Here is a 112053-nt window from a genome sequence, read left to right as displayed (position 1 = left end):
CGTAAAGGTTCAGCCGGAGAAGCCCCGCACCACCGGTCCCGGCGGACGGCATTCGTCAGCGCGGACTGAACACCCCGTTGACCAGGAGGGCCACGGCGTCGCTGTCGTCCAGTTCGGCGGCGATATCGACGTCCGCCCCGTAGCCGCCGCCGGCCAGCTCGCGGCCGCTGGAACAGCCGTGGAGCATCTCGCGGAGGCGCGGCTCGGCGGCTTCAAAGGCGGCCATGGCCGCTACAGCCTCCGGCGAGTAGCCGTGCCGGCCGTCCTCCGGCTCGTACCCGCCCTTGCCCGCGGCCACCAGGCCGGCGATGAACGCGCCCGCGCCGATCTGGTCCTCCACGGCTGGCCGGAGTCCGCCGCCGGGCCAGCGCTCGCCGGCGGCAATCACTGCGATGACGGCATCCGCGGGGAGGTTGGCGGCCACCCACTCGGCGGTGGCGGCAGCGTTGCGGAGGCTCACGGCGGCCACCAGGGGGACTTCGCGGGCCAGTTCGTGGCAGAGCGCGGAGCCGTTGGGCGACGGCAGGACCACCCGGTCCAGGGATGCCGCGGCCCGGAAGCTTGCGGGGGAGAGGCTGAGTCCGCCCCCGTCGCGGGGACCTGCCAGGTGCGCGCCGTGGCGTGCGGCGAAGTCCTCAGCGCCGGTGTCCTTCCACGGAAAGGGGAAAACTTCCGCTCCGCGGTCCAGGGCGACGCTGACGCAGGTGCTGAAGGACAGGACGTCCACCACCACGGCAAGGTCCGCGCCGGACGCTACTGTCCTGGCGCCGTCGAGCCCCCACTCCATCCGGACGGCGGAGGGCAGCTGCCGGTGCGCCGCGCTTGCCGTCATGGTGTGGCGGGGGTTGGAGGTGGATGCGTTCACGCCAGTTCGCCTTTCAAGTTGCGGTGCGCGGCATCCAGCCACAGCTCCCGTGCCCTGCCGCTGTGGAACAGCGGGTCCAGTTCCAGCAGGCGGCGCACGACGGCGGTGCGCCCGGCGGCGAAGTCAGCGTCGCCAATGTGCGCGTAATCCTGGCGGACGGCCGCAACGTACCGCGCGTACTCCCCAGGTTCCCCGCCAAGGACGGAGAGGTCGGCGTCGCAGAGGAGGGCGCCGTCGTCGTCCCCTTGGTCCGGGCGGTGGTCCGAGGTCAGCCGGACCAGCCGTCCCACCTCGCACACCTCAGCCTCCGGAAGGCCTGCCGCCTGCAGGCGGTCTTCGGCGAGGCGGGCGGACTCCTCCTCGTCCTGGCCGGCCACCCCGCGGTAGACGGCGTCGTGGAACCAGGCCGCCAGCAGGACCGTGCGCGGCGGGTCGGCGGGATCGGTGAGCAGGTCGAGGGACTCGAGGACGGACAGCAGGTGGGTGCAGCCGTGGTACCGGCGGTGCGGCTCGCTCCACCGGTCCAGGAGGTCCAGGAAGAGGGCGTCGTGGCCGGGCATCACGGCGTTCCAGCGGTTCAGCAGCGGAACCTTCAACGACTTGTTCCGCCGGCGCGCGGGGATGCGGAGTCCGCTGGCGATCAGCGTGCGGACCAGGATCCGGGCTTCGACCGGAACGGCACCGGCAGCCACCAGGTCATCGAAGCGGCGCTCCGGGACGTCGTAATGGTCGCCGTCGAACGCCCGCTCGGGGATGCCCGCCGCGGCTGCGAACAAGTGCAGCTCCTCCAGTGACTCATCCGAAACGAGGTGGGAGAAGTGGGTTCCGTGCGCAGGCCACAGCGGCGGGTCGATGAAGATGGCCATGGGGGAAGTCTAATTGGGCCCGAACCCGCGGAGGGGGTGCGCTCCCGCCCGGTTACGTGGTGGCGGCGGCCGGTTTCCGCCCCGACCCGCCGTCAGCTCCGGCGTGTCCGGGCAGGCAACCGGGCAGGAGCGCACGCCGGGCCGGAACCAGGCAGACTCCGGGCGCCCGCCGGAGTGGCGTCCGCCGCCCAAGCCGCGCCGGAAATGCGGCAGCAGGAGGCGCTTTCATCCGTATCTGCGGATTAGACTGACGGCATGAACATTATCCGTGTGGCCGAGGCAGCCCGGTTCCTCGGCGTCAGTGACGATACCGTCCGGCGCTGGACGGAGAACGGGAGCCTCACCCCGGTGAAGGACGACGCCGGCCGGCTGGCAGTCGACGGGCTGGAGCTGGCCCTGCATGCGCAGAAGCTAGCCCAGCTTCCGGACGATCCCCACCGCACGGGGAGCTCGGCCCGCAACCGGTTCGTGGGCCTGGTCACCAACATCACCGCGGACAAGGTCATGGCGCAGGTGGAACTGCAGTGCGGGCCGTTCCGTGTGGTGTCGCTGATGAGCAGCGAAGCCGTCCGGGAGCTGGGGCTGGAACCCGGCTCCGTGGCCACCGCAGTGGTCAAAGCCACCACGGTGATCATCGAAACGCCCCGGGGCAAGGCGCTGTGACGGGGAGTCGGAAGCTGACGGCGCTGCTGCTGGCGGTTCTGATGACCGCCATGCTGGCCGCGTGCACCGGCAAGGGTGACGCGGACGCCGGCAGTGGCAGCAGCACACTGACCGTGTTCGCCGCAGCCTCCCTCAAAAGCAGCTTCACCGAACTCGCCGAACGCTTCGAAGCGGAAAACCCCGGCACCACCGTCACCCTCAGCTTCGCGGGATCAGCTGACCTTGCCACCCAGCTCAGCCAGGGAGCGCCCGCGGACGTGTTCGCGTCCGCGGACTCCGGCACCATGGCAAAGGTGCAGGAGGCCGGCCTGGCGGACGGCGGACCGCGAAACTTTGCCACCAACACCCTGGCCATCGCAGTCCCGCCAGGAAACCCGGCAGGCATCCGCTCCTTCGCGGACCTGGCCAAAGCCGGTATCAAACTCGTGGCCTGTGCCCCGCAAGTGCCCTGCGGGGCGGCTGCCGCCAGGGTGGCGGACAGTACCGGTACCGTGCTCAGCCCGGTCAGCGAAGAAAACTCCGTGACGGACGTCCTGGGCAAAGTCATCTCCGGTGAAGCGGACGCAGGGCTCGTGTACGTCACGGACGTCCGGTCAGCCGGCGCCCGGGTGAAGGGCATCCCCTTCCCGGAGGCGGCCGCCGCAGTGAACCCGTACCCTGCCGCCGTGCTGGCCGGCAGCCGCAATAAAACCGCAGCCGGCAGGTTCCTGGACCTTCTGGCCGGCCCCGAAGGCCAGGAGGTCCTGGCGGCGGCCGGCTTTGGACCGGGTCCGGCGTGATGCGCATCCACAGGGCTGGCGCCAGGTGACCGGCGGGCACGCGGGCCGCCAGGCGTACACCGGCGTTCCCCGCTGGCTGTATGGGCTCGCAGTCCTGGCCGCCCTGGTGGTGGTCCTTCCGCTCGTTGCGATGGTGGCGCGGGTCAACTGGGCCAACTTCATCCCGCTGGTCACGTCCGCGCCGGCCCTGGCGGCGCTGGGACTGAGCCTGCGCACGGCTGCGGCCAGCACCGCCCTCTGCATCGTGCTTGGGGTGCCTCTTGCGGTGGTCCTGGCCCGGGGCAGGTTTCCGCTGCTGGGGCTCCTGCGCTCGCTGGTGCTGCTGCCCCTGGTCCTGCCGCCGGTGGTGGGCGGCATCGCCCTCCTGTACACGTTCGGCCGGCAGGGGCTCCTGGGCGGGGCGATCGAGGTGCTGGGGCTGCAGATCGCGTTTTCCACCACCGCCGTGGTGCTGGCCCAGACGTTTGTGGCCCTGCCGTTCCTGGTGGTGAGCCTCGAAGGCGCCCTCCGGACCGGCGGCCAGAGGTACGAGGCCGTGGCCGCGACGCTGGGGGCAACGCCGGGAACCGTCTTCCGGCGCGTCACGCTCCCGCTGGCCTTGCCGGGGCTGGCATCCGGAGCGGTCCTTTCCTTCGCCCGGAGCCTCGGGGAGTTCGGCGCCACGCTCACGTTCGCCGGCAGCCTGCAGGGGGTAACCCGGACGCTGCCGCTCGAAATCTACCTGCAGCGCGAAACCGACCCGGACGCCGCCGTCGCGCTTTCCCTGGTGCTGGTGGCCGTGGCCGTCGCGGTGGTGGCCCTCGCCTACCGGCGCCCTGGCGGCAGGGGCCCGGATGGGAAAGCCGGGAAGCAGGCTTCGGGGGAACGGCCGACGACGGCTGCCGGGGCGGGCGGTGCCCTCGCGTGACGTTCTCGTTCCAGGCAGCCGTGGCGGAGCGCGGTTTCGACGTTGCCCTGTCGCTGGGCCCCACGGAAACTGTGGCCGTGATGGGTCCCAACGGCGCCGGCAAGTCCACCCTGCTCTCGGTCATCGCCGGGCTTGTGCGGCCGGACGGGGGGCGGGCCGAGCTGAACGGCCGGACCCTGTTCCACCTGGGGGAAGGGCAGAGGCGGTGGACCGCCCCCCACCACCGCGGGACGGCGCTGCTGGCCCAGGAGCCGCTGCTCTTTCCGCATCTCACCGCGGCTGACAACGTGGCATTCGGGCCGCGGAGCGCGGGGACTCCGAGGCGCCAGGCAATGGAGCAGGCTGTGCGCTGGCTGGACGATGTTGAAGCCGGGGACCTTGCGGGCCGCCGTCCTGCCGAACTGTCCGGCGGGCAGGCGCAGCGTGTGGCGGTGGCCCGGGCTCTCGCCGCGGATCCAGGACTCCTCCTCCTCGACGAACCGATGGCGGCCCTGGACATCCATTCCGCCCCGCTGCTCCGGCGCCTGCTCAAGCGCGTCCTCGCGGACCGGCCGGCCATCATCATCACGCATGACGTCCTGGACGCCCTGATGCTCGCCGACAGGGTGGTCATCCTGGAGAACGGCCGGATTGCGGAGGAAGGCCCCACCCGGGAGGTCCTGCACAAGCCGCGCAGCGCGTTCGCCGCCGGGCTGGCGGGACTGAATTTTGTAGTGGGAACCTCCGCCGGGGACGGCATCCTGGCCGCCCGCGGGCATATTGCCGGCCACAGCGAGGACCCCGTCCCCGCCGGCCGTCCCGCGGTGGCCGTGTTCCCGCCGTCGGCCGTTTCTGTATTCCTCACCGACGCGCACGGCAGCCCCCGGAACTCCTTCGCGGTGGCCATTACGGACCTGGAACCTCATGGGGACCAGATCCGCGTGCGGGGCGGCGGGCTGGCGGCTGACATCACCCCGGCCGCCCTGGCGGACCTCGGGCTGGTCCCGGGGATGACGGTGCACCTTGTGGTCAAGGCCGCAGCAGTGTCCGTCTACCCGCTGTAGGGCTATCAGCTGCGGGGATGTCCTGCAGCGGGACTGTCCGCTGCGGGGCGAAGCACCCGCCCGCTGAAATAGGGTCTGTCGCCCCTGTCACCGGCCGCGTAGAGCTGTTTCGCTGTAGGCAAACAGTTGTCAGGAACGGCACCAAACCAAAGTTGAGCGTAGTAGACTCAAGTTAATAAAAACTGCCCCCGGAAGGAGCTCTCTTTGGACGTCAAATTCACCACCAAGAGCCAGGAGGCTCTCTCGGCTGCGGCCATGAACGCCTCCACGGCCGGAAATCCCCAGGTTGAGCCGGCCCACCTGCTCAAGGCGCTCATGGACCAGCGCGAAGGCGTCGCCGTGGCGCTGCTCCGCGCCACGGGTGCGGACCCGGACTCCGTCAGTGTCCAGGCGAGCAGCGCCATCAAGGCGCTCCCTGCCACCTCCGGCGGATCCAGCCAGCAGGCGCAGCTCTCCCGCCCCGCGCTGCAGGCCATCCAGAACGCCAAGGAGGAAGCGGACCGGCTCGGCGATACCTTCGTCTCCACCGAGGTCCTCCTCCTGGGACTCTCGGCCGGCAACGACGCCGCGGCGCGCCTGCTGCGCGACGCCGGTGCCTCCCACGAAGCGCTGCTCGCCGCCCTGCCGGGTGTCCGCGGCGACGGGAAGGTCACCAGCCCGGATCCGGAGAACACCTTCCAGTCCTTGGAAAAGTTCGGCACGGACCTGACCGCCATGGCCCGCTCCGGCAAGCTTGATCCCGTGATCGGCCGGGACGCCGAAATCCGCAGGATCGTCCAGGTCCTGAGCCGCCGCACCAAGAACAACCCCGTGATCATCGGTGAGCCCGGCGTCGGCAAGACCGCCGTGGTGGAGGGCCTGGCCCAGCGCATCGTCGCCGGGGACGTGCCGGAAAGCCTGCGCGGCAAGACCCTCATCGCCCTGGACCTGGCGTCCATGGTGGCGGGCGCCAAGTACCGCGGCGAGTTCGAGGAGCGGCTCAAGGCCGTCCTGGAGGAAATCAAGAACTCCGAGGGCCAGATCGTCACGTTCATTGACGAGATCCACACCGTGGTGGGCGCCGGCGCCACCGGCGACTCATCCATGGATGCCGGCAACATGCTCAAGCCCATGCTGGCCCGCGGCGAACTGCGGCTGATCGGTGCCACCACCCTGGACGAGTACCGGGAGAACATCGAAAAGGACCCGGCGCTGGAGCGCAGGTTCCAGCAGGTGTACGTGGGCGAGCCGAGCGTGGAGGACACCATCGGCATCCTCCGCGGCCTGAAGGAGCGCTACGAGGCGCACCACAAGGTGACCATCGCGGATGCCGCGCTGGTGGCTGCCGCCACGCTCTCCAACCGCTACATTTCGGGCCGGCAGCTGCCGGACAAGGCGATCGACCTGGTGGACGAGGCCGCGTCAAGGCTCCGCATGGAGATCGACTCGGCGCCCGAGGAAATTGACCAGCTGCAGCGGCTGGTGGACCGGCTCACCATGGAGGAGCTGGCCCTCCAGGACGAAAAGGACGCCGCCTCCGTTGAGCGGCTGGCCGCACTCCGGGCGGACAAGGCGGACAAGGAAGAGGAGCTGAACGCCCTTAAAGCGCGCTGGGAAGCCGAAAAAGCCGGCCTCAACCGGGTGGGCGACCTCAAGGCAAAGCTGGATGAACTGCGCAGCGCCTACGAGAAGGCCGCCCGCGAAGGTGACCTGGAAACGGCCTCCCGCATCCTCTACGGCGAGATTCCCGCCCTTGAACGCGAGCTGAACGCTGCCGCGGAAGCCGAGGCCGCCGTCGTGGACAAATCCACGCAGATGGTTGCCGAGCAGGTGACCGCCGACGACATCGCCGAGGTCATCTCCGCCTGGACCGGCATCCCGGCCGGGCGCATGCTGCAGGGCGAGAGCCAGAAGCTGCTCCATATGGAGGAGGAACTGGGCAAGCGGCTGATCGGCCAGACGAAGGCCGTCACTGCGGTGTCCGACGCCGTCCGGCGCGCGCGGGCCGGCATCAGCGACCCCAACCGCCCCACCGGTTCGTTCCTCTTCCTGGGGCCCACGGGCGTCGGAAAGACGGAGCTGGCCAAGGCGCTGGCGGACTTCCTGTTCGACGACGAACGCGCCATGGTGCGCATCGACATGTCCGAGTACGGGGAGAAGCACTCCGTGGCCCGGCTGGTGGGTGCGCCTCCGGGGTACGTGGGCTACGAGGAAGGCGGCCAGCTCACCGAAGCCGTCCGCCGCCGCCCGTACTCAGTTGTGTTGCTGGACGAGGTGGAGAAAGCCCACCCCGAGGTCTTCGACATCCTCCTGCAGGTGCTCGACGACGGCCGGCTCACCGACGGGCAGGGCCGCACCGTGGACTTCCGCAACGTGATCCTGGTGCTGACCTCCAACCTGGGCAGCCAGTTCCTGGTGGACCAGACCCTGGATCCGGACGCCAAGCGGAACGCCGTGATGGCCGCCGTCAACGCATCCTTCAAGCCTGAGTTCCTGAACCGGCTGGATGAGGTGGTGCTGTTCGATGCCCTCACCGTTGAAGAGCTGGCGCACATCGTGGAACTGCACGTGGACGAGCTGGGCCGCCGGCTCCACGACCGCCGCCTGACGCTCGAGGTAACCGAAGGTGCGCGGGCCTGGCTGGCCCTGTCCGGGTTCGATCCCGCCTACGGTGCCCGGCCCCTGCGCCGGCTGGTGCAGCGCGAGATCGGCGACCGCCTGGCGAAAGCCATCCTGGCCGGCGATATCAGCGACGGCGACACGGTGTTGGTGGACACGGCCGCGGACGTGGGAGAACTCACCGCGGCCGGGACCGACCTCCCGGCGGCGGAGGGCCGCAGCAGCGGACTCTCGGTCCGCCGGAAGGACTAGGGGCGGCCGGAAAACAGCAGGCAGGGTGCTGCCCTGGCGGGGTGGCCGCTAGGGCAGCACGCTTGCGTTGATCACGTTTCCGCCGGGGGTTGTCACGTAACAATCCACCCTGCGATCACCGGATTCCCAGCTGGTGGTGCTCGGGAAGCTGCGCTCGTAGTTGAGGTCGTAGTCGTTGGCGGCCGGGCCAAGCCGGGCGGCCTGGCATGCTTCCAGCGCCTTGGCCTTCAGTGCCTCGGCACCGGGATAGGAGTCACCCTCCGGGTACCGAAACAACGCCACGAGCTGGGCCGAGTGCCCGGTATCGCACGCCACCACGGTGGACGCCAGTGCCTCGGGGTCGAAATCCTTGAAGCAGTCGCCCAGCGCGAAGTCGGCGGGCGCCACCCCCTCGCGGGGCAGTGGCAGCGCCGTGGCGGGAGGCGCCACCCTGGTTTCCAGCACCCCCTCAGCAGCACTTCCGGAAGCGCCCGGCTCCTGGTTTGAGTTCAGCCACAGGGCAAGCCACACCAGGGAACCGACGACCGCCAGCAGCACAACAACGAAGACTGCAATCCACAGCGTCCGCCCGTTGACCCTCCCGGAAGGCGCCGCCGTTGGGTCCTCCGGTTGCATACGGGGGTGCAGGACAGGTTCGGCTGCTGGTGCAGGTACGCGCGGCAGGCCCGCCGTGGGTGGCGAGGCCGGCTTGGGCGGGACGTCCTGGTGATTCACGTGGTGCATCCTCCTGGTGCTCTGCGCAGCGGCGGGCCGGCCCGCTGCCCGGATATCAACAGATGTTTTAGCGACTCTACCGAAGAAAAAAGCGGGAAACCCGCGGTTTGGAGCCCTGATGGTAACCTAGGCCACCCCAGGGCGCCGCGCGTGGCAAGCGGGGGCAGTCGAAAGCATGTAATCTAGGTGTACGACAAATTGACCAAACATTCCGGGGCCTCACCTACGCCAAGGTGACCACCTCCGGTCCAAGTACAAAAGGGGGTCACGCCATGGGGCGCGGCCGTCAAAAGGCAAAAGCTACCAAGCAGGCTCGGGATATCAAGTACTACTCCCCGAACACTGACTATTCGGCACTTCAGCGTGAGCTGACGGGTCCGGGCAGTCGTGCCACGAGCCATTATGCGAATGAGCCAGTCGAACCTGACTATTCGGCTTATGTGGATAAGTACGCGGATGATTTGGAAGAAGACGACGACGAGGTAGACACCCGTCGGATCGGCTAGTTGTCGCAAGGTGCTGCTGCCGTAAAGGCGCAGCCCTGGTGACGCCGCAGCACCAGTGGACCCAGTACATGGATCCTGGTCTTTGGACCAGTGCAGCGCTTCTTTTCGGCCCCCGGTCCAGCTGGACCGCAGGGGCTGACTTCAGTTATTAGGCCCGCTGCCCGCACCGGAAACGGCGCAGGCAGCGGGCTTTCTGTTGCCCCGGGGGCCTACCGCGCCCCTGGCGTCCCCACGTGCTCCGGCGCCTGCACCGGATCTGTCCCGGGCAGTGTGACGCCTCCTGCAGTGTTCCCGGTGGACACCCTGGCCCCGTGTCCGGCTCCAGCCAGCCCCACCGCCACCACCGACGCCAGGACCAGCGCGGACGCGGGTGCCAGCACCGCCCAGGGCGCACGTTCAACGTAGCCAATGCCCTCGGCCAGGATGAGTCCCCACTCCGGCGTGGGCTGCTGCGGGCCCAGTCCCAGGAAACCTAGGGCCGCCAGCGCAAGGGCAATCCCCGGCAGCCGGAGCATCGCGTGGCGCAGCAGCGGCCATGCCACCGCCGGGAGGACGTACCGGAACATGATCCGCGCCCTGCCCACTCCCAGCACCGGAAGGATTTGCACGTAGGCCTGGGCGCGCGCCTCCTGGGCCAGGGCCGCTGTGTGTGCGGCCAGGGGTGCCCAGCTGACGGCGGCCACCGCCACGGCAGCGCCGTGTGCCGAGGGGCCGATGAGCGCCGCCACCACCAGGCCGGCGAGGATGGGCGGCGCCGCGTTGGCCACCTCCACGGGCCCGGCCGCCGCCAGTGGAAAGAGCCCGACGGCGATTCCCACGGCCAGGCAGGCCAGCACCACCACCAGCGCCATACCCAGCGTCCCCACGGCGCCGTGCCCCACGCGGGCCAGCAGGTCGCGTCCACTGGCATCGGCACCGAACGGAAGCGGCCAGCCGGGGGCCGCAAGCCTGGCATGGTCCGAGGTGAAGGGATCGCGCAGCAGCCCGGCCACAACAATCAGGAGCAGGGCGACGCCGGCCGCCGCAGGCAGGGCCAGCTGGCGGCGGTTCCCCGGCCGCGGAGGTTCCGCGAGCGGAAGCGTACCGAAGCGGACCGCGGGCCCGATCAGCAGGTACCGCGCCGCCGTCGTCAGCGTTCCCACCAGCAGGGCGAGGCCCATGAGCGCCAGCATGCCCGCCTGGAGCGTGGGGATGTCCTGCGCGCTGGCGGCTCCGAGCAGCGCCCGGCCGAGCCCCGGGATGGCGTAGACCTTTTCCACAGCTACTGCACCGCCGGTCAGTCCAATCAGGACCAGCCCGATTTGCGGCAGCACTGCCGGCATTGCTCGGCGGAGCACCGCGGCGGTCAGCCGGACAGGCCCGGCCCCGGACATCCGCCAGGTGGCCACCCACTGTTCGGCGAACCCAGCACGGATGGCGTCTGAGGCCAGGAGCCCGATCAGCCCGCCTGCAGGAATGCCCAGCGACAGTGCCGGAAGCACCGCATACTCCGGCCCCTTCCATCCGAAGGGCGGGAACCACCGGAGCCAGATGGCACCGGCCACCAGCAGCATGGCGGCCAGCAGGAACTCCGGCAGGGAGGTGAGGGCTGCGGACAGGGCTCCCGACGCCGGCCTCCTCCTTTGCCGCAGCCCGTCCATGACCGCTGGTGTGCAGAGGAGCAGGGCGATGATGGCGGCCGCGGCAAGGGCAAAGGCCATCAGGGTCACGGAGACACTGAGGGCGGACGCGATGCCGGGCGCCACCGGCGTGTTGCTGATCCAGGACGTGCCCAGGTCTCCGGCGAACACGCCGCGGATCCAGGACAGGAAGAGGGGGAGTGGCCCCTGCTCCAGTCCGAGTTCCGCCCGGACCGCGGCCAGCGCCTCGGGAGTTGGCTCCCGGTCCGAGTACCGTGCCCGGAGGATCGTGTACTCGGCGCCGCGGCCCGAGAGCCACGGCATCATGCCGATCAGCACCACCAGGGCCACCAGGGCGAGGACCCGTGAGACGGTGACTTTCACAAAAGCCGTTCCGCCGGGCATCAGCCTGCAGTGCCTGTGCTGGCGGCAAGTCGGGTCCTGCTGGTCACCAGCGCGCGTTCGCGCGGGTCACGCTCCACTCCGCCCACGCGGGTGGATTCGCCCTGGATGGCGCGTTCGTGGAGGAGGGGGACGGCGGCGTCGCGGGAGAGGATGAGGCTTTCGGCCGCGGAAATGGCGGCCCTTCGCTCGGGTCCGGCAGGAATACCCGCGGCCTTGGCCAGGGCGGCGTCCACCGCGGGGTCGCAGAACTGGGAGATGTTGAAGGAGCCGGCACAGGAGAAGTCGCTGTAGAGGTAGGCCACCGGGTCACCTGAGTCCAGCACCGTGGCGCGGGAGAGGATGAAGGCATCGAACTTACCGGCCAGGGCGTCCGCCTCGATGTGCTGGTACTCCCGCACGTCCTGTTCCACCACGAAGCCTGCAGCCTCCAGCTGCTGCTCCAGCTGGACGGCCACCTCCGGCAGTTCGGCGCGGTCGGTGAAGGTTCCGAGCCGGATGGGCGTTCCCGCGACGGCGGCTGCCGCCGCCCGGGTGGCCAGGGCGGCCGCGTACTCCCCGCTGTTCCGCTGCTCCGCGGCCCAGGGAAGGGCGGGGCCCAGCAGCCCGGAGGCTTGGTCCGCCCGGCCTTCGTAGACCCTGTCCACGATGGTGCCGGCGTCGACGGCGGCCCGGGCGGCGGCGCGGACAGCGGGATCGGCGAACGGGCCCGAGACGGTGTTGAGGTACAGCGTGTTGGTCCGGGGCATGGGCACCTCGTGCACCAGCGCCGGATCGATCTGGGCCACCTGGCCCACGGGGATGGCCTCGACGATGTCCGCGTCGCCGGTCCGGAGTGCGGCAGCCCGGGCTGTTCCGTCCGGGACGAACTGGACATCCACGCCCTCCGCCTCCGCCTGCGGGCCCCAGTACCCGTCGAACCGGTCCAGCCTGGCCGAGGATGTGCCGTCGACTGAAACCAGGCGGTAGGGACCCGTTCCGGCATTGACCGGGCTGACAACGCCGCCTTCCCCGTACGCCGAGGCCGCGAGAATGGCCAGCTGGGGGCTGGACAGCCGCTGGGGCAGGAGGGGGTCGGGCGTCGCCGTGGTGATGGTGACGGAGTTGGCGTCCCCGGCCTGGGCAGTCAGCTCAACGCCATCCAGGATCCTGGGCTTGGGGCTGGCCTGCGCCGCGGCGGTCAGCGAAGCCGCCACTCCTTCCGCGGTCATCGCTGTTCCGTCATGGAACCCGACACCCTCCCGCAAGGTAAAGCTCCAGGAGGCCGGACCGGTCTGCTGCCACTCGGTGGCCAGCGAAGGCTGTGCCTCGCCGAGTTCGTCCAGCTCCACCAGCGTTTCGGCTGTTTTCCAGCGGGACAGCTTGAACGCGTCGTCGCTCAGCGGGGATAAACCGGACCGCGGCGGCTGGAGCATGGCCAGCTTGATCCGGCCTGAATCGGTGCCGGGTCCGGCTGCCTGGTCGGTTCCGGCCGCGAAACAGCCGGTCAGGCCAGTGGCCAGGAGCAGCACTGACAGGCCGGTGAGTGCCGGGCGGAGGCGGGGTCTGGACATGGGGGAGTACCTTTTCCTTCGGTTGGGTTGTTTGAATGCTGTGGTGCCGGGTGTGGGCGCCCGCGCCAGGTGCCGGCAGGTTACGTTTTGGTGGGCAGGAGCCGGGGAAGTCCGACGGCGGGAATCACCGTGAGTGCCGCCAGCAGCGCCCAGGGCCAGGCGGCGCCAGGTCCCGGCTGGGCGGCTCCTGCGTACAGCGGTCCCAGGACAATGTTGCCGAGCAGCACGGCGCAGCCGCCCATGCTCGCGAGGAGGCCGTAGTAGATTCCGGTCCGGCGGCCGTTGGCAAAGTCCAGGACCAGCGGCAAAGCCACCGGGCCAATGCACATGTGGCCGAGGCACAGTCCCACCACAAGCAGCAGCGGCGGCAGGATCTGCATGGTGCCGGTGGCCGGAACCTGTGCCAGGACGGCCATGGTGCCGAAGGCGAGGCCCTTGAGGATGAATCCTGCAGTGAGGGCCCGTCCTGCGCCTATCCTGGCTGTCAGCCGGGAAATCGGCCACTGCAGCGCAACGGTCAGCAGGGACGCGACGGCGAACAGGCCTGCCAGCACCTCCGGGCCTGCATCGGTCCTGGCCAGCTCGACGGGAAGGCCGAAATACAGCTGGTTGTAGGCGAGGAGGTTCACGCTGTACAGGGCGGCAAATGCCACGAATCGCCTGTCCCGCAGCATGGCGGCTGTCCGCAGCGCGGTGCCGCGCTTCTGCGTGGCCGGTGCCGGTCGTGGGTCTTCCGCAGGCAGGCTGTGCCACAGCACCCCGGCCATCACGGTGAAGACCACTGTCCCGGCCAGCGCTGCCCAGGTGAAGGAAACGCCCAGCAGCAGGGCGCCCAGCAGGGGACCTGCCACGGCTCCGATTTCCCCGCAGATGGCAAGCAGCGCAAAAAGCGCCGGTGCCTTCCCGCTGGTGCTCCGCCGTCGTTCTTCCGCCGTCCCCACCAGTGATTCCAACGCCGGAGAGAAGAGGGCGCCGCCCATGCCCGTGAGCACCGCGCCCAGGAGGAACAGCGGAAAGCTGCCGGCCATGGCCAGGGTGAGGTAGCCCGAAACCCGGACCAGGCAGCCCGCCAGCATTGCCCGCCGTGCTCCCCAACGGTCCGTGATCATGCCGCCCACCAGGAAGAGCCCCTGCTGGCTGAAGACGCGCGCGCCCAGGACGATGCCCACAGCCGTTACCGCCAGGCCAAAGTCGCGGGTCATGACCAGGGCCAGGAAAGGCACCACGGCGTAGAAGCCGATGTTGAAGACCAGCTGGCTGGACAGGAGCAGCCCGGAAGCGGGACGCAGCGCTGTGGCGGTCCGCCCCGTGGTCTCAAGCGTCGTCACGCGGCACCGGCCGGGAGGCCTGGGGGATAGTGCAGGGCTGCTGATGCCTGCACCAGCGCGGCCGCCTCGGGGCTGCCCGGGCTGTCCAGCACCCGGTATGTTGGTCCGTGCTCCACAATCCGGCCGTGCGCCATGACGGCGGTGGTGCCGCACACCCGGGCAGCGGTGCCCAGGTCGTGGGTGACCAGGAGCAGGCCCAGTCCTTCCTGGCGCACCAGGTTGCCAAGCAGTGACAGGACGGTGTCCCGCAGCGGAAGGTCCAGGCCGCTGACGGGCTCGTCGGCCAGCAGGTAGGCAGGCTGCACTGCCAGTGCCCTTGCTATGGCTACCCGCTGGTTCTGGCCGCCGGACAGTTCGCCCGGCCGGCGCTCCAGCAGCCCGGCAGGCACCTCCACGCGTTCCAGCGCCTCACCCACCAGCGCCCTGTGGTTGCCCGCCACGCGGAGTTGGCGCAGGGGCTCCCTCAGCAGCTGGGAAACGGTCATGCGCGGGTCCAGGCTTCCTGCCGGGTTTTGCGGGATGTACTGCACCGCCTGCCGGTACCAGCGGAGGGACCGCGCGGGCCCGGGCTTCACCTCGCGGGCGCCCAGGGCCACCGTTCCTGCGGAGGGTTTGGCCAGCGCCAGCAGGATGCGCACCAGGGTGGATTTGCCGGAACCCGAGCTTCCCATCAGGGCGGTGCTGCTGCCGGGTGCCAGGTGGAGGCTGACGCTTTTGAGGGTGCCGTCGTGGCGGGTGCCGTGCACCCCGCAACTGCCGACGCGGGGTGCCGGATAGGCAAAGGAGACGCCGTCTGCGGCGAGTGCTCCGGTCACGCCGCCGCTGTTGCTCACGCTGCCGGCGTCGTTGTTGCTGAACGTGCCGCCGCCGTTGCTGCCACCGCCGTCGCTCACGCTGCCGCCGCCGTCGCTCACGCTGCCGCCGCCGCTGTTGCTGAACGTGCCCCTGAACCGTCAGTTGAACGTGCCGCCGCCAGCGGCTCCATGGCTCCTGAGGCAGCCTGCACCAGGCGCACGGTGTAGGGGTGGCGGGGGTTGCGCAGCAGGTCCGCCATGGGAGCCTGCTCCACGATGCGCCCGGCCTCCATCACCAGGGCGCGTGTGCAGATGGAGGCGGCCGCTGCCAGGTCATGGGTGATGAACAGGAGGCTGCGGCCCTCAGTGCTCCACATTCGGAGGGTCTCCAGGACGGTGTTTTGCGTGACGGCGTCCAGGGCCGTGGTGGGCTCATCCGCTACCAGGACGGGGGCGCCGCAGGCCAGGGCAAGGGCGATGCAGACGCGCTGCAGTTGCCCGCCGGACAATTGGCCCGTGTAGCGCGGCAGGAAGAGAGAGGGGTCCCCGATGCCCGCCCGCTCCAGCAGCCGGGCGGCTTCGGCCTTTGCTGCTGCCCGGCTGTATCCGGCGGAGCGCAGGGGGATGGCCAGCTGCCTGCCGACCGGAACCAGGGGGTTGAGGGCCGTTGCCGGGTCCTGGCGGATCAGCACGGCCCGGCCCTTGCCGGGGCCTGCCCCGAAGGTGATGGTTCCCCCGGCTGTTATCCCTTCGGGAAGCGAACCGGCCAGGGCGGAGGCCGTCAGCGATTTGCCCGATCCTGAGGCGCCCAGCAGCGCAACGCGCTCCCCAGCTGCCACGGAGAAGGTCAGGGGGTGCACCAGCTGTCGGCCGCTGCTCGAGAGGGCGAGGTCTTTCACGGACAGGGCGGGTGCAGGCATGGCGACGTCGTTTCATGTGAGGACTGAGTAGTGATCGACTCACATGCTATCAATAATCATTCGCATTAAGATGCAACGAAATAATGAAGCCATCCACCTCGGGCATGAGTGCGCAAAAGAGCCCCGGCCGGTGGCCGGGGCTCTTCGCGTGGAGCGCTATACGAGGGTGCTGGGTGGGGTGTGCTGCCGCTTGTCCCTCAGTGGCTCCGCCTACTTGTTGTTTTCGATGCGGACCGGGCCGGTCGCGGTGTCGCAGACGGTTTCCTCGGAGCCGGTGGCATCAACTGCTTCGCCGAGAACCGCGATTGAACCGATGTCCGCACAAGCGCATCGAGTGCTCCGTAACGGCCGTTCTGAAGGGTCAAAACGGCTGTCACGGAGCACTCGACAAAGGATCTAGGCGTAAGCGTTGACCAGCCGGACGGCGCCGCCGTCCACGCCTTTGGCGCCCTGCACGTAGTCCGGTCCGGATTTGAGGATCGCGTCCGAGTCCTCGGTGACGGTGCCCATGACCCAGGACGGCAGGCCGCGGTCGTTGAGGCGGGCAACTGCTGCGTCTGCGGCTTCGGGGGACACGATGGCCACCATGCCCACGCCCAGGTTCAGCGTGCGCTCGAGGTCGGCCAGCGGGACGTTGCCCAGCTCGGACACCAGCTTGAAGATTGCGGGCAGTTCCCAGGTGGAGCGGTCCACGGTGGCCACGAGGCCGTGGGGGAGGACGCGGGCCAGGTTGGCGGCCAGGCCGCCGCCGGTGACGTGGCTGAATCCATGCACGGCTGCACCGCCGGTGACGGGGAAGGTGCGGGCAAGGTCCAGGCAGTCCGCTGCGTAGACCCGGGTGGGCTCGAGGAGTTCCTCGCCGAGCGTGCGGCCCAGCTCGGAGACCTGGCGGTCCAGTGCCCAGCCTGCGTGGTTGATGACGCGGCGGACCAGGGAGTAGCCGTTGGAGTGGAGGCCGGAGGAGGCCATGCCGATTACCACGTCGCCGGCACGGACGCGGTCCGGTCCCAGCAGGTGGTCGGCCTCGATAACGCCGGTGGCGGCTCCCGCCACGTCATATTCGTGCTCGCCCAGCAGGCCGGGGTGCTCAGCGGTTTCGCCGCCCACCAGGGCAGTGCCGGCCACGGAGCAGGCGGCGGCAATGCCGCGGACAATGTCGGCAATGCGCTCGGGCACCACCTTGCCGCAGGCGATGTAGTCCGTCATGAACAGCGGCTCGGCGCCCACCACAACGATGTCGTCCACCACCATGCCCACCAGGTCGAACCCGATGGTGTCGTGGATGTCCATGGCCTGGGCGATGGCCACCTTGGTGCCAACGCCGTCCGTGGACGTAGCCAGCAGCGGCTTCTTGTAGGTGAGCAGCCTGGAGACGTCGTAGAGGCCGGCGAAGCCGCCCACCCCGCCGATCACCGAGGAGTTGTGGGTGGCCTTGATGGCACCCTTCATGAGCTCGACGGCGCGGTCGCCGGCTTCAACATCGACGCCCGCGGAGGCGTAGGTGATGCCGGCAGTGTTCCCGGAGGTGTTGCCGGAGGCGGGGGCAGCGGAAGTCATACGGACTCTTTCTTGTCGGCGCCGGGGGTGGTGGCTACGTGATGGGTCTCTGGCACGAGGTCGGCTTCGGTGAGCAGGTTTTCAAACTCGGAGTCCGGCCCGGGATCGCAGCCGGTGGCTCCGGCCTTCTCTGCCGGATCCTCCTCGGAATCCACGGAAAGGGCCGCCGTGGCGCCCGGAAGGGCGGACGGCGAGGGCTTGAGTCCGCCGAGGTCCTTGCGTTCCAGCAGGTTCTTGCCCAGTTTGTCCGAGCCCGGAAGCTCGATGGGGTACTTGCCCGTGAAGCAGGCGGTGCAGAGGCGCTCACGCGGCTGGCGGGTTGCGCCGATCATGCCGTCTTCGGAGATGTAGGCCAGCGAGTCGGCGCCGATGGCCTGGGAAATTTCCTCGATGGTGGCGCCGTTGGCGATCAGCTCGGCGCGGGACGCGAAGTCGATGCCGTAGAAGCAGGGCCACTTCACGGGCGGGGAGGAGATCTTGACGTGGACGGCCGCGGCGCCGGCCTCGCGAAGCATCCGGACAATGGCGCGCTGGGTGTTGCCGCGGACGATCGAATCATCCACCACCACTACGCGCTTGCCGCGGATCACCGATTCGAGGGCGTTGAGCTTAAGCCGGATGCCGAGCTGGCGCAGGGTTTGCGAGGGCTGGATGAAGGTACGGCCGACGTAGGAGTTCTTGACGAAGCCGTGCGCGAACGGAATGCCGGATTCCTCGGCGTAGCCCACGGCTGCGGGTGTTCCCGATTCCGGGACGGGGATGACGATGTCCGCCACCTGGGTGTTTTCGCGGGCCAGCTGGCGGCCCATCTCCACGCGGGACTCATACACGGAGCGTCCGGCAATGGCGGCGTCCGGACGCGCGAGGTAGACGTACTCGAAAACGCAGCCGGCCGGCGTCGGCTCCGCGAAACGCTGGGAGCGCACGCCCTGCTCGTCGATGGCAATGAATTCGCCGGGCTCGATCTCGCGGATGAAGCTGGCGCCCACGGTGGCGAGGGCGGACTGCTCGGAGGCCACCACCCAGCCGCGCTCCAGGCGGCCCAGCACCAGCGGACGGATGCCGTAGGTGTCGCGCGCCGCGTAGAGGGTGCCTTCGTCCATGAACACGAAGCAGAAGCCGCCCTTGATCTTGGGCAGCAGCTCGGTGGCGGTTTCTTCAAGGCTCTTGCCCGGCTCGCCTTCCAGCAGGGCGGTGACCAGGGCAGTGTCAGAGGTGTTGCCCTGCTTCATTTCGCCGGTGAGCTGGCCGCCGTTCCGTTCCTGGATCATGGCGTTGAGCTCGGCGGTGTTGGTCAGGTTGCCGTTGTGCGCCAGGGCCACGGTTCCGGTGCTGGTGGCACCGAGGGTGGGCTGGGCGTTGGCCCAGTGGCTGGCTCCGGTGGTGGAGTAGCGGCAGTGTCCCACCGCCAGATGCCCGGTCAGGGTGTTCAGCGTGGTCTCGTCGAAGACCTGGGAGACGAGTCCCATGTCCTTGTAGACGTTGATCCGCTTGCCGTCGCTGGTGGCAATACCAGCCGACTCCTGACCGCGGTGCTGCAGTGCATACAGCCCGTAATAGGTAAGTTTTGCTACTTCTTCACCTGGTGCCCAAACGCCGAAGACGCCACAAGCGTCCTGCGGGCCTTTTTCGCCGGGGAGAAGATCATGGGAAAGTTTTCCATCGCCGCGTGCCACTGGTCGATTATCTCACGACATGGGGTATGACTTTTCCGGCTGCCCGTTTATGACCGGGCTAAGGCTGGGCGTCCGTGTCCGGTTCGGAGTCCGGCACGGCTTCCACCACGGCCCGCTGCTGCCGCTTGATGCTCCGGCGGTCCAGGATCAGCGCCAGGATGGCACCGAGGATCGCGCCGCCGCCGGCGAACCACACCATGAAGAAGCCGAAGACCGCGCCGGCGTCGAAGCTGGGGTTCGCGGGCACCGCGTAGGCGGCCACCGCTGCGGCCGCGACACCCACCAGTGCGCCCAGGATAAGGAACGGCACATACTTGGGTGCGCGGCGGACGGTGACTTCGCGGCGCTCGGCGGGGGGCTGTTCAGAAGGCATGCATCAAGCCTACATTTCCGCCGTTGCCCTCCCGGTACGGCTGCCTGGCCCCAGGATAGGGACCGTACGTGGCAGGGCAACGGGCGGGATCAGCTGCCGCGGTAGGTGGAGTACGCGAACGGGCTGAGGAGGAGGGGCACGTGGTAGTGCTCCGGGCCGGTCACCTCGAACACCAGGTCCACCTCGGGGAAGAACGTGGCCGTCTGCAGTCCGGCGTAGTAGTCCCCGGTGGCGAAGTTGAGCTTGTAGTGCCCGGCTTCCAGCTGCTCGGGGCCAAGGTCCTTGGCTCGGCCGTCGGCATCCGTGGTGGAGTCGGCAACATGCCGCCAGGTGCCGCCGTCGTTCCGGTACAGCACGACGGCGACCCCTGCCGCCGGGCGTCCGGCGCCTGTGTCGAGGATATGGGTGGTGACGTGGGAGACGCTCATTCGGTGATCAGTCCTTCCAGCCGCAGTACGGCGATTTCGCGCAGCTGCTGGGCCACGATGGTGTCCTCTTCGGCTGGTGTGTTGGCGAGCCGTTCATTCAGGACCCGCAGGATTTCAGGGGCCGTGCGGCCGGCGGCGCGGATCAGGAAGACCCGGCCGAACTTTTCCTCGTAGTCCCTGTTGCCCCGGGCCAGGGCCTCGGTGACCGCGCTGTCCGCAGGGTCCACCCCGGCCTGCTCCGAACGGGACATGGACGCTTCGGTGGTGGCCGCCGTCGGACGTTCCCCGATGCGCGGATGGTGCGCCATAGCGGACTCGACCTCGGCGGACGTGAAGGGGCTAGCAGCCTGGGACGCAAAGGCCAGGAGCGAGTCCTTGCTGGCAAACGGACGGGCTGCGGCGACGGTCTCCACCCAGCGGGCGACGTCGATGCAGGGTCGGAGGGTGTCGGCGGCCCGGGCGGGTTCCGCGGAGTTGAATTCGGCAAGCTTCATGCTGGCTGGTCCCTTGGTGAGAATCTGCTGGCATCCATGGTGACGGCTATGCGGAGGCCGGACTTCCCGGCACCCGGCGACGCAACTTTCCGTCATCCTAGGCTTCCGCATCATGGAACTGTTATTTCAGCATACGTAATATTCAAAGGCAGGCTTCCGGTGGTGTCAAGAAGACTACAACAGCGCACGGGGCCAGCCGGTATCATCACGGGAGAGCCGGGGAGCTCGAGTGGATGATGCTGGGGGCTCATAAGAAGATGGACGGGACGGCTATGCAAATGCTGACCGATCAGGACGCGGTACGCGAGGCCGGGCTGCGGAAGTACGGGCTGGTCCCTGCCGCTGCGGATGAGCTGCCGGTCCTTGCGGACCCCTCCACCCGGAGCGCGCTGGACAACCTGGTCAAGCTCGCCGCTTCCCTGTGCGGCGTGCCCTACAGCGTGGTCAACATCATCACCGCGGAGCGTCAGCTGCAGATCGCGGCCTTCGGCATCGACCCCGGGATCTGCTCCCGGGAGGACTCGATGTGCGCCACGGTCTTCCTGAGCCACAGCACAACGGTGGTGGCCGACGCCTCGCAGGATTCCCGCTTTGCCGCCAACCCGTTCGTCACCGGAGAGATCGCCGACGTCCGCTTCTACGCGTCCGTGCCGCTGGAGACCCCGTCCGGGCTGGTGCTCGGCTCCCTGTGCGTCTTCTCCAATGAGCCCGGACGCCCCAGCACCGGGCAGATAGGGATGCTGGAAATGCTGGCCCAGCAGGTGGTGGAGCTCCTGGAGCTGCAGCACCGCACCCTGCAGCTCAGCGACGCCCTGGCCGAGCTGCGGCGCAGCAACGCGCTGCTGTCCGAGTTCGCCGGGAGGGTCAGCCACGACCTCCGCGCCCCGCTCACCGCCATCCTGGGGTACGTGGAGCTGGCGGAGGACGATCCGGACATCCCGGCCGGCCACCCCTCCGTGGAGTACCTGGGCTACGTCGGCAGCAGCGGGCGCCGCATGCTGGGAATGCTGGAGGACGTGCTGGACTACTCCAGGGCGGACGGGGCGCTGAACCGGGAGCGGGTGTCCCTGCTGGCGGTGACGGCGGAGGCAATGCGCGATCTTGGCGTGGACCTGGGGGCCGGGAGTGGAATCTCCTGCGAGGACGCCGAACTGTTTGCGGACCGGTCCCAGCTGCGGACCCTAGTCCAGAATCTCCTGGCCAACTCCCTGAACTACCGGAGCGGCACCCGCCCGCTGCGGGTGTCCGTCAGCGCCGGCACCGGGCCGCTCGGCGTCACTGTCCAGGTGGCAGACAACGGAAAGGGCATGCTGCCGTCGGAGCGGCAGCGGGCCGTGGAGCCGCTGGTCAGGCTCAACCGGCCCGGGGACGGCCCCGGAACAGGGCTGGGCCTGTCCACCTGCCAGCGGATCGCCCAGGCGCACGGGGGAGAGCTCTCCATTACGGACACCCCGGGCGGCGGGGCCACTGTGTCCGTGCTGTTCCCCGCCGAGCCTTGAGCCGCGCCCACCCACTGGCGTGGCCAGACCAGGGTGGCCGGGCGTGGGGGTGGTCAGTCGTGCTGGGAAGTCCGGGTGAGGACCCAGGTGTTGGTTCCGTCCTGGCGTTCGAACGTGACGGTGGTAACCAGCGCCTCGATCAGTGCCAGCCCGCGGCCCGACTCGGCGTCCTCGTCCGGTGATCCGGGGATCATTGGTCCGAACGGCGGCTTGGCGTTATAGGCGCTGACGCGGGCCTGCAGCAGTGCGGGCTGGACCTCGATGTCCACGCCGAGTTCCACAGGATCCTGCCCCACGGGTTCCGCGTGCTGGACAATGTTCGACGCCGACTCGATGACCGCCGTCGTAAACGTCATCTGGTCCATGTCCCCCACAAAGGGGACGTCGAGCCAGAGGCTGTCCAGGTGGTTGTGGACGGCTTCGATGGACTCGTCCGCAGCCGGTCCCCGGAAGCTGCGGGATGCCAGGACGTTAGTCATTGCTGAACGCCTCGTCGGCTGAACCGTAGGACGTCAGCACCTTGTCCATGCTGGTCAGCTGCAGGACCATCTTCACCTGCGGCTGGACGGCCGCGATCCGCAGGTCGCCGCCGGCCTGGCGCGCAGCCTTGAGGCAGCCGATGAGCGCCCCGAGGCCTGAGGAGTCCATGAACGCCGTGTTTTCCAGGTTGACCACGATCCGGTTGGACCCGCCCGCGATTACGTCGGTGACGAACTCCCGCAGCTTCGGCGCGGAGACCATGTTGAGCCGCCCGTCCGCCTTCACCTCGGCGTACGAGTCCTTGACCTCATAACTAAACTCCATCGGGATTCCTCTCCGTAGTGGTTGCTTCTGTGGGTTCTGCGGCCGGTTCGTACCCCTTGTAGAGCACGGCGCGGACCAGGATGCTCATGACCACCAGGTCGAAAATGACCCAGGCCACGTTCACCAGGGTGCCCAGGGGTTCCGCCAGGCCGGTGGCCAGGCGGATGATTCCGACGACGGCGGCCACGGCGAGCAGGACTGACACCACGATCTGTGGCTGGATCAGGCTCCAGCTGGGTCCGCCGCTCTGGCGGGCCTTGGGGGTGACGGCAAACCCGAGGGGACGGCCGAACCAGACGTTCCGGGCCGCCGTCGAGCACGCCTTGATCCAGGTGGGGAACAGCGCCAGGCTGTACTGCTGCCCCCGCCAGGTGGGGATGCCGCGGCCGGCAACGGCGAACAGCAGCTGGTTGACCACCATGAAGGGGATGAACCGGATGAAGAAGTCCCAGCTGAGGCTGGTGACGGGCAGGATGCCCAGCAGCAGGTAGATGATGGGCGCGGCGAAATAGATGACTGCCGCGTAGCCGCTCAGGTAGGTCCACATGGTGGCGAAGTACATCAGCCGCTGGCCCAGCTTGAGGCCCTTCTGGACCAGCGGGTTCTCCCGCAGCAGCACCTGGATGGTGCCCTGCGCCCAGCGGAGGCGCTGCGTGAGCATGGTCTTCAGGTCCTCTGGCGCCAGGCCGTAGGCCAGGACCTCGTGGTGGTAGACGCTCTCCCAGCCCATGGCGTGCATGCGCATGGCGGTGGCCATGTCCTCGGTCACGGAGATGGTGGCCAGCGGCATGACCGGCTGGGCTTCGTCGTTGCGTTCCACGGACAAGGCGTCCAGGACGGCCTGCACCGATTCAAGGGCTCCCAGCGGCGACCAGTCGCGGGCGGACATCCGCTGCACGGCGTCGTCCGCCACCACCGGAACGCCGGACTCGCCAACGTGGGCCATTTCCATGGCGGCGATCTCTTCGAGGTCCGCCTGGAGGGCTTCGACGTCGGCCATCACCAGGGTCTGCACGGCAGCGTCCACGCGGCGGCGGACCCGGTAGGTGATTTCGCCCAGCGGCTGCCCGGCGTCGAGTTCCTGCTGGGCCTCGCGGGTGGCGGCTTCGACCTCATCGAGCACCTGGCCCACCAGCGGCGTTTCCATGTCCGCTGACTTCCGGGCCTGCCTGATGGCGGAGCGCGAGGCAGCCAGCGCCCGGCGGATGCTCTTCTCGGTCTCCTTGACATAGCCCACCAGGCCCAGCTGCATCAGGGCCTCGCGGCGCAGGATGGCGTTGGAGCCGCAGAAGAAGGCGGCGTTCCAGCCGTCCTTGCCCTGCTGGATGGGGCCGTAGAACAGGGGAGCCTGGCTGCCCAGCGGATCGTCGGCGGGAACGTTGCTGAAGTACTGCGGCGTCTGGACCAGCGCCACCCGGCGGTTGTTGAAGTAGCCGAGGGTCTTTTCCAGGATGTCCGGCTCCGGGATCTGGTCCGCGTCCAGGATCAGGAGGAACTCGCCGTGCGTCTGCATCAGCGCGTTGTTGAGGTTGCCGGCCTTGGCGTGCCGGGGAAGGTTGGAGGTCCAGTCCTCGCTCCGGGTGACGTAGCCCAGGCCGTGCTGTTCGGCGAGGGCCTTCAGCTCGGGGCGGGCGCCGTCGTCCAGGATCCAGGTGCTGTGCGGGTGCCGGATCTTCTGCGCCGCCAGCGCGGTGGTCATCACCATGTCCAGGTCTTCGTTGTACGTGGTGATGAAGACGTCCACGGTGGCATCCGGCGGGGGCGGCGGGGCGGCCTTGCGGATCTTCAGCTTCCAGACGGTCATGCCGAAGAGCATGACGTCGATGAGGCTGTAGGTCTCTGCGACCACCAGCGGCAGCGCGATCCACCAGGCGTCCCAGTTCAGTGAGGCGGCCCAGCGCCAGGCGATGTAGTTGACGCCCGTGATGACGGTCAGGACAACAACAAGCCGGGTCCAGAAGCGGGTCATGCCGCAGCCTCCTGCGGAAGCCTGCGGACCACAACCACCGTTACGTCATCCTCGGCCGTGGCGGCCGGCGCGAGGGCGAGGATGGCAGTGCTGGCATCCTGCGCCGACCCCTGGTGTTGCGTTGCGTGGAGTACGGCGTCGGTGAAGTCCTCCACGGATTCGAAAACGTCCAGCACGCCGTCGCTGACCACCACCAGGGAATCCCCCGGCAGCAGTTCCAGGGCCGACTGCGGCCACTCCGTTCCTGCCCAGGCGCCCACCGGGGGACCGCCGGAGGGAAGGCGGCGGACCGTCCTGCCGGATTGGACATGCAGCGCAAGTCCGTGGCCGGCGTCGACATAGCTGACCGTTCCGGAAGCGGCATTGAGGCGGGCATGGAAGAGGGTGACAAAGGAGTTGGAAGAGTCCAGGTCAGCGGCGATCGCCTTGCTGGCGGAGCCGAAGGCAGTGTCCAGGTCATGCTGCAGGCCCGTGGAGCGCATCACCGCGCGGACCGTTGCGGCGATGAGCGCGGCACCCATGCCTTTGCCCATGGCGTCGGCGAAGGTCAGGTGGAGCCCGTCCGGGGTCTGGTACCAGTCATAGAAGTCCCCGCCAACGTTCCGTGAAGGCCGGAACAAGCCGGCGACGTCGTAGCCTTCAACCTGGATATCCTCCTGGGGCAGGAGGCTTTTCTGCACCTCCGTGGCGCGCTGCAGTTCGCTGCGCGCGGCTGAATCCGCGGCTGCGGACGGCCGGCGGCGGAAGAGGGCATTGATCCTGGACTGGAGCTCGCGCGGGCTGAACGGCTTGCTGAGGTACTCGTCCGCGCCGTTGTCCAGGCCGGTCAGCTTGTCCAGCTCATCGGCCCGCGCGGTCAGCATCACAATGAAGGCGTCCGAGAATTCACGGAGCAGCTTGCAGACTTCCAGGCCGTCAAGGTCCGGCAGGTTCAGGTCCAGCGTGACCAGGTCCGGCTGCACGCGGCGCACTTCCTCCACCCCCGCCAGGCCCGCTCCCGCCTGGGTGACGTCGAATCCCTGCTTAACAAGGACACGGACCAGCAGCCCGCGGATGTCCGGGTCATCCTCGATGACAACGGCACGCCGGGATTCGGTGGGAGAGACCATAGGTCTACTTCTACCGTATTAACCCCTACGGGGCATGTCGCAGCGCTTCACACGGGGTGCAAAGCTGCTACCGGCGAGTATCGATCTTGTGGAAATCCTTGGACCTGCTTGCCCGGACATTGAGGTACGCCCGGGACACTCGAAGGCACGGAGCAGCTTTCACCGGACCAGGGCCAAGGACGGCCAGCCGGAAAGCTGGACGGCTCGGAAAAGGTGCAGGTCATGGGGCAGATCAAGATCATAGACGCGACGCGGGTCCAGGCCGCAGCCTTGGGGGCTTTGGACAAAGGCAGGGCGCTGCTGCGGGTCTACTTCCACAGGCGGAAAGTGCGCGCTGCGGCCACGGCGCTGGCGGCGGCTTTGGCGGAGTCGCGGGAGGTTTGGAGCTGGCCGGGAGACCGGCTTCCGGTAGGGGACGAGATGTCCCAGCAGGTGGAACGCCTGACCCGCCGGCTCAAGCTGGAGACGGAAGCACACGTGAGGCTGGAGGCGCTTTTCAAGACTGCGGGTGGAGGGCGTTCCGTCCTGGCGCTTTAGGTGCCACACTTATGAGCAATCGAGTGGCTGGGGGTTACCGGGTCAGGAGATTGTTATGGGTTGGTGGACAGGTTGGGCGTACCTCATTGCGGGACTCATGACAGTGGACGCGCTCCTTTTGGCGCTGTGGGCCATTGACGAAGACTGGCCCCGGAGCTGGTGGAAGAAACCCTGACACCATCAGTGCGGCTGAAGCTCCAGCCGCATCAGGACCCGCGGGAACCCGTTGAGTACGGAACCGGTGTTCGCGGCCTTGGTGAAGCCCGCATCCTCAAACAGTTTGCGCGTGCCCACATAGGCCATGGTGAGGTCCACTTTCCGGCCGCCGTTGTCCACCGGGTACCCCTCGACTGCCGGCGCCCCGTAGGTCCGGGCCATGTCCACCGCGCCGGCCAGCAGCTGGTGCGAGATTCCTTTGCCCCGGTACCCGGGCCGCACCCTGATGCACCAGATGGACCACACCTTTTCGTCGTCCACATGCGGGATCTTTCGGTTGCCGGCAAAACTGGTGTCCGCGCGGGGGTGGACCGCCGCCCACCCAACTACTTCGCCGCCGTCGTACGCCAGGACTCCCGGCGGGGGATCCTGTGCCACCAGCTGCTTCACCAGCTCCCCGCGCTCGGTCCCGCGCAGGGCCTGGTTCTGCTTCGACGGGATGCGGTAGCTCAGGCACCAGCAGACGTTGGCGTCAGGCCGCTTGGGTCCGACCATGGTTTTGACGTCCTCGAAGCTGGTTGCGGGACGGACCTCGATGCCCATGCGGCCATCCTGTCATCGGGTCGTGCCTCCTGCAACGGCGCCTGCATCTGCCGGCGAAAGCACCGCTACACTGTACCGACACGGCAACTGCGGATAGACATGGCGGGCACAATGAACGACAAGCTGCACCTCACTCCGGACGACCAGTTTCCGGAGGACCTGGAAAAGGTAACGGACCAGGAACTGCAGGTCCTGGACAGCCAGGTCCAGCGCCAGCTCGACCACGAGATGGTGGTGGATGGCGAATCGGACCGCGAAACCGAGTTCCGCCACTACGAGCTGGACGAGGAATTCAGCGACCGCGACAAGCGCTGACCAAAAACCCCAAACCCTGACCGTGTCCCTGCTCCCGGGTTGTCATTACACTGGGACGCATGACCGAGCAGGAGCCGGTCCCGCCGCGCGCCGCTGCGGCTTCCGACGGCGGGAAAAGACTTGGCGAGGACGTTGCAGTGGCGTCCGCCGCGCCCGATGGGGGCGACGTTCCGCACCTGACTGATCCGGACGCCGTCGACACTTCTGTGCGCACCCCGGCGCAGCGGTCCCGCACCTTCGCCGGGATCCTGGTGAACACCGCGGCCGCCAACCTCACCACCAGCTATCTCTGGTTCGCGCTGACCTTCTGGGTGTACCTGGAGACGCGCAACGTGATCGCCACCGGAGTGGTGGGCGGCGCGTACATGCTGCTGATCGCCGCTTCCAGCATCAGCTTCGGCACCTTCGTTGACCGCTACCGCAAACTGGGAGTGATGCGCTTCGCCGCGGCCTTCACCCTGGTGATGTTTGCACTGTCCGGGGCCATGTTCCTGCTGACGCCCACCGCCTGGCTGCTGGACCTGGCCCGGCCGTGGTTCTGGGTTTTCACGCTGGTCATCCTGATCGGCGCGGTGGTTGAAAACATGCGCAACATTGCCCTGTCCACCACGGTGACCATCCTGATCGAGCCGGACCGCCGCGCCAACGCCAACGGGCTGGTGGGCATGGTGCAGGGACTGATGTTCATAGTCACGTCCGTGCTTTCCGGGCTCTCGGTGGGGCTGCTCGGGATGGGCTGGACCATCGCCGTCGCGCTGGCGCTCACGGCACTGGCGTTCCTGCACCTGCTCACCCTGCGGATGCCCGAGGAAGTCCGGGCAGCGGCCACGGATGCCCATGGAAGCTTCGACCTGCGCGGCTCGCTCGCTGCCGTGCTGGCCATTTCCGGGCTGTTCGCCCTGATCCTGTTCTCCACATTCAACAACTTCATTGGCGGCGTCTACATGGCCCTGATGGACCCCTATGGCCTGGAGATGTTCCCTGTGGAGCTGTGGGGAATCTTTTCCGCCGTGGGGTTCACGGGAATCCTTGTGGGAGGCGCGCTGATCGGCAAGTTCGGACTGGGGTCCAACCCCTTGCGGACGCTGCTCCTTGCGGTGGCCCTCATGGGCTTCCTCGGTGCGGTTTTCACAATCCGGGAGTGGGCGTGGCTCTACATCGCCGGCATCTGGGCCTACCTGGTCCTGGTCCCCTTCGTGGAGGCAGCCGAGCAGACTGTCATCCAGCAGGTGGTGCCGTTGCAGCGGCAGGGCCGGGTGTTCGGGTTCGCCATGGCCTTCGAATCTGCGGCCTCGCCCGTGACGGCGTTCCTTATCGCCCCGATCGCCCAGTTCTGGATCATCCCCTACGCCCGGTCCGCCGACGGCGCTGCCCAGTTGGCCCCGCTGCTGGGCGAGGGCACCTCCCGCGGCATCGCCCTCGTCTTCCTCGTGGCCGGGGTCATCATGATCATCGCAGCGCTGCTGGCTTTCCTTACGCCGGTCTACCGCCGGGTTTCGGCGTCGTACGCACAGGCGGCGGCAGAAGAGGCGCGGGCGACGGACACAGCCGCATAAGCACCGAACGCCCCCGCACGGGCGGCCAGTGAACTGGCGGCCAGCGCGGGAGCGTTCGGGGAAAAGCCGCGTTGAGTGCGGGAGCGTTTGGGGAAAAGCTGCAGTAAGTGAGAGAGGATCGGGGAGGGGTCAGATTCCCAGGGCTTCCTTCAGGGCGGCCACGTGGCCGTCGGCCTTGACCTGGTACTGCGCCAGGACGACGTTGCCTTCGGGGTCCAGCACGACTGTGGAACGGACAATCCCTTCGGTGATTTCGCCGTTGACCAGCTTCTCGCCCCAGGCGCCGTAGGCCAGGGCAACTGCGTGGTCCGGGTCGGAGAGCAGCGGGAAGGTCAGTCCGAAGTCCCCGGTGAAGCCGGCCAGGGCCTCGGGGGCGTCGGGGGAGATGCCAATGACCTCGTAGCCCTTGCCCTGGAGCGAGGCCAGGCTGTCGCGGAAGTCGCAGGCCTCGGTGGTGCAGCCGGGGGTGGCGGCCTTCGGGTAGAAGTACACGATGACGTTCTTGCCACGGTAATCGGCCAAGGCAGTCTCCCGGCCCTGGGCATCCTGAAGGGTGAAGTCAGGGGCCGGGGTTCCGGGCTGGAGCTTGGTGGTCAGGGTGGGGCTCATGGTGTTCCTTTGGAAGACTTTGTCATTACTGGCAAAACATCAAGTGAAGCGGCTTCCCGCTCAGTGATACAACTCCGGCGTCATATGCAGTATTCCGCCGGTCCGCGGACGGTGGCGCAGGAACCGGGCACAAACTGGTAGCCGCCGCCCCTGACGGTGGCCACGGCATGGCGGGCATTCCCGAGCTTGCGACGGATCCTCCCCACGTACACATCGATGGACCGGGCCGAGGCGCCGGGGGTTTCGAACGAGTCCAGGAACTCCTGCAGTTCCTCCCTGCCCACAGTGCGGGAGAGGTGGGTGACCAGGTACCGGAGGACCTTGAATTCGACGCCGGTCAGCGGCACCCGCCGCCCGTCCAGGAGGACCTGGTCAGTGGCGAGGTCCACTGCCATGCGGCTCACGGGGCCGGCCGACGGCGGCAGCCGGGTGCCGCCGTCGTCCTCCCCTGGTGCCCCGCAGGGGGCGCCGGGAGGGTCCTCCGCCGCGGAGGGAGAATGAGAGGAGTCGTCTGCGGCTCCCCCCTTGTCGGCGGAGGACCCCGGCGTGGGAGCTCCGGCGGCGGGCCAGTGGACTTCCGCCTCCGGAGCAGTTTCGAGGGCCCTGGCCAGGACCAGCCGGGCGGCGCGGGCCAGGAGTTCCGGGCTGGTGCCTTCTTCCGGGACCACCCACATGGCGAGGCCGCGGGCGGTTGCCCCGGTGGCGGCAGGCCTGGCGATGGATCCGGGACGTGCCCCCGTCCTCGGATGGTGGGCTTCCACTGCCATGGCGCGTCCTTAGACTCCGCCGCGGCGGATCAGTTTGCCCGTGGGGGTCTGTCCGTCCACGACGGCGCCGCGCAGGAAGGTCTTGCGGACCACACCGGAGAGGGCCTTGCCGTCGTACGGGGTGATGGGGTTCTTGTGCTTCAGCTTGGAGACGTCCACCACGAAGGCCTCGTCCGGGGCGAAGACGGCGAAGTCGGCGTCGTAGCCCAGGGCCAGCTGTCCCTTGGTGGAGAGCCGGGCCAGGGCGGCGGGCTTCTCGCCCATCCAGGACACCACCTGCTCCAGCGGGATGCCGCGGTGGCGGGCTTCGGTCCAGATCAGTGAGAGCCCCAGCTGGAGCGACGAGACGCCGCCCCAGGCCACGGCGAAGTCACCGTTCTCCAGGTCTTTCAGGTCCAGGGTGGAGGGGGAGTGGTCCGAGACGATGCAGTCGATAGTGCCGTCCAGCAGGCCCTGCCACAGCAGCTCGCGGTTGGAGGCTTCACGGATGGGCGGGCAGCACTTGTAGGCGGTGGCGCCGTCCGGGATTTCCTCGGCCATCAGCGTGAGGTAGTGCGGGCATGTCTCCACGGTGAGCTTCACGCCGTCGCGCTTTGCGCTGGCAATCATGGGCAACGCGTCCGACGACGAGAGGTGCAGGATGTGCGCGCGCGCACCGGTCCAGCGGGCCCGTTCGATGACCTCGGCGATGGCCTTGTTCTCGGCGCCGCGCGGGCGGGAGGCCAGGAAGGTCTGGTAGTGGTCGCCGCCGGGGTGCGGGGCGCGGTCGATGGCGTGCGAGTCCTCGGCGTGGACGATCATGAGCGAGTCGAAGGACTTGAGCTCGGCCATGTCCTCCTCCATCTCGTCCGCGTCCAGGTGCGGGAACTCGTCCACGCCGGAGTGCAGGAGGAAGCACTTGAAGCCGAACACGCCTTCGTCATGCAGGGCGCGCAGGTCGCCTTTGTTCCCGGGAATCGCGCCGCCCCAGAACCCGACGTCGACGAACGCCTGGTCCTCGGCCACCTCACGCTTGAGCTTGAGGTTTGCCACGGTGGTGGTGGGCGGGACGGAGTTCAGCGGCATGTCGATGATGGTGGTGACGCCGCCTGCCGCCGCCGCACGGGTGGCGGAGGCGAAGCCTTCCCACTCGGTACGGCCGGGCTCGTTGACGTGGACGTGCGTGTCCACCAGGCCGGGGATGAGGGTTTCGTCGTCAGCCAGTTCAATGACTTCCGCGCCGGCCAGGCCGTTGCCCAGCGGCTCGAGGGCCACGATCTTTCCGCCGCGGACGCCCACTTCACGGGGAGCCAGGCCGGCGGTGGTGAGGATGCGCTGGCCGCGGATGACCAGGTCAAAACGTTCTTCAGACATGGAGGTCCTCCTTGGTGGTTGCGGAGCGGGACAGCGTGGTGGCTGCCAGCCTTCCGCTGATCTGTGTGCCTAGCTGCTCCAGAAGCGGCGCTGCCTCTGCTATGCACCTGTCTACATTGCTTTCAAGCTCGGTCAAAGCGTAAACGTCCTCGAATCCGGCGGCGCCCGCCTGCCCCTCGGCCAGGGTGGTCCGCCCGCAGACGGCAATCACGGGGACGCCCTGCGCGGCGGCTGCCCGGGCTACGCCCATGGGGGTCTTGCCCAGCAGGCTTTGTTCGTCCAGGCTGCCTTCGCCGGTGATCACCAGGTCGGCGCCGGCCAGCCGTTCGGCGAGGCCGGTGAATTCGAGCACGACGTCGATGCCCGGGCGCCGGGTTGCGGCAAGGACGGCGATGGCTGCGTAGCCAACGCCTCCCGCCGCTCCGGCGCCCGGCGCTTCCGCCGCTTTGAAGGCCCTGTTGGACGGGCCTTCCGAACCGATTTCCCTGGCCAGGACTTCGACAAACCTGGCCAGGGCGGCGTCGAGCATGCCGACGTCCTGTTGTGTGGCGCCTTTCTGCGGGCCGAAAATCGCCGCGGCGCCCTGGGCGCCCAGCAGGGGATTGTCGACGTCGGACGCCAGCACAAAGCGTGTGTCCTTCAGCCGGGGTTCAAACCCGCTGAAGTCGATCCGGTCCAGGCGGGCCAAGGCGGCGCCGCCGGCCGGAAGGTCGTTGCCCGCGGCATCGAGGAGCCTGGCGCCGAGGCCCTGCAGGACTCCGGCGCCGCCGTCGGTATTGGCACTGCCGCCCACGCCCAGGATGATGCGGTTGCAGCCGGCATCCAGGGCGGCACGGATGAGCTGGCCGGTGCCCAGGCTCGTGGCGGTGCGGGCCGCCGTCGAGCCCGGGCGCCCGTCCACCAGGGCACGGGCGGGGAGAAGCGCCAGGCCCGAGGCCGCGGCCATCTCGATGACGGCCTCATTGCCCCGGACGGCGAACTCGGCCGTGACCGGTTCCCCCGTTGGTCCGGCCACCACGGCGCTGCGGCGGGTGAAGCCCGAGCCGACGGCGGCGTCGAGGGTGCCCTCACCGCCGTCGGCTACGGGAATCCGGACCACGTCAAGGTTGTTGCCCGCGCCTCGCTGCAGCCCTTTCTCAAGGTGCGCACAGACTTCGGGGGCGGACAACGACCCCTTGAACTTGTCCGGGGCAATGACGATGCGCATGGCTGTCTTTCTTTCCAGGGCCTGCAGGGTTTAGGCCTGCAGCGCCAGGATGGCGGTGGGGGCGTCGGCGGCGGTTTCCGCCAGTTCCTCGAACTCGTTCACCGCGTTGATTTCCACGCCCATGGAGATGTTGGTGACCTTCTCCAGGATCACTTCCACCACCACGGGAACCTGGAACTCGCCCATGAGTGCCTTGGCCTTGTCGAAGGCGGCGGCGAGGTCGTTGGGGTCCTCCACGCGCACGGCCTTGCAGCCCAGGCCTTCGGCAACCTTGAGGTGGTCCACGCCGTAGCCGTTGGTCTCAGGCGAGTTGATGTTGTCGAACGCCAAGGACACGTTCTGTTCCATGTTGAACCCGCGCTGGGACTGGCGGATCAGGCCCAGGTAGGAGTTGTTCACCACCACGTGGATGTAGGGCAGGTTGAACTGCGCGCCCACGGCCAGTTCCTCGATCATGAACTGGAAGTCGTAGTCGCCGGAGAGGGCCACCACGGTCTCGTCCGGCTTGCCGCGGACCACGCCCAGGGCTGCCGGGGCGGTCCAGCCCAGGGGGCCCGCCTGGCCGGCATTGATCCACTTGCGCGGGCCGAACACGTGCAGCATCTGCGCGCCGGCGATCTGCGACAGGCCGATGGTGGACACGTAGATGGTGTCGCGGCCGAAGGACTTGTTCATTTCCTCGTACACGCGCTGCGGCTTGATGGGGATGTTCTCGAAGTGCGTCTTGCGGTGCAGGGAGGCCTTGCGGCCCTGGCACTCCGCGACCCAGGCGCTGTAGTCCGGCAGGGACCCTGCCGCCTTGCGCTCTTTGGCGAGTTCAACCAGCCCGGCCAGCGCCGCACCGGCGTCGGACGCGATGCCCAGGTCCGGGGAGAACACGCGGCCGATCTGCGTGGGCTCGATGTCGATGTGCACGAACTTGCGGCCGGCCGTGTACGTGTCCAGGCCGCCGGTGTGGCGGTTGGCCCAGCGGTTGCCGATGCCGATCACGAAGTCGCTCCGCAGGTAGTTCTCGTTGCCGTAGCGGTGGCTGGTCTGCAGGCCCACCATGCCGGCCATGAGCTGGTGGTCGTCCGGGATGGTGCCCCAGCCCATCAGGGTGGGGATGACGGGGATGTTCAGGGTCTCGGCCAGCTCCACCAGCTGCGCGGAGGCGCCGGCGTTGATGATGCCGCCGCCGGCCACGATCAGCGGATGCTTGGCAGCGGTCAGCATGTCCAGGGCCTTTTCCAGCTGCTTCCGGGAGGCCTTCGGCTTTTCCACGGGCAGGGGCTCATAGGTGTCGATGTCGAACTCGATCTCGGCCAGCTGCACGTCGATGGGCAGGTCCAGCAGCACGGGGCCGGGGCGGCCGGAGCGCATCAGCTGGAAAGCCTTCTGGAAGGCGCCGGGAACCTGGCCGGGCTCCAGGATGGTCATGGCCATCTTGGTGACGGGCTTGGCAATGGACTCGATGTCCACGGCCTGGAAGTCTTCCTTGTGCAGCTTGGCCACGGGAGCCTGGCCTGTGATGCAGAGCATCGGGATGGAATCGGCCCAGGCGGCGTACAGGCCGGTGATCATGTCCGTGCCGGCGGGGCCGGAGGTGCCGATGCAGATGCCGATGTTGCCGTCCTTGGCGCGGCTGAAGCCGTCCGCCATGTGGCTGGCACCTTCAACGTGGCGGGCCAGGGTGTGGCGGATGCCGCCGTGGGCGCGCATTGCGGAATAGAAGGGGTTGATCGCGGCGCCTGGCAGGCCGAACGCCTCGATGGCGCCTTCCTTTTCCAGGATGGCAACCGCTGCATCAACGGTACGCATCTTGCTCATGGTGTGCTCCTTGGGAAACTTTAGGGGCCCTTTTGGGCTGTTATTGGGTGTGCTAAGGGAGCCGCCGTCGTTTTCATGGACGACGGCGGGTCCCCTGCTGGTTTTTCTGAGGCGCCTGTGGCGCTGGTGCTTATTTCCGGCCGCTGAGCTGGAGGACCTGCTTGAAGAGTCCTGAGTGGTCCAGTGCGCCGTCGCCCTGGTTGACGGTGGCGGCAACGAGCTGGGCGACGACGGCGCCGAGGGGGACGGCGACGTTGGCTTCGCGGGCGGCGGAGGTGACGATGCCGAGGTCCTTGTGGTGCAGGGCCAGGCGGAAGCCGGGGTCGAAGTTGCGGTCCAGCATCTTCTGGCCCTTCTGGTCGAGGACCTTGGAGCCGGCCAGGCCGCCGCCGAGGACCTTGAGGGCTGCGTCGGTGTCCACGCCGTAGGCCTCAAGGAAAGCGATGGCCTCGGCAAGGACCTCGATGTTGACGGCGACGATGAGCTGGTTGGCTGCCTTGACGGTCTGGCCGGAGCCGGAGGGGCCGACGTGGACGATGGTCTTGCCGACGGCGTTCAGGACGTCCGAGGCTGCCTCGAAGTCTTCCTTGTCGCCACCGACCATGATGGAGAGGACGGCGTCGATGGCACCCTGTTCCCCGCCGGAGACCGGGGCGTCGAGGGGGCGGATGCCGGCCTCGCGGGCTTCATCGGACAGGCGCTTGGCGACGTCGGGGCGGATGCTGGACGCGTCGATCCACAACGTGCCCTGCCTGGCGTTGGCGAAGACACCGTCCTTGCCGCTGACGACGCCCTCGACGTCGGGGGAGTCCGGCACCATGGTGATGACGACGTCGGCATCCTTGACGGCGTCCGCGATGCTGGTGGCGCCCTTGCCGCCTTCGGAGACGAGCTTGTCGGTCTTGTCCTGGCTCCGGTTGAAGCCGGTGACGGTGTGGCCGGCCTTGACCAGGTTGATGGCCATGGGCAGGCCCATGATTCCGAGTCCGATAACTGCAACGTTGCTCATGATGGTTCTCTTTTCTGGAAGTCTGTGGTGGTGCGGCAGGCGGGTGGGGATTACTTGGCGGCGTGTTCGCGGATGGCCCAGCTGAAGGCCGTTTCCTGCGGTTCCTTGTACTCGAGGCCGATGTAGCCCTCATAGCCGAGTTCACGGCTGCGGGCGATCCACTCGCCGAGGGGGAGGGTGCCGGTGCCGGGGGCGCCGCGGCCGGGGTTGTCCGCGATCTGGATGTGGCCGAAGTCCTTGGCGTGGTTTTCGATGACGGACTGGACGTCGTCGCCGTTGACTGAGAGGTGGTAGAAGTCGGCGAGGAGCTTGATGTTGCCGACGCCGGCCTCCGCCTTCACGCGGGCGATGACCTTGAGTGCGTCGTCGGCGGTGAGGAGCGGGTACGTGGGTGCCCCACTGACAGGTTCGAGGAGGACTGTCCCGCCGATCCGGGCGACGCCTTCTGCTGCTGCGGCGAGGTTCCTGACCGCCAGTTCGTCCTGCTCTTCGGGAGTGAACTCCTCCTGCCGGTTGCCGTAGAGGGCGTTGAAGGCCTTGCAGCCCAGTCGCCCGCCGATGCCGGCCACAACATCGATGTTGTCCTTGAACTCGGAGCAGCGTCCCTTCCAGGAGACCAGGCCGCGATCGCCGCCGGGCATGTTGCCAGCGTTAAAGTTCAGGCCGGTGAGCTGAACGCCGGCGTCCTGGATGGCGTTCTCGAATTCGGTGATCTGCGCGTCGGACGGGACGGAGCTTTCAAACGGCCACCAGAACTCAACCGCGTCAAAGCCCGCTGCCTTGGCTGCGGCGGGGCGTTCGAGCAGGGGCAGCTCCGTGAGGAGGATGGAGCAGTTCACAGTGTACGTCATCGTAGGTCCTTCCAAGGAGGGGCTTTGATCCATCTTCCCCTGCTTCCAGTCTTTACAAACTTTCCGCTTTGTGGAATTCAGATTCTGCTTTATGAAAAGTGTAGGGAATGAGGGGTGGGGGAGTCAAGGGGCGCGTGGTCGGGGTCCCTGGTCCAGTCCGCACATGGCAAAAGAGCCAGGGGCCGTGGCCCCTGGCTCTTCGTCTGTGCTTTTTATGGATCCGTGCTGTTCTAACCGGTTACCGGCCTCTCGTTACTTCAACGACGTCGCTCTTCTTCCACTCGGACCAGTCGGACCAGTGTCCGTTGTCCTTCTTCACCCGGTAGGACACCATGTGGTACACCTCTTCGGCGCCCCTCTTGTCCAGGTTGCGCACCTTATCAACGCTGTGGATGATCCTGGCGTCGTCCTTCTTATCGAATTCCTCGTAGAAGTGCGAGCTGCCGAGGAAGTCGTCCGTGCGCCGCGGGCCCTTCTCGTCCTCGTAGCGGAGTTGGCGGATGTGGACAGTCTTCTTGCCGTCGCAATCGGCCTTGATCCTGAAATCGACCTTGTTGCCGCGGAGGTCCTTAGGGTCCAGCGGCTTGACGGTACACCCGTGCCGGTCGTCACGCCGGTCGTCATGTGCCTGGGCCGGGCCGGCGAATGCCACGGAGCCCCCGAGCAGGCCCAGGGAGAGGAGCGGAACCAGGGCGATCCTTGCCCGGGTTGAGCGGATTCCTGTTGTTGGAGTGATGGACATTTGTGCTCCTGAAAAGGATGCGATTCACCAATTGTGTTAGGGCGCGATTCCCCATGTGGGGCAGGGTAAGCCAGCGCCTGACTGAGCATCGCGGTTGGTCAGCGGCGGCCGCAGCCTGCCCGTCCCCTTTTCAAACTGCACGCCCTGCTAGTGGGGGCGCTTATCCGGCCTCATTGGGTGTTGTGATCCGGTACTTAAATCGTGCACCTGCGCTTCGGCGCACGCTAGGGCCGCGTCTACCCTTTTTGGTTGCGTTTCAAGCCTGCCCTAGTGCGTCAGGTCCTTGCCCATCGTCTCCGGAATGGTGAACACGAATGCAGCGCTCACGGCCAGGAGCACCACTGCGTAGATGTTGAACAGCTGCGGAACGCCCATGGTGGTTCCGAGCCACTGCTGCAGGTACGGTGCGGTGCCGCCGAACACTGCCACGCAGATGGAGTACGGCACACCCACGCCAACGGTGCGGATGGACGTGGGGAACAGCTCTGCGTAGACGGCCGGGACAATGGCGGCGCTCGCAGCAATGAAGACCAGCATGACGGACATGCCCACGGCCAGCTGCCAGGCTGAATCCTTGAGCAGCCAGGTCATGGGGAAGTGCATCACTGCAGACCCGATGGCCCCGGACCACAGCACCTTCTTGCGTCCGATGCGGTCGGACAGCTTCCCCCAGAAAGGAAGGGCGGCGATGAAGACGATGTTGGCGATGACGGCTGCCCATAGTGCTTCGCCGCGGTCGATCTTCAGTGCGGTGGTGGCGTAGCTGGGAGCCACGACTCCCCAGACGTAGTAGATGACGGTCAGGCCAACCGTCAGGCCGATGACCTGCAGCGCCTGCTTGCGGTGGCGGACAATCTGCGGCCAGAGCGGCGCCCGCTTTTCGGCCAGCGATTCGCCCTCGAACGCGTCGGTTTCGTGCAGCCGTGACCGCATGATCAGCGCGTACAGCCCCATGGCCGCGCCCAGCAGGAACGGGATGCGCCAGCCCCAGGCGTTCATGGCCTCCGCAGTCAGGGTCATGTTAAGGACGGCGCCCAGCAGTGTGCCGAACAGGATGCCCACGGTTCCGGAGGTGTAGATCAGGGTGGCCCAGAATCCGCGATGCTCCTTGGGGGCCATCTCGGACAGGTAGGTCTGCGACGACGGCAGCTCGCCGCCGTGCGCCAGGCCCTGGATGAGCCGTGCCACGAGCAGCATCAGGGATGCCCAGGCGCCGACGCTCGCGAAGGTCGGAGCGATGCCGATCATCAGGCTGCCCAGCGAGGCGAGTCCGACGGCGAGGGTCATCGAGGTCTTGCGGCCCACCCTGTCGCCGATCCAGCCGAAGAGGAAGCCGCCGAAGGGCCGTGCCACAAAGCCGACGGCGAAGATCGCCAGGGTGGACAGCACCGCCGACGCCGGGTCGGCCTTGCTGAAGAGCTGGCTGGCAATGAAGGGCGTGAACGTGGCGTAAATGGCCCAGTCGTACCATTCGACGGCATTGCCGATGCCGGTTCCGACGATGGTCTTGGTGGTGGACACGCGTCCAGTCTGCTGCTTGGTTACTGCCATGGACATGGTTACTTCCTCGGGTTCATGGTGAAGAGGATGGCGGGGATGGGAAGGACGACGGCGGGTCAGGCCGCCGCCGCCAGCGCGGCAAGCCGCGAGGTGGCCAGTTCGGCGTACAGCGCAGCTCCATCAGCCAGCACGCCGTCGTCGAACGTTGCATAAGGGGAGTGGTTGAACGGTGAGGTGGCCGGATCGGCCCCCGGGGCGACGGCGCTGAGGCCGACGAACGTGCCGGGCACCTCGGCGAGTACCCGGGAAAAGTCTTCAGAACCGCTCAGGGGGGTGGCCCAGCGGGACAGGCGGCGCTCGCCGAAGAGCCCCGAGATGACCTTCTCCGCCGTGTGCGTTTCGTCTTCGTTGGTGATGGTGAGGGGGTATTCCTCCTGGTAGTCCACGTGGACCTCGACCCCGTGCGCGGCCGCTATTCCCTGGAGCAGGCGCGGCACGGCGTCCATCATCCTGAGCCGGGAGCTTTCCGAGAAGGTGCGGACTGTCGCCTCGATGCGGGCAGTCTCGGGGATGATGTTCCGCTTGGTGCCGGCGTGCAGCACGCCCACCGAGAGCACCACCGGATCGAACATGTTGAACTGCCGGGTCACCATGACCTGCAGGGCGGTGACCATCTCGGCAGCCACTGTGACGGGATCCTTTGCGGCATGTGGGGCGGAACCGTGGCCGCCCGCGCCCAGCACCGTGACCTCCAGTCCGTCGGAGGCGCTGAGCATCACGCCGGGCTTCGTGCAGAAGGTGCCGTGGGGCTCGAGCGAAGAGAACACATGCATTCCGTAGGCCGCCTGCACGCGGGTTCCGGCGGCATCCAGGACGCCTTCGCGGATCATGTAGCTTGCACCGTCGCAGCCCTCTTCGCCGGGCTGGAACATCAGGACAACGTCGCCCTGCAGCAGGTGCTGCTTCTCGGCAAGGAGGGTGGCGGCTCCAGCGAGCATCGAGGTGTGCAGGTCGTGGCCGCAGGCGTGCATGGCGCCGTCGGCCTGGGAAGAGAACTCCACGCCCGTCTTCTCCTGGACGGGAAGGCCGTCCATGTCCGCGCGGAGGAGGACTGCGGGCCGATGGGTACCGTCGCCGCCTGCCGCGGCCTTGCCCCCGCGAAGCACTGCGGTCACGGAGGTGGTTTCCTTGCCCAGGGTGATCTCGAAAGGAAGCCCGTCGAGGGCCTGGAGGACCTTCTCCTGGGTCCGCGGGAGGTGTAGCCCGATTTCCGGGTGCCGGTGGAGGTCATGGCGGAGGCGGATGAGGTCCCCGTGCAGTTCCTTGGCGTCTTCAATTACGGGCACTGTGCGGCTCCTTGGCTTAGCTGTCCGGGTCTGTGGACTATTCTGGAGTGGCGCAACTCACATCGCGTGAAAGCACTGGAAATATTCTTTCGGCAACAGATATGCGCAGGATTCGTGCAAGAGGAGGTGTGCCTGATGGAACTCAGCGAGGAAGACCTGGCCCTCATCCAGGTGCTGCAGACGTATCCGCGGCTCGGCTGGGCGGATGCCGCCAAGGTGCTGGGCGTGCACGCCACTACCCTTGCTGCCCGCTGGGAACGGCTGACCTCAAGCGGGGCAGCGTGGGTGACGGCCCACCTCGCGGGGGATCCACGGCAGATGCTCCTGGCCTTCGTGGCGGTGGACTGCGACATGAACCTGCGGGACAGTGTGACCGCGCAATTGGCCGGCATCCCCGGGATCGTCACCGTGGAGGAAGCGGCAAGCAACAGGGACCTTATGTTGACCGTGATTACCAGGTCGCTGAAGGAGTTCAGTGCCTCGGTGGTGGCCCAGTTGAAGGGCATCGAGGGGCTGATCAAGTACCAGGCCGCGCTGTGCACACGGCTGCACACGAGTGCCGATGAGTGGCGGCTGAATATCCTGGACAAGCCTCAGCTGGCATTGCTTCGGACGCTCGGCAGCCAAAGCGGCCAGGACGCCCGGCATGCGGAAGCCGGGCAGTTGCCGCAAAGCCACCTGGACCTGTTGCCGTTCCTGGCCCGCGACGGCAGGGCGACCGCCGCCCAGATAGCGCGGGAACTGGGGCGGCGTCCGGCAACGGTGCAGCGGCAGCTGAACCGGGTGCTGGCCAGCGGCATCCTGCTGTTCCGCTGCGAAATCGCGCAGGCTTTCTCCTCCTATCCGGTGACCTGCCAGTGGTTCGCCAACGTCCCGGCAGGACAGCACGAGGAAGCGGCCGCCGCCATCCGGACCATCAAGAATGTTCGGCTGAGCGCCTCCACCACCGGGCCCACCAACTTCGTCATCATCATGTGGCTGCAGTCCCTTGCGGACGTCATGACTGCCGAACTTGCCCTCCAGCAAAAGGTCCCCGGCATGCACCTGGTGGAAAGCGTGGTGATGCTGCGGACGGTCAAACGGGTGGGCTGGATGCTGAACGAGGACACCACGTCCAGCGGAACGGTGGTGGTCCAGGCCGCGGCACTGCCGGCTGCGGACTGAACAGTGGACGTCCCGGCCCGCCTCCCGGGAAGGAGGCGGGCCGGGGGCATTGGCGCTGCTACTGGGACAGCTCGGCCACCTCATGTGCCTCGAGGCGGCCCCGGCCCTGTGGAGCGGGTGCAGCCGAAACCCTGCCGCGCGCGCTCTTGGCGAACGGCTTCCGGGACTTGGACGGATCAACGGAAATCGGCTCGGGGACTTCGCCGGCCGGGTTTGCGGGGCGCCGCAGGTGCCAGTCGGTCACCGCCTGGTAGGCGGCGGCCACCGCCAGCAGCCGGTCCTCGGCGAAGGGCTGGCCGCCAAGGATGGTGCCCACCGGGACGCCGGCCGAGTCAAAACCGATGGGCAGGGCGAGTTCGGGCAGCCCAATCGCGTCGAAGGGGTTGGGGCTGGTCTGGAGCACCACATCGCACTGCTCGAACAGATCGTCCAGGACGCGTTCCAGCAGCAGGACCTTGGCGCGCTGGCCCAGGACGTACTCGTTGGCGCCCAGCATAGAGCCCTGCAGCCAGCCGGTCACAGACACCCCAAAGCTGCGGAGATCCTTGCGCAGTATGGGCAGGAACGGCTCACTCCGTTCCGGCAGCCGCACATTGTTGAACGCTGTGCTTGTCAGTGTGTCCCAGTCCTCGGGCAGTCGAACGTCCACAACCTGGATTCCTTCAATGCCGGCGAGCTTGTCCAGGAAGGCCTTGCGTGCCGCTGCGGTTTCCGAGGATCCTGCGGTGAAGTCCGGGATCACGCCCACCCGGGTGCCCCAGCGCATGGCCACCTTGTTGCCGCGCTTGACTGGAGTTGCGGCGGTAATCAGGTCCGGGACGGGCGGAAGCCCCAGGGTGCGTGGGTCGTTGGGATCCTCCCCGGCCATTGCGCCCAGCATGATGGCTGCGTCCTTGGCGTCCCTGGCGAGCGGTCCCGGGTGATCGCGCGTATAGCTCAGCGGGATGATGCCGTACAGCGAAACGCGGCCCATGGTCGGTTTGAGCCCCGTGAGGTTTTGGGCGTTGGACGGCGCGGTGATGGAGCCGCCGGTCTGGGTTCCCACGCTGGACGTTGCCATCCGTCCGGCCACTGCCGTTGCTGAGCCGGATGAGGATCCGCCCGGATTTGTCCGTGGATCCGCAGGGGTCCAGGCATTGACGGTGGTGATGCGGCCGTCCGGAGTGGTGGCACGGGTGGTGGCCAGCGGACCCATCTGGGTTTTTCCGAGGACAATGCCGCCGGCGCCCGTCAGCTTGGACACGGCCGTTGCGTCAAACGGGGGCGTGAAGTCCTTGAAGATGTATGAGTTGGCTGTGGTGGGGTAGGCGCGGGTGTAGTAGTTGTCCTTGATGGCCAGCGGGATGCCGTGAAGGGGTCCCTTGTAGGCGGCGCCGGCCAGGGCCCGGGCGCTTGCCAGGGCATCGTCTGCTGCCACCAGGTTGAACGCCTGATAGTCCGCGTCGAACGCGCCGATCCGGTCGAGGTAGGCCTCCACCAGCAGTTCGGCGCTGAGCCGGCCCTGCCGGATGAGGCTTGCGGCTTCCGCGATGGTCAGGTCGGTAATGTCCGCCAGGGCTTCGGGCCGGACGTCCCCGTACGCGTTCGGGTTGATCCCGGCGGGCACCACCGCTGGTGGTGCGGCGTGGGCAACAGCGGGAAGCGCCACCGCACCCAGCGACGTAGCTGCTGCAAGGACGGCAAACCTGTTGACGAAGGACCGGCGGTCAATGGTGCGGTCCGTCGGCTGGCTGTCCACGCTGTCCACCGGGTTCATGCCGTCCTCCGTGCAGTATCGATTGAGGGGTACAGGGCGGGCGGAGCTGCCTGCTGGGACAGGAGCGCGGGGTCCGCTGTTCCTGCCGCGCCGGCAAAAGGCACCTGGTAGGCGCTCAGTTCAGCGACCGTGGTGCGCATGAAGGAACGCAGGCTGGCCAGTACCGACGCCTGTCCGGGGCTTCCGGTCTCGGGGTCGCTGGCGGTTCCGGCGGGAAGCTGGTTGAGGTCGATGCCGAGGGATGCCAGTCTTGCCCGGATCATGATGTCCAGTTCGGCGTCGGGTGGGGGAGTGAGGGGCATGATGCTCCTTCATTTACGTTGCTGGTGTTGCAGCAGGTACAGCTGAGACACAGTGATACTTCCACTGGCTCGTGGCGCTGTCATGTCATGGAAGTTGCGGGCAGATTTCCCGCCGCGTGGCTGGCGCGGCTTAATAGTTCCGCATCATGGATTGATCTTTCCGGAAACATGCGCTCCCTAACGTTGCTCGTGACCCTGCGGCATTCTCTGTGCCGCCGTCCTCCAACGAACAGGCACCGGCATGAATGTCACCGCGCCCGCGGCAGCACCTCCCGCTTCCAGGAAGCCGCTCTATAAGTCCCTCTTCTTCCAGATCCTGGTGGCCGTTGTGGCCGGCATCCTGATCGGACACTTCTGGCCGGACATCGGCGCAGGGCTTCGCCCCCTGGGTGACGGCTTCATCCAGCTGATCAAGATGATCATCGCGCCGCTCATCTTCCTGGTGATCGTCACCGGCATCGCCGCGGTCAGTGACGTCAAGGCCGTGGGCCGCACCGGCGTCAAGGCGTTGATCTACTTCACGGCAGCCACACTGTTTGCCCTGGTCTTTGGCCTGGTGGTGGGGAACGTGGTCCAGCCAGGCGCGGGACTGAACATCGATCCGGCGTCTCTCTCCCAGGACGCCCTCAACGCGAAAACCGCCACCGCACCGCCGAAGGATGCCGGAGCCTTCATCCTGGGCATCATCCCCACCAGCGTGGTGGGCGCCTTTGCCAGCAACAGCCTGCTGCAGGTGCTGTGCTTCGCCGTGTTCTTCGGAGCGGCGATCGTCGTCGTCGGCCGTGAACGCTGCATGCCCGTCGTCACGCTGATGGAGACCGTGCTGGAGCTGTTCTTCAAGATCATGGGCTGGGTGATGCGGGTGGCGCCGGTGGGTGCCTTCGGTGCCATGGCATTCATCATCGGCCAGTACGGCCTCAGCTCGCTGAGCACGTATGCCCTGCTGATCGCAGCCTGCTATGGCGCGGCAATTGTGTTCATCGGACTGCTGTTCGTGGTGGCGTGGGTTTATCCGCGGGTGCCGCTCTGGCAATTCATGAAGTACACCCGCGAGGAAATCCTTCTCGCATTGGGCACAGCCTCCACCGAATCCGTGCTGCCGCGCATCATGACCAAGCTGACCAACGCCGGCTGCTCCCGCGCCACCACCGGCCTGGTGGTCCCCACGGGGTACTCCTTCAACCTCGACGGCGCCGCGCTGTACCTGTCCATTTCCCTCCTCTTCCTGGCGCAGGCCTTCGGCTACAACCTGGACCTCGGCCAGCAGCTGGCTGCCCTGGGCATCCTCATGCTGACATCCAAGGGCATGGCCGGTGTGCCCGGTTCAGCATTCCTGGCCCTGTCCGCCACGGCGGGTGCTTTGGGAATCTTCCCGGTGGCGGGCGTCGCCTTCCTGTTGGGCGCGGACCGGCTGATGGACTCCATGCGCGTGGTGGTGAACCTGCTGGGCAACTGCGTTGCCACCTTCGTGGTGGCCAAGTGGGAAGGCCAGTTCGATCGGGCCGCCATGCTCCGCGCCTTTGCAGGTGAAACCACGACGGCGGATGCGGCCTTGGAACCGGCCGGAACCTCGGTGCCTGGCAGCGTGAAGGCGGGGGCCGCCGTCGAACAGCCGCCGCTGGGGACGTCGGCGCCGGCGGTGCGGTAGCCTCCGGCCTTTGCCGCCGGCGTGCTGCACACTGTCCCTATGACCTTTGCGAATGTGGGAAGCCTCGAAACCAAGCCCGGCCAGCGCGATGCCGTTCTCTCAATCCTGGTCCGGCCCATGGCCGGGCTGAAGGAAGCCGGCTGCCTGCTGTACGAGGTGGGCGTGAACGACGCCGTGCCGGACACGGTGTTCGTCTGTGAACTGTGGGAATCGCAGGAGGCGCACCGGGCTTCCCTGGGGCTGGAGAGTGTGCAGGCGGCGATTGAGGAAGCCATGCCACTGCTCACCGGTGAAATGGGCGGCAACCAGTTCACGGTGCTGGGTTCCCCGCTTCGTTAGGTTTTCGCACCTGGGGCCCTGTGCTGCACCCCGCCCGGGCAAGTAAGCTTCCCGGCATCGACTGGACACGGAGCGATGGGGTAAGGGAGACACATGAAACCGCTGCCTGCACTGGAACTTGTTACCCGCCTGGAAGATGCGGAGTGGCTGGACCCTGTTTCCAAAAAGGTCCGAAAAGTGGTGAAGCGGGCCATCCGCCCCAAGTGGGCGCGCGACGTCCTGCACGGCGTTCCCATCGGACACCCCGTGCATCCGTTGGCGGTCCAGGTGCCGATGGGTGCGTGGATCTCCGCGGCGGTGCTGGACGCCCTGCCTGGTAACGACAAGGCTTCCGCCCTCCTGATCGGCGTGGGCACCGGGGCTGCCGTGCCTTCCGCGGTGGCTGGCTTTACCGACTGGACGCAGCTGCACCCCCAGCAGCAGCGGGTGGGGCTGGTCCATGCCGCTGCCAACATCACGGCCACGGGCCTTTACGCTGCCTCCCTTGTAGCCAGGGCCCGGGGCAGCCGCGGCGGAGGCAAGGTGCTCGCCTATCTCGGCCTCGCCGTTGTGGGGGCAGGCGGTTTCCTGGGCGGCCATCTCACCTACCGGCAGGCGGCAGGCGTGAACCACAGCGAGGAGATCCCGCACCGCTTCCCAAGCGGATGGCAGCCTCTGGCAGCGCTCGCAGATTTGCCCGACGGGAAGCTCCACAAGATTGTTGTGGCCGAGATTCCGCTGCTTGCCTACCGGGAGGGTGAGAGTGTCAGCGTGCTGTCCGACGTCTGCAGCCACCTTTCCGGGCCTCTGCACGAAGGCAAGGTCAAGGGTGGCAGGCTCCAGGACAGAGTCGATCAGAACGGCGGCCCTGGAGACGGCAGCGACCCGTGCGTCGTGTGTCCCTGGCATGGAAGCACCTTTTCGCTGCGCACGGGCGAAGTGCAGGCTGGCCCCGCGACCGCGAGGCAGCCGCTCTTTGAGACTCGGGTCAGCGGCGGCCTCGTGGAAGTCTGCCTGCCCGGGGCTGAGTAGGCGCACACTGAATCGTTTGTCCTGTTTAGGACTGGGCGGAGGGCGGGGCCTATATCCCTCCCTGTGAAGTTCCGCCCGCGTTTCTGGCCCGGGTCTGTGCTTGGACCGTCGCCCCGACACTGGACTGTTACCCCGTGTGCCCGGCCGCCCGTGTCTGTGGGCATGTGGTGCCCGTTACGTCAGTACAGGTTCCCAGTTCCTTAGTGGGTCCCAGTCCCCGGTCGGGTCCTGCGTCAGCATGGGCGGCAAGGCATAGAAGTCCTCCCACAGGGGGTCATCCGCGGGGATGTCGTCTGGGTCTATGAGGTTGTCATCCACAGGTTCCTCAGGCGGAGGTTCCGAATATGCGGAGTCTCCGGCAGGGCAGGCCTGGGCAGCGGCCATCGGCGGACAGGGCATCACGTCGCGGACTTGCCCGTTGTTGTGCTCCTCCGGTCCTAGTCGCGCGGGCATGGCCGACAGGGCAGACTCCGGCCAGTGGGGTGGTTCCCAGTCCTGGTGTTCGCTTTTGTAGTGGCGTCCGGTGGGTGAGGTCCAGCCGGGTGGTTGGTTTTTGGTGGCTGGTGTTGGTTTCCACCTGCTGGTGTGCCGGAGTTTGTGGTGTTTCGGGCAGGGCTGTCCCAGGTTGCTGATCCCGGTGGTCCCGCCGTGGTGCCAGGCGAGGAGGTGGTCTGCCTCATTATCCAAAGACGGGTTGCTGCAGCCGGGGAACGGACACTGGCCGTCGCGCAGCCGGAGCCAGTTCCGCATGGCCTTGGTCACCCGGTAGCTGCTCCGCCCGATCTCCAACGGTGCCCCGTCCCGCGGATCGACCAGGACCCGGTAGAACGAATCAGCACCGTCAGCGACCAGGTCCCGTGCCATCGAGGCTGGGATGGGGCCAAAGCCGTCCAGCATGGCTGGCTCGTCGGTCACTCCCATGAGGGCGACGACCGGAACGGTGACGAGGACCTGCGCCCGGATTGACGAAGACGGGGTGAGATCCGTTCCGGCACCTGCCCCGTCGCCGATGCTGGCATTGGTGCCGCTGGTGAGGATGGCTTGGGCGAAGTGGTCGGCACTGAGTTGGGTGAGGGTGCGGGGTTCGGTGGGTCCTTGTGCGGCGCGGGAGAGGGCGTTGAGCCGGTTCCAGCCTGCCATGGCCTGGTCGGCGGGGAGGCAGGCCGAGAGCCAGGCCATCCCGTCCTGGTCAGGCCGGTATTCGACCCGCCGGTCCGCCGCGGCCTTGGTATGGCGTTTCCCGATGGATTCGGTGTGGTGGCGTTCCCGCCAGGTCCGGGCCTTGGCCTTGAACCGGTAGGCCGGCATCTCACCGATCGTCGCCGCACCGGCCGGCCGTGGCGTGTCCGGGTCCAGGAAGTGGGCCTCCAGGGCGGCGGCCCCGGCCCGGTCAAGCCCCACGGTCTGGTCCACCATTTCCCGGGCATGGGCCCAGGAATCGTCCCGGACCCCAACGCGGCGAGGGTCCGGGGCAGGGCGGTGGCCAGGGCGTGGGACTCGGCCAACAAGGCACCGGCGGCACGGTCACCGATCACCAGTGCACACCCGACCTCGGCCACCAGGCTCCGGTCCTGGGCCGTGGCCTCCTGCGGTGAGGACGGCGGACCGTTCACCACACTCGTGGCGGCAGCGAGCACCTGAACCGCCCGCGCCTTCACCGCTGCCAGCTTCGCCTCCGACCGCGCCACCCCCGCAAGGACATCCAACGCATTATCAGCAACCCGGTGCAACGGATCATCACCAATCCCGCCAGCGTCAGCGCCAGGCTCAACGCCACCAAGACCAGAAACATCCGTACCGGAACCAGCTGTGCCGGCAACAGCAGCGCCGCTGAGCACCGCCCTAAAAGCAGCCACGGAGGCATCAACAAACGCCTCTGCCTCCACCACCACCGGATTGCCTTCCATAAATCCATCCTGGCAGTGGGGTCTGACATTCAACGGTGAGGCAGCCAAACAGCACTACTCCAGCGGCGTGACCCACTCGCCCCGGCGCAGGACTCCGGCCAGATTCAGGTCCCCGTCAACAACGGCGACGTCAGCGCGCATGCCGGCCCGGAGGTCGCCAATTTGCGCGGACAGTCCCAGCACGGAGGCAGGCACGGCCGTTGCCGCGTGGACTGCGCCCTGCAGGGGCACCCCGGCCGCCACCGCGGACCGCACGACGTCGAGGAGGGTTGCGGTGCCGCCGGCAATCGCGCCGGTGCTGTCCACACGTGCGACGCCCTTGTCCACCGTGACAGCCAGCGTACCCAGCCGGTACTGGCCGTCCTGCAGGCCGGTTGCGGCCATCGAGTCCGTGACCAGGGCGATGTTTTCCGCCCCCACCAGCTCGAACACCATCTTGACTGTCTCCGGGGAAAGGTGGACGCCGTCCGCAATCAGCTCCACCACGGCGTTGCCGGCGTGGGCTGCACTGAGGCTGGCTGCTACGGGACCGGGAGCGCGGTGGTGCAGGCTGGGCATCGCGTTGAACAGGTGCGTGACGGTTGGGCGGATCCTTCCGGTGGAGTTCCCCGGCCCGGCCAGCCCTCCGGCAGCCTGCTCCAGGAGGGAAGCAGCGGTGCCGTGGTCCGCGGCAGTGTGGCCCAAGGATGGAATGACCCCGCGCGCAGTGAGCATGTCCACCAGGGCCGTAGCGCCCGGAAGCTCGGCTGCGAGCGTCATGGAAACCAGCGAGGAACCGGCCGCCTCAAACAGGTCGGACACAAGCCCGGCGTCGGGTTCGAGCAGCAGCGTGGGATCGTGGGCGCCGCACTGTCCCGATGCGAGGAACGGGCCTTCAAGATGGGAACCAGCGATCAGCCCGTCATCCGCCAGCGTCTTCAGTGCCTTGAGGTTCCGGACCAGGTGTTCCGCTGACCCCGTGACGAGGCTTGCGAGCAGCGTGGTGGTGCCGCGGCTGTGCAGATACTGTGCCGCTGACCGGGCGCCCTCGGCGGATCCCTCAGAGAAATCCGCACCCAGCGCGCCATGGCAATGCAGGTCCACCAGCCCGGGCAGGATGATGCGCGCAGGCTCGTGGTCCTTGGGCCCGGGGTCGCCGGGAAAGTCCGACGCCGGACCAGCGTAGGTGATTACGCCGTCGTCGACCGCTACCGCGCCATCGGGGACGTCCATGCTTCCGGTGACGATGCGGCCGCGAAGTATCAAAGTAGCGCTCATGGTTTCAGGCCTCCGGTTGTGAGTGCTCCCGCCAGTTGGGCTGCCAGGGCAGGATCGGCAGCCGGGGCCCGGCCAGCACCGGAATGGCCGTTCGATCGCTGCCGGGCCGAGGTGTGCACGGCGTGGACGCCGATGCCGAGCAGCGACGGTACCAGCTCAAGCGTCACTCCTCCGCCGGCCATGATCTGGACGGAGGGCGCGTATTTTCGTCCCAGCTCCACCAAACGGCCCAGGGTACTGAGGCCGGCGGCGCAGTCCGGGCTGCCCCCGCTGGTCAGGACGCGGTGCACGCCTGCCTGCTCCAGCCGGGCCAGCGCGTCAGCAGGGTCGGCGCCGGCCGCAAGGGCAGCATCGAACGCCCGGTGAAACGTGATTTCCGCAGCCGGGTTGGACCGGCCTGCCGCTGCAACAATCCGGCGGAGGGCAGGAACGTCCGGCCCGCCGTCGGGCGCGAGAACACCCACCACGACGCCCGCGGCACCCGCGGCCAGCGCAGCAGCCACGTCGCGCTCGATGACGTCGAGCTCTTCACTGGAGTAGGCGAAGTCGCCCGGCCGCGGCCGCACCAGGACGTGGACGGGCAGCCCAACACGGCAGGCCTGTTCCGTTATCCCGATGCTTGGCGTGATGCCCTCGGTTTCGGCGAGGGCTGCGCAGAGCTCCACCCGGGCCGCGCCGACGGCGGCAGCCAGCCGCACGCCGTCGGCGTTTTCCACGGCAAGCTCCAGCTGGGGCGGGCTGACAGCAGCAGCCGGCGCGCCCTGGCCCCTGCTCAGAGTCCCTGCCACGCCGGCTTCCGCCCGAACGTGTCCGTGTAGTAGTCCCGGTGGGCCAGCCGTGAGGCCGCGGCCTGGTCCACCAGGACGGAGACGTGCGGATGCAGCTGAAGCGCGGACGCCGGGCAGATGGCGGCAACCGGGCCCTCGACGGCGGCGGCAATGGCTTCCGCCTTCGCCTCGCCCATGGCGAGCAGCAGCAGGTGCCGGGCCTCCCGGATGGTGCCAAGACCCTGGGTCAGTACGTGGTCCGGGACGTCGTCCGCGTGGTCGAAAAAGCGTGCGTTGTCCTGCCGCGTCTGGCGTGTGAGGGTCTTGATCCGGGTGCGTGAGCCGAGCGAGGACATGGGCTCGTTGAAACCCACATGCCCGTCCGTGCCGATGCCCAGGATCTGGAGATCCACCCCTCCCGCAGCTGCAATCCTCGCCTCGTACTGCTCCGCCTCGGCCTGCGGGTCCTCAGCCATGCCGTCCAGGCCATGCACCGCGTCCGCAGCGAAATCCACGCTGGCCGTGAACTCGTCCCGGATCACCGAGTGGTAGGACTGCGGGTGAGCACTCGGCAGGCCCACATACTCGTCGAGAAGAAAAGCCTGCGCCTGGGCGAAGCTCAGGCCGCCGGTCCGGTGCCGTTCGATGAGCTCCTGGTAGGTGCCCAGCGGGGTTGACCCGGTGGCCAGTCCCAGGACGGACGGGCCGCGGCGGACCTGCTCCTCGATGGCGTCCGCGGCCGTGCGGGCCACGTCGGCAGGGGTGGGAAGGATGATGATTTCCATGCGGTGAAGCTGCTTTCGGTTGCTGTTTGGTGGTTGGTGCTGTTGCTCGTGCGGCGGCGGCCGCGGTGGCGTGGGCGGGGAGGGAAACGCCGCTACTTGGCGGCGTCTGTCTCCACAGTGACTTCGTCGTCTTCACGGCCGGGCGTCCGCAGGTTCCAGCGTTTGATGACGATGGAGAAGAGGAAGTAGTAGATCACGGCGTAGCCCAGTCCGATGGGGATGAGCAGCCAGCCGTTCTCCGACTTGCCGAAGTTGAGGACGAAGTCGATCAGCCCGGCGGAGAACGTGAAGCCGTGGTGGATGTCCAGTGCATTGACCAGGGCCATGGAGGTCCCGGTGAGGACTGCGTGGACGATGTAGAGCGGGAAGGCGACGAACATGAAGGAGTACTCAAGCGGTTCGGTGATGCCGGTGAAGAACGCGGTGAGGGCGGTGGAGAGCATGATGCCGCCCACGATCTTCTTCTGCGAAGGCTTGGCGTGGCGCCAGATGGCAAGGGCTGCCGCCGGCAGGCCGAACATCATGATGGGGAAGAATCCGGTCATGAAGATGCCTGCGCTGGGGTCGCCGGCGAAGAAGCGGTTGAGGTCGCCGCGGACCAGCTGCCCGGAGGCGTCAGTGTAGTCGCCGATGAGGAACCAGACGGCGGAGTTGAGGATGTGGTGCAGGCCGGCCGGGATGAGCATGCGGTTGGCGAAACCGTAGACGCCGCCACCGGCCACGGCGTTGCCGGCTACGGCTTCACCTACTGCCGAGAGGCCGGCGTTGAAGAGCGGGTAGAACAGGGCAAGGACGACGCCGGCTGCCAGGCTGGTGACGGACGTCAGGATGGGCACCAGGCGGCGGCCGCTGAAGAAGCCCAGGAAGTCCGGCAGCTTGGTGCGATAGAACCGCTGCCAGAGCACGGCGGACAGCAGGCCCACCACAATGCCAGCCAGGACTCCGTAGTTGATCATGGCGGGCTTGCCGGCAGGGTCGACCTGCCCGGCCAGGACCAGCGGGGACATGGCCTTGAAGACGCCGTCGATCACCATGTACCCCACCACTGCCGCCAGTGCGGTGGAACCGTCGGCCTTCTTGGCCCAGCCGATGGCGATGCCGACGGCGAAAATGAGCGGCAGCCAGGTGAACACGGCATTGCCTGCGGCGGAGATGACGGCGGCGCCGCCTTCAAAGCCGGGGATGGCGCCCAGCAGGTCGGCCTGCCCGATGCGCAGCAGGATGCCGGCTGCCGGGAGGACGGCTATGGGCAGCATCAGGCAGCGGCCCAGTCGCTGAAGGGTGGCGAAGGCCCTGTTCGGCTTCTTCTCGGGAGCCAGGGCGGCGGTCTCGGATGTTGACATAGTTACACCTCTGCGGGATCGGGTGGGGGCTTGTGGAGAAACGGTTCCAGCCGGTACTGTCTGGTTATGACCAGTTCAGTGTGATTCATCCCACGAGTGCCTGTCAAGGGAGGAGATCTTCCACGCTGGCGCTGACAGTTCCGATGAACGGGCACATAATTGGTCGCACCCGGGCCGCCGGTCCTGGTGCTGAAGCAGTGCTCCCCGGGGCACCGTCAGAAAGGGCAGCCATGTCCAAAGCAGAAAAAATCATTGAGGGCCTGGGCGGAGCCGCCAACATCGTGGAGGTCGAGGCCTGCATCACGCGTCTCCGCACCGAGGTCAAGGATGGGTCGCTGGTCAACGAAGCAACCCTGAAAGCCGCCGGAGCCCACGGCGTCCTTGCAGCCGGCACGGCAGTCCAGGTCATTGTGGGGCCGGAGGCGGACAACCTGGCCGAAGACATCGAGGACCTGCTCTGATGCCGGAAACGCTGGTTGTCCATGCGCCCATCAGCGGCGCCGTGGTTCCTCTATCCGACGTCCCGGACCCTGTCTTCGCAGGCCAAATGGTGGGTTCGGGCGCGGCGGTTGAGCCGCCAGCGGGCGAGGTGTTCGACGTCGTGTCCCCCGTCGCCGGAAAAGTGGTCAAGCTCCTGCCGCACGCCTTTGTTGTGGTGGAGCCGGCCGGGCGGGGAGTGCTCACCCACGTTGGCATCGACACGGTCAAGCTCAAAGGCGAAGGCTTCAAGCTGCTGATTGCCCAGGGTGACACCGTCGGCGCCGGTGAGCCCGTGATGCACGTGGACCCCACCGCCGCCCTGGCTGCCGGCTACTCAATGGTGAGTCCCGTCGTCGTGCTCGACACCAAGCCGGACACGGCAACGCCCATGGCAACCGGTGCAGTGACTGCCGGCGCCGCCCTGTTTTCGCTGGGCTAAAGTTTCACAGGACTCCAGCGCTGACCGGGACTGCTAAAGCCGCACTTCCATGGTCAGCGAATAGCGGTCCGAGCGGTACCAGGAGCGTGAGTGCTCAATGGCCAGGGGACCTGAGTAGGACACCCGGTCGAAAGCCAGCACCGGTGCACCCGTTCCGGTTCCGAGGAGCGCCCCTACATCGGCAGGGGCGCCCTCGGACCGGACGCTTTGCCGGGCCCGGTCAATCTGGTGGCCAAACTGCGCCGCCAGCGCTTTGTAGACCGAGCCCGTCAGGTCGATGTCCAGGAGGCCCGGGGCGTGCTCCGGGTTGTACCAGGCGTCATCGACGCTGACCGGCCGCCCGTCCGCCAGCCGGAGCCGCCGCAGGTGGATGGCCTCGGAGCCGGGCGCCAGGCTGAGAGCTTCCGCGGTGTCCTCCGGAACGGCGGCGGCTTCCGCCACCAGCACCACTGTGCTGGGGACGTGGCCCATCGCCTCCATTTCCTGGGTGAAAGAGGCGAGGTGCAGCGTGGACTGCACGGGGGAATCCGCCACGAACGTGCCTTTGGCCGGAACCCGGACCAGGTGCCCCTCGTTGACCAGGCGTCCAATAGCGGCACGCACCGTGATCCGGCTGACGCCGTAGGAGTCCATGAGGGTCCGCTCGCTGGGAAGCCTGGCACCGGGTTCCAGTTCTTCCCTGGCCAGCTTGAGGATGATCGTCCGCAGCTGCTCGTGCTTGGGGATCTGGGAGTTGTGGATGGCCGTGCCCGCCGCCTCGGCGGTGCTCCTTGGTGTGACGGACAATGCGGCCCCTCCTTATACTGGAGCGGTCCGGTAAGGACCACTCCTCGGATTATTCCACAGCAAGGGCCCCGGAGGGCCTCCCAGGGCCCAGGCGGCCGCAGCCCGGGCAATATCCCGGACCCTGGGCCACAGGCCACAGGCCGCTGGCAAGCGTGGCCTGACGGCATCCGGGTCCAACGGAGGCGGACCGGCCGGGTGCCTGATCCCGGCGTTGTGGTGTGAAGGGGAGAGCCCCTGAAAGTTACAGCCCCGTTATGTCCGGCGGCGGCCCAACCCCTTAAGCTGATAAACACTAAGCATGCTTCCTATCTTCAAAGGGGTTGTACCAATGCGAAAAGCACCTGCGCTTGGATTGATGACGGCAGCACTGATGGCCCTTGCGGGCTGCACGGGCGGCGGCGGAGGAGCTGCGAGCCCGTCGGCCTCGGAAACACCCTCACCAACGGCTGAGGCGAAGGTGTACAGCGAAGATGAGCTCCGCGAGCTGATCTCCGGCATGACGGACGACGACGGTAACGAGCTAAGGCTGTACTCCAAGGAACAGGTGGACCAGGGCGGCAATATCGCCAACCTGCTCCTGAGCACCGCGACCGTCGATCCTGAAGACTGCAAGGACATCGCCACGGCGGGACTGCTGGACACCGTGGAAAGTGGCGAGATCGCCGTCGCGCTCTCCGAGGGCGACCAGCCGCGGACGCTGTCCGCCCAGTCCGGCAGCGAGGGGCCGGACGCCGTCGAAGTCCTGGACGAGATCAGCGGCAAGATGGACCAGTGCGCCAACTTCTCGGTCCAGGCGCTGGGCCAGACCTACGAGGTGACCAGTGAGGAGGTCCAGGCGGACACTGACGCTGAAAAGACCTTCGCCACCCTCAGCTCGCGCAGCGGCGAGAACCAGCAGAAGCTGATGCAGGTCTCCGCTGCGGAAGGCCGGCTGCTGGTGGTAGCCACCAAGAGCGGCGCCAACCTGGGAGATCCGGACCAGAAGGAACTTGAGGACCTTATCAACGAGGTGCTGGAGAAGGCCGACGGCGGCAGCGCCACTTCCAGCCCTACGTCCACGAGCACGTCCGGTTCCACGAGCACGTCGTCACCGAGCGGGTCGGCCTCGCCGTCCGTGACGGAAAGCGAGGCGGAGGAAAGCGAAATGGCCACGCCTTCGCCGACTGCCTCGAGTTAGTAAATGCACGTTTCAGGAAGGCGGGTGGACCTTGGGTCCGCCCGCCTTCCTGTATTACAGCGTGCATCCGCTCAAGTGGAGGCCGGGTGGCGTCCCTCCGCAGGGGCCCGTCCCAGTCCGTGCACCACTGCGGCCAGGCGGCGCGCCAACTCCGGACCAGGGACGGAGGCGTCCACCTTTTCGAAGGTTCCGTACTCGGGCAGTTCGCGGTAGGCGCGGGCGAAAGCAGCCAGGTCCTCCAGCGTCTCGGCATCAGTGCCGCGGGCGGCGATGCGCCGGTGCGCAACGGCCGGGTCCACGTCAAGATGCACCACGGCGTCAGGGGCAGGGAGTGCACCGAGCAGCCACGGAAGCAGGCGGCCGCGAGGCAGGCCCTTCGTGGCGCGCAGGGCCAACTGGCAGTAGAGGTGCCTGTCCATCACCACCAGGCCGTCAACCCGGCTGGCCCGCAGATGGTTCACCAGCACGTTCCACACCCGGAACGTGGTCTCCAGGGCATCGGCAACGCGGGGCGGCAGCCGGATGCCCAGCCTGGCGCCCAGAACCGACATGCTGCGCCTGCCCGCGTGGTTGTTCAACAGCACGGCCGTGCCGCCGCCAGCACGGACTGAGGACACCAGGGCCTGGGCGGCCGTGGACTTCCCGGAACCGTCGATTCCGGTCAGGACTATAAGCAAGTGGCCTCCTTCCGCCATGGAGTTAACGCAGGGTGTGCCGTGGAAGTCCCGGCTGAGTCCCAATTCACAGGTTCACCGCCCATTTCACAGGATCAGGCGGGCGTTTCACAGAACCTGGGTGCAGGAAAACCCAGTACAGGCACTTCCTGCTCCAGGGGAGCGCCAGCCCGTAGGCTGGAGGGCGGTGCGGGAATAAACCCCGGCCGAACGTCGCAGTTCCCGAGCGAAAGGCAGGACCATGACTGCTAGCAATGACGAGCCGCAGAACGCCGCAGACCTTCGGGGGCCGGGTGATCCGGACGAAGCCAAGGAACCCAAGCAGGCCCCGCAGAGCGGCCAGCACCCGGAACTGCCGGGTGCCGGCAACATCCGCGAGGAGCAGCAGGGCCACGCCGCCGGGACCGTCCCGGCGTCCTACTCCGGCAGCGGCGACCCTTCCCAGAAGGACAAACCCGAGGACGCCCTGCAGGAACCGGGAACCTGGGACGACGAGGTCTGACGCGCCAGTGATCACCCGCGCCGACGTGGAACGGGCAGCACGAAGGACCGCCGGCCTCACCCGGCTGACGCCCGTCCTGGAAGGCGACCCGGGAGATTTTCCCGGCCCGGTGTGGTTCAAATGCGAATTCATGCAGCACACGGGAACCTTCAAGGCCCGCGGCGCCCTCAACCGCATTTTCGCCGCCAAGGAACGCGGTGAGCTGAAACCGGAGGTCGGCGTCGTGGTTGCCTCCGGAGGAAACGCCGGCCTGGCCAATGCCTATGCGGCTGCACAGCTCGGCGTCCCCGCAACGGTGTTTGTGCCCGCTGCCGCCCCGGCCGTGAAAGTCCGCAAGCTGAAAGCCATCGGAGCCACCGTGGTGCAGGGCGGCGCCGAGTACGCGGATGCATACCAGGCGGCCATCGGGCATGCCCGGGAAACCGGTGCCGTCTATTGCCACGCTTATGACCAGCCCGAAATTGCCGCCGGCGCTGGAACTGTAGGACTGGAACTCCTTGACCAGGTGGGTGGGGTGGACACCGTGCTGGTTGCAGTGGGGGGAGGCGGTTTGATGGCAGGAATCGCCGCGGCCGTGGAGGGCAGGGCCAAGGTGGTGGCCGTGGAGCCGGACTCGGCTCCCACGCTGAACGCTGCGCTGGCGGCCGGACAGCCGGTGGACGTCCCAGTGGCGGGAATCGCGGCAGACTCCCTCGGGGCCCGCCGCATCGGCGACATCGGATACTCCGTGGCGGTCCGCGCCGGCGTCGAAAGCGTCCTGGTGTCCGACGCCGACATCATCGAAGCGCGGACGAAGCTGTGGGACGGCTACCGGATCGTCGTGGAACACGGCGCGGCCGCGGCCTATGCCGCGCTTGCCTCCGGCGCCTACACGCAGGGCGTGGGCGAACGGGTGGCGGTCATACTGTGCGGGGCGAACACGGACCCGGCCACCCTCACGTAGCCGGGTCCGATGGCAGAGTGCCCATCTGTGGCAGGAATCAGCTGCAGAACTGGCTGTACGTGCTGCCGGCTTCCTCGTAGTCTGCCGTCAGTTCGGCGAGCTTGTCCTCGTCCGGAGTCTCTTTCGCCTGCTCATCCGTGTATTCGATGATCGACTCAAGCGCACCCTTGAGGTCGTCCGAGGCAACGGCGTGGATGGGCCGGATCTGGTTGGCCAGGCGGTTCATGCCGGTCTTGCCGGCGTTGTTGGCCGGGTTCGACACAACGGACTGGATCCGCTCGCAGGTTTCCGCGGTGGTGAGCTGGTTCGAGGCGGTGCAGGCCGTTGCAGAGACAACGAGGCCGGCGGCGATCAGGGCTGTGGCGAATTTCTTCATGGATCCCTCAGTAGTTGATTGAGGTTTCGATTGTAAGCAGAATCCTGGACTGTACGCCGGTCCCAGCCGCTGCCCCCTCCACTGTGAAGGGGGCACCATGCTCTGGCGGTGCCTTCATGGGGGAGCTTAAAATGGGATCACCCTCGTGCGGAGCTGCCGCAGATTGGGCCCCGCGCATCAGCCCACATCCAGGAACCACTATGCGCAAAACAGTACGACGCCGTGCCGTTGGTGGACTCACCGCTCTTCTGGCCCTGCTGCTGCCCCCGGCATTGACGGCAGGCGCATCGACTCCTTCCGCTGACGACGTCATTGTCCTCCGCGGAGCGAATTCCGCCGAAGGCATTGCGGCGGGTGAGGGAACAACCTTCTACGCCGGCGAACTGTTGACCGGCGACATCTTCCGCGGCGACATCCATGACGGAAAGGCCAAGCGTTTTATCGACGTGCCCGAAGGCCGGATGGCCGTCGGTATGAAGGCCGATACCCGCAACGACCTGCTGTTTGTGGCAGGCGGCACCACGGGCAAGGCGTACGTCTACGACACTGACACCCGCAAGCAGGTCAAGGAATACGACTTGGCCCCCGGCTTCATCAACGACGTCACCCTCAGCAGCGACGGCGCCTGGTTCACCAATTCGGCCGCGCCCGAGCTCTATTTCGTCCCCGTGAGCAGGCGGGGCGAGCTGGGAGGTGCAGCAGATGTGGAGACACTGAAAGTGGGCGGTGAGGCGGGCAAACCCTTGCAACCCGGCCAGTTCGGATTCAACGGCATCGCAGCAGCCGACGATGACGACATCCTGATTGTGGCCCATACACAAAACCAGGCCCTCTATGCCGTGGATCCGGACACGGGAAAGAGCAACAGGATCAAGGGGCCGGACCTGAAGTTCGTCGATGGCATCCTGGTCAAGGACCGCACTGTATGGGCGGTCCAGAACATGGCGAACCAGGTCAGCCGCCTCAAACTGTCCGATAACTTCTCTTCCTTCAGGGTCAAGGACGTCATCACCAGCAAACACTTCGATGTCCCGACGACGGTGGCCAGGTTCGGGGACACGCTCGCCGCGGTCAACGCCAAGTTCGGACAGCAGCCACCGCCAACCCAGTACGAAGCAGTCCTGGTCCCGGCCTGGGACTAGGACCGGGGCGCCGGTTGTTGTGTGTCCCTGGTGGAGGTGACGCCCGCCCGGACGCTGCCGCTCCTGCAGGCGGCGGCGGGCCGGCCGCGCGGCGATGCCCGCGCCATCTGAACGCAAAGGAACAATATCTCCCATTTAATCCCGTCACACCCTTGACCAGGCTTGTAAAGCGCTGATAGAAGTTAAGGGCAGAAAACGCTTTCCGCTGCATCCTAAAACCTCACCCCTCGTTCGTGGTGGGCTGCCTGTCAGGTGTAGTGAAACGTTCCAAACTGTCGTGCGGCAGACTCAGCTGCCGCCGCATCAAAGGAGATGTTCTTTTGGCTTATCCCTCGAAATGTTCCCCCACGCCCCGTCCGGTTTTGCGGCGAGGCCGCGCCTGGAAAGCCGCCCCCTTGGCTGCGGCTGCTTCCCTCACCGCCGCTGCGCTGGCGTTCACCGGCGTGCCGCTCGCGCAGGCCAACCCCGGCACCGCCCCCGGGCAGTCCGGCAAGGCAGAGCTGAAGCGCCAGGTGGAGAACCTGGACCGCGCGCCGGTGGCCGTGCTTACGGACCAGGGCGTCACGCTGGGCTGGCGCATGCTGGGCCTGGACCAGGACAGTGTGGGCTTCCACGTGATCCGCGACGGCGTCCAGCTCACCGAACAGCCCATCCGCAACACCACCACGTTCGTCGATCCGGCCGGAACCGCAGCCTCCACGTATGTCATAAAAACTGTGGGCAACGGCAACGGGCAGGACAAGCTCAGCGCGGAATTCACCCCGCTGGCCCAGAACTACCTGTCCATCAAGCTGGACAAGCCCGCCGACGGCGTCAGCAAGGATGGAAAGCCCTACACCTACTCGGCCAACGACTCCAGTGTCGCGGACCTGGACGGGGACGGCAGCTACGAGATCATCCAGCTCTGGAACCCCTCCAACGCGCAGGACAACTCCAAGTCCGGATTCACCGGAAACGTCTACGTGGACGCCTACAAGATGGACGGCACCAGGCTTTGGCGCATCGATTTGGGCCACAACATCCGCGCCGGCGCACACTACACCCAGCTCCTGGCGTACGACTTCGACGGTGACGGCAAGGCCGAGGTGTCCATGAAGACGGCGGACGGCACCACGGACGGGGCCGGAACCGTGATCGGCGACCCGGCAGCGGACTACCGGAACAGCGCCGGTTATGTCCTGTCCGGTCCGGAGTTCCTCACAGTGTTCGACGGGGCAACAGGCGCCATCATGGACACGGTGGCCTACGACCCGCCGCGCGGCAGCGTCTCAGCCTGGGGCGATGGCTACGGCAACCGCGTGGACCGTTTCCTGGCCGGCGTCGCCTACCTCGACGGCGAGAAGCCGTCCATGATGTTCAGCCGCGGCTACTACACCCGCACCGTCCTGGTCACCTATGACCTGGTGGACGGCAAGCTGGTGAAGCGCTGGACCTTCGACTCGGACATCGCGGGTGCCGAATACAAGGGCCAGGGCAACCACAACCTCTCCGTAGCTGACGTGGACCAGGACGGCAAGGACGAGTTCGTCTTCGGTTCCATGACCATCGACGACGACGGCTCGGTCCTCTACAACACCAGGCTGGGCCACGGCGATGCGATGCACACCAGCGATTTTGATCCTTCTCGCCCCGGGCTGGAGGTCTTCGCCGTCCACGAGAGCATGAGCCAGAGCGGCAACCGTGGCGCCACCTTCCGCGACGCCGCCACCGGCGAGGTGCTCTGGAGCATCCCCGCCATCCGGGACACCGGCCGCGGCGCCGCCGGCGACATCGATCCCCGCTACGCCGGCGCTGAGGGCTGGGCGGTGGGCGGCGACGCCTCCTGGAACTCCCCGCGGGGCCAGCTGATGTCCGCCAAGGGCGAGCTGATTGCCGAGAGCATTCCCGCGGCCAACTTCCTGGCCTGGTGGGACGGCGACCTGCTCCGCGAGATCGTCGACCACGATTTCGACGCTGCCGCCGGCGTGGGCGTGCCCACGATTTCCAAGTGGAACTGGGAAACGGAGTCCAGCGACAGGCTCCTGACTGTCACCGGCGCCCGCACCAACAACCACACCAAGGGCAACCCGTCCCTGCAGGCGGACCTGCTGGGCGACTGGCGCGAGGAACTTGCCTTCCCGTCGTCGGACAGCACTGAACTGCGGATCTACACCAGCACCTCGCCCACCGAGGTCCGGCTCCGCACCCTGATGCACGACACCGTCTACCGCACCGCCGTGGCCCGAGAAAACGTGGCCTACAACCAGCCGCCGCACCCGAGCTTCTTCATCGGCGAGGGCATGGAAACCCCGGCCGCGCCGTCGGTGGTGTACGCGGGCACCGGCAAGTAGCACGGCACCCACGGACGGTCCTGCCCCGCACAAAAGCGCCGCCCGCCTCTGCAATGAGGCGGGCGGCGCTTTTATTGTGCTGCGGCTAAACCCGGTTAGTGCGTTCCGAGGTTCCCGCCGACGGGCGGCAGGCCGCCATCTCGACGGCGGTCGTCGCCTTCGCGCTCGGCGGCGCTCAGGTTTTCGCCTTCGGCCGTCTCGTCCGACTCGCCGCTCGTGTCCACCAGGCCGTTGGTCTGGTCGAACTGGTGTCCGATCCTGTCATCGCCCAGATCGGCGACTGAACCGGTGGAGCCGGCTGCCGCCGTCGTACCCGCTGACGTGCCGGTGATGGTGGTCGTGTCCGTCGGAATCGGTGTGACGGTGACCGGTTCTCCGGGAGCCGCCGGAGTTACCGTTTCGTCGGCAACCGCGGTTGTCTCCTTGTTGCCGCCTGCTGCCATGGCAGCTGCTGCGCCGGCCACTGCGGCAACACCCAGGCCCGCGGCAACCTTGCCGGAGACGCCTGCCTTGCCGGAGTCGCCCCGGGATCCGGCAGCATCCTCCACGCCCGGCGTGCCCGCCGGGGCGCCCGTGCTCACGCGTCCGCGCCAGGCGCCGCTGGCGTAACCCTCATCCTCGATGAATTCCTTGAACCGCTGCAGGTCAGCCTCGGCCTGGCGGTCAACCACGTTGAGCTTGTCGCCCACCTTTTCAATAATTCCTTCGGGCTCATACTCCAGCGTCAGCCGAAGGGAAGTCTGCCCGCCACCCACGTCCTCGAAGTCAACAGCGCCGGCATTTGTGGCGCCTTCCGTGGCGGCCCAGGCGACCTTCCGGTCCGGGACCTGCTCAAGGATCTTCGCTTCCCACTGCCGGCGGATGCCGCCGATCTCGGCCACCCATTCCAGCCTGTCATCGCTGAGCTGGGTCACGCTCTTGACGCCGCCCATGAAGTGCGGGAACTCCTCAAACTGCGTCCACTGGTTGTAAGCCGTGCTTACCGGTACGTTCACCAGAATGCGTTTTTCCACCTTCGTGCTCATAACGTCCCCTTTGCTTTGTTACCGGAAGCCGATGTTTCGGTAAAAATCATCAGCATGCTTACCAATGTACCTGCTGGGCACGCCGGATTCCAGAGTGCGGGTTCTCGCGTCCCGCCGGGCAGTGGGGAATCAGTGCTGGCCCAGGCTGCCGCCGAAAGGTGGGACATTGCCCTCATCGTGGCGGACCCGCCTGCGTTCACCGGAACTGTAGTTCTCGCGGTCGGCTGTTTCGTCCGAGGTCCAGTGTGCTCCGCCCCGACCCGCCCCACCACCCCAACTAAGTAGCAGCAGATGTCGGTTTGAGGGCTCATAACAGCATCTGCTGCTACTTAGTTGGGACGGGAGGGGGAGCGGACGACGGCGGCACCTGGCTGGTGCAGGCGCCGCCGCCAGCGCGCAGGACTACGGCAGGTGGTTGCCAATCAGCGCCAGGTTCTGGATCACGGCGAGCCCGAACTGGGATGCGTCGTTGGTGGATACGGTGGGTGCCTCATCCACCGGCAGCAGCACGTGTGGCGGCTCGATCTGCCGCAGCGTGAAGGCCGACGCGTGGTTGAGGTGCTCGCCTCCCTCGGCGAAGCTCGTCCAGGCACGTGCGGCCAGGTCCGGGTCACCCAGCCGGGCGGCGGCGTAGGCAGTGAGCCGGCTGTGCGCCTGGGTGAGGTAGATGCCCTCCAGCGGCTGTCCCACGGCCGCCACCTGCTCCTCTTTGGTGGCCAGGAAGAGCCGGCAGTACTGCAGCCAGGCCCGCTCGAAGTCCGGGTCCGGGACCAGGTCCACCAGTTCGCTGCAGATCTCCACCAGTCCGAACACGGCGCTCAGGTGCGAAACCTGGATCAGTTCCCGGCCGGTGTCGAAGCGTCCCTTGTCCAGGTCGTAGAGCGCCTCACCGGTGAGGAAGCCGTATTTCAAGGCGCCAATGTCCGCCATGGTGCCCAGGAGCCGGTCGCGTGAGCGCGGATTTCCGGTGCGTTCCCAGTCGGTGAGCCAGGTGGCGGCGAGCGAGCCCCAGTCCGTTCCCAGGCCCACGCCCAGGGCTCCCCGGTTTGGACGGTAGGTGGCGGCGTCGGGGCGGACCTTGCGTACGGGGTCCAGGCCCAGGAAGTTCTGGTCGCTGTCCACCAGCTCGGTCAGCAGGTCCCCGGTCCGTTCATCTGCCGTCAGGTAGTAGTAGAAGCGGCGGTAGGCGGGCGTGCTGATGCGGAGCTGCTTGGCGCTGCAGCCCCAGTGCTGGACGTTGTGCCGCGAGCCGAGGCCGCGCCACGGGCCCACGTGGTAGACATCCACCTCGCCGGTGTGCCGGGTCATGGCCTCCGCGAACCGGAAGATGTCCGCCCGGCCGGAGCGCAGGTAGGAGTACCAGAGCCAGAGGTCGGGGGAGAGCTCGGAGTTGTCCCACGCATATCCGCCCACGTCATACCGCCACACGTGCCGGTCGTGGTCGTAGGTGTGCATCACGTCGCCGTAGTTCCAGAACCCGTACCAGCGCCGCTGCTCCACCTGGCCGGCATAGAAATCGAAGAGGAAGTCCAGGTGGTCCTCGAGCTCTGCCCGGGCGGGGGTGCCGCGGTCCACCGGGTCCCAGTCGCCGAACACGCCCACGGAGTGCAGGTACTCCGGGGTGGCCTGCAGCAGGGCAGGGGCGGAGGCCGCAGCGGCGTCGGCCGCGAGGCTCTCGGTTGCCGGCGTTCCGTCGTAGGCAAACAGCGTCAGCTCATGGGTGCGGGCAATCCCGTGCGCGTTTCCGAAGCCCGGCTCGTAGTCCTCATAGGTGATTTCGAGCCCTTCGAGCTGTTCCTCGAACGTGTCCTGGCCCAGGCCGTCGTGGTAGAACCGCAGGTCCATGGGCTGGGCTTCGGGGGAATACAGCCACGCCGTCAGGGTGGCGTTGTCCGTTGCGGCGCCGCGGATGTCCAGCTGGCCGGGGTGGGACTGCCAGAAGTCCTTCACGCCCACGCCGAAACCTCCGCGCGTATCGGTCAGGGAGCAGAAGCCGGCAGACCTGGTTCCGCCGGAGATCCCCACCCAGGCCCGGCCGGGTGCGGTGCGCTTGCGCAGTTCGAAGCCGTCGGCACTGAGCTGGCTGAGCGTGTAGTCGCTCCATGCCGGAACGAGGTGCAGCCGTTCCGACACTTCCGGGTTCCAGCCGGCCAGGGGTGGCGTGGCGCGGCCTTCCACCTGTGCCCGGCGGACGTCCTCCCCGGGGTCCCGGCGCAGGCCGGTGAGGCCGCGGACCGCCTCGGTGAGGAAGCCGCCGTCGGCCCCTGCCATCCGGATATGCCTGTTGTGCAGTTCTGCCTGCAGCGGGACCGTGAAGCGCACGCCGAGCCCGGCGAGGAAGTCCCGGTCCGCGTCGCCGTCCCAGATGAAGGAGTGCACCATGCGGACGCTGCGGGCGTTGGCGTGGAAGTAGAACCTCACGACGAAAGGCAGCCAGCTTTCCTTGCCGCTGTCCCTGCTGGTTCCGCTGTCCCGTCCGTCCGGCCTGTGCTGACCTTCCAGCCGAACCACCGATCGGACGGGTCCGTTGTGTTCAAGCACGACGGCGGTGACCTCGCCGGTGAAGGCGTCCCGGGTGAAGGTTCCCGCGCCGCCGCCGCCCTGGTCATCAGCAAGTCCGTCCTGCAGGAGGCTCACCAGGCGCGCGTCCCGGGCCAGCTCGACGCCGCCGCGGGTGAGGCTCCTGAAGAGGGTGGAGCCGCCGCGTTCGATCACCATCTGCAGGGTTCCGGTGTCCACGGTGAGGGCGCGGTCGGTTTCGGTGACGGTGACGCTGGAAGCGCCCGGCGGCGTCTGGCTGGCCCCGCGGGGTGACGCGCCGCCGTCGGACGCCACGTGGTAAGCCTCCGACGGCGAACTGGTGGCGGGAAGCGCAATGCCCGCCCATTTGAGGGAGCCGTCCGGCCAGGTGGCCAGGGGCCAGGCCTGGGAGGCGACCGTGCTGCCGGCCGTATCCGTCACGGAGAGGGCCTCCGCCGCCGGTACGGAGCCGCGCGCGAAGGGCATGCCCCAGGTTGTCCCGCCGCTGATTTCCGCGGGTGCTGTGCCGTCGATCCACCTGATGGGGATGTTGTCCGTCATGTGATCCAATTCTGTTGTCTCCACGTCCGCCGGGCGCAGCCACTCAGGCAGCAGGCACTGGCCAGCCGTCTGGAAAGCGGTTTCTGATTCGTTTCAAAATAGGCCAGTCAGCGCCTGGCCGCAAGGGGTGGCCGGGATTCGGAAGGTCCGCAGCAGCCCTGCCCACCCCCGGAACCCTCTGGCCCTGCAGGGGCTTCTGTGCTGGACTGGTGGGTGAAGTGACCACCGGCCGCAGCCTCAACAGGACGGGCGGCACCAGCTCCAGATGAACATGGACGGCCAGTGTTGACCGTCCATTGGAAGGAACACTCATGGCACCGTTTAAGATCGGATACTTCGTAGGCAGCCTGGCAACCGGCTCCATTAACAGGGTCCTCTCCAAAGCATTGATCCAACTCGCTCCGGAAGACCTCGAGTTCACCGAGATCCCCATCAAGGACCTTCCGCTGTACAGCTACGACTACGACTCTGACTTCCCGCCCGCAGCCCGTGCCCTCAAGGAAGCCATCGAGGCGTCGGACGGCATCCTGTTCGTGTCCCCGGAGTACAACCGCTCCATTCCCGGGGCCCTCAAGAACGCCATCGATTGGGGCTCCCGGCCGTGGGGAAGCAATTCCTTCGCCCGCAAGCCCACCGGAATCATTGGCGCATCCGTGGGCAGCATCGGGACCGCGGTCATGCAGTCGTCCATGAGGAGCGTCCTGAGCTTCCTGGATGCGCCGCAGTTGAATGCCCCGGAGGCCTACATCCATTACGACGCCGCAGTGTTCGGCGACGACGGCGAGGTCAAGAATGAGGGTACCGCCAAGTTCCTGCGGCATTACATGGACGAGTACGGGGCCTTCGTGGCACGGGTCCTGGCTGCCAACGCACCGGGCCACATCGGTGACATTGAGCCGGACACCGCCAAGCTGACCCGCTAGTTTTACGGATGCCCGCCGTCCCAGCAACGGCGGGCATCCGAGCCTTAGTCCAGCGGCAGGGTAACCGTCACGCTGGTGCCCTGCCCGGGGGCAGAACGGATGTCCACGGTGCCGCCGGCCTCATGGACGGCCACCGCCATGAGCCGGAGGCCGTAGCCGTGGTGGCGCCCGCAGGTGGCGGCATTGCTGTCAAAGCCCGTACCGTCGTCGGCTACCACCAGGCGGATGCCGTGGTCCACGGCGGCGAGCTGGACGGTCAGGTGCGATGCCCCGGAGTGGTTGTAGGCATTGCTCAGGGCCTCGCGTGCCGACTGGTAAAGAAGGGACGCGCAGTCCTTCGGGATCTCGATGCCCCAGTGCGGAGTGTCCCAGCGGACGCTGGTTCCCCGGTGGCGGAGGGGGCCCGTGAGCCGGTCGATGCAGCCGGCCAGTCCCAGGGTGTAGAAGTCGAGCGGATGCTGATCCGTGAGCACGCCGTCCACGGCGGTGACTTCCCCGTCCAAAGCTGTTCTATTTCCCATTGTCTCCTGCTCCCCACAAGCTGGTTGGTCCATGACTCCAGCGTGGACCCGCAACTTCAGCGGACGGCAAGGTTTGCCGCAAGATCAGATCAATTCCCGGCGCCGGGCGGCGTTCCACTACTCTGGCTGTTTAGCGCTCTCCGGCTCCGGGCAATCAGGGGCCGGCAACACGTCAAGTGGCTTCCGCTGGGGAGCCGGGAAGCGGTGCACATGCCGTTGTGGTTGCAGGCCCTGGTGTGGGGCACCGTGGCAGGAGCTGCCCTGGTCCTTGGCGCCGCATTGTCCTGGCGCTGGAACCTGCCGAGCAAGCTGGTCTCCTCGATCATGTCCTTCGGCGCGGGTGTGCTGATCTCCGCCCTGGCCTTCGAGCTGGTGGGCGAGGCCGTGGAGGGCGGCGGGCTGTGGCCTACCGTGGCCGGGTTCCTGGCAGGCGCTGTGGTGTATGTCGGCGCGAACATGATGCTGTCCCGGGCCGGCGCAAAGCACCGCAAGCGTTCCGGCAACCAGCAGCCCTCGGAAGCCGACAGCCCGGGCAGCGGCAGTGCCATTGCCGTGGGCGCGCTGCTGGACGGTGTGCCGGAGTCCGTGGTCCTTGGCGTTGGACTGCTGGCAGGTGGTGCCGTCAGCCCGGCGATGATGGCCGCCGTCTTCATCTCCAACGTCCCCGAGGGCCTCTCCGGAAGCGCCGGCATGAAGAAAGCCGGCAGGAGTGCCCGCTATGTTTTCGGTTTGTGGGGCGGCATTGCGGTGCTCTGCGGGGTGGCCTCGCTGATCGGGTATGTGGCGCTGGAGAACGCTCCAGGCAGTGTGGTGGCCTTTATTACCGCCATAGCAGCGGGAGGAATCCTGGCCATGCTGGCGGACACCATGATCCCTGAGGCCTTCGAGGAGCACCACAACCTCACGGGCCTTACGGCCTCCGTCGGTTTCCTGGCGGCCTTCACCATCCATCACCTTGGGGGATAGGGCTACGGCAAAAATTTGCCAGCCAATCAGGACAAAGGACGTCCCATCTCCTGTACACTGGTGAGCAGAGGAAGGCCGCCAGCAGAGTGCGGTCAAAGGAGATGACGTGACAGTAGCACCCGCAGCGGTATCGTCGGCAAGGTTTAGCGCGCAAATCCGTTCCCAGGCCCTTCAAACGCGCATCATGGAACTGATCCTGGAACGTGGCCTCGACGTCGGTGACGCCCTGCCCACCGAGAGTGAACTGTCGGCTGAGCTGGGTGTAGGCCGGAACACCGTCCGGGAGTCCCTCAAGGTTTTGCAGGCGCTCGGCGTCATAGAGATCAGGCACGGTTTCGGCATGTTCGTGGCCCCCAATAACTTCAGCGCCCTGGTATCCGGCCTGACCTTCCGTGGCAGGCTCTCGCTCAGGCACAAGGGTGAAGAAGCAATGGAGCTCATCGATGTGCGGCAGGCACTTGAGTCCGGCCTCATCGGTTCCGCCATCAACCTTTTGACGGAGGAGCATCTTGCGGACCTTCGGTCCACCATGCAGTCGATGCAGGATGCCGCAGCCAAGGGCGAACCCCTCGCCGAGCACGACGCCGAGTTCCACCGCCGCCTCTACGCACCACTGAACAACGAACTGCTCATCAACCTCATGGACGTGTTCTGGCAGGTATACCGCCAAATCCATGAGGCGTTGGGCTCCGGGCCGGTCAACCTTGAAGAACAGGTTCAGATCCACTGGGACATCTACGAGGCTGTAGCCAGCAGGGACAAGGCCCTTGCCTCAGAGCGCCTCCAGCGCCACTTCGACGGTATCCGCCTGAAGCTCAAGGACGTTGCCGCCTCCTGAGGGACGCCGTCCGGCTCCCGGCCTGGACTTCCTTTTCCGTCGGAGGTACCCCTCCGCTGCATCACCCGGGGGCTGGACACCATCCTTGAAGCCCGGCAGGTCCTTCTGGTGGTCAAAGGCGCGGATAAGGCTGGTATCCCGGCTGCCGCCTTCAATGGAGCTGTGACATCGGACTGTCCGGCATCAGTCCCGCAGTTGCACCCTCACCTGCCGGTCGTGGCTGACGAAGGCCGCTGCCGCGCAATTGCCTCCATAAGCCGGCCGGGCCGCCGGGCGGGTCATTTCAGGGCCTCGGCGAACCAGCCGGTGATGGTGGCCGGGTGCGTTATCGCTGTTCCGACGACGACGGCGAAAGCGCCGGCGTCGAGGGCCTGCCGTGCCTGGGCGGGAGTATGGATGCGGCCCTCGGCAATGAGGGGCACCCCGAAGTCCGCTGCCGCGATGCGCCCGAGCAGGTCCAGGTCGGGGCCGGAGGTTTTGGGACGCTCGCCGGTGTAGCCGGACAGTGTGGTGCCAACAAGGTCTGCGCCGGCGTGGACCGCTGCGGCTGCGTCGTCGAAGGAGCCGCAGTCCGCCATCACCAGGGCGTGGGATTCTGCATGGATAGCGGCTACCGTCTGCGCCAGGGTGAGGCCGTCCGGCCTGCGTCGGCGGGTGCCGTCGATTGCCACCACATGGGCGCCGGCGTTGGCCACTGCCAGGGCGTGCCGAAGGGTGGGAGTGATGAAGACGCCGTCATGGCCGTCCTTCCAGAGCCCGATCACCGGAACCTCTACGGCGGAGCGGGTGTGCTGCACGTCGGAAAGGCCCTGCACCCTGACGGCGGCGGCGCCCCCGATGACGGCGGAGGCGGCAACCTGCCCCGTGGTCCGGGGGTCGCGCATGGGCTCGCCGGGGTAGGCCTGGCAGGACACGATGAGTTGCCCGCGGAGGGACTCGAGGGCTTCGGATGTCAGGATCACTGGGGGGTTCCTTCGGGGATTTCGGTGGGCGGCGGGTTCAAGAGCCGTGGGGTGCTGGGCCGAGGATCAGGCGGCCGGCGCCCACCATGGCTGCTGCGTTGCCGAGCTTGGCGTGCAGCACCGGAATGCCGCCCAGGGCTGGGAGGAGTTCAGCCCGGAGGGCGTGCTCCATAGGTTGCCACCAGGGTTCGCCGGCGTCGGCGAGTCCGCCGGTCACCACCACGACTTCCGGGTCCAGGACGTTGGCTAGTCCGCCCACGGCCTGGCCTGCGGCAGACGCTCCGAGCTTTATGGCCCTGATGGCCGTGGTCTCGCCCGCTCCCGCCAGTGCGAAGACGGCGCGCGTGTCAGCCGCATCCTCCTCCCGGCCGCCGAGCCTCAGGTAGGTCTCGCGCACCGCGGGGCCGGACGCTATGGACTCGACATGGCCGGAACCGCCGCAGACGCAGGGAACCGGTGTGCCGCCGTCGAACGCGTACGGTGAGGCGAAGTGGCCCACATGACCGCCAACGAACCGGTGCCCCAGGAGCGGCTGCCCGGCCAGCACCAGGCTTCCGCCGACGCCGGTGCCGAAAGCCACCAGGAGCGAACTTGCGGTTCCAGCGGCGGCACCTGCCCAGGACTCGCCCAGTGCGTGCGCGTGGACATCGTTCACGGCCAGGATGGACGACGGCGGCAGGCCCAGCCGTGCTGCCAGCCCGGCCGTGAGTGCCGTCCCGGCCCAGCCAAGGATCGCGTCCGTGGCGGACACCACCACGCCGCGGGCGGCATCAATTACCCCGGCGGAGCCCACTCCGACGCCGGCAACGTCCAGGCCTTCGGCCCGGGCCCGGCCCATGAGGGATGAGACCAGTCCCGCGGTGGCATCGAGGATCGCGTCGCTGCCGGCGCGGTTCAGCGTCGGAATGGTCGCCGGGAACAGGACCTCGCCGGCGGCGGAAACAACGCCCGCAGCAGTCTTGGTGCCGCCCAGGTCAACACCGATCGCGTACTGCATCTGTCCTCTTCCTTGGGCGGGGCTAGAGCAGCCCGTTGCGTTCCAGGATCACCTTGATGGCGGTGGTCTCGGTTTCATTGAGGGATGGCATGGGCACGCTCATGGTGTTGGATTCGATGATTCCCATGAGTTGCAGGGCCGTCTTGAAGGCACCGAGGCCTGCCGCCCCGCCGGAGACGCGGCCATTGGGGGTGTACACAATCTCGAAGAGGTCGGCAAGGCGGTCCTGTTCGGATGCGGCCTTGGCCCAGTCCCCTGCCTGGGCGGCGTCGAAGAGGTTCCGGTAACCGCGCGGGTCAACATTGCCCAGGCCGGGCACCACGCCCTGTGCACCACCCAGGAGCGCGCCGTCAACAACGACTTCGTGGCCTGTGAAGATGTCGAAGTTCGGGATGTCCTTGGCCGCCAGCACCAGTTGGCGGAAGGAGACGTCGTCGCCGGAGGAGTCCTTGACGCCGGCAATCACGCCGTCACGGCCCAGCCGGACCAGCAGGTCGGTGGGGAGCTTGAAGTGCGTGCGGACCGGAACGTCGTAAGCGAAGATCGGCTTGTCGACGGCGGCGCGGACGGCGCGGAAGTGCGTCTCGGTTTCGGATGCGTTGCCGATCGCGTAGTACATGGACGTGACCACGATGGCGTCGGCGCCGAGGTCGATGACCTTTTTCGCTTCCTCGATGACGCGGTTGGTGGTCTGCTCGTTGGCGCCGACGATCAGCGGCACGGCGTCAGCACCAGCAGACGCGTTGGCTTCGGCGATGGTGCTGACCACCAGCCCACGCTCGGCGTTGGTCATGTACGGAACCTCGGCGGAGGAGCCAAGGACGAAGAGTCCGGCCACCCCGCCGTCGAGCAGGTGCTTGGTGACGTTGGTCAGCGACGCAGTGTCGATGCTGCCGTCGGCGTGGCGGGGGGTGACGACGGGCGGGATGACGCCCTGGAACTGGGTGGACACGTGAATTCTCCGTTGGTTGGTACTGATAAAGGGAAGTGTTAGATGTGGAGGAGGCTCGGGGCTGCGCCCAAGAGCTTCTTGGTGTAGTCGTTGGTGGGGTTGTCGAACACTTGGGCTGCGCTGCCTTGCTCGACGATCTTGCCGAAGTACATGACGCAGATGCGGTCGGAGACATACCGGACGGTCTGGATGTCGTGCGAGATGAACACCATGCCGAGGTTCAGTTCGGTCTTCAGGTCAGAGAGCAGGTTCAGCACCTGGGCACGGACGGACACGTCGAGTGCCGAGGTGGGCTCATCGGCCACAATGATGTCCGGGTCAAGGGCCAGCGCACGGGCGATCGCCACGCGCTGCCGCTGGCCGCCCGAGACCTGCGACGGCGTCACTTCGGCTGCGGACTGCGGCAGTCCCACCACCGACAACAGTTCCTTGACCTTCGCTGCACGGGAAGCGGCGGTACCGATCCCGTGGATCTGCAAGGGATCCGTGAGGATGTCCTGGACTGTCATGCGCGGGTTCAGTGCGGTGGCCGGATCCTGGAAGACCACGGACACCGACCGGCCGAACTCCTTGCGCAGCGCGGCGTTCCGCTTGATGGCGGGCCTGCCGTGGAACAGCACCTGGCCCGATGTCGGGGGCTGGAGCCCCACGAGCACTGACGCCAGCGTGGACTTGCCACAGCCGGACTCACCGACGATACCCACGGTTTCGCCGCGGCTGATGGTGAAATCGACGCCGTCCACTGCTTTGACGATGTTGGGCCGGAAGAGTTTGCCGCCCCGCGCCTGGTGGTAGACCTTGACGTCCTTGAGTTCGATGACCGGCTTGCCGGTTGATTCACTCATTTCGCATCCTCCTTCAGGTGGCTTGCCCAGTAGTGGTCGGCATCGCCGCCGCCCGCGGCTCCGACCGGGGTCAGGACCAGCTTCTGGTCGGGATCGGCGTCGGACCGCAGGGAACGCGGCGCGAAGCGGTCGCCCGGTGCGAAGTCGCGCGGTGAGGGAACGGTGCCGGGGATCTGGTGCAGGCGGACGGCGTCGGCCTCAATGGAGAGGACAGCGCCGAGCAGGCCGCGGGTGTACTCATGTTTGGGATTGCGCAAAAGCTCGGATGCCTGGGCGGATTCCACCACCTGGCCGGCGTACATCACGGTGATCCGGTGCGCCAGGGACGCCACCAGGGCGAGGTCGTGGCTGACGAACACCATGGCGAATCCGAGCTGCTCGCGCAGCTCGTTGAGCAGGTCGACCACCTGTTTCTGGACGGTCACATCCAGGGCGGTGGTGGGTTCATCGGCCACCACGATCTTGGGGGAGCGCGACAGGGCCATGGCGATCAGCACGCGCTGGCGCTGCCCGCCGGAAAGCTCGTGCGGGTAGCTGGCCAGGGTCCGTACCGGATCGAGCTTGACCATCTCCAGCAGCTCGGCGGGGGTCTTGCGGCCGCCGCGCCTGGTCAGCTGCTCCATCTGGTCCTTGATCTTCATGGACGGGTTGAGGGAGCTCAGGGCGTCCTGGTAGACCATGGCGATCTGTTCACCACGGAGGCCTTCGTAGGCCTTGATGCTGCTGTGCTTCGTGGCCGGATCCAGGAGTTCCTTGCCGTCGAACTTGATGGACCCGGTGACCTCTGCCGTCTTGGGCAGAAGCCCCATGACCGCCAGGGACGTGATGGACTTGCCGCAGCCCGACTCGCCCACCAGGCCCATGGTCTCGCCTTCGCGGACCGTGAACGAGACGTTGTCCACGATTGCGATGTCACCAAAGCGGGCGGGGAACCTGATGGAAAGGTTCCGCACTTCCAGCACGTTGCGGGCGCCCGGTTCCACTTGGGGGAGCCTGTCGGTGCGCCTGGCTTCGATGGCGGCCAGCAGTTCCAGTTCCTTATCCAGCAGCAGGTGCGGGTTCAGCGCGGCAAGCTTCGGATCGGACAGGACTGCTGCCTGGTTGTAGTCCTCCTCGGTAAGGACGCCGCCGGGAGCCGCCTGGACGCCGTCGAGCTCGTGCTGTTCCACAACGGAGGACTGGGCCACGGAGGTGCCAACTTCCGTGTCCACCGCCACTGCAGCGCCAATAGCCGCAGCTGATCCGTCGTCGTCCTTTACGGCCGCCGCCTTGCGCAGCCTGGGGTTCACCATGGCGTCGGTAAGGCCCTCGGCGAGGATGTTCAGCGACAGCACCGTGAGCAGGATGGTGGCACCGGCGAAGGTTGTGGCCCACCAGCCGCCGGAGAGCACCAGGTTGCGTCCGTAGGAGATCACGTTGCCCCATGATGGCGCGGGGTCCTGCACGCCGGCGCCCAGGAAGGAGAGCGACGCTTCGAGGATGATGGCATCGGCCACCATCACCGTGGCGAACACCAGTACCGGGGCGGCGGTGTTGCGGACGATGTGCTTGAGGAGGATATAGAAGCGGCCGGCACCGATCACGCGTTCGGCGCGGACATAGTCTTCGCCGTACTGGGACAGCACGTTGGCGCGGACCACGCGGGCCAGTTGCGGGGTGTAGATGATGGCGATGGCGATGATGATGGTGGGAACCGAATTGCCGAATGCGGCCAGCAGCACCGCAGCCAGGGCAATGCCGGGGAAGGCCATCAGGATGTCCATCAGGCGCATGATCAGTTCGTTCACGGCCTTGCTGGACGTCGCCGCGAAGGAGCCCAGCAGGGCGCCCACGAGGATGGCCAGGGCTACGGCGCCGAGGCCGATCAGCAGCGAGGACTGTGCGCCGAACAGCAGGCGCGAGAAGACGTCCCGTCCCAGCCGGTCGGTGCCGAAGAAGTGCTCGGCGCCCGGGGGCGTGGCCGGGATGAAGGTCTCGAGCGGATCGTGCGGGGCGAGTACAGGCGCGAAGACGGCGGCCAGGACGATCACGATGAGGAAGAGGAGAGCGATGCGGGAGCCCCAGGGCAGGGCCTTGAACCGGAGGCCCGGGGCGCTCAGCCGTTCAGCGAGTTTGCTGCGCATGGGCTATACCGTCCTGATTCGGGGGTTGATAAGCAGGTACAGGAGGTCCACCACGATGTTCACCAGAACGAAGGTGACGGAGATGGTGAGCACCACGCCCTGGACGAGGTTGACGTCGAGGTTGGTGATGCCGTTCAGGATGAGCTGGCCCATGCCGGGCAGGGCGAAGATCATTTCAATCACGACGGCGCCGCCCAGCAGGTAGCCAACGCGCAGTCCCAGCACGGTCACCGGAGTCACCAGTGCGTTGCGAAGGACGTTCCGGGAGACAACCTCACGGTAGGGGACGCCGTTGCCGATGGCTGTGCGGACGTAGTCCCGGTCCAGTTCCTCCACCATCGAGGTGCGGACCACGCGGATCAGTGAGGCTGAGACCGGGATGCCGAGGGCAAGCGCCGGGAGTGCCATGGAGTTAAGCCATCCGCCGAAACCTGATTCCGGCGTCGCAATTCCGCCCGAGGGGAACAGGGGGCTGGAGCCGAGGGCGAACCACTGGATGAGCAGGATGCCCAGCCAGAACGATGGTGTGGCGATTGCGGCTATCGAGAAAACCCGGACCAGCTGGTCCGGCCACTTGTCACGGTAGAGGGCCCCGAGGATTCCGAACACCAGGGACAGGACCACCGCGATGATGACGCCCAGGAATGTCAGCTGGAGTGTGAGCGGGAACGCCGAGCCGATCATGGACGCCACGGACTTGGCGGGCGGCGTGGTGACTCCGAGGTCGAATTGCAGCAGCTTGGCGAGGAACGCGAAGTATTGGACGACCAGCGGATCGTTCAGCCCGTTCTCCTGGCGGTACTGCTGCTTTGCTTCTTCGCTGGCGCCTTCGCCCAGTGCCGAGCTTGCCTGATCGCCGGGGGCGGCCTGCAGGACGAGGAAGACCAGCAGGGTGATGCCCAGGATCATCAATGGCAATGCTGCGAGTCTGCGGCCTAGCAGACGCAATATCGTGACCAATTTATTCTCCGGTGTGTTTGGGTGCTGCAGTTCAAGAACTTGCGAGGCCTGCCCTGCGTGCTCCCGGGGGAACCAGGGACGCAGTGCAGGCCTCGCAACACTGGGGGCTGCCTACGAGGTGCGTCCGACGTCGATGAACGACATGCCGGTGGTGGGCAGGGGCTGGAAGCCGTTGAGCTTCTTGTCATCCCACGCGCTGGGCAGCTGGCGGTGGAAGATCGGGTACAGCGGAAGTTCGTCCGAGACAAGGTTGACGATGTCCCCGGTGATCTTCTTCGCGTCGTCCCCGGCGGCCTGGGAGCCTTTGTCCATGAGTTCCTGCAGCCGGGCGCGCTCAGGGGTGGTCCAGTAGGCGCGCTTGTCCATCCAGGTGGCTCCTGAGTAGAACCAGCTCAGGAGGAGGTCTGCGTCATTGCCAAAAACGGACGGGTCTCCGGGGGCTGCCACAACTGAATAGTCGCCGGTTCCAACACGGTCCGTGTACAGGGCGCCGGACTGGATGCTCTTGACGGAGGCCTTAACCCCGGGGATCTTGTTCCAGGACTCAAGGATCAGCGGGGCCACATCCTTGACCCACGCGGTGTCCGTGGTGAGCAGTTCGAACTCCAGGCTGGTGACGCCGGCTTCCTTCAGCAGCTCTTCGGCTTTGCCGGCATCGTAGCCGTAGACGTTGCTGGCCTTGACGTAGTCCGGGTGGCCTTCCTGGAAGTAGGAGCTGGCCGCTTTCGCGTTGCCGAACAGGGCCTTCTTGATGATGGCGTCCTTGTCGAGGCCGTAGTGCAGGGCCTGGCGGACGAGCTTGTTGTTGAACGGGGCCTTGTTGCAGTTGAACATGAGGAACATCAGTCCGAAGGACTGGACGGATTCAACTTTGACCTTGGACTTGAGCCCGTCGACGTCCAGGTACGGGACGTCTTCGATGGCCTGGACGCGGCCGGACTGGACTGCGGTGACGCGGGCTGCGGCATCCGAGAGCAGGAGCCACGTCATGCCCTTGGCCAGCGCCGGCTTGGGGCCGTTGTAGTCGGCGAACGCCTCGAACACGATCTTGTCGTCCTTGACGGCAGAGACCAGCTTGTAGGGGCCGGTGCCCACGGGGGCGGCGTCGAAGGCTTTGAGGTCCGTGGCCAAGGCCTTGGGGACAACCTTGACCACGGAGATGCGGGGGCCGAAGCCGGGGAAGGGGTACTTGAGGGTGAACTCGACCGTCTTGGCATCAACAGGCTTCACGTCCTGGATGAACGGGATGAACTGCGAGAACAGGGACTTGTTGGCCGGGTCCATGACGCGGGTGAACGAGAAGGCGACGTCCTCGGTGGTGACAGGGGATCCGTCGTGGAACTTGGCGCCGTCGCGGATGGTCACCTGGTAGGTGGTGTCGTTGACCTTCTTGGGGTCCGCGGCCGCCAGGGCGTTGTACGGCTCGCGGGTGGCCGGATGCAGTTCCACGAGGCCCTCGAAGATGTGCAGGTTGGCGGCCATGGGAGTGGCGCCCGAGGAGCTCAGGGGATCGAAACCGGTGGAGAGGGCGTAGGAGATGCCCGCCTCAATGATCAGGTCCTTGTTGATCGCAGCGGCGCTGGCGGAGCCTCCGCTGGTGGTGGTGGCTGCCGGGCTGCCGCACGCAGCGACCGAGGCGGTGAAAGCCGCAGCGACGCCCATGGCGCCGGTCAGCTTGAGGAAGTTCCGGCGGCTGGCGTCATTGACCAGCGGCAGGTTCTTGGAGGAGATGTTCATGAAGGCCTCGCGATTCCAGAAGGTTTATCGGATGTAGGACGTCCGAGCTCGTGGTAAAACTGTAAGTCCCATCACAGTCCATCGTCAAGTGCTTTCGCCCAGTCACACACGGAGTCCAAATGTCCCTCATTGTCGGCGCTTATCCTGCCCAGCCGGAAGAACTGCAGCAGAACTTCTACCAAGCACTGGGCAGCATTCCTTCAATCCGGGGACTGGAACTGCCCTATGGTCCATACGGCGGGAGCCCGTGGCCTGCGGGAGCCCCGGAGGACTGGTCCGCGGTGGTGACCGCGATTCCCGGGACCATGAAGCGGGTGGGCCAGTCTTCCACTTTCGGCCTCGCCTCCAGGGACAGCGAAGGACGGAGGGCGGCATTGGAGTTCGTGTCAGGGTTGCGGGACTATGCCGCCCGCCTTGCAGGCCAGGGGCGCAGGGTGGAGGCGGTGGAGCTGCATTCTGCTCCATCCCTGTATTCCTCGGCGCTCTTGTTTGAGGAGTCCCTCAAGGAAGTACTCGACTGGGAATGGGGCAGTACGCGTGTGCTCGTGGAGCACTGCGATGCCCTGCGGTGGGGCAGCAGGCCGGAGAAAGGGTTCCTGCCGTTCGATGAGGAGGTCAACGTCGTCGCCTCCCTCCAGGCCGAAGGGTGGGGGCAGGTGGGCATCGTGGTTAACTGGGCGCGGTCGGTTATTGAATCAGGGGACACGGGCACCGCGGTTGAGCATCTGCTGCAGGCCCGGGAAGCAGGCGTCCTCGCGGGGGTAATGTTTTCCGGGTGCTCCCCGGAGGCTACAGAGTTCGGTTACCCGTGGATTGACGCCCACCTCCCCGCTGTTGAGGTCGATGGTGCCCCGCCGAGCTCCCTGCTTAACCGCGCCGAGGTCCAACTCTGCCTGGCAGCGGCGGGTCCGGTGGCCATAACGGGCTTCAAGATCGGGCTTCCACAGCAGGGCCTGTCGGTGCAGGATCGGGCAGGGCGCCTGCAGCAGATGTGCGATCTGGTCCAAGCGCGGTCCTGACCGGGAGCGGCCGCCGGACGGGGAACCCGGCGGCAATCCGGCCGTAAGCAGGTCAATGCCAGGGGCGGTGCGCCACGCCGATTTCCCCTGTGGCAGTATCGAAATCAAAGGTCCGTGACGTCCAATGGCGGGAGCCGCCCACCTCCCCCCGGACCGTGTATACCACTTCTGCGGACCCTCGCTTTACCTCCTCTTCGGTCACAGTGTGCGTGGGCATGAAGTAAAGCGCTTCCTCCCCGGGCAGAAGATCCTCGGCAGGGAACGCGGCAGCGCCGGGGCCGTCCAGGCGCACCGCGGTGATCGGGAGGGTGCCGACGTTGCGTGCCCTGCCGGTGAAAGCCAGGATGTCCCCCGCCTTGTAACCGGGTGTGACAGGGCCGTAGTTCAGGTCCTGCGCCTCCCGGGTGCCGATGATTTGCGCCGATTCGTCGGTGTATCCCTGGCCAATCTCCTTCCAGGTATGGGCGTTCCAGCCGTCCGGGTTGGACGGCATGACATGGAAGTCGCCCGCGTTGAGCCAGGTGTCAGGGCGTCCGGGCGTGATGGAGCGCAGTTCAATATCGAATTCCAGGCCCGGGCCGTCCCCGGAGGCAGTTATCGGAGGAGCAGCAAGTTGTTGCGTGAGCTGCTCCGGCGGCACGGAGGCGAAAACTATCTCCCGGTAACCCTGCCGCTCATACAGGACACCGATATTGCCGTCGGGGAGCCGGGCTGCCGTGGAATACGCGGAGCTTCCCGGGCACAGGGCCAGTTTCGCCGGCCACGTGCGGCCGTTGTCCGCTGACAGGCTGAGGACAGTGTTCCGCCGCAGGGCTGTGTCGTGGTTGTTGGTGGCCAGCAGCCACGAGCCGGTGCTGCGGTCCGCCAGGCCGGCCACGTTGGGCAGGCCGTCGAAACGGGCAAGGGAGCCATTGTCGCTCGGATCCGGAAGCTCCTCGACGGGACTCAAGGCACTCCAGGTGGCACCGCCGTCGTCCGAGGTTGCCGCGAGGCGGTGCGGCATGCTGCGGCTGTGCAGCAGGAGACGGCCGTCCGCCAGGGCAGCCACCTTGTTCTCGTTGGGGCTGAAGCCGTGCGTCTGCCCGCCGACAAGCTGGCCGAGGGCCCAGGAGTGTCCGTGGTCATCGCTGTACGCGGAGGCGGCCATGATGGTGCCCTCGCACAGGACAACGAACTGCTGCACCAGCCGGCCTTTATAAGGTCCTGAATGGACCTGGATGCCCTGGCCGGCGGCAGCAAAGATTCCCGTAACCGGGCGGTCCGTACTCCCTTTCAGTTGGCCGGTGATCCTGCGGTGCTGCCATGTCAGGCCATCGTCGTCGGAAAAGCTTAGGTCGCAGTGCTGGACGTCTTCATCGTCCGGGTCCTCTCCGGTAGTGGCTTCGAAGAACCCCGCACGGGTGCCGGCCGCATGGAAAAGAAAAATGCGCTGCGTATCCATATCCACCAGCAGGCTCGGATCCCCGAAACCCTCAAGGCCTGTCCCGGTGCGGACCACCTCCTGGCTGTCCCACGTCCGGCCGCAGTCCGTGCTGCGGCGGATCAGCAGGTCAATGGGGCTGGGCAGGTCATCAAGATTCGGCCGGCCGTCGTAGGCCGCCAGCACAGTCCCGTTCGCGGTGACGCAAAGGGCGGGGATGCGGTACTGCCGGTAGCCGCAGGTTCCGCGGGTGGCGAGGACGTGCTCCACAGCCGGAAGCGCGAGGGGAAGCGGGGCATGGGACTGATAGATGTAGGACGTCACCTCTCAAGTCTAGCAATGTGAAGCAGACCACTATACGGTGGTAGGACGTCGTATGTAGAAGGAATAATTCTCGGCCTTTAGCGACGGTCACCTCACCAGGCCCGCAATGCAGCGGCTCCCCGAAAGGACACATGATTTGGGTTCCACGAAGAGAAGAACCAGACGCATAACAGTGATGGGAAGGAGCACAGGAGCAGGGGCACTGGCCCTCGCCCTGCTGGCCGGAACTGTTCCCGCAGCCCAGGCCGCCCCCATCCCGCCGAACAGCCCCACCGCACCTCCCGGGACTTTTTCGGAAATGAACCTGGCGGCAGACCGGACCGCCAGCAACTTCTTCTATCGCATCCCGGCCATGACATATCTGGGAAACGGCGTGGTCCTGGCCTCCTGGGACGGCAGGCCCGGAAGCGCCGCCGACGCCCCGAATCCCAACTCGATCGTGCAGCGGCGCAGCACCGACGGCGGCCGCACCTGGGGCCCCGTGCAGGTCATCGCTGCTGGCCACCCCGGCAACTCCACCACCCCCAAATACGGCTACAGCGATCCCTCCTACATTTTTGACGCCGAGACGGGCAAGGTGTTCAACTTTTTCGTCTACTCCAAGGACCAGGGCTTCTTCGGCAGCCAATACGGAAACGACGATGCTGACCGCAGCGTCATTTCCTCCGCCGTTATCGAGTCCTCCGACGGCGGCGTCACATGGAGCCAGCCGCGGCTGATCACCAGCGTCACCAAGCCCGGCACCAGCAAAACGAACCCCGCAGCCGGTGACGTCCGCTCAAACTTTGCCTCCTCCGGGGAAGGGATCCAGCTCAAGTACGGCCAGTACAAGGGGCGCCTGATCCAGCAGTACGCCGGTGATGTCCGGCAGGCTGACGGCACCAACAAAATCCAGGCCTACAGCGTCTACTCGGATGACCACGGCGCCACCTGGCACAAAGGCGCCAACGTGGGTGACCGCATGGATGAAAACAAAACCGTGGAACTCTCGGACGGCCGGGTCCTCCTGAATTCCCGCGACAACGCCAACCAGGGCTACCGCAAAGTGGCGATCTCCACCGACGGCGGCGCCACCTACGGCCCCGTAACGCAGGACACGGAACTCCCGGACCCGGCCAACAACGGGGCCATCGCCCGGATGTACCCGGCAGCGGCGCAAGGGTCCGCTGACGCCAGGAAGCTGATCTTCACCAACTCCAACTCCAAGACCGGCCGGGAGAACGTATCGGCCCGCATTTCGTGCGACGACGGCGCCACCTGGCCAGGGGTCCGCACCATCCGCCCGGGCTTCTCCGCGTACTCCACCGTGACCCGGCTCGAAGACGGACAGTTCGGGGTCCTGTACGAGGGCAACTACACGGACAACATCACGTTCTCCAAGTTCGACGACGCATGGTTGAACTACGTCTGCGCGCCGCTGTCGGTACCGGCTGTCACCACGGCACCCGGGGCCACCCAGCAGGTCCCCGTCACCATCACCAACCAGGAAGCCACCACGCTTTCAGGCGCGACCGCCACGGTCTACACCCCCAGCGGCTGGTCCGCCACCACGGTTCCCGTTCCCGACGTCGCGCCCGGCGCCGCGGTGACAGTCAACGTCGACCTGACCGCCTCAACCAGCGCCAGCGGTCCACAAAACCTCAACGCGGCCGTCACGACGGCGGACGGCCGGGTCTCCCAGCACACCTTCACGGCCACCGTTCCCGTCGCGCAGCAGGTGGGCCTCTCCGTCACAGGAACCGCACCCGCCAGGGACGTCATCGCCAACCCGTACCGTGAGGGCGAGGTACTGGGCTATTCGTTCAACGTCAAGAGCACGGCCAACGTTACGGCGAACTCGGTGCCCGTGTCCGGCACCTTCGACGCCGGCTTCCTGCCGCCGTCGGCTCCCAACTGCCGCTACAACAACCTTGCCGCTGGTGCCAGCTACAACTGCACCACGGCAAAGCACACGCTGACGGCCGAGGACATCGCGCGCGGCTACTTCGTCCCACAGGCGAGCTTCACCATCACAGCCAGCTCGACGCCGACGCTCACCAAGACGGTTACGTTTACCGGTGCTGCCGTTGCGTTGCGGGACGGACTGGTTGCAGCGGACATCAGCGGCGCCCGCAACGACGCCGGCCGTGACCTGGCCACCCAGCCCTACACCGCCGGGGAAGCCCTTCCCTACACATTCAATGTGGCCAACACCAGCCCGCTGACCGAAAAAGTCGTTCCCACGGCCGGCAACTTCAGCCCCTTCGTCCCCGAAGGCCCCGGCAACTGCCGCTACGGTGTGCTGCCGGCCGGCCAGAGCTACGCCTGCACCACCCCGCGCCATGAAGTCACCGCCGCCGAAGCCGAACAGGGCTTCTTTGTTCCGGCCACCACATGGGAGGTCAGTTCTGCCGGGCAGACTGCGCGGACCTACACCGTTGATGGCGGGGAAGTGGACCTCAAGGTCCGTGATCCACGGCTTGAGGGCACCGTAGCAACGGAGTGGAAAGACACCGACGGGGACCGGTATGCCTCCGCAGGCGACACCGTCACGTACACCTACACCCTGGGCAACGCGGGCAATGTCTCCCTGACGGAACTGAGCGCACCCGACGCCTCCATCCAGGAACCAAGCCTCGGGGTGGGCGGCACCGTAACGGCAACCCGCGACTACGTCCTGACCGCTGCCGACATCGCCGCCGGGCGGCTGGACGCTGTGGAGCTCAAGGCAACCGCCGCGAACGGCACACAGCAGGTCTCCGCAACACTGGCCGGTGGCGAAACTGTCCTGGACCTGCAGCCGGCGCGCCCGGACACCGCTCCCGCGCTGACCGTGCAGGACCTCGAGGAACAGCTTCCGCCGTTTGATCTGGGCACGGCGGAGAAATACCGCAACGGCCAGAAAGTCGTCCTCAACGGCCTCGAATACGGCCAGTGGTACTACGTCTACCTCAACAAGCACAGCCACCGCATCGGGTGGATCTTTCCCACCACGGACAACACGGTGGAATTCATCCTGCCGGCAGACGTCCAGAACGGACGCGACGACGTTGTGGTCCTCGACCAGGACGGTAAGCAGGTCTCCTTCGACAGGCTGCAGGTGACACCCAAGGGATAAGCGGAAGGCAACAGCCGGTGAACGTGCCGGTGTTGCCGGATGGCCCCGGCGGAGATCCCGCCGGGGCCATCCGTGCCTCAGGCGCCGGTCAGCACGGGGGCGGTGAGAGCCCCGTCCCGCATGGTGGCCACGGCATCGGTCAGCGGAACAAACTCCGTGTCATGGGTGACCAGTACGGTGCCCACGTTGAACTCGGCGGTCACCCGGCACAGCAGCCGGATGATTGAGGCGCTGCGCTCGTGGTCCAGTGCCGCCGTCGGCTCGTCCACGAGCAAGACTTTCGGGTTCCCCATCAGCGCCCTGGCGATGTTGACCCGTTGGCGCTGACCGCCGGAGAGCTGGTGGGGGAGCTTCCCGGCGCTCGCGGACAGGCCGACGACGTCAAGGAGTCCGGCGGCCTTCTTCCGGGCGGCCTTCACGGGCTTTCCGCGGAGGTGGTCGCCGATGATGAGCTGTTCGGCAGCCGTGAGCGACGGGAGCAGGTTGGGCTGCTGGAAGATGATGCCCACCTTGCTGCGCCGCAAGGCCGTGAGGGCCCTGTCCGGGAGGCCGGTTGTGTCAGTACCGTCGATGGTCACCTGCCCGCTGGTGGGGCGCACCAGGGTGGCGGCTGCGGCAAGAAGGCTCGATTTCCCGGAGCCGGACGGCCCGACGAGTGACACCACGTGCGCGGCGGGGACTGCCAGGCTGACGCGGTCCAGTGCGGTGGTGGTGCCGCCGCCGTCCGGGTATTCGAGGGTGACATTGAGCAGTTCCAGCGGAGCAGGGGTGGAGCAGGCAGACATCGGGTTCCCTTTCACAGGATTGGAGTTTGGGGAGGCGGGGGCGTCAGTTGCCGCCGAGGGCCAGCAGGGCATCGATCTTGGTGACGCGGCGGACAGCCAGCGCTGCCCCGGCCAGCCCCAGGGCAACAATCCCGACGACGGGAAGCAGCGTGGTGGCAGGGCTGAGGAGGAAGGGGGCCGCCTGGGCGGCAAGCAGCCCGGCCGCGACGCCGGCAATCCCGCCCAGCCCGGCCCCGGCCACCAGGACGATCGCCGCCTGCGTCATGGCATCGCGCAGGATGTACGCCCCCGGAGCCCCCATGGCCTTCAGGACGGCAATGTCGCGGGTCCGCTGGATGGTCCACACGGTCAGGAACGCCACAATCACCAGGGATGAGATGCCGTAGAGGAAGGCCTGCATGAGGGTCAGCGAGCCGTTCTCGCTCTTGAACGAGCCCAGCGCCTGGAAGGAATCCGTCCGGGAGGCACTGACCGTATTCGCCGCAGCATCCGCGGCGGCCTCATCCACTTCCGCGCCGTCCTGGTAGGTGACGGTAATAACGGTGGCAAGCTGGCCGCCGTCGGACACGTGGGCCAGCCCGGACCAGGCCGGAAGCGCCGTCCACACAACGCTCGTATGGGCGTACCACTGGTCCTCAACGACCGCGGCCACGGCAAGTTCCACCCCGCTGATGCTCAGGGCGTCCCCCTGCTCAAGGGTCAGGGCTTCAGCCACGGAGGCGCCCACCACAGCGGTGCCGGCGGCTACGTCCACGGGCGCCAGCCCGCTGCCGGGTGCCACCCCGAACACGGCCACATTGGTGGTGCCCGAGCCGGCGCCCGCACCCTGGGCCCGGGTCTGGGTGATCCCCACCGGCTCGGCAGCGCGGACACCCGGCCGGTTTCGCCAGCTCTCCGCCTGGGCCGCCGTCACGGTGCTTTCGGTAAATGAGGCTTTAGGGGCGTTGGAGCCGGGGGCCCCGAACACCACGGTGTCCACGGGCGCGCCGGCGGCAGCCCCCAGCTTTCCGATGGCGGAGGTCGACTGTTCAGCCAGACCGGCAGTCAGGCCGGACAGCATCACGAGGAGCAGGGTAATCAGGGCCACCACGCCGCCCATCATGGCGAACCGGCCCTTGGCGAAACGGATGTCGCGGATTGCCAGAAACACGTTGTTCTTCTCTCGGTTGGTTCCAGTGGATAAGGTCTCCATCCACTGTCCCGTCCGCCCGCCCGCGGTCCATCGGGCGGGCAGTTGATCCGCCACGGAGGAAAGGTGGAACCCGGGGTCAACCTTTTGATTGACCCTCCGCCGGCCGGGCGCGCATAAGCTGGTGGCATGTCCGCCACCCCTGCCCTGAACACTTCCGGCGGACCCGGCAGACCCGGCGCCGCAGGCACTGGCTCCTCCGGCGCCCATGCACCCAAGGACCCCCTGAGCGCAGTGGAATCGGCGTCCTCGGAGGCGATCCTGAGGGTGCTGAGGGTCACGCTCCACATCGGGTTCGCAGCCCTGCTGGTGGTGGGCGTGGTCCGGCTGCTGGCGCCCGGCCCCCGGGGCTCCTTCCCGTTCCTGTGGTCGGGCCTGGCGCTGGTCCTGGCGGCGGTGTACCTCACCGGGACCGTGCTGGAACACCGCCACGCCGCGGGCCGGATCCGGTTCAATCCCCGCCGCTACGGCCTCCAGTGGCTGGCGGCGGTGACAGCGCTGTGGGTCCTCCTGCTGGCGGGGAGCGCCGACTTTGCGTGGCTGGCGTTCCCCCTGTTCTTCCTGCATCTGCACCTGCTGCCGCGGCGTGCCGCGCTGCTGACCATCGCACTGATGACAGCCGCGGTCATCGCCTCCCAGTGGTCCGCCAGCGGTGACCCGGTTCCGCACGCGGCCGCCGTCGTCGGCCCGCTGTTTGGTGCCGCCTTCGCCGTCATCACCGGCCTTGCGTATGTTGCGCTGTACCGGGAGGCGGAGAACCAGCGGCGGGCCGCGGATGAACTGCGCCGCACCCGCCAGGAACTGGCGGCATCCCAGCATGAAGCCGGGGTGCTGGCGGAACGGGAGCGGCTGGCCCGGGAAATCCACGACACCCTGGCGCAGGGCCTCTCCAGCATCGTGCTGCTTGCACGGGCTGCGGAGCAGTCGCTGGCGCACGGGGATCCGGTAACCGCAGGGTCGCGGGTGGCGATGATGCAGCAGACGGCTGCAGACAACCTGGCCGAAGCCCGGAGCTTTGTCCGCGGCCTCTCCTCCCCCCAGCTGCACGACACCACGCTGGTGGAGGCCCTGCGCCGGCTCTGCGAAGAGACCGGACGGAGCGCAGCGGCCGGGGGAGCGGCGCTCCGCTGCCGGCTGGAGGTGGACGGGGAGCCGGCCGAACTGCCGCAACCGCACCAGGTGGCGCTGCTCCGCGCGGCCCAGGCGAGCCTCGCGAACGTCCGCGACCACGCCAGCGCAGGCAACGCCGTGGTCACGCTCACCTTCCTTGGCACGGAAGTCACCATGGACATTTACGACGACGGCGTGGGCTTTGACCCTGACCTCGCCGCCGGGGCAGGAGCGGCCGGGGCAGGAAGCGCTGGGGCGGGAAGCTCCCGGACAGGAGCTGCCGGGACAGGAAGCGCTGGGGCTGGAACAGCCGGGGCAGGGCACGACGGCGGCGCGGACGGCAGCGGATTCGGCCTCCGTTCATTGCGGGAAAGGGTAGAAGCCCTCAGCGGTTCCCTGGAGCTGGAGACCGCCCCGGGCGAGGGAACCGTGGTGGCCATCCGCCTGCCGCTCGACCCTGCCGGGGGAGATGCCGGTGACTGACGTGCGCGTCCTGCTGGTGGACGACCATCCTGTGGTCCGCGCCGGGCTGAGGGCCATGCTCACCGAGTTTGACGGCATCTCCATCGCAGCGGAGGCCGCGGACGGGAAAGCCGCCCTGAACGAACTCTCGCGCCTGGCGATGCTGGGCGAAGGCGTGGACGTGGTGCTGATGGACCTGCAGATGGGCGCGGGCATGGACGGGGTAGCCGCCACCGCCGCGATCCGGAAGCTGGCTGCGCCCCCGCCCGTCCTCATCCTGACCACCTACGACACCGACGCCGATATCCTCTCCGCCGTAGAGGCCGGCGCCAGCGGCTACATGCTCAAGGACGCCCCGCCGGAGCAGATCAGGCAGGCCGTGTTCGCTGCGGCCGCGGGGGAAACAGTCCTGGCACCGCGGGCCGCCGCATTGCTCATGAAACGCATCACCAACCCGGGCACCTCACTCACCCCGCGGGAGGTCCAGCTGCTCGAACTGCTGGCCACCGGGCTGTCCAACCGCGCCATCGCCAAACAGGTGTTCATCTCGGAAGCCACGGTCAAAACGCACCTGGTCCACATCTACGGGAAGCTCGGCGTGGACAACAGGACGGCAGCCATCGCGGCCGCCACCCGGCGCCGGATCATCCGTCCGCCCGGGCAGGCAGGCTGAGCGGGCTTGAGCGCACGGGAAGGAAGACCCTACTCCCGCCGGTTCACGGAGGCCTAGACTTCGGGCCATGGAGAACTCACCCTCGGGACCCAAAACTGAAATCCTGCCCGAGGAGGAATGCTGGAAGTACCTGCGTTCCTCCTACATCGGCAGGCTGGCAGTCATTAACGGCACCACCCCGGAAATTTTCCCCGTGAACTTTGTACCCGCGGAAGGGGCCCTGTATTTCAGGACCGCCCCCGGCACCAAGCTGTACTCCCTGCTTGCAGGAACCCTCGTGGCCCTGGAAACAGACGGGCTCAACGCGTACAGCACGGAAGTGTGGAGCGTGGTGGTCAAAGGGATACCCGAGCCCGTGGCAGACGGCAACGTGCCCCTTGAACTGGCCGATCCGGACCGTGAACCGTGGGAATCCGGCCTCAAGGAGCACCTGATCCGGATCAATCCCACGGAAGTCACCGGCCGCAGGTTCCACGTCCAGGCGCGGACCCGATGGTGGCCGCCGCAGGACTTCTCCGCTGACTGGATCTAGGAAACTGGATCCAGGAACCCCTGGGTCCAGGGAACGTGATGCAGGAAACCCTGTCTAGAGATCCTGCTCGGCGGTCCTGGTCCAGCAACTCTGCCCTATAGGCCCTGGCGGTAAAGGTCCTCTGCCACCAGCCGCGCCAGTTCTGAGGCGCCGGCCCGGTTGGGGTGCAGGGTGTCTCCCGTCATGAACAGCGCCAGGGTGGCTTCCGGGCCAATCTTCGTGAAGTAGGCGGACGCCAGGACGTTCAGGTCAACCAGGTGCACGCCTTCCTCCTCCGCCAGGGCAACCGTTGAGTTGCGGTACCAGCGGTTGACCGAGGTGTGTACCCCGTCCACGAAGTCCGTGGCGCGGCCCTGCGGGGTGACCAGCACCGGCGTAGCACCGGTGGCAGCCACCTGGCGGACCATGTCACGCATGATCTCCTTGAACTCCGCCTCCGTGGTGGCGTTCTTGGCTGCCGTGTCGTTGATGCCCATTTCCAGCAGGAACAGGTCTCCTGGCTTGATGTACTGGAGGATGGCTGCGAGCTGCCCGTCATTGCGGAAGCCCCGGGCAATCTGTCCGCCGGTGGCCATGTTCCGGATGTCGAACGCGGCCGGGTCCACGTACTGGGGCAGCATCTGGCCCCAGCCTCCCTGGATGCTGTTGTGCAGCGGGTAGTAGCTGGCCACGGTGGAGTCGCCGCCCACCCAGATGGTGGGGTCCATCTCCGGGTGGCGTGAGACCTTGTCGATCTCCAGCGAGCTCAGGGTAAAGGCCGTGCCAACCTTGCCCTCCGTAACCAGCAGGTTCAGCTGGCCGTCCGTCACCGGAATCTCAAAGGAGGCCGTGGCGCCGTTTCCGGTTAGGTTCATTTCCTGGAACACGCCTTCGGCCGCGATGCTGGCCCGGGAGGTGTCGCCCAGCGTGACAGTGACCCTGTAGAGGCCTTCCTTCAGGTCCACGTTGAATGTGTTGGCGCTCTTGGTCCCGAACTGGAGGAAGCGTACGGCATCGCTCCCGGCCCCGGTGCCCTTGGCGGAAACGTTGGCCATGTGCTCAGGGGTGTTGAAGCCATACCTGGCTTCGGGGCTGTAGGCGTCTGCGGCGCTGACTCCGGTGTACCCGTGCTCCACGGGCCCGCTCCCGAAGTCGAAGCGGTAGTTGCTGGGTTCGGCGTAGGCGGCCGGCGTGGTGGCAACCATGCCGGCCCCACCCAGCAGGGCTGCTGCGGCGAGGCCGGCAGCCAGGGATTTCCTGGCCGACCCGGCATGGGTGGGTGAAGAGCCTGGGTTATTGGATGTGGGGGCAGCAAGGGTCACGGTCATCTCCTTTGATGAGGACAAGAGGTTTTGTATCGTTTCAGAACGGACGTTACATAATTTGTAACAGTGCATTCCGTGAGTAGTCAAGAGATTTTGTGCGGATTCTGTGCGCTTCTGGTTCTTCTTGTTGCCCCTCGAGGCCGGGCGCCTACTGGTATCGGAGACCCCGGCGCCTCTCCTGAGTCTCAAGGCCGCAGCATCCTGCGGTGAGGTGCGTGCGGCCGTCTTGATTGAAGCTTGTAGTTTCTTTGCTTCTTCTGTGCAAGTGATTTGAGTTCGCGTTGAAACACTCAAAGCCAATAGAACTTCAAATGGTTTCAGCGGGGAAAAATGTGCGCGGCGTCGCAATTACAGGCATCATTCATGCTTGAGCTTTTGGCAGGGGCACCCCTGTGATCACGGTCATCATCCCGGCCCACAATGAGGCCGCGGGAATCCATGCGACGCTCTTGTCCCTCCAAAACCAGACACTAATCCCGGACCGGGTAATTGTGGTTGCAGACAATTGCACCGATAAAACGGAAGCTATTTCCCTGGCGGCAGGCGCCGAGGTGGTATCAACCGTTGGGAATACGGACAAGAAGGCCGGTGCCCTCAACTTCGTGCTCGCTGAACTGCTGCCGGAGGCTGCACCCGAGGACATGATCCTGGTGCAGGACGCCGATTCGCAGCTCTCGCCGGACTTCATTGAGCGCTCGGTGAGGCACCTCACGGCTGATTCGCGGCTTGGCGCCGTGGGCGGTGTGTTCCGGGGCGGCGAGGGTGGCGGGTTCGTTGGCCACCTGCAGAGGAATGAATACGCCCGGTACGCCAGGGACGTGCGGCGGCTGCACGGCAAATGCCTGGTGGTCACCGGCACGGCCGCACTGTTCCGGGTCCGGACGCTCCGTGACGTGTCAGCGGCCAGGCTGGATGGCACGCTCCCTCGTGGCAACGGCAGGGGCGGCGTCTACGACACGTCGGTCCTGACCGAGGACAACGAGTTGTCCTTTGCCCTGCTGACGCTGAAGTACCGGATCAAATCCCCCGCCGACTGCACCCTGGTGACAGAGGTCATGCCCACCTGGCGGGAGCTCTGGGCGCAGCGCCTGCGGTGGAAGCGCGGGGCGGTGGAGAACTGCGTCCAGTACGGCTGGACGCGGGTCACCCGGCCCTACTGGGGGAGGCAGTTTCTTTCGGTGGCCGGTGTCCTGGTGACGCTCGGCTACCTCAGCACGGTGGCGGTTGCACTGGGCACGGGAGCAGGGCTGCACATCCAGCCGTTCTGGCTTGCCGTGACCGGTGTCTTCGTGATCGAACGGGTGGTGACGGTGCGGCTCCGGGGATGGAGATACATGCTCGCGGCCGCCACCATGTACGAGCTGGTGATCGACCTTTTCCTGCAACTGGTTCACGCGAAGGCGTACACAGACGCAGCGTTTAACAAAAAGAAAGCCTGGTAAGAACCATGTATAACAATCCAGCAGTTCCCGCAGCAGCCGGAGCCGGTTCCGGAACCCTCGCCATGACCGGCGCGGGGGACGTGTTCTGGTTCGCCCTCGCGGCCTTTGCGCTCCTTGCGCTGGGCCTGGCCATCAAGAGGATCGTCCCGGTCCGCGGGACGAAGGCCTGAGCCAAAGGCTGTCCCTGGGGCCAGCCCCGGTGAAACGCAGGGCGTCCTCACGGGCGCCCTGCGTTTCCCATGCCGGGCCCAACCGCCGGCATGCCAGGTTTCCAGACACTCCAGGCGGGTCAGGTCACCACGCTGACCACGTTGGAGCACCCCGCGGCATCGCACACTTTGTAGGACGTGGTTTTGCCACCCTTGATTTTGTTGACGTAGGAGCCCGTGTTGGCCACGGTCTTCGATGTCCCGTTGATCCACAGGGTGACGCTGGTGCCGGTGGCCCCCGTCCACGCAAGGGTAGTGGTGCTGACCGACTTTGCCTTGGTGGTGGCGGCGCTCAGCTTGATGGCCGAGACGGGTTCCGCGGGCGCTGGGCCGGAAGCGGCGACGAAGGAGAAATCCCTGATCACCACGCTTTCCGGTTTTACACGGGCAGGATCCCCGCCGCCGCCCCCGGTGACCCAGAGGTTGAAGTGGATCTGCTCCTGGGCCGGCACCGGGACGGTGGCCCCTTCCAGGACGGTGCGCTTCAGCAGGCTCCCGGCGAATCCTTCGCCGGCGAAGGTTTCGAACGTGATCTTCCCCGGCTCCCACACCATACGGTGGGTGGTGATCGGGTCCGGCGTGACGTCGAAGACCGTGGTGTTGTTGCCCTCGCCGGGAGGCTTGGTGGCATCAAACCAGTAGCCGTGGCCCTGGGTCACCGGCCAGGATTGCCCGTACGCGGCGCCGCCGCCCCAGGCGGAGGCCTCGCAAAGGTCGATTTCGTTATAGCCCGGTTCGGCGAGGGGATCGTAGGTGAACAGGCAGCCCCACACCACCTCTTTCTGCAGCGTTTGCAGGTTCTTTTCCACGGTGGTGCTGTAGGTCCCGTACCCGAACCCTTTCCGCGTGGACTGGAACTCGGCTCCCACAGGAGCTTCACCGGTGGGATTGGTCAGGTTCATGGTGATGTGGCCGTTGGCGTCCGGGTTGCTGACGTTCGCGGCTGCGAAGGCCTTGTTGTACTGCGGGGCGCCGCCCCAGAACCGCTTCTCCCAGTTGAAACCCTTCCAGGCGAAGTTGCCTGCGGGCCCCGGATTGGGATCCATGGGCGTGGTGTCCGCTGCCTGGGCGGGCGGCACGCAGGCAAGCATTGCGACGGCGGCCGCTGCCAGCAGTGCCAGCGGTTTCGTCCGGCGCGTGGGATGTGAGACAAAAAAACGAAAATCAGCCATGAAACGCCCCTTTTCGGTTGCTCCCAGCGAGCAATTGCGCCCCTGAGGAGCACACGTTGATCTTCAGCCAGGAACTCTGCAGAAGGCAATAGCTCAACAGACTTGATTTTTAGTGAGGCAAATCTCAGAAAATACGCAATATTTGCCAAAGCTCAAGAACTGCTCAATTTGGACGAAGCAAATAAGCTCACTTGCAATTACTGGGCTAGGCTCATACCCGTCCCAAGGTGCGGAATAATAAAAGCAATCCATATTGCCCGTTTCTCCGAATGTTCCTTGAATGTGCTTGAGGGAAACCTGGGCGCAACATGAAGTGAAGCTTGGGGGAGTGCATGGTGGAGCGCGGTGTTGCCGTGGTGGTGGAAGACGACGACGACATCAGGACAACGCTGACGGAAGTGCTGCAGCAGTCGGGGTTCGCCGTCCATTCAACATCCTCGGGCGTTGCGGGCGTGGATGCCGTCCGTGCACACAACCCGGACATTGTCACCATGGATGTTGGCCTTCCGGACTTTGACGGCATTGAGGCGTCCCGGCGGATCCGGACGTTCAGCGACGCCTACCTCATCATCGTCAGCGGCAGGGTGGACGAGGCCGACACCCTGATGGGGTTCGAGGCCGGCGCGGACGACTATCTCACCAAACCCTTCCGCCCGCGTGAACTGCGTGCCCGGATTGCGGCCATGCTCCGGCGGCCGCGGACCCTGCGGGAGGCGCCGGCGGAGCGGGCGCTTCCGCCACGAAGGGGCGATCGGCACTCACCGCCGCAAGCCCAGCACGCTGACCCTCACGGGCCGCACGCGGGTACGGAGGGTGAACCCGGTTCGCCTCCGGCGCCGGGCTGCTGCGATTTCGCCCACCGGGGACTGACCCTCCATGAGGCGTCCCGCCAGGCGTCGATCAATGGGGAACCCGTGGACCTGACGCGCACCCAGTTCGACATCCTCCTGGTCCTGATGGAGAACGGGCGGACCGTCCAGACCAAGGCGGACCTGGTGCGGCGGCTCCGCAACGAGCCGTACAACACAGGCTCCTTTGTCACCGCGGGGGAAGAACGCGCCGTCGAGGTGCATGTGGGCAACCTGCGCAAGCGCCTGGGCGACAGCTCCCAGAATCCCCGCTGGGTGGAGACCGTCCGCGGCGTGGGCTACCGGATGACGCCGTAGCAGGAGCGTTCCGTGGCGTACCCTCAGTCAGAAGCCGGCGTCCACCACCGGCCCTGTGAAAGAGGCGGAAATGACCTGGGAAACCGTCGCTGGAATTGCGGCCGGCCTGCTGCTGGCGTACGCGGTGCTCCTTGTGCTCCTGTGGATCTATGCGCGGCGCCACCCCGAGACCGTCTCCATGAAGGACGCGCTGCGCCTGCTCCCGGACCTGCTCCGGCTGGTCCGGAGGCTGGCCGCTGACCGGACACTGGCCGCCGGTGTCCGGGTGCGGCTGGTGCTGCTGCTCGCCTACCTGCTCCTCCCCATCGACCTGGTGCCGGACTTTGTACCGGTGATCGGCTATGCGGATGACGCCGTGATCGTGGCGCTGGTGCTTCGTTCGGTGCTCAAACGGGCGGGTCCCGGGGTGCTTGAGCGGCACTGGCCCGGAAGTCCGGCGGGCCTGGAGATGATCCTCCGCGCGGCGGCGCCCGTCCGCCGTCGGCCTTAAATTCCTGGGCTGTATCCGCGCCTTTCCTGCCGGGGGCTGTTAGCGTGAAGGACCGGCCAATGAAGGAGGAGCGATGACTGTCAACTCACCAGATTCACTGCCTGAGGATGATCCGCAGGAGGGTACGGCCACTGCGCAGGGGAAGGGCGACGGCGGTGTTCCCGGCAAGGATGACGGCGTGGGGATCGGCGCGGATGCCGAACCCAACACGTTTGAACCCGAAGAGGATCCGGACGCCACGGATGCGCCCGAAGCCGATTAGGGCCTGAAGCAAGCGCTTAATCACCGCTGCTTGTGCACGGTGCTGCGTCCGGCAGCACTGCTTGAACGGTCTCTGCTCAATGTTTAATCAAGATTTGCGGCAACCCTGCGAAATGGACGTTCGGGACTCTAGGCGGCTGTAAGTTTCTATCTGTTTCCACGTTATTCCCCAACACGGAAGCACCAGGGAGCCCCCGCGCTGGAGCCAGACTCGCGCGGGGGCTCCGCCTCATGTGGCAGCAGTTTCCCCTGCCGGAGCAGCGGGGAGCAGCTTCTGGAGCGCCCCGGCGAGGAGCTGTTCCGTCCCGGCATGCGGGTGCCCCGGGTTGCCGCTGTTCTGCTGTTCCAGGGTGAACCGGAGTATTCCCGGAATGAGGTGGGCTATCAAGGCGCTCTGGGCTCGGGTCTCCTCCGGAGGTTCGTTTGCAGGCGCGGAGCGGCGCAGCCGGAGATAGAGGACCTCCTTGAGCTCCTCGTACACGTCGGAAAGCCGTTCAATCTCCTTCTGCATCAGGGCCGGGGTGCGGCTGATAATGCCCATCCGGTCTGCTGCCAGGGCCCTGTCCTCGGTGCCCACGGGAGCGAGGGTCGCCAGGAGGTCCAGGATCCCAGCCAGCAGATCCGGTGAGTCCGAGGCCAGGAACTCCCGTACGCGCCGTTCATCCAGCCTGCCGGGTCCGGCCCCGAGGATCGCCTGGTCCTTTGTCTTGAAGTAGTTGAAGAACGTCCGCTGTGAGACACCGCTGGCAGCGCAGATCATGTCCACTGTGACGGCCTGGAAGCCGTGCTCCTGGACCAGGCCCACGGCGCTCCGCTCAATGGTGAGCGCCGTCGCGGCCTGCTTGCGCTGGCGCAGGCCGGGTTCCCGCTGGTCTGTCATGCGTGGTTCCTGCCTCTTATTCGTAGCGAAGGGAGTCGATGGGGTTCTTCCTGGCTGCCCTGCTCGCCGGCAGGGTCCCGGAGATGAAGGCAATAGCCATGATGAGCAGCATAATGCCCATGATGGCGCCCGGCTCGAACAGGAGGATGTTCAGCCCGGGCAGGGAAGACAGCGGTCCCGCGGACAGCGCCGCGTTCAGCGCGCTGCCGGCCAGCACCGCCGCCGCGACCCCGATCAGGCTGCCGAGGAAGCCGATGAAGGCAGCTTCGAGGCTGAAGAGTGCGAAGATTTTGCCGGCCCGCATGCCCATGGCTTTCATGAGCCCGATTTCACGGGTGCGTTCCTGCACGCTCATCAGCAGCGTGTTGACAATGCCGAAGGCCGCGGCCACCAGGGCGACGATGGCGAAGGCGTTGAGTACGCCGATGATCCCGTCAATGACCGTTTTGATGACGCCCAGCTGGTCCTGGATGGTCTGGACCCCAAAACCGGCAGCCGCCACACTTTCCTGGAGGTCGCTTACCTGGGCGCTTGAAAGGGCCGGATCAAAGTAGGCGACGGCGAGGGGGTACCGGGCGGGGCCGGTGTCGATGCCGGCGCTTTGCGCTTCAGCCAGGGCTGACACCATGGCAGGGTTGGCCCCGCCGCCGGAGGGCAGCAGGCTCTCCTGGGAGATTCCAACGACGGTGCCGTCCACCTGGTGCCGCGCACCGAGCACGTCCGTGATGCCCAGTGGGACCACCGCGCCGACGGCGTCCTGGGCATCGGCGAATCCAAGCGCGTCCACGTAGTCGGCGGGAAGGACCAGTTCGCGCGTCCCGGAGGACTCGGAAAGCTGGGCGCCGGCGAGGAGGTCTGCCCGGGTGATCGAGGATGTGGGATTGACGCTGAGCTCGAATTGCCCGCCGCCGTTGTACTGCACAAAGTCAACAGCCACCGCCTGGACAGGGTCAACCCGGAAAATGCCGCTTATCCCTGCGAGTTTTTCAAGGTCAGCCTCCGTCATCGGGTCGCTTTGTCCGGCCCCTGGCAGGGCGGGGCCACCCGTTGCGGACGACGCACTGGATGTCTTCGGGTCATACGCACGCGGACCTTCGGTTGTATCCCCGGCGGTCCTGGTGACGATGAAAACGTCATCGGCTCCCAGCGAAGCCACCTGTTTGGTGACGTAGTCCGTGACTCCCGCACCCACGGCCGTCGTCAGCGTCAGGGTGAACGCCCCGATGAACAGGGCCAGCACTGTCAGCGTGGTGCGGAGCTTGCTGCGCAGGGTGTTGCGGGCAGCGGACCCGACCAGATCGGTGGCTTTCATGCGGCAGCCACTCCCGCCCCGGAGGGAACAACCACGCCGTCGCGGATGAAGACCTGGCGGTCGCAGCGGGCCGCGAGATCCTCGTCGTGGGTGACGATGACCAGGGTAATGCCGCGGTCCCGGTTCAATTGGAAGAGGGTGTCTTCAACGATTGCTCCGGTTGCGCTGTCGAGGTTGCCGGTTGGTTCGTCGGCAAAGATGACCGTTGGCTCGTTGATGAGGGCTCGGCTGATCACCACCCTTTGCTTCTGTCCTCCCGAGAGGTCATTGGCGTTGCTTGCGGCCTTGTCCTCGAGTTCGAACTGCCGCAGCACGGCCAGGGCGCGTTCCCTGCGTGCCCTGGGGGACACCCCGGCGATCTTCAGTGGAAGGGTCACGTTGTCCATGACGCTGGTCTCCGGCGTCAGGAAGAACTGCTGGAAAACGAACCCGAACTCCTTGTTGCGGAGCTCGCTGGCCTTCTTCGGCGGCAGTGCCAGGGCGTCGCGGCCGTTGAAGGAGAGGCTGCCGGAATCCGGCGTGTCCAGCAGCGCGATGATATGCATCAGGGTGGACTTGCCGGACCCGCTCTTCCCGACGATGGCTACGCTTTCCCCTGGCGCCACCTGCAGCGTGACGTCCTTGAGGGCGTGGAACGTGCTGGATCCTTTGCCGTAACTCTTGCTGATGTTCCTGGCGTCGATGACCAGCGGGGAGGTCATTATGGTCGCCTTGAGAAGCCTGACATGTCTTTCTCCTGTCGATAAATTGCAGTAACTGCAATTTATCATGCAGTGACTGTAGTTTTCTAGAGGAGGAGGTATGAGGGGCTCAGCGCACCACCCGGACGTCAGCCATTGTTCCGGCGGACCATCTCGTTGATCCAGGCGGGGGCGAAGGGGGACGTGCAGCCCGGAGACGTGGGATAGTCCTTGAGCACCTCCAGGCGCTCGCCGATCTCCAGTGCCCGCGCCCGGTGCCCGGCGTGCTCGATTCCGATCTGGGCGAGGCAGGTGTTCATGGCCCACTGCAGCCGGTCCGGGGCGTCCTTCATCTCTGCCTCGATGACGTCCAGCAGCCCCGGAAGGTCCAGGCCCTCGGGCGCCTTGGCCACGCGCTCGCTGGTCAGTGCCCAGCCGGCAGCGGCAACCACGGGATCCGGGTCGGCCAGCCAGGCCACGCGCAGGTCTTCGGCGTGCGGGCCCTTCTTCACCACGTAGTTCACCAGCCAGTCCTGCACCTTGGCCGCGCGCGACTCGCGCAGCATGGCGTCCAGTTCATCCCGCCCGAAGGCCTTGGGCCGGCAGACAAGGAGCGCCAGCAGCCTGGCCGCTGTGTCGCCGGTGGCCCACAGCTCGCGGGCAAGGTCCTGCTGGGTCTTCAGCCGCTTGGCGATGGCGCGGAGCTTGCTGAGGTTCACGCCGTGGTCATCGCCGTGCCGCTCGTTCACCTCGCGTGCCCTCGGGTCCTCGAGCTCCGCCAGTTCGGCCATCAGCTCCGCCACCGTTGTTCCTGTCAATGCTGTCCCGGCCACCGCTTGTCTCCTGTCCGCTGCCTGCGGTTTTCAGCCTACGGCCGGAAGAATCACCCGGCGAGCCGAAACCTAGTCCCGCCCCGCCCAAAACGCAACCAGTCGAAAGACCCTACTCGCCCGCCGGAGCCACACCTACCGTGGCAGCATGGCTGAGGAGAGTTTTGTCCCGGGGGTAGACGGAGCAGCATCGGATGCAATGCTGAAGGTGGGCCGGTTTTTCACGAAGTGGGACCAGACCGACGACGGCAGGGCAGTCTTCCGGGAGGGCGGCCGCAAGGGGGACATCTTCTACCGCGACCGGTGGAGCCACGACAAAGTGGTCCGCTCCACCCACGGCGTGAACTGCACCGGGTCCTGCTCCTGGAAGGTGTACGTCAAGGACGGCATCATCACCTGGGAATCCCAGCAGACCGACTACCCCTCGGTGGGGCCGGACAGCCCTGAATACGAACCACGAGGCTGCCCCCGCGGGGCGGCCTTTTCCTGGTACACCTACTCGCCCACCCGGGTCCGCTTTCCCTACGCCCGCGGGGTCCTGGTGGAGATGTACCGCGAGGCGAAGGCCCGGCTTGGCGACCCTGTGCACGCTTTCGCCGAGATCGCCGCGGACCCGGACAAGCGGCGCCGCTACCAGCAGGCCCGCGGCAAAGGCGGCCTGGTCCGGGTGTCCTGGCAGGAGGCCATCGAGATTGCCGCCGCCGCGCACGTCAACACCATCAAGACCTACGGCCCGGACCGCTGCGCCGGCTTCTCGCCCATCCCGGCGATGTCCATGGTTTCGCACGCGGTGGGAACCCGCTTCATCCAGCTCATCGGCGGCGTGATGACCTCCTTCTACGACTGGTACGCGGACCTCCCCGTGGCCAGCCCGCAGGTGTTCGGGGACCAGACGGACGTGCCCGAGTCCGGCGACTGGTGGGACGCGCGCTACCTCATGATGTGGGGCTCCAACGTTCCCGTCACCCGCACCCCGGACGCTCACTGGATGGCCGAGGTGCGGTACCGCGGCACCAAGGTGGTCACCGTCAGCCCGGATTATGCGGACAACACCAAGTTTGCCGACGAATGGCTTCCCGCCCAGGCCGGAACCGACGCCGCGCTGGCAATGGCCATGGGCCACGTGACGCTCAAGGAATTCTTCGTGGACCGGCAGGTGCCCTTCTTTACGGACTACGTGAAGCAGTACACGGACCTGCCGTTCCTGGTCCGCCTGGAAAAGCGCGACGACGGCGCCCTCACGCCGTCGAAATTCCTCACCGCGCGTGACATCCCGGCGGAGTCCGGGGCTGAGGACGCTGCCTTCCGCACCGTCCTGTTCGACAAGAAGGCAGGCCGACCCGCCGTCCCGAACGGTTCCATGGGGTTCCGCTACTCCGGCAGCGGCGAGGGCAGGTGGAACCTGGACCTCGAGGGGATGGAACCGGCGCTGTCGCTGCGGGAGGTCTCGGGAGAAAGCGCCGAGATCCTGCTCCCGTGCTTCGAGCAGGCGGACGGCACCGGCAGCGTGCTCCGCCGCGGCGTGCCCGTCATCGAGGTGGAAGGCCAGCTGGCCACCACGGTGTTCGACCTCATGCTCGCGCAGTACGGCGTGGGCCGCGAAGGCCTCCCCGGCGAGTGGGCCGCCGGGTACGACGACGCCTCCACTCCCTACACCCCGGCCTGGCAGGAGGAGATCACGTCCGTTCCCGCCCAGGCCTGCATCCGGGTGGCCCGCGAGTTCGCCCGCAACGCCGAGCAGTCCAGGGGCCGGTCCATGATCATCATGGGCGCCGGGATCTGCCAGTGGTTCCACGGCGACACCACGTACCGGGCCATCCTGGCGCTGGTGATGCTGACCGGCTGCATGGGACGGAACGGGGGCGGCTGGGCGCACTACGTGGGGCAGGAAAAGACCCGACCCATCACCGGCTGGGTGTCGCTGGCCAATGCCCTGGACTGGTCCAGGCCGCCGCGCACCATGATCGGCACCGGGTACTGGTACATGCACACGGACCAGTGGCGCCAGGACGGATATTCAGCGGATGCGCTGAAGTCCCCGCTGTCCACCGGCGCCCTGGACGGCCTGCACACCGCGGACGCCATCGCCCAGTCCGCGCGGCTTGGATGGATGCCGTTTTACCCGCAGTTCGACCGCAACCCCCTGGACCTCGCCGACGAGGCGGAGGCCGCCGTCGCCGCCGGAACCGCCAAGGACACCCCCAGCTATATCGCGGACGCACTCAAGAGCCGAACCCTGAACCCGGCCATCGAGGACGTGGATGCCCCGGAGAACTGGCCGCGCACCCTGGTCCTGTGGCGCTCCAACCTCTTCGGGTCCTCGGCGAAGGGCAACGAGTACTTCCTGCGGAACCTGCTGGGCACCCACAACAACGTCCTGGGCGAGGACCATGCGGAGGGGCTCAAACCCACGAATGTGAAATGGCACGAGCAGGCGCCGGAAGGGAAGCTGGACCTGCTGGTCTCCGCCGACTTCCGGATGACCTCCACCACCCTGCTGTCCGACGTCGTGTTCCCCGCCGCCACCTGGTACGAGAAACACGACCTGTCCTCCACGGACATGCACCCGTTCGTGCATGCGTTCACCCCGGCCATCGACCCGCCCTGGGAAACCAAGACCGACTTTGACACCTTCCACCTGCTGGCCCGCGAGTTTTCGAAGATGGCCAAGACCCACCTGGGCATCCGGCGCGACCTGGTGAGCGTGCCGCTGCAGCACGACACCCCGGGCCAGCTCGCCCAGCCCGGCGGGACGGTCCGGGACTGGCGGAAGCCGGACATCCCCGCCGTGCCGGGGCAGAACATGCCCGTCTTTTCCGTGGTGGAGCGGGACTATACAACCATCGCGGACAAGCTGGCCGCCGTCGGGCCCCTTGCGGACAAGCTGGGCTTCACCGTCAAGAACGTCACCTACAAACTGGCCGGGCCGCTCCAGCGGCTCAGCCACTCGAACGGCGTGATGCTCGGGGGCGCCGCGGACGGCCGCCCGGCCATGGACACCGACGCCAAGATGGCGGAGGCCATCCTGGCCTTCTCCGGCACCACCAACGGTGCGCTGTCCGTGCAGGGCTTCAAGGATTTGGAGATCCGGACCGGGCGGAAACTGGCGGACCTGTCCGAGGGGTCCGAGGAAAAGTTCATCACGTTCGCCCAGACCCAGGCGGCCCCGGTGCCGGTGATCACGTCGCCCGAATGGTCGGGCTCGGAGACGGGCGGCCGCCGCTACGCCCCCTTCACCATCAACATCGAGCGCCTCAAACCCTTCCACACCCTCACCGGCCGCATGCACTTCTTCCTGGACCACGACTGGATCACGGACATCGGGGAGGCGCTGCCCATCTACCGGCCGCCGCTGGACATGCACCGGCTCTTCGGCGAACCCAAACTGGGCCGGAACGGGCAGCTGGAGGTGGTGGTCCGGTACCTGACGCCGCACTCCAAGTGGTCCATCCACTCCGAATACCAGGACAACCTGCTGATGCTCTCGCTGTCCCGCGGCGGACCCACCGTCTGGATGAGCCCGGCCGACGCCGACTCCATCCAGGTCCGGGACAACGACTGGGTGGAATGCCTGAACATCAACGGCGTCCTGGTGGCCCGGGCGATCGTCAGCCACAGGATGCCCGCGGGTGTGGTGTACGTCCACCACGCGCAGGAACGCACCATCGACGTGCCGAAGTCGGAGGCCACCGGACGGCGCGGCGGCATCCACAACTCCGTCACCAGGCTGCTGGTCAAACCGTCGCACCTGATTGGCGGCTACGCCCAGCTGGCGTACGCGTTCAACTACCTCGGCCCCACCGGAAACCAGCGGGACATGGTGGCCACGGTCCGCCGCCGCTCACAGGAGGTGCAGTACTGATGAGGGTCATGGCTCAAATGGGCATGGTGATGAACCTGGACAAGTGCATCGGCTGCCACACGTGTTCGGTCACCTGCAAGCAGGCGTGGACCAACCGGGCGGGCACCGAGTACGTCTGGTTCAACAACGTGGAAACCCGGCCCGGCCAGGGGTACCCGCGCCGGTACGAGGACCAGGACAAATGGCGCGGCGGCTGGGACCTGAACAAGCGGGGCAAGCTGGTCCTGAAGGCCGGCGGCCGGGTGAAGAAGATGTTCGGGCTCTTCGCCAGCCCGGTCCAGCCCGAGCTCAAGGACTACTACGAGCCCTGGACGTACGACTACAAAACCCTGGTGGACGCGCCCCTCGGCGACGACTTCCCGGTAGCCCGGCCCAAATCCCTGATCACGGGGGAGGACACCAAGGTCACCTGGTCCGCGAACTGGGACGACAACCTGGGCGGCTCCGCGGAGAACGGCCACCTGGACCCGCTGGTGGAGAAAGTCCGGCGCGAGTCAGAGGACAAGATCAAGTTCGCGTACGAGCAGACCTTCATGTTCTACCTGCCGCGGATCTGCGAGCACTGCCTGAACCCGTCCTGCATGGCCTCCTGCCCCTCCGGCGCCATTTACAAGCGGGTGGAGGACGGGATTGTGCTGGTGGACCAGGACAAGTGCCGCGGCTGGCGGCAGTGCGTCACCGGCTGCCCGTACAAGAAGATCTACTTCAACCACAAGACCGGCAAGGCCGAGAAGTGCACCTTCTGCTATCCGCGGGTGGAGGTGGGGATTCCCACGGTGTGCTCGGAGACCTGCGTGGGCAGGCTGCGGTACCTTGGGCTGTTTCTGTACGACGCCGATGCGGTCACCGCGGCGGCGTCCGTCACCGACCCGCAGGAACTCTACGACGCCCAGATGGACGTCCTGCTGGACCCGAACGATCCCGCCGTCCAGGCGGAGGCCCGGGCGCAGGATATCCCGGAGGACTGGATCGACGCCGCCCGGCGCTCGCCGGTGTACGCCCTGGCCAAGGTGTACAAGGTGGCCCTGCCGCTGCACCCGGAGTACCGAACCATGCCGATGGTCTGGTACGTGCCGCCGCTGTCCCCGGTGGTGGACCTGCTGCGGGACCAGGGGCACGACGGCGAGGACCACGGCAACCTGTTCGGCGCCATTGATGCGCTGCGCATTCCGGTGGAGTACCTCGCCGAGCTCTTCACCGCCGGGGACGCGGACCGGGTCACCGCGGTGCTGAAGAAGCTTGCGGCCATGCGTGCGTTCATGCGCGGCATCAGCCTGGGCAACGACCCGGACGAGTCCATCGCCGAGGCCGTGGGCATGGACGGGCAGACCATGTACGAGATGTACCGGCTGATGGCCATCGCCAAGTACGACGAGCGGTACGTCATTCCCAAGGCGCACGTGGAGCAGGCGCATGACCTGGAGGAGATGGGCTGCTCGCTGGATTTCGACGGCGGCCCGGGCATGCAGGATTCCTCGCCTTTCGGTGAGGCAAGCGGCAGGCCGGTGCCGGTTGCGGTGGACACGTTCAACGCCCTGCGCGACAGGCAGACCAGCGACGAGGTATCAGCCGGAACCAGCCTGAAGGGCAGGGTGAACCTGCTGAACTGGGACGGCCGCGGGGCTCCGCCGGGGCTCTTCCCGGACAAGGGGCCCGAACCGGGGACCCTGGCCGCGGCGGAGGACCAGCCGTGAGCCGCCGCGACCAGGTGGTGTACATGGCCGGTGCGTGGTGCCTGTCCTACCCGGACCAGGACCTCCTGGGCAAGGTCCCGCTCATGCGCGCCGCGCTCGCGGAGTTCCCGGGCGCCGTCGAACCCTTCCAGGAGGTGCTGGACGCGCTGGAAGCCACGCCGCTGATGGAGGCACAGGCGCACTATGTGCGGGAGTTCGACCTCAGCAGGCGCCACGCCCTGCACCTGAGCTACTGGACGGACGGGGACACCCGGCGCCGCGGCGAAGTGCTGGGCAGCTTCAAGAAGGCCTACCGGCAAAGCGACATCCTGGTGGACACCCAGGGGGAGTTGCCGGACTACCTGCCCATGGTGCTCGAGTACACCGCGCTGGTGGACTTCGCCGCAGGGCGGGAGCTGCTGATCCGGTACCGGCCGAGCCTGGAGATGCTGAAGTTCGGGCTGCTCCGGGACAAGCTTCCGCACGCCAGGATCCTGGCGGCCATCTGCGCCACGCTGCCCGGAAAGTCGCCGGCGGATGAACAGGCCGTGATGCGGATGGCAGGCTACGGGCCGCCCACGGAGGCGGTTGGCCTTGACCCCTACGATCCGCGCCTGTTGCCCGTGAAGGGGGCCTGACCATGGTGACGTTGGAAGCACAGCCCGGTGCCGCCGTCGAACTCTCTGCCCTGGACATTGTCTTGTGGGGCGTCCTGCCCTACGTCATGGTGGTGGTCCTGGTGGGCGGGCTGATCTGGCGCTACAAGTACGACCAGTTCGGCTGGACCACCAGGTCCTCCCAGCTCTATGAATCGAAACTGCTGCGGATCGCCTCGCCGCTGTTCCACTTCGGCCTGCTCGCCGTGATTGCCGGGCACTTCTTCGGGCTGGTTATCCCGAAGTCCTGGACGGAAGCGGTGGGGATGAGCCAGGATTTCTACCACTTCAACGCCCTGTTTGTTGGCGGGATCGCCGGCATCGGGACCCTGGGCGGGATCGTGCTGCTGATCTACCGGCGGCGCACCACGGGGCCGGTGTTTATGGCCACCACCAAGAACGACAAGGCCATGTACGTGGTGCTCACGGCAGCCATCGTGTTTGGTTTGTGGACCACCCTAGCCAGCGTGTTCGAGGGCGGGCACGGGCACAATTACCGCGAAACCGTGGCGCCATGGTTCCGGTCGCTGTTCATCTTCCAGCCGGACATCGCGGCCATGGCTGCCGCGCCGTTCTCCTTCCACCTGCACACGCTGGTGGGGATGGCGCTGTTCATCATCTGGCCGTTCACGCGGTTGGTCCACGCCTTCACCGCGCCGTTCCACTACCTCTTCCGCCCGTACATTGTGTACCGCTCCAGGGACCGCGACGGCGGCCGGACGGGCGGGCGCGCGCGTGCCGGGGCCGGAAGCAGGTCCGTAACCACTGCCGCCCAGAACCCCAACGCCCCCGCTGCGAAGCGAGGCTGGTCCGCGGTCGGAACCCAGGACCGGGACACGCGGAACCGGTGAGAGGAGAAGAAGATGACTGAATCCGCGCCGCCCACCGGAACCTCCGCCCCCGCTGAGACCTCCCACCCCGGCAAGGGACGGAACCTGGCCCTGGCCACTGCCGCCTCGGTCACGGCGTTCTGGGCGTGGAACATCGTGGCGCCGCTGGGTGCCCGCTACACCCAGGAAATGGGTTTGAACTCCACCGCCACCGCCGTGCTGGTGGCCATGCCGATCTTTGTGGGATCGCTCGGCCGGATCGTGGTGGGCGCCATGACGGACCGGTTCGGCGGCCGGGCCATGTTCACGTTTGTCCTGCTGGGGAGCGTTCCGCCGGTGCTGCTGGTGGCCCTCGGCGGCACCCTCGGTTCCTATGCCTTGGTGCTCGGTGCCGGCCTGCTCCTGGGCGTGGCAGGGACCGTGTTCGCCGTCGGAATCCCCTTCGTTTCTGCCTGGTATGAGCCCTCACGGCGCGGCTTCGCCACGGGCGTTTTTGGCGCCGGGATGGGCGGGACCGCGCTGGCGGCCTTCCTGACCCCGCGGCTGGTCAACTGGATCGGCTACCTGCCCACGCACCTGCTGATCGCGGGGCTGCTGGTGGTCATGGGGGCCGTGATCTGGTTCAACCTGAAGGAGTCTCCGGACTGGCACGCAAACACGGCCCCGGTGATCCCCAAGCTCAAGGACGCGGCCGGGCTGGCCGTCACCTGGAAGCTGTGCTTCCTTTACGCGCTCGTTTTTGGCGGGTTCGTTTCCTTCGCCACCTATCTCCCCACCTACCTCCGTGACATTTACCAGTTCGATCCCACGGCTGCCGGCACCCGCACCGCAGGCTTTGCCCTGGCAGCGGTCCTGTTCCGGCCCATCGGGGGAGTGCTGGCGGACCGGATCGGGTCCAAGCCGGTGGTGCTCTCGTCGCTGGCGGGCATTGCGGTCCTGGCGTTCATCGTGAACCTCCGGCCCGACGGCGAGATCCCGGCCGGCCTCACCTTCGTGGCGATGGCCTCAGCACTGGGCCTGGGCACCGGAGGCGTGTTCGCCTGGGTGGGCAGGCTTGCGCCGGCCGGCAAGGTGGGCAGCATCAGCGGCATTGTCAGCGCGGCCGGCGGGATGGGCGGCTACTTCCCGCCGCTGGTCATGGGCGCCACCTACAACGCAGCTGACAACAGCTATTTCATCGGCCTGATGCTGCTGGTGGTCACGGCCGTCGTTGCGTTTGTGTTCACCATCGTGGCCATCCGCTCGCCGAAGCAGCCTGCGCGGCAGGGCGCGTTGAAGGGGACGTGACCTCCGACGGCGGGTGGCCGGGGCCGCCGGGGCAGTTTCGTTACGAGGGCAACAGTTTGGCGCCAATGGGTTGACTAACGGGTCCCGGGCTGCGGCGCGGGCTCAGAATTGAGGCATCACAAACAGCCCTCGAGGAGGCGGAAATGCGGCGGTCAGCGTGGCCCGGCGCGGTAACCCCGGCAGTACTTCTTTCACTTTCGCTGCTCACCGCCTGCGGTGGGCCGGCCAACCCACCGCAGGCGACGCCGTCGGGCGCTTCCGTCAGCGCAAGCGCCACGCCAGTACCCACGGAAACGACGACGGCGGCAGAGTCACCGAGCGCCGCCCCAGGCAGCCCAACGGCAACTGCACCGGCGTCGGCTTCCTGGACCACCTACACCACGGCGGCCGGTGATCTGTCCTTCGACCTTCCGTCTACCTGGAACATCAAGGACCCGGCCGGGGAATTGGCCGAGGGCGGCGGGGCATTCGCCGAGGTGACCAGCGAGGATGGCCGACTGCTGGCGACGCTTCGCACCAACATGGCCACCGGCTCTACCTGCACCGAAAAGTACCCCTACGAGGTTCTGGAATCGCAGGAGATGCCGCAACTGGCCCAGTACGGCACGGTTCCGCATTATACCTTCGAAACGCGCGGCAACGAAACCGCCGCAGGCCCGCCGGATACCCCCGCTGCGGTCTACGGCATCACGTCCGCACCGCACCCCGAGGGAGAGTCAGCCTGCTATATGTTCCACTTCTTCACGTGGCCGCCCAATGCCGCCACGTTCGGGGCGTTCTACAACCCGGAACTCAACCGGACGCCGGGTGATCCGTCGCTGCCGTACCTGCAGAAAGCGAAGCTGTACGCGGGGACGCAGGAGTACCGGGATATCAAGCGGATGATCACGTCGCTGCGGCCGGCGGGGTAGGGTTTCGCGCTACGCGGTGTCGATCCAGTAGCGGCGCTTGCCGTTGCGGGTGTCCTCGTAGCTGCCGCCGTTCTTTTCGATGGTCGCCCGGGAGCCTGCGTTGTCCTCATCGCAGGTGAGGAGTACCCGTTGGATTCCGAGTTCCCGGGCGATCGGCAGGGCATCGGCCAGCGCCTTGGCTGCATGGCCGTGGCGCCGTGCGGAGGGCCTGACGCTGTAGCCGATGTGCCCGCCCTCGTTGAGGAGGAAGTCGTTCAGCTCGTGCCTGATGGCGAGTGAGCCAAGGAACGTGCCGCCCTCAACGATCCACAGGTAGGTGCAGGGCACGTACCCCGGCTTCCGCGGGCTTTCAGGCAGCGCATCCTTGACGAGGGCCTCGACGAAGCGGCTGAAAGCCCCGGGATCCTGCAGTTCTTCCAGCGGCCAGCTGTCTGCGCCCGCGCCGTCCTGGCGGAGGCCCTCAAATTCGGCGGCCGCCTCCAGCCAAGAGGAGTGGAAGCGTGCGTCCGGAGCGATGAGGCGGGCCATCACAAGATCGTATTCGATCGAGGAGGGTTGTCGCGGAGGGCCAGCGCGGCCTGGACAAGGGCGGAATGCGTGAGTGCCTGCGGGTAGTTACCCAGAAGCGCGCCGCTGGCAGGGTCCATTTCCTCGCTGAACAGTCCCAGCGGGGAGCCCACTTCCAGGAGGGCTTCAAACAGGCTCCTCGCTTCCTGGGCCTTGCCGGTTATCGCCAGGGCTTGCACCAGCCAGAATGAGCAGGGCAGGAAGGCTCCCTCGCTTCCCGGAAGGCCGTCGCGCCCTGGCGGATACCGGTACAGCAGCGGATAACCCGCGGACAGTTCACTGCTGACGGCGTCGATGGTTCCCTCGAGGAGGCGGGAGCCGGGCTGCTCCAGGCCGGTAAGGGGCAGGACAAGCAGGGCGGCGTCCAGATCGTCAGAGCCGTAGGCGCGCACGTAGGTATTCCTGCCCGGGTCGGATCCTTTCGCCCGCACCTGGGCCGCGATGTCGCTGCGTGCGGTTTGCCACCGGGCCCGGCGCCTGCGGCCGAGGCGGTGCGTGGCAGCGATCCGCAGCGCCCGGTCCAGTGCGAGCCAGGCCATGATTTTGGAATGCACGTGCTGGGCTGCCTCGCCGCGTATCTCCCAGATGCCCGCATCTGGTTCCTGCCACCTGGCGGCAACCAGGTCCGTGAAACCGCGCATGGCCCGCCAGGTCTCCGAATTCAGGGAGCGGCCGCTGTCCACGAGGTTCCAGGCCGCGTCCAGGACCCAGCCGTAACCGTCGAGCTGGTGCTGTGCGGCGGCGAGGTTGCCGGTTCGCACCGGCGTGCTTCCGGCATACCCCGGCCAGTCCGGCAGTTGGCGCTCCCGTGGCACGCGGCCTCCCGTCAGGGAGAAAAGTGCCGGAAGGCGCGGCCTGTCCAGCCGGCTGGCATGAAGGAGCCACCCGAGGAAATTGAGTGCTTCCTGCATTTTGCCCACCCGCAGGAAGGCCCCCACGCCGATGCTGGCGTCGCGTGGCCACGAGTATCTGTAGTCCCAGTTGCGGATGCCTCCCGGGTCCTCCGGCAGGGACGTCGTAGGGGCGGCAACCGGCGCGCCGGAGGGGGAGTAGGTCAGCAACCGGAGCGTCAGCAGGCTCCGCACCACGTGGTCCCGGAACGGGATGGAGTGGTCAATCCCCTCCGTCCAGGCCTGCCAGCGTGCTTCGTCCCTGGCGACGAGGTCCCAGGCTGCCGCGGGGCGTACATGGATGAGTGGTTCTCCATACGCGATGGCCAGGACGAACGTCAGGGGTGTGCCCGGGGTGACCACGAGGTGCAGCGGACGCCCTGGTTCCAGGTCCACCCGCGGACTTGAACCGAGGGACGTTGCCACCGGGCCCCAGTCGCAGACAAGATCCCGGCCCTGGCGTACCCGCGGGCGGCGATGACGCACGCCAAGCCGCGGGTCGAAGATCACGGTGACCCGCACCGGAGACTGTTCCGCCGTCAGGCGCCGGATGAGGATGGTGCTCGGGAGCAGTTGGCCGGCGACCTCGGTGATCATTGCCTCCGTGAGTGTGAGCAGGCCGTCCCGGGCCGCCCACACTGTCTCCAGGGTTGCGGTTTCTTTCCGGTAGCGCCGCGTTACCAGGGAGGCCGGCTGGCCGGGTCCCGTGAGGAACCGTCCCGCCGCCGGCCCGCCGAGCAGCGCACCAAAGAGGGGCTCGCCGTCGAACGCCGGGACGCAGAGCCAGTCCACTGACCCGGCGGCGGAGACCAGTGCGGCGGTCCGGGTGTCGCCCAGGAGCCCGTACTCCGCAAGGGGCGCGGGACACCATTGCCGGCCCTGGAGCGGATCCGGCTGGTCCAGCCGCTGCGGGGCCTGGTTCACATGGTCGAGGCTCATGCCGCCCCCAGAAACATTCCAAGAACGGCACCGTAGACCACATGGGCGGCCACGGCTACTGCCGGAGTCTGGATGCCGTAGTTCAGGCCGAGTAAGCCCGGCGGCTCCAGCGCCGCCGTGGTGGTGAGCCCCGCCCTGCTGGAGGCCATCCGGGGATGGACTCCGGGCAGGAGGGGCAGGATTACCGTCAGTGCGACCGCCACATGCAGGAGCCCCAGCAGGGCGCCGATCCACCACGTTGCCTGGCCCAGGAGAGCGAAGATCGCGGCGTAACCCAGGGCGAACCCCTGCCCTGCGGCGAGGTGGATGAAGAAGCCGGCCACCCGGGCTTTGTCCGGGTCGGGCGTGACGAGGGTTCCGAGGACCAGCGGCAGATCCAGGCGGGTCAGCCCTGCCATCTGTGCCGCAATCATCACTGCGGTCAGCACAGTCGTTGCAACAAGCCCAAACAGGGCCCACCCCTGCCAGTCCATGTCAGCTCACCTGAAGATGCCTGTCCCCGGGGACAGCCGGTTCAGGGCGAGGGCGCCGACGAGCAGCCCGAAGTCCCGCAACGCCACATCGTAAAAGCCGCCGAGGACCAGGAGGTTGACGATGATGCCGAGGAGCCAGACGGCCACGAGCAGTGAACCGAACCGCGGCCGCACAGCCACGGCAATGCCGGCGATCACCTCGACGACGCCCACCACGTACATGATGGTCTGGGCGGGCAGGGGCACGATCGCCGTGGCCACCGGGGCGAGGTAAATCGTCCAGTCGACCAGCAGGTTGGTGAACTTGTCCAGCCCGAAAACGATGGGTGCCACTGTGAAGACCGTGCGGAGCAACAGGAAGGCCTGGTGTTCCGCCTTCCGGTCCCGGGCCAACGCCGGCGTGTGGGCTGCTTTTGTTGTCATAACGAGCTCCTTCTAAAAGTAGGTATCTTGATTTTAGAAAGTGCCGTAGATTTAAACAAGAGGAATCTTTTTAGAAAGAGGTGCGGGGATGACCAGGCTTTCGTGGGCACGCCGGGTGGTGGCGCTGTCCTCCCTCGGGGACGAAAAGCGGCGGCAGTTGTACGAGCTGGTGCTCGCTGCCCCTGCCGCCATGAGCCGGGACGAGGCTGCTGAAGCCACGGATCTTCCCCGAAGCACGGTGTCATTCCATCTGGACAGGCTCGTGGCCGACGGCCTGCTTGCCGTGGAGTTCCACAAGCCGGCGGGAAAGTCCGGGCCGGGGTCCGGGCGCCCTTCGAAGGTGTACCGGGCCGTTGCCCGTGAAGTGGGTGTTTCCGTGCCGGACAGGAACTATGACATCGCCGGGGAACTGATGGCAGCGGCCATCGACGAGGCTGCGGCTAACAACCAGCCGGTGCGTGACGTTCTCCTGGCCACCGCCTATGCCAGGGGCAAGGAGCTGGCCGCGGACAGCCAGGGCCTGGAGGACTTCCTCATCGCCCTTGGCTACCTTCCCCGCGCCGACGGCAGCGGCGGGCTCACTCTGCCCAACTGCCCCTTCCACCGGCTCTCCGAGGGGCACCCCGCCGTCGTCTGCGCCATGAACGGCGCCTTCCTCAGGGGGGCGGCTGCCGGCAGCGGCGAGCCGGAAGAACGGGTGGCGGCCAACAACAGCCCGGGCCAGTGCTGCGCCAGGATCGCACCATGAGGAGACCTAGGAAAGTACGACGGCGGGCGGCAAGTCCCTGCGGTGGGCGGTCCTGGAGTGCCGCCGGGGTGCAGCGGACGCGGCAGCCCTAAGGGCAGAGCCGGTCGAGGGTCTCCTGCAGTGCGGATACCATCTGGTCATCCCAGAGGTTCAACTTGTCGTCAGTTTCGGGATCTTCGAGCGCAGTGGGCATCGGCGGCGTGACCAGGGTCATGGTGGCCTGGTACTGGCCGTCGGTGCTGGCGACCGCTGCGGTGCGGTAGGTCCAGAACCCGCCCAGGCCGCCGAACCTGTGGTTGCCGTTGCAGTCCTGGTTCCATTTCCACACACCCAGGCCGTACAACGGGATGGCATCTATTCGGGTCATCTCCTGCACAGATTCCCTGGCAAGGAGGTCCCCGCGGAACAGGGCGGCGAAAAAGTCGTTGATATCGGACACCGTGGAGATGGCCCCGTAGGCGGGCGACCCCACGACGCCCGGCGCGTCAGTGATGTCCAGCCGTTCACCCCGGTGGTTGATGTAACCCCGGATTACGTCCGGTTCACCTCCCGCCGTACGGTCGACTGACGTGTTCTCCAGCCCGAGCGGAGCGATGATGTCCTCGCGCAGCACGTCCGCAAAGGGCCGTCCCCGCAGCTTCTCCACAAGCTGGCCGAGGGCTAGATAATTCGAGTCGGAATAGCGGAAAAAGCCCACGTCCCGGGCGTCCCACGGCAGCTGCCCGGTCAGCTCAAGTCCCCGCTGGGGACTGATGTTTTCGTTGATAACCCGTGGGACGTCGTCGGCCGTTTTCTCCGTTACCTCCTGGAACGACCGCATTCCGGACGTGTGCCCCAGGAGATGGCGGACGGTAATGGGGCCAGGCGGCTTCAGGGCCGTGGTGAAGCTGTCCAGGACTCCGTTGACCGGATCATCCAGGCCGATCAGGCCGTCCTCCACCAGCTTCATGACGGAGACGGCGGTCATTGACTTGGTCACACTGGCCACAAATACCCGGTCCTCCGGAGTTGCAGCATCGTTGGACTCCAGGTTCCGGACCCCATATGCCCTGGACCAGGTCCCTCCCGGCCACCTGACTTCCGCCACCACTGCCACGGCGCCCTGGTCCACGAAATTGCGCATCGTGTTCTCGATGGACTTTGTGGGCGGCGGCGCCGTGCCAAAGGAATCGGGAGGTGGGCTGGGCTCGGAATAGCTGCACGAACAGAGTGCCAGCACCATCGCGGCCAGAGCGCTGAGGAAGGACCTGGGTGAGGTTCGCATGACGCCGCCTGGGGAGAAGCAGCAGTTTGGGACGGGC

102 protein-coding genes and 1 pseudogene are annotated in these 112053 nt (G+C 66.9%); 41 read left to right on the top strand and 62 right to left on the bottom strand.

Annotated features, from left to right (window positions below; translation table 11 throughout):
• Positions 1-55 precede the first annotated feature (55 nt).
• Positions 56-865, bottom strand: a complete 810-nt coding sequence (locus HTS88_RS02595; protein ID WP_174175173.1) for a 2-phosphosulfolactate phosphatase — start codon at positions 863-865, stop codon at positions 56-58.
• A complete protein-coding gene (locus tag HTS88_RS02590) occupies positions 862-1731 on the bottom strand; it encodes a DUF4031 domain-containing protein (protein ID WP_174175171.1) in 870 nt (289 codons plus the stop codon). Before HTS88_RS02590 ends, HTS88_RS02595 begins: the two co-directional genes overlap by 4 nt.
• Before the next feature lie 255 nt (positions 1732-1986).
• On the opposite strand from HTS88_RS02590, the gene HTS88_RS02585 reads away from it, so the two are divergent.
• The 5 genes from HTS88_RS02585 (at position 1987) to clpB (ending at position 7973) form a co-directional block, all read left to right on the top strand.
• Positions 1987-2394 (top strand): TOBE domain-containing protein, encoded by a 408-nt coding sequence (locus tag HTS88_RS02585; RefSeq protein ID WP_174175169.1) that lies wholly within the window; start codon positions 1987-1989, stop codon positions 2392-2394.
• Between the two features lie 41 nt (positions 2395-2435).
• Positions 2436-3173, top strand: coding sequence for a molybdate ABC transporter substrate-binding protein (modA, locus tag HTS88_RS02580; protein WP_174175299.1), 738 nt, complete (start codon positions 2436-2438; stop codon positions 3171-3173).
• Positions 3174-3198: 25 nt separating this feature from the next.
• A complete protein-coding gene (locus tag HTS88_RS02575) occupies positions 3199-4080 on the top strand; it encodes an ABC transporter permease (RefSeq protein ID WP_174175167.1) in 882 nt (293 codons plus the stop codon).
• The gene (locus HTS88_RS02570; RefSeq protein ID WP_174175165.1) at positions 4077-5123 is read left to right on the top strand and encodes an ATP-binding cassette domain-containing protein; all 1047 of its coding nucleotides are present in this window, start codon (positions 4077-4079) and stop codon (positions 5121-5123) included. Before HTS88_RS02575 ends, HTS88_RS02570 begins: the two co-directional genes overlap by 4 nt.
• A 204-nt stretch (positions 5124-5327) precedes the next feature.
• A complete protein-coding gene (clpB, locus tag HTS88_RS02565) occupies positions 5328-7973 on the top strand; it encodes an ATP-dependent chaperone ClpB (protein WP_174175163.1) in 2646 nt (881 codons plus the stop codon).
• A 48-nt stretch (positions 7974-8021) separates the two neighbouring features.
• On the opposite strand, the gene HTS88_RS02560 is transcribed toward clpB, so the two are convergent.
• The gene (locus HTS88_RS02560; RefSeq protein WP_217432136.1) at positions 8022-8696 is read right to left on the bottom strand and encodes a septum formation family protein; all 675 of its coding nucleotides are present in this window, start codon (positions 8694-8696) and stop codon (positions 8022-8024) included.
• Between the two features lie 263 nt (positions 8697-8959).
• On the opposite strand from HTS88_RS02560, the gene HTS88_RS02555 reads away from it, so the two are divergent.
• The gene (locus HTS88_RS02555) at positions 8960-9193 is read left to right on the top strand and encodes a DUF3073 domain-containing protein (RefSeq protein ID WP_050053419.1); all 234 of its coding nucleotides are present in this window, start codon (positions 8960-8962) and stop codon (positions 9191-9193) included.
• Between the two features lie 209 nt (positions 9194-9402).
• Here HTS88_RS02555 and HTS88_RS02550 read toward each other — a convergent pair whose 3' ends face one another.
• From HTS88_RS02550 to uraD, 10 genes are all read right to left on the bottom strand, one after another.
• The gene (locus HTS88_RS02550) at positions 9403-11196 is read right to left on the bottom strand and encodes an ABC transporter permease subunit (RefSeq protein ID WP_343044866.1); all 1794 of its coding nucleotides are present in this window, start codon (positions 11194-11196) and stop codon (positions 9403-9405) included.
• A gap of 20 nt (positions 11197-11216) precedes the next feature.
• Positions 11217-12767: an ABC transporter substrate-binding protein gene (locus HTS88_RS02545; protein WP_174175157.1), complete on the bottom strand. Its 1551-nt coding sequence runs from the start codon at positions 12765-12767 to the stop codon at positions 11217-11219.
• Between the two features lie 80 nt (positions 12768-12847).
• On the bottom strand, positions 12848-14095 hold the full coding sequence (locus HTS88_RS02540) for an MFS transporter (RefSeq protein WP_343044865.1): 1248 nt from the start codon (positions 14093-14095) through the stop codon (positions 12848-12850).
• Positions 14092-15009, bottom strand: coding sequence for an ABC transporter ATP-binding protein (locus HTS88_RS02535; protein WP_343044864.1), 918 nt, complete (start codon positions 15007-15009; stop codon positions 14092-14094). Before HTS88_RS02535 ends, HTS88_RS02540 begins: the two co-directional genes overlap by 4 nt.
• Positions 15006-15809, bottom strand: coding sequence for an ATP-binding cassette domain-containing protein (locus tag HTS88_RS02530; protein ID WP_174175155.1), 804 nt, complete (start codon positions 15807-15809; stop codon positions 15006-15008). Before HTS88_RS02530 ends, HTS88_RS02535 begins: the two co-directional genes overlap by 4 nt.
• A 396-nt stretch (positions 15810-16205) precedes the next feature.
• Positions 16206-17366, bottom strand: a complete 1161-nt coding sequence (gene purM, locus HTS88_RS02525; protein ID WP_174175153.1) for a phosphoribosylformylglycinamidine cyclo-ligase — start codon at positions 17364-17366, stop codon at positions 16206-16208.
• A complete protein-coding gene (gene purF, locus HTS88_RS02520) occupies positions 17363-19042 on the bottom strand; it encodes an amidophosphoribosyltransferase (RefSeq protein ID WP_174175151.1) in 1680 nt (559 codons plus the stop codon). Before purF ends, purM begins: the two co-directional genes overlap by 4 nt.
• A 58-nt stretch (positions 19043-19100) precedes the next feature.
• Positions 19101-19415: a hypothetical protein gene (locus tag HTS88_RS02515; RefSeq protein ID WP_174175149.1), complete on the bottom strand. Its 315-nt coding sequence runs from the start codon at positions 19413-19415 to the stop codon at positions 19101-19103.
• Between the two features lie 89 nt (positions 19416-19504).
• Positions 19505-19843: a hydroxyisourate hydrolase gene (gene uraH / locus HTS88_RS02510; protein ID WP_066279543.1), complete on the bottom strand. Its 339-nt coding sequence runs from the start codon at positions 19841-19843 to the stop codon at positions 19505-19507.
• Positions 19840-20337 carry a 2-oxo-4-hydroxy-4-carboxy-5-ureidoimidazoline decarboxylase gene (uraD, locus tag HTS88_RS02505; protein WP_174175147.1) on the bottom strand — a complete coding sequence of 166 codons (498 nt, stop codon included), beginning with the start codon at positions 20335-20337 and terminating at the stop codon, positions 19840-19842. Before uraD ends, uraH begins: the two co-directional genes overlap by 4 nt.
• 272 nt (positions 20338-20609) lie before the next feature.
• Here uraD and HTS88_RS02500 point away from each other — a divergent pair, with 272 nt between their 5' ends.
• The gene (locus HTS88_RS02500) at positions 20610-21836 is read left to right on the top strand and encodes a GAF domain-containing sensor histidine kinase (protein ID WP_174175145.1); all 1227 of its coding nucleotides are present in this window, start codon (positions 20610-20612) and stop codon (positions 21834-21836) included.
• A gap of 53 nt (positions 21837-21889) precedes the next feature.
• On the opposite strand, the gene HTS88_RS02495 is transcribed toward HTS88_RS02500, so the two are convergent.
• The 4 genes from HTS88_RS02495 to HTS88_RS02480 are packed head-to-tail and all read right to left on the bottom strand — an operon-like array spanning position 21890 to position 25718.
• Positions 21890-22315: an ATP-binding protein gene (locus HTS88_RS02495; protein ID WP_174175143.1), complete on the bottom strand. Its 426-nt coding sequence runs from the start codon at positions 22313-22315 to the stop codon at positions 21890-21892.
• Positions 22308-22640 carry an STAS domain-containing protein gene (locus HTS88_RS02490; RefSeq protein ID WP_174175141.1) on the bottom strand — a complete coding sequence of 111 codons (333 nt, stop codon included), beginning with the start codon at positions 22638-22640 and terminating at the stop codon, positions 22308-22310. The genes HTS88_RS02495 and HTS88_RS02490 overlap by 8 nt, the downstream gene beginning before the upstream one ends.
• Positions 22630-24609, bottom strand: a complete 1980-nt coding sequence (locus tag HTS88_RS02485) for a glycosyltransferase family 2 protein (protein WP_174175140.1) — start codon at positions 24607-24609, stop codon at positions 22630-22632. Before HTS88_RS02485 ends, HTS88_RS02490 begins: the two co-directional genes overlap by 11 nt.
• Positions 24606-25718 carry a PP2C family protein-serine/threonine phosphatase gene (locus HTS88_RS02480; protein ID WP_174175138.1) on the bottom strand — a complete coding sequence of 371 codons (1113 nt, stop codon included), beginning with the start codon at positions 25716-25718 and terminating at the stop codon, positions 24606-24608. The genes HTS88_RS02485 and HTS88_RS02480 overlap by 4 nt, the downstream gene beginning before the upstream one ends.
• A gap of 222 nt (positions 25719-25940) precedes the next feature.
• On the opposite strand from HTS88_RS02480, the gene HTS88_RS02475 reads away from it, so the two are divergent.
• Positions 25941-26255, top strand: coding sequence for a hypothetical protein (locus tag HTS88_RS02475; protein WP_174175136.1), 315 nt, complete (start codon positions 25941-25943; stop codon positions 26253-26255).
• Between the two features lie 180 nt (positions 26256-26435).
• Here HTS88_RS02475 and HTS88_RS02470 read toward each other — a convergent pair whose 3' ends face one another.
• Positions 26436-27014: a GNAT family N-acetyltransferase gene (locus HTS88_RS02470; RefSeq protein ID WP_174175134.1), complete on the bottom strand. Its 579-nt coding sequence runs from the start codon at positions 27012-27014 to the stop codon at positions 26436-26438.
• A 111-nt stretch (positions 27015-27125) separates the two neighbouring features.
• Between HTS88_RS02470 and HTS88_RS02465 the strand changes: the two genes are divergently transcribed.
• Positions 27126-27329 (top strand): hypothetical protein, encoded by a 204-nt coding sequence (locus HTS88_RS02465; RefSeq protein ID WP_174175132.1) that lies wholly within the window; start codon positions 27126-27128, stop codon positions 27327-27329.
• A gap of 59 nt (positions 27330-27388) precedes the next feature.
• Positions 27389-28885, top strand: a complete 1497-nt coding sequence (locus HTS88_RS02460; protein WP_174175130.1) for an MFS transporter — start codon at positions 27389-27391, stop codon at positions 28883-28885.
• A gap of 129 nt (positions 28886-29014) precedes the next feature.
• Here the strand turns inward: HTS88_RS02460 and bcp are convergent, their stop codons facing one another.
• From bcp to HTS88_RS02410, 10 genes are all read right to left on the bottom strand, one after another.
• Positions 29015-29494 carry a thioredoxin-dependent thiol peroxidase gene (bcp, locus tag HTS88_RS02455; RefSeq protein WP_174175128.1) on the bottom strand — a complete coding sequence of 160 codons (480 nt, stop codon included), beginning with the start codon at positions 29492-29494 and terminating at the stop codon, positions 29015-29017.
• An 80-nt stretch (positions 29495-29574) separates the two neighbouring features.
• Positions 29575-30261 (bottom strand): winged helix-turn-helix domain-containing protein, encoded by a 687-nt coding sequence (locus tag HTS88_RS02450; protein ID WP_174175126.1) that lies wholly within the window; start codon positions 30259-30261, stop codon positions 29575-29577.
• A 9-nt stretch (positions 30262-30270) separates the two neighbouring features.
• Complete coding sequence (gene allB / locus HTS88_RS02445; protein ID WP_174175124.1) at positions 30271-31614, bottom strand: allantoinase AllB; 1344 nt, start codon at positions 31612-31614, stop codon at positions 30271-30273.
• On the bottom strand, positions 31607-32821 hold the full coding sequence (locus HTS88_RS02440; RefSeq protein WP_174175122.1) for a glycerate kinase: 1215 nt from the start codon (positions 32819-32821) through the stop codon (positions 31607-31609). Before HTS88_RS02440 ends, allB begins: the two co-directional genes overlap by 8 nt.
• A gap of 30 nt (positions 32822-32851) precedes the next feature.
• A complete protein-coding gene (gene gcl / locus HTS88_RS02435) occupies positions 32852-34630 on the bottom strand; it encodes a glyoxylate carboligase (protein ID WP_174175120.1) in 1779 nt (592 codons plus the stop codon).
• A 130-nt stretch (positions 34631-34760) separates the two neighbouring features.
• The gene (locus HTS88_RS02430; protein WP_281358971.1) at positions 34761-35678 is read right to left on the bottom strand and encodes a 2-hydroxy-3-oxopropionate reductase; all 918 of its coding nucleotides are present in this window, start codon (positions 35676-35678) and stop codon (positions 34761-34763) included.
• Between the two features lie 11 nt (positions 35679-35689).
• Entirely contained in the window at positions 35690-36490 is an 801-nt protein-coding gene (locus HTS88_RS02425; protein ID WP_174175118.1) for a hydroxypyruvate isomerase family protein, read from the bottom strand.
• A gap of 238 nt (positions 36491-36728) precedes the next feature.
• Positions 36729-37232, bottom strand: coding sequence for a hypothetical protein (locus tag HTS88_RS02420; RefSeq protein WP_174175116.1), 504 nt, complete (start codon positions 37230-37232; stop codon positions 36729-36731).
• Between the two features lie 267 nt (positions 37233-37499).
• A complete protein-coding gene (locus tag HTS88_RS02415; protein ID WP_174175114.1) occupies positions 37500-38789 on the bottom strand; it encodes an MFS transporter in 1290 nt (429 codons plus the stop codon).
• Between the two features lie 59 nt (positions 38790-38848).
• Positions 38849-40078: an amidohydrolase gene (locus HTS88_RS02410; protein ID WP_174175112.1), complete on the bottom strand. Its 1230-nt coding sequence runs from the start codon at positions 40076-40078 to the stop codon at positions 38849-38851.
• 135 nt (positions 40079-40213) lie between these two features.
• Between HTS88_RS02410 and HTS88_RS02405 the strand changes: the two genes are divergently transcribed.
• On the top strand, positions 40214-41242 hold the full coding sequence (locus tag HTS88_RS02405) for an Lrp/AsnC family transcriptional regulator (RefSeq protein WP_174175110.1): 1029 nt from the start codon (positions 40214-40216) through the stop codon (positions 41240-41242).
• A gap of 58 nt (positions 41243-41300) precedes the next feature.
• On the opposite strand, the gene HTS88_RS02400 is transcribed toward HTS88_RS02405, so the two are convergent.
• Complete coding sequence (locus HTS88_RS02400) at positions 41301-42998, bottom strand: amidase (RefSeq protein WP_174175108.1); 1698 nt, start codon at positions 42996-42998, stop codon at positions 41301-41303.
• Positions 42995-43300 (bottom strand): hypothetical protein, encoded by a 306-nt coding sequence (locus tag HTS88_RS02395; protein WP_174175106.1) that lies wholly within the window; start codon positions 43298-43300, stop codon positions 42995-42997. Before HTS88_RS02395 ends, HTS88_RS02400 begins: the two co-directional genes overlap by 4 nt.
• A 241-nt stretch (positions 43301-43541) precedes the next feature.
• Between HTS88_RS02395 and HTS88_RS02390 the strand changes: the two genes are divergently transcribed.
• The 3 genes from HTS88_RS02390 to HTS88_RS02380 all read left to right on the top strand — a co-directional run bounded on the left by HTS88_RS02390 (position 43542) and on the right by HTS88_RS02380 (position 46298).
• On the top strand, positions 43542-44948 hold the full coding sequence (locus HTS88_RS02390; protein WP_174175104.1) for a cation:dicarboxylate symporter family transporter: 1407 nt from the start codon (positions 43542-43544) through the stop codon (positions 44946-44948).
• Between the two features lie 39 nt (positions 44949-44987).
• A complete protein-coding gene (locus HTS88_RS02385; RefSeq protein ID WP_174175102.1) occupies positions 44988-45287 on the top strand; it encodes a putative quinol monooxygenase in 300 nt (99 codons plus the stop codon).
• Positions 45288-45380: 93 nt separating this feature from the next.
• On the top strand, positions 45381-46298 hold the full coding sequence (locus HTS88_RS02380; protein WP_174175100.1) for a Rieske (2Fe-2S) protein: 918 nt from the start codon (positions 45381-45383) through the stop codon (positions 46296-46298).
• Between the two features lie 174 nt (positions 46299-46472).
• Here HTS88_RS02380 and HTS88_RS02375 read toward each other — a convergent pair.
• The 5 genes and pseudogenes from HTS88_RS02375 to HTS88_RS02355 form a co-directional block, all read right to left on the bottom strand.
• Positions 46473-48205: pseudogene (locus tag HTS88_RS02375) on the bottom strand (HNH endonuclease signature motif containing protein).
• Between the two features lie 54 nt (positions 48206-48259).
• Positions 48260-49462: an N-acetylglucosamine-6-phosphate deacetylase gene (locus HTS88_RS02370; RefSeq protein WP_174175098.1), complete on the bottom strand. Its 1203-nt coding sequence runs from the start codon at positions 49460-49462 to the stop codon at positions 48260-48262.
• Positions 49459-50250: a copper homeostasis protein CutC gene (locus HTS88_RS02365; RefSeq protein ID WP_174175096.1), complete on the bottom strand. Its 792-nt coding sequence runs from the start codon at positions 50248-50250 to the stop codon at positions 49459-49461. Before HTS88_RS02365 ends, HTS88_RS02370 begins: the two co-directional genes overlap by 4 nt.
• Entirely contained in the window at positions 50235-51014 is a 780-nt protein-coding gene (nagB, locus tag HTS88_RS02360; protein ID WP_174175094.1) for a glucosamine-6-phosphate deaminase, read from the bottom strand. The genes HTS88_RS02365 and nagB overlap by 16 nt, the downstream gene beginning before the upstream one ends.
• A 92-nt stretch (positions 51015-51106) precedes the next feature.
• Positions 51107-52357 (bottom strand): PTS transporter subunit EIIC, encoded by a 1251-nt coding sequence (locus HTS88_RS02355; protein WP_174175092.1) that lies wholly within the window; start codon positions 52355-52357, stop codon positions 51107-51109.
• Positions 52358-52587: 230 nt separating this feature from the next.
• On the opposite strand from HTS88_RS02355, the gene HTS88_RS02350 reads away from it, so the two are divergent.
• Together HTS88_RS02350 and HTS88_RS02345 are read left to right on the top strand one after the other, a co-directional pair.
• Positions 52588-52818 (top strand): PTS sugar transporter subunit IIB, encoded by a 231-nt coding sequence (locus HTS88_RS02350; protein WP_079595209.1) that lies wholly within the window; start codon positions 52588-52590, stop codon positions 52816-52818.
• Positions 52818-53276: a PTS sugar transporter subunit IIA gene (locus HTS88_RS02345; protein WP_174175090.1), complete on the top strand. Its 459-nt coding sequence runs from the start codon at positions 52818-52820 to the stop codon at positions 53274-53276. Before HTS88_RS02350 ends, HTS88_RS02345 begins: the two co-directional genes overlap by 1 nt.
• A 33-nt stretch (positions 53277-53309) precedes the next feature.
• Here the strand turns inward: HTS88_RS02345 and HTS88_RS02340 are convergent, their stop codons facing one another.
• Positions 53310-54062, bottom strand: a complete 753-nt coding sequence (locus HTS88_RS02340; RefSeq protein WP_174175088.1) for a GntR family transcriptional regulator — start codon at positions 54060-54062, stop codon at positions 53310-53312.
• 328 nt (positions 54063-54390) lie between these two features.
• Between HTS88_RS02340 and HTS88_RS02335 the strand changes: the two genes are divergently transcribed.
• A complete protein-coding gene (locus HTS88_RS02335; RefSeq protein WP_246255901.1) occupies positions 54391-55239 on the top strand; it encodes a hypothetical protein in 849 nt (282 codons plus the stop codon).
• Between the two features lie 71 nt (positions 55240-55310).
• Here the strand turns inward: HTS88_RS02335 and HTS88_RS02330 are convergent, their stop codons facing one another.
• Positions 55311-55916: a dTMP kinase gene (locus HTS88_RS02330; RefSeq protein WP_174175086.1), complete on the bottom strand. Its 606-nt coding sequence runs from the start codon at positions 55914-55916 to the stop codon at positions 55311-55313.
• 238 nt (positions 55917-56154) lie between these two features.
• On the opposite strand from HTS88_RS02330, the gene HTS88_RS02325 reads away from it, so the two are divergent.
• Both HTS88_RS02325 and HTS88_RS02320 read left to right on the top strand, forming a co-directional pair.
• Positions 56155-56415, top strand: a complete 261-nt coding sequence (locus HTS88_RS02325) for a hypothetical protein (protein WP_174175084.1) — start codon at positions 56155-56157, stop codon at positions 56413-56415.
• A 7-nt stretch (positions 56416-56422) separates the two neighbouring features.
• Positions 56423-57358 carry a threonine/serine dehydratase gene (locus tag HTS88_RS02320; RefSeq protein ID WP_174175082.1) on the top strand — a complete coding sequence of 312 codons (936 nt, stop codon included), beginning with the start codon at positions 56423-56425 and terminating at the stop codon, positions 57356-57358.
• A 37-nt stretch (positions 57359-57395) separates the two neighbouring features.
• Here the strand turns inward: HTS88_RS02320 and HTS88_RS02315 are convergent, their stop codons facing one another.
• Positions 57396-57734 (bottom strand): hypothetical protein, encoded by a 339-nt coding sequence (locus tag HTS88_RS02315; protein WP_174175080.1) that lies wholly within the window; start codon positions 57732-57734, stop codon positions 57396-57398.
• Between the two features lie 200 nt (positions 57735-57934).
• On the opposite strand from HTS88_RS02315, the gene HTS88_RS02310 reads away from it, so the two are divergent.
• Positions 57935-58876, top strand: coding sequence for an SMP-30/gluconolactonase/LRE family protein (locus tag HTS88_RS02310; RefSeq protein WP_174175079.1), 942 nt, complete (start codon positions 57935-57937; stop codon positions 58874-58876).
• A gap of 320 nt (positions 58877-59196) precedes the next feature.
• Complete coding sequence (locus HTS88_RS02305) at positions 59197-61206, top strand: rhamnogalacturonan lyase (protein WP_174175076.1); 2010 nt, start codon at positions 59197-59199, stop codon at positions 61204-61206.
• Positions 61207-61301: 95 nt separating this feature from the next.
• Here the strand turns inward: HTS88_RS02305 and HTS88_RS02300 are convergent, their stop codons facing one another.
• Positions 61302-62231: an SRPBCC family protein gene (locus HTS88_RS02300; RefSeq protein ID WP_174175074.1), complete on the bottom strand. Its 930-nt coding sequence runs from the start codon at positions 62229-62231 to the stop codon at positions 61302-61304.
• A 402-nt stretch (positions 62232-62633) separates the two neighbouring features.
• The gene (locus tag HTS88_RS02295; RefSeq protein WP_174175072.1) at positions 62634-65312 is read right to left on the bottom strand and encodes an exo-rhamnogalacturonan lyase family protein; all 2679 of its coding nucleotides are present in this window, start codon (positions 65310-65312) and stop codon (positions 62634-62636) included.
• Positions 65313-65623: 311 nt separating this feature from the next.
• Here HTS88_RS02295 and HTS88_RS02290 point away from each other — a divergent pair, with 311 nt between their 5' ends.
• On the top strand, positions 65624-66235 hold the full coding sequence (locus HTS88_RS02290; RefSeq protein ID WP_174175070.1) for an NADPH-dependent FMN reductase: 612 nt from the start codon (positions 65624-65626) through the stop codon (positions 66233-66235).
• A 44-nt stretch (positions 66236-66279) separates the two neighbouring features.
• Here the strand turns inward: HTS88_RS02290 and HTS88_RS02285 are convergent, their stop codons facing one another.
• Positions 66280-66756, bottom strand: a complete 477-nt coding sequence (locus HTS88_RS02285; protein ID WP_174175068.1) for a sensor histidine kinase — start codon at positions 66754-66756, stop codon at positions 66280-66282.
• Positions 66757-66966: 210 nt separating this feature from the next.
• On the opposite strand from HTS88_RS02285, the gene HTS88_RS02280 reads away from it, so the two are divergent.
• Together HTS88_RS02280 and HTS88_RS02275 are read left to right on the top strand one after the other, a co-directional pair.
• Complete coding sequence (locus tag HTS88_RS02280) at positions 66967-67722, top strand: ZIP family metal transporter (RefSeq protein WP_174175066.1); 756 nt, start codon at positions 66967-66969, stop codon at positions 67720-67722.
• Between the two features lie 106 nt (positions 67723-67828).
• Complete coding sequence (locus HTS88_RS02275) at positions 67829-68560, top strand: FadR/GntR family transcriptional regulator (RefSeq protein ID WP_174175064.1); 732 nt, start codon at positions 67829-67831, stop codon at positions 68558-68560.
• 278 nt (positions 68561-68838) lie between these two features.
• Here HTS88_RS02275 and HTS88_RS02270 read toward each other — a convergent pair whose 3' ends face one another.
• From HTS88_RS02270 to HTS88_RS02240, 7 genes are all read right to left on the bottom strand, one after another.
• Positions 68839-69522 carry an N-acetylmannosamine-6-phosphate 2-epimerase gene (locus HTS88_RS02270; protein WP_174175062.1) on the bottom strand — a complete coding sequence of 228 codons (684 nt, stop codon included), beginning with the start codon at positions 69520-69522 and terminating at the stop codon, positions 68839-68841.
• Between the two features lie 37 nt (positions 69523-69559).
• Positions 69560-70519, bottom strand: coding sequence for an ROK family protein (locus HTS88_RS02265; protein WP_174175060.1), 960 nt, complete (start codon positions 70517-70519; stop codon positions 69560-69562).
• A gap of 22 nt (positions 70520-70541) precedes the next feature.
• Positions 70542-71471, bottom strand: a complete 930-nt coding sequence (locus HTS88_RS02260; RefSeq protein ID WP_174175057.1) for a dihydrodipicolinate synthase family protein — start codon at positions 71469-71471, stop codon at positions 70542-70544.
• A 38-nt stretch (positions 71472-71509) separates the two neighbouring features.
• Positions 71510-72316, bottom strand: coding sequence for an ATP-binding cassette domain-containing protein (locus tag HTS88_RS02255; RefSeq protein ID WP_174175055.1), 807 nt, complete (start codon positions 72314-72316; stop codon positions 71510-71512).
• Positions 72313-74439 (bottom strand): dipeptide/oligopeptide/nickel ABC transporter permease/ATP-binding protein, encoded by a 2127-nt coding sequence (locus tag HTS88_RS02250; RefSeq protein ID WP_174175053.1) that lies wholly within the window; start codon positions 74437-74439, stop codon positions 72313-72315. The genes HTS88_RS02255 and HTS88_RS02250 overlap by 4 nt, the downstream gene beginning before the upstream one ends.
• 3 nt (positions 74440-74442) lie before the next feature.
• The gene (locus HTS88_RS02245; protein WP_174175051.1) at positions 74443-75399 is read right to left on the bottom strand and encodes an ABC transporter permease; all 957 of its coding nucleotides are present in this window, start codon (positions 75397-75399) and stop codon (positions 74443-74445) included.
• Positions 75400-75510: 111 nt separating this feature from the next.
• Positions 75511-77136, bottom strand: coding sequence for an ABC transporter substrate-binding protein (locus HTS88_RS02240; RefSeq protein WP_174175048.1), 1626 nt, complete (start codon positions 77134-77136; stop codon positions 75511-75513).
• A 119-nt stretch (positions 77137-77255) separates the two neighbouring features.
• On the opposite strand from HTS88_RS02240, the gene HTS88_RS02235 reads away from it, so the two are divergent.
• Entirely contained in the window at positions 77256-78155 is a 900-nt protein-coding gene (locus HTS88_RS02235; RefSeq protein ID WP_174175046.1) for a DUF4862 family protein, read from the top strand.
• A 52-nt stretch (positions 78156-78207) separates the two neighbouring features.
• Here HTS88_RS02235 and HTS88_RS02230 read toward each other — a convergent pair whose 3' ends face one another.
• Positions 78208-79899, bottom strand: a complete 1692-nt coding sequence (locus HTS88_RS02230) for an exo-alpha-sialidase (protein ID WP_174175045.1) — start codon at positions 79897-79899, stop codon at positions 78208-78210.
• Between the two features lie 175 nt (positions 79900-80074).
• Between HTS88_RS02230 and HTS88_RS02225 the strand changes: the two genes are divergently transcribed.
• Positions 80075-82996 carry an exo-alpha-sialidase gene (locus HTS88_RS02225; RefSeq protein WP_174175044.1) on the top strand — a complete coding sequence of 974 codons (2922 nt, stop codon included), beginning with the start codon at positions 80075-80077 and terminating at the stop codon, positions 82994-82996.
• Between the two features lie 77 nt (positions 82997-83073).
• Here the strand turns inward: HTS88_RS02225 and HTS88_RS02220 are convergent, their stop codons facing one another.
• The gene (locus tag HTS88_RS02220) at positions 83074-83781 is read right to left on the bottom strand and encodes an ABC transporter ATP-binding protein (RefSeq protein WP_174175042.1); all 708 of its coding nucleotides are present in this window, start codon (positions 83779-83781) and stop codon (positions 83074-83076) included.
• A gap of 43 nt (positions 83782-83824) precedes the next feature.
• Positions 83825-84931 (bottom strand): FtsX-like permease family protein, encoded by a 1107-nt coding sequence (locus HTS88_RS02215; RefSeq protein ID WP_174175040.1) that lies wholly within the window; start codon positions 84929-84931, stop codon positions 83825-83827.
• A gap of 168 nt (positions 84932-85099) precedes the next feature.
• On the opposite strand from HTS88_RS02215, the gene HTS88_RS02210 reads away from it, so the two are divergent.
• The 3 genes from HTS88_RS02210 (at position 85100) to HTS88_RS02200 (ending at position 87747) form a co-directional block, all read left to right on the top strand.
• Positions 85100-86563 (top strand): sensor histidine kinase, encoded by a 1464-nt coding sequence (locus HTS88_RS02210; RefSeq protein WP_174175038.1) that lies wholly within the window; start codon positions 85100-85102, stop codon positions 86561-86563.
• Positions 86556-87215, top strand: a complete 660-nt coding sequence (locus HTS88_RS02205; RefSeq protein WP_174175036.1) for a response regulator — start codon at positions 86556-86558, stop codon at positions 87213-87215. Before HTS88_RS02210 ends, HTS88_RS02205 begins: the two co-directional genes overlap by 8 nt.
• Before the next feature lie 67 nt (positions 87216-87282).
• Positions 87283-87747 (top strand): pyridoxamine 5'-phosphate oxidase family protein, encoded by a 465-nt coding sequence (locus HTS88_RS02200; protein ID WP_174175034.1) that lies wholly within the window; start codon positions 87283-87285, stop codon positions 87745-87747.
• Positions 87748-87842: 95 nt separating this feature from the next.
• Here HTS88_RS02200 and HTS88_RS02195 read toward each other — a convergent pair whose 3' ends face one another.
• Positions 87843-89048, bottom strand: a complete 1206-nt coding sequence (locus HTS88_RS02195; protein ID WP_310113669.1) for a rhamnogalacturonan acetylesterase — start codon at positions 89046-89048, stop codon at positions 87843-87845.
• Between the two features lie 395 nt (positions 89049-89443).
• Between HTS88_RS02195 and HTS88_RS02190 the strand changes: the two genes are divergently transcribed.
• Complete coding sequence (locus tag HTS88_RS02190) at positions 89444-90493, top strand: glycosyltransferase (protein WP_174175032.1); 1050 nt, start codon at positions 89444-89446, stop codon at positions 90491-90493.
• A 5-nt stretch (positions 90494-90498) separates the two neighbouring features.
• Positions 90499-90663: a hypothetical protein gene (locus tag HTS88_RS02185; protein ID WP_174175030.1), complete on the top strand. Its 165-nt coding sequence runs from the start codon at positions 90499-90501 to the stop codon at positions 90661-90663.
• 119 nt (positions 90664-90782) lie between these two features.
• On the opposite strand, the gene HTS88_RS02180 is transcribed toward HTS88_RS02185, so the two are convergent.
• Positions 90783-91874, bottom strand: a complete 1092-nt coding sequence (locus HTS88_RS02180) for a LamG domain-containing protein (RefSeq protein WP_246255900.1) — start codon at positions 91872-91874, stop codon at positions 90783-90785.
• Positions 91875-92206: 332 nt separating this feature from the next.
• Between HTS88_RS02180 and HTS88_RS02175 the strand changes: the two genes are divergently transcribed.
• From HTS88_RS02175 to HTS88_RS02165, 3 genes are all read left to right on the top strand, one after another.
• Positions 92207-93040, top strand: a complete 834-nt coding sequence (locus HTS88_RS02175) for a response regulator transcription factor (RefSeq protein ID WP_174175028.1) — start codon at positions 92207-92209, stop codon at positions 93038-93040.
• Between the two features lie 70 nt (positions 93041-93110).
• Positions 93111-93530, top strand: coding sequence for a YkvA family protein (locus tag HTS88_RS02170; RefSeq protein ID WP_174175026.1), 420 nt, complete (start codon positions 93111-93113; stop codon positions 93528-93530).
• Between the two features lie 73 nt (positions 93531-93603).
• Complete coding sequence (locus HTS88_RS02165) at positions 93604-93792, top strand: hypothetical protein (RefSeq protein ID WP_174175024.1); 189 nt, start codon at positions 93604-93606, stop codon at positions 93790-93792.
• Positions 93793-94020: 228 nt separating this feature from the next.
• Here HTS88_RS02165 and HTS88_RS02160 read toward each other — a convergent pair whose 3' ends face one another.
• The 4 genes from HTS88_RS02160 to HTS88_RS02145 all read right to left on the bottom strand — a co-directional run bounded on the left by HTS88_RS02160 (position 94021) and on the right by HTS88_RS02145 (position 97454).
• Positions 94021-94671, bottom strand: coding sequence for a TetR/AcrR family transcriptional regulator (locus HTS88_RS02160; RefSeq protein ID WP_174175022.1), 651 nt, complete (start codon positions 94669-94671; stop codon positions 94021-94023).
• Between the two features lie 16 nt (positions 94672-94687).
• Complete coding sequence (locus HTS88_RS02155; protein WP_174175020.1) at positions 94688-95983, bottom strand: ABC transporter permease; 1296 nt, start codon at positions 95981-95983, stop codon at positions 94688-94690.
• Positions 95980-96684 carry an ABC transporter ATP-binding protein gene (locus HTS88_RS02150; RefSeq protein ID WP_174175018.1) on the bottom strand — a complete coding sequence of 235 codons (705 nt, stop codon included), beginning with the start codon at positions 96682-96684 and terminating at the stop codon, positions 95980-95982. Before HTS88_RS02150 ends, HTS88_RS02155 begins: the two co-directional genes overlap by 4 nt.
• Positions 96685-96812: 128 nt before the next feature.
• Positions 96813-97454, bottom strand: a complete 642-nt coding sequence (locus HTS88_RS02145; protein WP_217432147.1) for a DNA alkylation repair protein — start codon at positions 97452-97454, stop codon at positions 96813-96815.
• Positions 97455-97641: 187 nt separating this feature from the next.
• Between HTS88_RS02145 and HTS88_RS02140 the strand changes: the two genes are divergently transcribed.
• The 6 genes from HTS88_RS02140 to HTS88_RS02115 all read left to right on the top strand — a co-directional run bounded on the left by HTS88_RS02140 (position 97642) and on the right by HTS88_RS02115 (position 106712).
• Entirely contained in the window at positions 97642-101355 is a 3714-nt protein-coding gene (locus HTS88_RS02140) for a nitrate reductase subunit alpha (protein ID WP_174175014.1), read from the top strand.
• Positions 101355-103049 carry a nitrate reductase subunit beta gene (gene narH / locus HTS88_RS02135; RefSeq protein WP_174175012.1) on the top strand — a complete coding sequence of 565 codons (1695 nt, stop codon included), beginning with the start codon at positions 101355-101357 and terminating at the stop codon, positions 103047-103049. The genes HTS88_RS02140 and narH overlap by 1 nt, the downstream gene beginning before the upstream one ends.
• Complete coding sequence (gene narJ, locus HTS88_RS02130; RefSeq protein ID WP_174175010.1) at positions 103046-103666, top strand: nitrate reductase molybdenum cofactor assembly chaperone; 621 nt, start codon at positions 103046-103048, stop codon at positions 103664-103666. Before narH ends, narJ begins: the two co-directional genes overlap by 4 nt.
• A 2-nt stretch (positions 103667-103668) precedes the next feature.
• Entirely contained in the window at positions 103669-104535 is an 867-nt protein-coding gene (gene narI, locus HTS88_RS02125; RefSeq protein WP_174175008.1) for a respiratory nitrate reductase subunit gamma, read from the top strand.
• Between the two features lie 12 nt (positions 104536-104547).
• A complete protein-coding gene (locus HTS88_RS02120; protein WP_174175006.1) occupies positions 104548-105801 on the top strand; it encodes an MFS transporter in 1254 nt (417 codons plus the stop codon).
• A gap of 143 nt (positions 105802-105944) precedes the next feature.
• A complete protein-coding gene (locus HTS88_RS02115) occupies positions 105945-106712 on the top strand; it encodes an RAD23 family protein (RefSeq protein WP_174175004.1) in 768 nt (255 codons plus the stop codon).
• Positions 106713-106721: 9 nt separating this feature from the next.
• Here the strand turns inward: HTS88_RS02115 and HTS88_RS02110 are convergent, their stop codons facing one another.
• The 4 genes from HTS88_RS02110 to HTS88_RS02095 are packed head-to-tail and all read right to left on the bottom strand — an operon-like array spanning position 106722 to position 110004.
• Positions 106722-107240: a GNAT family N-acetyltransferase gene (locus tag HTS88_RS02110; RefSeq protein ID WP_174175002.1), complete on the bottom strand. Its 519-nt coding sequence runs from the start codon at positions 107238-107240 to the stop codon at positions 106722-106724.
• On the bottom strand, positions 107240-109108 hold the full coding sequence (locus tag HTS88_RS02105; RefSeq protein WP_174175000.1) for a glycoside hydrolase family 15 protein: 1869 nt from the start codon (positions 109106-109108) through the stop codon (positions 107240-107242). The genes HTS88_RS02110 and HTS88_RS02105 overlap by 1 nt, the downstream gene beginning before the upstream one ends.
• A complete protein-coding gene (locus HTS88_RS02100) occupies positions 109105-109581 on the bottom strand; it encodes a hypothetical protein (protein ID WP_174174998.1) in 477 nt (158 codons plus the stop codon). The genes HTS88_RS02105 and HTS88_RS02100 overlap by 4 nt, the downstream gene beginning before the upstream one ends.
• Positions 109582-109587: 6 nt before the next feature.
• A complete protein-coding gene (locus tag HTS88_RS02095; protein ID WP_174174996.1) occupies positions 109588-110004 on the bottom strand; it encodes a hypothetical protein in 417 nt (138 codons plus the stop codon).
• Between the two features lie 88 nt (positions 110005-110092).
• On the opposite strand from HTS88_RS02095, the gene HTS88_RS02090 reads away from it, so the two are divergent.
• Positions 110093-110752 (top strand): helix-turn-helix transcriptional regulator, encoded by a 660-nt coding sequence (locus HTS88_RS02090; RefSeq protein ID WP_174174994.1) that lies wholly within the window; start codon positions 110093-110095, stop codon positions 110750-110752.
• A gap of 88 nt (positions 110753-110840) precedes the next feature.
• Here the strand turns inward: HTS88_RS02090 and HTS88_RS02085 are convergent, their stop codons facing one another.
• On the bottom strand, positions 110841-112016 hold the full coding sequence (locus tag HTS88_RS02085) for a serine hydrolase domain-containing protein (RefSeq protein WP_174174992.1): 1176 nt from the start codon (positions 112014-112016) through the stop codon (positions 110841-110843).
• Positions 112017-112053 lie beyond the last annotated feature (37 nt).

The sequence above is a fragment of the Pseudarthrobacter oxydans genome (assembly GCF_013314975.1).
In the GTDB taxonomy this organism is placed as follows: Bacteria; Actinomycetota; Actinomycetes; order Actinomycetales; family Micrococcaceae; genus Arthrobacter; species Arthrobacter oxydans.
The sequence above is the reverse complement of the archived record's forward strand: the minus strand, read 5'-3'. Positions and strand labels throughout refer to the sequence as shown.

Excerpts from the sequence above, each read along its gene's own strand:
- HTS88_RS02590 (WP_174175171.1), bottom strand. The coding sequence starts at position 1,731 with ATGGCCATCTTCATCGACCCGCCGCTGTGGCCTGCGCACGGAACCCAC.
- HTS88_RS02585 (WP_174175169.1), top strand. The coding sequence starts at position 1,987 with ATGAACATTATCCGTGTGGCCGAGGCAGCCCGGTTCCTCGGCGTCAGT.
- modA (WP_174175299.1), top strand. The coding sequence starts at position 2,436 with ATGACCGCCATGCTGGCCGCGTGCACCGGCAAGGGTGACGCGGACGCC.
- HTS88_RS02560 (WP_217432136.1), bottom strand. The coding sequence starts at position 8,696 with ATGCACCACGTGAATCACCAGGACGTCCCGCCCAAGCCGGCCTCGCCA.
- HTS88_RS02555 (WP_050053419.1), top strand. The coding sequence starts at position 8,960 with ATGGGGCGCGGCCGTCAAAAGGCAAAAGCTACCAAGCAGGCTCGGGAT.
- HTS88_RS02545 (WP_174175157.1), bottom strand. The coding sequence starts at position 12,767 with ATGTCCAGACCCCGCCTCCGCCCGGCACTCACCGGCCTGTCAGTGCTG.
- HTS88_RS02530 (WP_174175155.1), bottom strand. The coding sequence starts at position 15,809 with ATGCCTGCACCCGCCCTGTCCGTGAAAGACCTCGCCCTCTCGAGCAGC.
- purM (WP_174175153.1), bottom strand. The coding sequence starts at position 17,366 with ATGACTTCCGCTGCCCCCGCCTCCGGCAACACCTCCGGGAACACTGCC.
- HTS88_RS02515 (WP_174175149.1), bottom strand. The coding sequence starts at position 19,415 with ATGCCTTCTGAACAGCCCCCCGCCGAGCGCCGCGAAGTCACCGTCCGC.
- uraH (WP_066279543.1), bottom strand. The coding sequence starts at position 19,843 with ATGAGCGTCTCCCACGTCACCACCCATATCCTCGACACAGGCGCCGGA.
- uraD (WP_174175147.1), bottom strand. The coding sequence starts at position 20,337 with ATGAAGCTTGCCGAATTCAACTCCGCGGAACCCGCCCGGGCCGCCGAC.
- HTS88_RS02500 (WP_174175145.1), top strand. The coding sequence starts at position 20,610 with ATGCAAATGCTGACCGATCAGGACGCGGTACGCGAGGCCGGGCTGCGG.
- HTS88_RS02495 (WP_174175143.1), bottom strand. The coding sequence starts at position 22,315 with ATGACTAACGTCCTGGCATCCCGCAGCTTCCGGGGACCGGCTGCGGAC.
- HTS88_RS02490 (WP_174175141.1), bottom strand. The coding sequence starts at position 22,640 with ATGGAGTTTAGTTATGAGGTCAAGGACTCGTACGCCGAGGTGAAGGCG.
- HTS88_RS02485 (WP_174175140.1), bottom strand. The coding sequence starts at position 24,609 with ATGACCCGCTTCTGGACCCGGCTTGTTGTTGTCCTGACCGTCATCACG.
- HTS88_RS02480 (WP_174175138.1), bottom strand. The coding sequence starts at position 25,718 with ATGGTCTCTCCCACCGAATCCCGGCGTGCCGTTGTCATCGAGGATGAC.
- HTS88_RS02475 (WP_174175136.1), top strand. The coding sequence starts at position 25,941 with ATGGGGCAGATCAAGATCATAGACGCGACGCGGGTCCAGGCCGCAGCC.
- HTS88_RS02470 (WP_174175134.1), bottom strand. The coding sequence starts at position 27,014 with ATGGGCATCGAGGTCCGTCCCGCAACCAGCTTCGAGGACGTCAAAACC.
- HTS88_RS02465 (WP_174175132.1), top strand. The coding sequence starts at position 27,126 with ATGAACGACAAGCTGCACCTCACTCCGGACGACCAGTTTCCGGAGGAC.
- HTS88_RS02460 (WP_174175130.1), top strand. The coding sequence starts at position 27,389 with ATGACCGAGCAGGAGCCGGTCCCGCCGCGCGCCGCTGCGGCTTCCGAC.
- bcp (WP_174175128.1), bottom strand. The coding sequence starts at position 29,494 with ATGAGCCCCACCCTGACCACCAAGCTCCAGCCCGGAACCCCGGCCCCT.
- HTS88_RS02450 (WP_174175126.1), bottom strand. The coding sequence starts at position 30,261 with ATGGCAGTGGAAGCCCACCATCCGAGGACGGGGGCACGTCCCGGATCC.
- allB (WP_174175124.1), bottom strand. The coding sequence starts at position 31,614 with ATGTCTGAAGAACGTTTTGACCTGGTCATCCGCGGCCAGCGCATCCTC.
- HTS88_RS02440 (WP_174175122.1), bottom strand. The coding sequence starts at position 32,821 with ATGCGCATCGTCATTGCCCCGGACAAGTTCAAGGGGTCGTTGTCCGCC.
- gcl (WP_174175120.1), bottom strand. The coding sequence starts at position 34,630 with ATGAGCAAGATGCGTACCGTTGATGCAGCGGTTGCCATCCTGGAAAAG.
- HTS88_RS02425 (WP_174175118.1), bottom strand. The coding sequence starts at position 36,490 with ATGACGTACACTGTGAACTGCTCCATCCTCCTCACGGAGCTGCCCCTG.
- HTS88_RS02420 (WP_174175116.1), bottom strand. The coding sequence starts at position 37,232 with ATGTCCATCACTCCAACAACAGGAATCCGCTCAACCCGGGCAAGGATC.
- HTS88_RS02415 (WP_174175114.1), bottom strand. The coding sequence starts at position 38,789 with ATGTCCATGGCAGTAACCAAGCAGCAGACTGGACGCGTGTCCACCACC.
- HTS88_RS02405 (WP_174175110.1), top strand. The coding sequence starts at position 40,214 with ATGGAACTCAGCGAGGAAGACCTGGCCCTCATCCAGGTGCTGCAGACG.
- HTS88_RS02400 (WP_174175108.1), bottom strand. The coding sequence starts at position 42,998 with ATGAACCCGGTGGACAGCGTGGACAGCCAGCCGACGGACCGCACCATT.
- HTS88_RS02395 (WP_174175106.1), bottom strand. The coding sequence starts at position 43,300 with ATGCCCCTCACTCCCCCACCCGACGCCGAACTGGACATCATGATCCGG.
- HTS88_RS02390 (WP_174175104.1), top strand. The coding sequence starts at position 43,542 with ATGAATGTCACCGCGCCCGCGGCAGCACCTCCCGCTTCCAGGAAGCCG.
- HTS88_RS02385 (WP_174175102.1), top strand. The coding sequence starts at position 44,988 with ATGACCTTTGCGAATGTGGGAAGCCTCGAAACCAAGCCCGGCCAGCGC.
- HTS88_RS02380 (WP_174175100.1), top strand. The coding sequence starts at position 45,381 with ATGAAACCGCTGCCTGCACTGGAACTTGTTACCCGCCTGGAAGATGCG.
- HTS88_RS02370 (WP_174175098.1), bottom strand. The coding sequence starts at position 49,462 with ATGAGCGCTACTTTGATACTTCGCGGCCGCATCGTCACCGGAAGCATG.
- nagB (WP_174175094.1), bottom strand. The coding sequence starts at position 51,014 with ATGGAAATCATCATCCTTCCCACCCCTGCCGACGTGGCCCGCACGGCC.
- HTS88_RS02355 (WP_174175092.1), bottom strand. The coding sequence starts at position 52,357 with ATGTCAACATCCGAGACCGCCGCCCTGGCTCCCGAGAAGAAGCCGAAC.
- HTS88_RS02350 (WP_079595209.1), top strand. The coding sequence starts at position 52,588 with ATGTCCAAAGCAGAAAAAATCATTGAGGGCCTGGGCGGAGCCGCCAAC.
- HTS88_RS02345 (WP_174175090.1), top strand. The coding sequence starts at position 52,818 with ATGCCGGAAACGCTGGTTGTCCATGCGCCCATCAGCGGCGCCGTGGTT.
- HTS88_RS02335 (WP_246255901.1), top strand. The coding sequence starts at position 54,391 with ATGCGAAAAGCACCTGCGCTTGGATTGATGACGGCAGCACTGATGGCC.
- HTS88_RS02325 (WP_174175084.1), top strand. The coding sequence starts at position 56,155 with ATGACTGCTAGCAATGACGAGCCGCAGAACGCCGCAGACCTTCGGGGG.
- HTS88_RS02315 (WP_174175080.1), bottom strand. The coding sequence starts at position 57,734 with ATGAAGAAATTCGCCACAGCCCTGATCGCCGCCGGCCTCGTTGTCTCT.
- HTS88_RS02310 (WP_174175079.1), top strand. The coding sequence starts at position 57,935 with ATGCGCAAAACAGTACGACGCCGTGCCGTTGGTGGACTCACCGCTCTT.
- HTS88_RS02300 (WP_174175074.1), bottom strand. The coding sequence starts at position 62,231 with ATGAGCACGAAGGTGGAAAAACGCATTCTGGTGAACGTACCGGTAAGC.
- HTS88_RS02295 (WP_174175072.1), bottom strand. The coding sequence starts at position 65,312 with ATGACGGACAACATCCCCATCAGGTGGATCGACGGCACAGCACCCGCG.
- HTS88_RS02290 (WP_174175070.1), top strand. The coding sequence starts at position 65,624 with ATGGCACCGTTTAAGATCGGATACTTCGTAGGCAGCCTGGCAACCGGC.
- HTS88_RS02285 (WP_174175068.1), bottom strand. The coding sequence starts at position 66,756 with ATGGGAAATAGAACAGCTTTGGACGGGGAAGTCACCGCCGTGGACGGC.
- HTS88_RS02280 (WP_174175066.1), top strand. The coding sequence starts at position 66,967 with ATGCCGTTGTGGTTGCAGGCCCTGGTGTGGGGCACCGTGGCAGGAGCT.
- HTS88_RS02265 (WP_174175060.1), bottom strand. The coding sequence starts at position 70,519 with ATGCAGTACGCGATCGGTGTTGACCTGGGCGGCACCAAGACTGCTGCG.
- HTS88_RS02255 (WP_174175055.1), bottom strand. The coding sequence starts at position 72,316 with ATGAGTGAATCAACCGGCAAGCCGGTCATCGAACTCAAGGACGTCAAG.
- HTS88_RS02250 (WP_174175053.1), bottom strand. The coding sequence starts at position 74,439 with ATGCGCAGCAAACTCGCTGAACGGCTGAGCGCCCCGGGCCTCCGGTTC.
- HTS88_RS02240 (WP_174175048.1), bottom strand. The coding sequence starts at position 77,136 with ATGAACATCTCCTCCAAGAACCTGCCGCTGGTCAATGACGCCAGCCGC.
- HTS88_RS02235 (WP_174175046.1), top strand. The coding sequence starts at position 77,256 with ATGTCCCTCATTGTCGGCGCTTATCCTGCCCAGCCGGAAGAACTGCAG.
- HTS88_RS02225 (WP_174175044.1), top strand. The coding sequence starts at position 80,075 with ATGGGAAGGAGCACAGGAGCAGGGGCACTGGCCCTCGCCCTGCTGGCC.
- HTS88_RS02220 (WP_174175042.1), bottom strand. The coding sequence starts at position 83,781 with ATGTCTGCCTGCTCCACCCCTGCTCCGCTGGAACTGCTCAATGTCACC.
- HTS88_RS02210 (WP_174175038.1), top strand. The coding sequence starts at position 85,100 with ATGTCCGCCACCCCTGCCCTGAACACTTCCGGCGGACCCGGCAGACCC.
- HTS88_RS02200 (WP_174175034.1), top strand. The coding sequence starts at position 87,283 with ATGGAGAACTCACCCTCGGGACCCAAAACTGAAATCCTGCCCGAGGAG.
- HTS88_RS02185 (WP_174175030.1), top strand. The coding sequence starts at position 90,499 with ATGTATAACAATCCAGCAGTTCCCGCAGCAGCCGGAGCCGGTTCCGGA.
- HTS88_RS02180 (WP_246255900.1), bottom strand. The coding sequence starts at position 91,874 with ATGGCTGATTTTCGTTTTTTTGTCTCACATCCCACGCGCCGGACGAAA.
- HTS88_RS02175 (WP_174175028.1), top strand. The coding sequence starts at position 92,207 with ATGGTGGAGCGCGGTGTTGCCGTGGTGGTGGAAGACGACGACGACATC.
- HTS88_RS02170 (WP_174175026.1), top strand. The coding sequence starts at position 93,111 with ATGACCTGGGAAACCGTCGCTGGAATTGCGGCCGGCCTGCTGCTGGCG.
- HTS88_RS02165 (WP_174175024.1), top strand. The coding sequence starts at position 93,604 with ATGACTGTCAACTCACCAGATTCACTGCCTGAGGATGATCCGCAGGAG.
- HTS88_RS02160 (WP_174175022.1), bottom strand. The coding sequence starts at position 94,671 with ATGACAGACCAGCGGGAACCCGGCCTGCGCCAGCGCAAGCAGGCCGCG.
- HTS88_RS02155 (WP_174175020.1), bottom strand. The coding sequence starts at position 95,983 with ATGAAAGCCACCGATCTGGTCGGGTCCGCTGCCCGCAACACCCTGCGC.
- HTS88_RS02150 (WP_174175018.1), bottom strand. The coding sequence starts at position 96,684 with ATGACCTCCCCGCTGGTCATCGACGCCAGGAACATCAGCAAGAGTTAC.
- HTS88_RS02145 (WP_217432147.1), bottom strand. The coding sequence starts at position 97,454 with ATGGCCGAACTGGCGGAGCTCGAGGACCCGAGGGCACGCGAGGTGAAC.
- HTS88_RS02140 (WP_174175014.1), top strand. The coding sequence starts at position 97,642 with ATGGCTGAGGAGAGTTTTGTCCCGGGGGTAGACGGAGCAGCATCGGAT.
- narH (WP_174175012.1), top strand. The coding sequence starts at position 101,355 with ATGAGGGTCATGGCTCAAATGGGCATGGTGATGAACCTGGACAAGTGC.
- narI (WP_174175008.1), top strand. The coding sequence starts at position 103,669 with ATGGTGACGTTGGAAGCACAGCCCGGTGCCGCCGTCGAACTCTCTGCC.
- HTS88_RS02120 (WP_174175006.1), top strand. The coding sequence starts at position 104,548 with ATGACTGAATCCGCGCCGCCCACCGGAACCTCCGCCCCCGCTGAGACC.
- HTS88_RS02115 (WP_174175004.1), top strand. The coding sequence starts at position 105,945 with ATGCGGCGGTCAGCGTGGCCCGGCGCGGTAACCCCGGCAGTACTTCTT.
- HTS88_RS02110 (WP_174175002.1), bottom strand. The coding sequence starts at position 107,240 with ATGGCCCGCCTCATCGCTCCGGACGCACGCTTCCACTCCTCTTGGCTG.
- HTS88_RS02105 (WP_174175000.1), bottom strand. The coding sequence starts at position 109,108 with ATGAGCCTCGACCATGTGAACCAGGCCCCGCAGCGGCTGGACCAGCCG.
- HTS88_RS02100 (WP_174174998.1), bottom strand. The coding sequence starts at position 109,581 with ATGGACTGGCAGGGGTGGGCCCTGTTTGGGCTTGTTGCAACGACTGTG.
- HTS88_RS02095 (WP_174174996.1), bottom strand. The coding sequence starts at position 110,004 with ATGACAACAAAAGCAGCCCACACGCCGGCGTTGGCCCGGGACCGGAAG.
- HTS88_RS02090 (WP_174174994.1), top strand. The coding sequence starts at position 110,093 with ATGACCAGGCTTTCGTGGGCACGCCGGGTGGTGGCGCTGTCCTCCCTC.
- HTS88_RS02085 (WP_174174992.1), bottom strand. The coding sequence starts at position 112,016 with ATGCGAACCTCACCCAGGTCCTTCCTCAGCGCTCTGGCCGCGATGGTG.